General features: G+C 65.8%; 111 protein-coding genes, 1 other RNA gene and 4 pseudogenes (2 of these 116 only partly in view). 87 read left to right on the top strand and 29 right to left on the bottom strand.

The features are described from left to right. Nucleotides 1-68, bottom strand: the beginning of a protein-coding gene (locus tag GDI_RS16510) for a YqgE/AlgH family protein (protein ID WP_041249543.1). Its footprint begins 517 nt before the window's first position; the window shows 68 of its 585 coding nt (coding positions 1-68); the start codon lies at nucleotides 66-68; its stop codon lies beyond the left edge, outside the window. Between the two features lie 141 nt (nucleotides 69-209). Here GDI_RS16510 and GDI_RS16505 point away from each other — a divergent pair, with 141 nt between their 5' ends. From GDI_RS16505 to GDI_RS16490, 4 genes are all read left to right on the top strand, one after another. Beyond that, nucleotides 210-968 (top strand): SDR family NAD(P)-dependent oxidoreductase, encoded by a 759-nt coding sequence (locus GDI_RS16505; RefSeq protein ID WP_041249881.1) that lies wholly within the window; start codon nucleotides 210-212, stop codon nucleotides 966-968. A 5-nt stretch (nucleotides 969-973) separates the two neighbouring features. Next, on the top strand, nucleotides 974-1,876 hold the full coding sequence (locus GDI_RS16500; protein WP_041249542.1) for a polyphosphate kinase 2 family protein: 903 nt from the start codon (nucleotides 974-976) through the stop codon (nucleotides 1,874-1,876). Then, entirely contained in the window at nucleotides 1,873-2,361 is a 489-nt protein-coding gene (locus GDI_RS16495) for a DUF3465 domain-containing protein (RefSeq protein WP_012554654.1), read from the top strand. Before GDI_RS16500 ends, GDI_RS16495 begins: the two co-directional genes overlap by 4 nt. Nucleotides 2,362-2,642: 281 nt before the next feature. Beyond that, nucleotides 2,643-2,933: a hypothetical protein gene (locus GDI_RS16490; RefSeq protein WP_041249541.1), complete on the top strand. Its 291-nt coding sequence runs from the start codon at nucleotides 2,643-2,645 to the stop codon at nucleotides 2,931-2,933. A 158-nt stretch (nucleotides 2,934-3,091) separates the two neighbouring features. Here the strand turns inward: GDI_RS16490 and GDI_RS16485 are convergent, their stop codons facing one another. Then, a complete protein-coding gene (locus GDI_RS16485; protein ID WP_012228108.1) occupies nucleotides 3,092-3,997 on the bottom strand; it encodes a LysR family transcriptional regulator in 906 nt (301 codons plus the stop codon). Between the two features lie 103 nt (nucleotides 3,998-4,100). Here GDI_RS16485 and GDI_RS16480 point away from each other — a divergent pair, with 103 nt between their 5' ends. Continuing rightward, entirely contained in the window at nucleotides 4,101-4,994 is an 894-nt protein-coding gene (locus GDI_RS16480) for an NAD-dependent epimerase/dehydratase family protein (protein WP_041249540.1), read from the top strand. A 108-nt stretch (nucleotides 4,995-5,102) separates the two neighbouring features. Here GDI_RS16480 and GDI_RS16475 read toward each other — a convergent pair whose 3' ends face one another. The 4 genes from GDI_RS16475 to clpS form a co-directional block, all read right to left on the bottom strand. Further along, nucleotides 5,103-5,963, bottom strand: coding sequence for an alpha/beta fold hydrolase (locus tag GDI_RS16475; protein ID WP_012228103.1), 861 nt, complete (start codon nucleotides 5,961-5,963; stop codon nucleotides 5,103-5,105). Beyond that, complete coding sequence (locus GDI_RS16470; protein WP_012554657.1) at nucleotides 5,960-6,388, bottom strand: DoxX family protein; 429 nt, start codon at nucleotides 6,386-6,388, stop codon at nucleotides 5,960-5,962. The genes GDI_RS16475 and GDI_RS16470 overlap by 4 nt, the downstream gene beginning before the upstream one ends. Nucleotides 6,389-6,641: 253 nt before the next feature. After that, complete coding sequence (clpA, locus tag GDI_RS16465) at nucleotides 6,642-8,978, bottom strand: ATP-dependent Clp protease ATP-binding subunit ClpA (RefSeq protein WP_012228101.1); 2,337 nt, start codon at nucleotides 8,976-8,978, stop codon at nucleotides 6,642-6,644. 231 nt (nucleotides 8,979-9,209) lie between these two features. Next, nucleotides 9,210-9,617: an ATP-dependent Clp protease adapter ClpS gene (gene clpS, locus GDI_RS16460; protein WP_012554659.1), complete on the bottom strand. Its 408-nt coding sequence runs from the start codon at nucleotides 9,615-9,617 to the stop codon at nucleotides 9,210-9,212. 321 nt (nucleotides 9,618-9,938) lie between these two features. Between clpS and GDI_RS16455 the strand changes: the two genes are divergently transcribed. The 3 genes from GDI_RS16455 (at nucleotide 9,939) to ggt (ending at nucleotide 13,985) form a co-directional block, all read left to right on the top strand. Continuing rightward, nucleotides 9,939-11,051, top strand: coding sequence for a D-alanyl-D-alanine carboxypeptidase family protein (locus GDI_RS16455; RefSeq protein WP_050935146.1), 1,113 nt, complete (start codon nucleotides 9,939-9,941; stop codon nucleotides 11,049-11,051). Between the two features lie 233 nt (nucleotides 11,052-11,284). After that, nucleotides 11,285-12,076, top strand: a complete 792-nt coding sequence (gene map, locus GDI_RS16450; RefSeq protein ID WP_012228097.1) for a type I methionyl aminopeptidase — start codon at nucleotides 11,285-11,287, stop codon at nucleotides 12,074-12,076. Nucleotides 12,077-12,161: 85 nt separating this feature from the next. Then, the gene (gene ggt / locus GDI_RS16445) at nucleotides 12,162-13,985 is read left to right on the top strand and encodes a gamma-glutamyltransferase (protein ID WP_041249539.1); all 1,824 of its coding nucleotides are present in this window, start codon (nucleotides 12,162-12,164) and stop codon (nucleotides 13,983-13,985) included. Nucleotides 13,986-13,988: 3 nt separating this feature from the next. On the opposite strand, the gene nudC is transcribed toward ggt, so the two are convergent. Then, the gene (gene nudC / locus GDI_RS16440; RefSeq protein WP_012228093.1) at nucleotides 13,989-14,933 is read right to left on the bottom strand and encodes an NAD(+) diphosphatase; all 945 of its coding nucleotides are present in this window, start codon (nucleotides 14,931-14,933) and stop codon (nucleotides 13,989-13,991) included. Between the two features lie 68 nt (nucleotides 14,934-15,001). On the opposite strand from nudC, the gene ffs reads away from it, so the two are divergent. The 6 genes from ffs to folB all read left to right on the top strand — a co-directional run bounded on the left by ffs (nucleotide 15,002) and on the right by folB (nucleotide 19,428). Continuing rightward, nucleotides 15,002-15,098: signal recognition particle sRNA small type (gene ffs, locus GDI_RS19340), an RNA gene on the top strand. Between the two features lie 95 nt (nucleotides 15,099-15,193). Further along, nucleotides 15,194-17,257 carry a DNA polymerase III subunit gamma/tau gene (locus GDI_RS16435; protein WP_012554663.1) on the top strand — a complete coding sequence of 688 codons (2,064 nt, stop codon included), beginning with the start codon at nucleotides 15,194-15,196 and terminating at the stop codon, nucleotides 17,255-17,257. Nucleotides 17,258-17,270: 13 nt separating this feature from the next. Continuing rightward, nucleotides 17,271-17,594, top strand: coding sequence for a YbaB/EbfC family nucleoid-associated protein (locus GDI_RS16430; protein ID WP_012228088.1), 324 nt, complete (start codon nucleotides 17,271-17,273; stop codon nucleotides 17,592-17,594). A 21-nt stretch (nucleotides 17,595-17,615) separates the two neighbouring features. Continuing rightward, complete coding sequence (gene recR / locus GDI_RS16425) at nucleotides 17,616-18,209, top strand: recombination mediator RecR (protein WP_012228086.1); 594 nt, start codon at nucleotides 17,616-17,618, stop codon at nucleotides 18,207-18,209. Nucleotides 18,210-18,223: 14 nt separating this feature from the next. After that, entirely contained in the window at nucleotides 18,224-19,015 is a 792-nt protein-coding gene (locus GDI_RS16420) for an SDR family oxidoreductase (protein ID WP_012228079.1), read from the top strand. A gap of 11 nt (nucleotides 19,016-19,026) precedes the next feature. After that, nucleotides 19,027-19,428, top strand: a complete 402-nt coding sequence (gene folB / locus GDI_RS16415) for a dihydroneopterin aldolase (RefSeq protein ID WP_012228076.1) — start codon at nucleotides 19,027-19,029, stop codon at nucleotides 19,426-19,428. Nucleotides 19,429-19,598: 170 nt separating this feature from the next. On the opposite strand, the gene GDI_RS16410 is transcribed toward folB, so the two are convergent. Continuing rightward, nucleotides 19,599-19,925, bottom strand: coding sequence for a TIGR02300 family protein (locus tag GDI_RS16410; RefSeq protein ID WP_012554665.1), 327 nt, complete (start codon nucleotides 19,923-19,925; stop codon nucleotides 19,599-19,601). A gap of 198 nt (nucleotides 19,926-20,123) precedes the next feature. Here GDI_RS16410 and aroA point away from each other — a divergent pair, with 198 nt between their 5' ends. The 3 genes from aroA to rpsA all read left to right on the top strand — a co-directional run bounded on the left by aroA (nucleotide 20,124) and on the right by rpsA (nucleotide 24,093). After that, a complete protein-coding gene (gene aroA, locus GDI_RS16405) occupies nucleotides 20,124-21,473 on the top strand; it encodes a 3-phosphoshikimate 1-carboxyvinyltransferase (RefSeq protein ID WP_012228072.1) in 1,350 nt (449 codons plus the stop codon). Further along, entirely contained in the window at nucleotides 21,470-22,129 is a 660-nt protein-coding gene (gene cmk / locus GDI_RS16400) for a (d)CMP kinase (protein ID WP_012228070.1), read from the top strand. The genes aroA and cmk overlap by 4 nt, the downstream gene beginning before the upstream one ends. A 248-nt stretch (nucleotides 22,130-22,377) precedes the next feature. Further along, the gene (rpsA, locus tag GDI_RS16395; RefSeq protein ID WP_012228068.1) at nucleotides 22,378-24,093 is read left to right on the top strand and encodes a 30S ribosomal protein S1; all 1,716 of its coding nucleotides are present in this window, start codon (nucleotides 22,378-22,380) and stop codon (nucleotides 24,091-24,093) included. Between the two features lie 133 nt (nucleotides 24,094-24,226). Here the strand turns inward: rpsA and GDI_RS16390 are convergent, their stop codons facing one another. Next, entirely contained in the window at nucleotides 24,227-25,183 is a 957-nt protein-coding gene (locus GDI_RS16390) for a TauD/TfdA dioxygenase family protein (protein WP_012228066.1), read from the bottom strand. Between the two features lie 347 nt (nucleotides 25,184-25,530). Between GDI_RS16390 and GDI_RS16385 the strand changes: the two genes are divergently transcribed. From GDI_RS16385 to GDI_RS16375, 4 genes are read left to right on the top strand one after another with little or no spacing between them, the layout of a single operon-like run. Further along, entirely contained in the window at nucleotides 25,531-27,828 is a 2,298-nt protein-coding gene (locus GDI_RS16385; protein WP_408735203.1) for a TonB-dependent receptor, read from the top strand. Between the two features lie 3 nt (nucleotides 27,829-27,831). Beyond that, nucleotides 27,832-28,824 carry an MFS transporter gene (locus tag GDI_RS16380; RefSeq protein WP_012228062.1) on the top strand — a complete coding sequence of 331 codons (993 nt, stop codon included), beginning with the start codon at nucleotides 27,832-27,834 and terminating at the stop codon, nucleotides 28,822-28,824. Then, nucleotides 28,824-29,177 carry a hypothetical protein gene (locus tag GDI_RS18660; protein ID WP_012228061.1) on the top strand — a complete coding sequence of 118 codons (354 nt, stop codon included), beginning with the start codon at nucleotides 28,824-28,826 and terminating at the stop codon, nucleotides 29,175-29,177. Before GDI_RS16380 ends, GDI_RS18660 begins: the two co-directional genes overlap by 1 nt. A 56-nt stretch (nucleotides 29,178-29,233) precedes the next feature. Continuing rightward, nucleotides 29,234-30,226, top strand: a complete 993-nt coding sequence (locus GDI_RS16375) for an aldo/keto reductase (protein WP_012228060.1) — start codon at nucleotides 29,234-29,236, stop codon at nucleotides 30,224-30,226. A gap of 119 nt (nucleotides 30,227-30,345) precedes the next feature. Here the strand turns inward: GDI_RS16375 and GDI_RS16370 are convergent, their stop codons facing one another. Beyond that, nucleotides 30,346-31,695, bottom strand: coding sequence for an IS1182-like element ISGdi13 family transposase (locus tag GDI_RS16370; RefSeq protein WP_012228059.1), 1,350 nt, complete (start codon nucleotides 31,693-31,695; stop codon nucleotides 30,346-30,348). A gap of 99 nt (nucleotides 31,696-31,794) precedes the next feature. On the opposite strand from GDI_RS16370, the pseudogene GDI_RS16365 reads away from it, so the two are divergent. Next, a pseudogene (locus tag GDI_RS16365) lies at nucleotides 31,795-32,617 on the top strand (IS5 family transposase). Between the two features lie 16 nt (nucleotides 32,618-32,633). On the opposite strand, the gene GDI_RS16360 reads toward GDI_RS16365, so the two are convergent. Beyond that, the gene (locus tag GDI_RS16360; protein WP_173363386.1) at nucleotides 32,634-35,345 is read right to left on the bottom strand and encodes a M16 family metallopeptidase; all 2,712 of its coding nucleotides are present in this window, start codon (nucleotides 35,343-35,345) and stop codon (nucleotides 32,634-32,636) included. Nucleotides 35,346-35,444: 99 nt separating this feature from the next. Between GDI_RS16360 and GDI_RS16355 the strand changes: the two genes are divergently transcribed. The 4 genes from GDI_RS16355 (at nucleotide 35,445) to GDI_RS16340 (ending at nucleotide 38,961) form a co-directional block, all read left to right on the top strand. Then, nucleotides 35,445-36,629, top strand: coding sequence for a serine hydrolase domain-containing protein (locus GDI_RS16355; protein ID WP_012228055.1), 1,185 nt, complete (start codon nucleotides 35,445-35,447; stop codon nucleotides 36,627-36,629). A 148-nt stretch (nucleotides 36,630-36,777) separates the two neighbouring features. Further along, on the top strand, nucleotides 36,778-37,017 hold the full coding sequence (locus GDI_RS16350) for a (2Fe-2S)-binding protein (protein WP_012228053.1): 240 nt from the start codon (nucleotides 36,778-36,780) through the stop codon (nucleotides 37,015-37,017). A gap of 55 nt (nucleotides 37,018-37,072) precedes the next feature. Beyond that, the gene (locus tag GDI_RS16345; RefSeq protein ID WP_012228051.1) at nucleotides 37,073-37,594 is read left to right on the top strand and encodes a hypothetical protein; all 522 of its coding nucleotides are present in this window, start codon (nucleotides 37,073-37,075) and stop codon (nucleotides 37,592-37,594) included. A 74-nt stretch (nucleotides 37,595-37,668) separates the two neighbouring features. Next, the gene (locus GDI_RS16340; RefSeq protein ID WP_012554672.1) at nucleotides 37,669-38,961 is read left to right on the top strand and encodes a sulfotransferase family protein; all 1,293 of its coding nucleotides are present in this window, start codon (nucleotides 37,669-37,671) and stop codon (nucleotides 38,959-38,961) included. Between the two features lie 15 nt (nucleotides 38,962-38,976). Here the strand turns inward: GDI_RS16340 and GDI_RS19335 are convergent, their stop codons facing one another. The 9 genes and pseudogenes from GDI_RS19335 to GDI_RS16300 all read right to left on the bottom strand — a co-directional run bounded on the left by GDI_RS19335 (nucleotide 38,977) and on the right by GDI_RS16300 (nucleotide 44,786). Further along, entirely contained in the window at nucleotides 38,977-39,135 is a 159-nt protein-coding gene (locus tag GDI_RS19335; protein ID WP_012228047.1) for a DUF1674 domain-containing protein, read from the bottom strand. An 87-nt stretch (nucleotides 39,136-39,222) separates the two neighbouring features. Next, nucleotides 39,223-39,519, bottom strand: a complete 297-nt coding sequence (locus GDI_RS16335; RefSeq protein ID WP_012228045.1) for a hypothetical protein — start codon at nucleotides 39,517-39,519, stop codon at nucleotides 39,223-39,225. Nucleotides 39,520-39,525: 6 nt separating this feature from the next. Further along, the gene (ccmI, locus tag GDI_RS16330) at nucleotides 39,526-40,245 is read right to left on the bottom strand and encodes a c-type cytochrome biogenesis protein CcmI (protein WP_012228043.1); all 720 of its coding nucleotides are present in this window, start codon (nucleotides 40,243-40,245) and stop codon (nucleotides 39,526-39,528) included. Between the two features lie 7 nt (nucleotides 40,246-40,252). Beyond that, nucleotides 40,253-40,729, bottom strand: a complete 477-nt coding sequence (locus GDI_RS16325) for a cytochrome c-type biogenesis protein (RefSeq protein WP_012228041.1) — start codon at nucleotides 40,727-40,729, stop codon at nucleotides 40,253-40,255. Next, a complete protein-coding gene (locus GDI_RS16320; RefSeq protein WP_012228039.1) occupies nucleotides 40,726-41,307 on the bottom strand; it encodes a redoxin domain-containing protein in 582 nt (193 codons plus the stop codon). Before GDI_RS16320 ends, GDI_RS16325 begins: the two co-directional genes overlap by 4 nt. Beyond that, the gene (locus tag GDI_RS16315; RefSeq protein ID WP_012228037.1) at nucleotides 41,304-43,283 is read right to left on the bottom strand and encodes a heme lyase CcmF/NrfE family subunit; all 1,980 of its coding nucleotides are present in this window, start codon (nucleotides 43,281-43,283) and stop codon (nucleotides 41,304-41,306) included. The genes GDI_RS16320 and GDI_RS16315 overlap by 4 nt, the downstream gene beginning before the upstream one ends. Further along, the gene (gene ccmE / locus GDI_RS16310) at nucleotides 43,280-43,801 is read right to left on the bottom strand and encodes a cytochrome c maturation protein CcmE (RefSeq protein WP_012228035.1); all 522 of its coding nucleotides are present in this window, start codon (nucleotides 43,799-43,801) and stop codon (nucleotides 43,280-43,282) included. Before ccmE ends, GDI_RS16315 begins: the two co-directional genes overlap by 4 nt. After that, nucleotides 43,798-43,980 carry a hypothetical protein gene (locus GDI_RS16305; protein WP_012228033.1) on the bottom strand — a complete coding sequence of 61 codons (183 nt, stop codon included), beginning with the start codon at nucleotides 43,978-43,980 and terminating at the stop codon, nucleotides 43,798-43,800. The genes ccmE and GDI_RS16305 overlap by 4 nt, the downstream gene beginning before the upstream one ends. Beyond that, a pseudogene (locus GDI_RS16300) lies at nucleotides 43,977-44,786 on the bottom strand (heme ABC transporter permease). The gene GDI_RS16305 and the pseudogene GDI_RS16300 overlap by 4 nt, the downstream one beginning before the upstream one ends. A 191-nt stretch (nucleotides 44,787-44,977) precedes the next feature. Between GDI_RS16300 and GDI_RS16295 the strand changes: the two are divergent. Both GDI_RS16295 and GDI_RS16290 read left to right on the top strand, forming a co-directional pair. After that, complete coding sequence (locus tag GDI_RS16295) at nucleotides 44,978-45,271, top strand: YciI family protein (RefSeq protein WP_012554675.1); 294 nt, start codon at nucleotides 44,978-44,980, stop codon at nucleotides 45,269-45,271. Between the two features lie 5 nt (nucleotides 45,272-45,276). After that, nucleotides 45,277-45,693, top strand: coding sequence for an EVE domain-containing protein (locus GDI_RS16290; RefSeq protein ID WP_012228020.1), 417 nt, complete (start codon nucleotides 45,277-45,279; stop codon nucleotides 45,691-45,693). Nucleotides 45,694-45,709: 16 nt separating this feature from the next. Here the strand turns inward: GDI_RS16290 and GDI_RS16285 are convergent, their stop codons facing one another. Further along, nucleotides 45,710-46,378 (bottom strand): hypothetical protein, encoded by a 669-nt coding sequence (locus GDI_RS16285; protein ID WP_012228018.1) that lies wholly within the window; start codon nucleotides 46,376-46,378, stop codon nucleotides 45,710-45,712. 165 nt (nucleotides 46,379-46,543) lie between these two features. Here GDI_RS16285 and GDI_RS16280 point away from each other — a divergent pair, with 165 nt between their 5' ends. Beyond that, nucleotides 46,544-47,374 (top strand): EcsC family protein, encoded by an 831-nt coding sequence (locus GDI_RS16280; RefSeq protein WP_012554677.1) that lies wholly within the window; start codon nucleotides 46,544-46,546, stop codon nucleotides 47,372-47,374. Between the two features lie 10 nt (nucleotides 47,375-47,384). Here the strand turns inward: GDI_RS16280 and GDI_RS20085 are convergent, their stop codons facing one another. Then, the gene (locus tag GDI_RS20085) at nucleotides 47,385-47,558 is read right to left on the bottom strand and encodes a hypothetical protein (protein ID WP_012228014.1); all 174 of its coding nucleotides are present in this window, start codon (nucleotides 47,556-47,558) and stop codon (nucleotides 47,385-47,387) included. A gap of 13 nt (nucleotides 47,559-47,571) precedes the next feature. Beyond that, nucleotides 47,572-48,546 (bottom strand): 2-hydroxyacid dehydrogenase, encoded by a 975-nt coding sequence (locus GDI_RS16275; protein ID WP_012228012.1) that lies wholly within the window; start codon nucleotides 48,544-48,546, stop codon nucleotides 47,572-47,574. Between the two features lie 122 nt (nucleotides 48,547-48,668). Between GDI_RS16275 and aat the strand changes: the two are divergent. The 5 genes and pseudogenes from aat (at nucleotide 48,669) to GDI_RS16255 (ending at nucleotide 51,188) form a co-directional block, all read left to right on the top strand. Next, nucleotides 48,669-49,350 (top strand): annotated as a pseudogene (gene aat, locus GDI_RS16270) (leucyl/phenylalanyl-tRNA--protein transferase). Nucleotides 49,351-49,431: 81 nt separating this feature from the next. Then, nucleotides 49,432-50,103, top strand: a complete 672-nt coding sequence (locus GDI_RS16265; protein WP_012228008.1) for a DUF4412 domain-containing protein — start codon at nucleotides 49,432-49,434, stop codon at nucleotides 50,101-50,103. 8 nt (nucleotides 50,104-50,111) lie between these two features. After that, the gene (locus GDI_RS16260) at nucleotides 50,112-50,540 is read left to right on the top strand and encodes a hypothetical protein (protein WP_012228007.1); all 429 of its coding nucleotides are present in this window, start codon (nucleotides 50,112-50,114) and stop codon (nucleotides 50,538-50,540) included. Continuing rightward, nucleotides 50,503-50,712, top strand: coding sequence for a hypothetical protein (locus GDI_RS20360; RefSeq protein ID WP_231854142.1), 210 nt, complete (start codon nucleotides 50,503-50,505; stop codon nucleotides 50,710-50,712). The genes GDI_RS16260 and GDI_RS20360 overlap by 38 nt, the downstream gene beginning before the upstream one ends. A 122-nt stretch (nucleotides 50,713-50,834) precedes the next feature. Continuing rightward, a complete protein-coding gene (locus GDI_RS16255; protein ID WP_012554680.1) occupies nucleotides 50,835-51,188 on the top strand; it encodes a hypothetical protein in 354 nt (117 codons plus the stop codon). 29 nt (nucleotides 51,189-51,217) lie between these two features. Here the strand turns inward: GDI_RS16255 and GDI_RS16250 are convergent, their stop codons facing one another. Both GDI_RS16250 and GDI_RS16245 read right to left on the bottom strand, forming a co-directional pair. Beyond that, nucleotides 51,218-51,703, bottom strand: coding sequence for a peroxiredoxin (locus GDI_RS16250; protein WP_012228001.1), 486 nt, complete (start codon nucleotides 51,701-51,703; stop codon nucleotides 51,218-51,220). A 24-nt stretch (nucleotides 51,704-51,727) separates the two neighbouring features. After that, nucleotides 51,728-54,826, bottom strand: coding sequence for a bifunctional [glutamine synthetase] adenylyltransferase/[glutamine synthetase]-adenylyl-L-tyrosine phosphorylase (locus GDI_RS16245; protein WP_041249538.1), 3,099 nt, complete (start codon nucleotides 54,824-54,826; stop codon nucleotides 51,728-51,730). Nucleotides 54,827-54,894: 68 nt separating this feature from the next. On the opposite strand from GDI_RS16245, the gene GDI_RS18655 reads away from it, so the two are divergent. From GDI_RS18655 to GDI_RS15995, 51 genes and pseudogenes are all read left to right on the top strand, one after another. Beyond that, entirely contained in the window at nucleotides 54,895-55,419 is a 525-nt protein-coding gene (locus tag GDI_RS18655) for a hypothetical protein (RefSeq protein ID WP_157871067.1), read from the top strand. Nucleotides 55,420-55,582: 163 nt separating this feature from the next. Continuing rightward, nucleotides 55,583-58,201, top strand: a complete 2,619-nt coding sequence (locus GDI_RS16240; RefSeq protein WP_050935077.1) for a DUF3971 domain-containing protein — start codon at nucleotides 55,583-55,585, stop codon at nucleotides 58,199-58,201. A gap of 18 nt (nucleotides 58,202-58,219) precedes the next feature. Beyond that, nucleotides 58,220-59,503 (top strand): DNA recombination protein RmuC, encoded by a 1,284-nt coding sequence (locus GDI_RS16235; protein ID WP_012227995.1) that lies wholly within the window; start codon nucleotides 58,220-58,222, stop codon nucleotides 59,501-59,503. Nucleotides 59,504-59,532: 29 nt separating this feature from the next. Then, complete coding sequence (locus GDI_RS16230) at nucleotides 59,533-60,276, top strand: response regulator transcription factor (RefSeq protein ID WP_041249537.1); 744 nt, start codon at nucleotides 59,533-59,535, stop codon at nucleotides 60,274-60,276. Nucleotides 60,277-60,297: 21 nt separating this feature from the next. Next, complete coding sequence (locus tag GDI_RS16225; protein WP_012227993.1) at nucleotides 60,298-61,701, top strand: sensor histidine kinase; 1,404 nt, start codon at nucleotides 60,298-60,300, stop codon at nucleotides 61,699-61,701. Between the two features lie 168 nt (nucleotides 61,702-61,869). Then, nucleotides 61,870-65,043 (top strand): efflux RND transporter permease subunit, encoded by a 3,174-nt coding sequence (locus GDI_RS16220; protein ID WP_012227992.1) that lies wholly within the window; start codon nucleotides 61,870-61,872, stop codon nucleotides 65,041-65,043. After that, a complete protein-coding gene (locus tag GDI_RS16215) occupies nucleotides 65,040-66,317 on the top strand; it encodes an efflux RND transporter periplasmic adaptor subunit (RefSeq protein ID WP_012227985.1) in 1,278 nt (425 codons plus the stop codon). The genes GDI_RS16220 and GDI_RS16215 overlap by 4 nt, the downstream gene beginning before the upstream one ends. Next, nucleotides 66,314-67,918 (top strand): efflux transporter outer membrane subunit, encoded by a 1,605-nt coding sequence (locus GDI_RS16210; RefSeq protein WP_012227984.1) that lies wholly within the window; start codon nucleotides 66,314-66,316, stop codon nucleotides 67,916-67,918. The genes GDI_RS16215 and GDI_RS16210 overlap by 4 nt, the downstream gene beginning before the upstream one ends. 25 nt (nucleotides 67,919-67,943) lie before the next feature. After that, nucleotides 67,944-68,105, top strand: a pseudogene (locus tag GDI_RS19860) (winged helix-turn-helix domain-containing protein); the annotation flags it as partial. A 375-nt stretch (nucleotides 68,106-68,480) separates the two neighbouring features. Beyond that, complete coding sequence (gene rplK, locus GDI_RS16200) at nucleotides 68,481-68,915, top strand: 50S ribosomal protein L11 (RefSeq protein WP_012227982.1); 435 nt, start codon at nucleotides 68,481-68,483, stop codon at nucleotides 68,913-68,915. Between the two features lie 4 nt (nucleotides 68,916-68,919). Further along, nucleotides 68,920-69,615 (top strand): 50S ribosomal protein L1, encoded by a 696-nt coding sequence (gene rplA, locus GDI_RS16195; RefSeq protein WP_012227981.1) that lies wholly within the window; start codon nucleotides 68,920-68,922, stop codon nucleotides 69,613-69,615. Nucleotides 69,616-69,922: 307 nt separating this feature from the next. After that, nucleotides 69,923-70,441, top strand: a complete 519-nt coding sequence (rplJ, locus tag GDI_RS16190) for a 50S ribosomal protein L10 (RefSeq protein ID WP_012554685.1) — start codon at nucleotides 69,923-69,925, stop codon at nucleotides 70,439-70,441. 101 nt (nucleotides 70,442-70,542) lie between these two features. After that, complete coding sequence (gene rplL / locus GDI_RS16185; protein ID WP_012227979.1) at nucleotides 70,543-70,920, top strand: 50S ribosomal protein L7/L12; 378 nt, start codon at nucleotides 70,543-70,545, stop codon at nucleotides 70,918-70,920. Between the two features lie 283 nt (nucleotides 70,921-71,203). Then, complete coding sequence (gene rpoB / locus GDI_RS16180; RefSeq protein ID WP_012227978.1) at nucleotides 71,204-75,376, top strand: DNA-directed RNA polymerase subunit beta; 4,173 nt, start codon at nucleotides 71,204-71,206, stop codon at nucleotides 75,374-75,376. Between the two features lie 66 nt (nucleotides 75,377-75,442). Beyond that, nucleotides 75,443-79,630 carry a DNA-directed RNA polymerase subunit beta' gene (gene rpoC / locus GDI_RS16175; protein ID WP_012554687.1) on the top strand — a complete coding sequence of 1,396 codons (4,188 nt, stop codon included), beginning with the start codon at nucleotides 75,443-75,445 and terminating at the stop codon, nucleotides 79,628-79,630. Nucleotides 79,631-80,100: 470 nt separating this feature from the next. Then, a complete protein-coding gene (gene rpsL / locus GDI_RS16170; RefSeq protein WP_003621118.1) occupies nucleotides 80,101-80,472 on the top strand; it encodes a 30S ribosomal protein S12 in 372 nt (123 codons plus the stop codon). A 15-nt stretch (nucleotides 80,473-80,487) separates the two neighbouring features. Further along, nucleotides 80,488-80,964 (top strand): 30S ribosomal protein S7, encoded by a 477-nt coding sequence (gene rpsG, locus GDI_RS16165; RefSeq protein WP_012227965.1) that lies wholly within the window; start codon nucleotides 80,488-80,490, stop codon nucleotides 80,962-80,964. Nucleotides 80,965-81,058: 94 nt separating this feature from the next. Then, the gene (gene tuf / locus GDI_RS16160) at nucleotides 81,059-82,249 is read left to right on the top strand and encodes an elongation factor Tu (RefSeq protein ID WP_012227963.1); all 1,191 of its coding nucleotides are present in this window, start codon (nucleotides 81,059-81,061) and stop codon (nucleotides 82,247-82,249) included. A 107-nt stretch (nucleotides 82,250-82,356) separates the two neighbouring features. Further along, the gene (rpsJ, locus tag GDI_RS16155) at nucleotides 82,357-82,665 is read left to right on the top strand and encodes a 30S ribosomal protein S10 (RefSeq protein ID WP_012227960.1); all 309 of its coding nucleotides are present in this window, start codon (nucleotides 82,357-82,359) and stop codon (nucleotides 82,663-82,665) included. Between the two features lie 10 nt (nucleotides 82,666-82,675). Continuing rightward, complete coding sequence (gene rplC, locus GDI_RS16150) at nucleotides 82,676-83,359, top strand: 50S ribosomal protein L3 (protein ID WP_012227958.1); 684 nt, start codon at nucleotides 82,676-82,678, stop codon at nucleotides 83,357-83,359. Nucleotides 83,360-83,371: 12 nt separating this feature from the next. Then, a complete protein-coding gene (rplD, locus tag GDI_RS16145) occupies nucleotides 83,372-83,986 on the top strand; it encodes a 50S ribosomal protein L4 (protein ID WP_012227956.1) in 615 nt (204 codons plus the stop codon). Nucleotides 83,987-84,021: 35 nt separating this feature from the next. Further along, nucleotides 84,022-84,318, top strand: a complete 297-nt coding sequence (locus tag GDI_RS16140; protein WP_012227954.1) for a 50S ribosomal protein L23 — start codon at nucleotides 84,022-84,024, stop codon at nucleotides 84,316-84,318. 17 nt (nucleotides 84,319-84,335) lie between these two features. After that, nucleotides 84,336-85,166, top strand: a complete 831-nt coding sequence (rplB, locus tag GDI_RS16135; RefSeq protein ID WP_012227952.1) for a 50S ribosomal protein L2 — start codon at nucleotides 84,336-84,338, stop codon at nucleotides 85,164-85,166. Nucleotides 85,167-85,178: 12 nt separating this feature from the next. Then, nucleotides 85,179-85,457: a 30S ribosomal protein S19 gene (gene rpsS / locus GDI_RS16130; protein ID WP_012227950.1), complete on the top strand. Its 279-nt coding sequence runs from the start codon at nucleotides 85,179-85,181 to the stop codon at nucleotides 85,455-85,457. Nucleotide 85,458: 1 nt separating this feature from the next. After that, nucleotides 85,459-85,863, top strand: coding sequence for a 50S ribosomal protein L22 (rplV, locus tag GDI_RS16125; RefSeq protein ID WP_012227949.1), 405 nt, complete (start codon nucleotides 85,459-85,461; stop codon nucleotides 85,861-85,863). Between the two features lie 2 nt (nucleotides 85,864-85,865). Next, the gene (rpsC, locus tag GDI_RS16120; RefSeq protein ID WP_012227948.1) at nucleotides 85,866-86,543 is read left to right on the top strand and encodes a 30S ribosomal protein S3; all 678 of its coding nucleotides are present in this window, start codon (nucleotides 85,866-85,868) and stop codon (nucleotides 86,541-86,543) included. Nucleotides 86,544-86,599: 56 nt separating this feature from the next. Further along, entirely contained in the window at nucleotides 86,600-87,016 is a 417-nt protein-coding gene (gene rplP, locus GDI_RS16115; RefSeq protein ID WP_012227947.1) for a 50S ribosomal protein L16, read from the top strand. Nucleotide 87,017: 1 nt separating this feature from the next. Beyond that, nucleotides 87,018-87,257: a 50S ribosomal protein L29 gene (rpmC, locus tag GDI_RS16110; protein WP_012227946.1), complete on the top strand. Its 240-nt coding sequence runs from the start codon at nucleotides 87,018-87,020 to the stop codon at nucleotides 87,255-87,257. Nucleotides 87,258-87,270: 13 nt separating this feature from the next. Continuing rightward, a complete protein-coding gene (gene rpsQ, locus GDI_RS16105; RefSeq protein ID WP_012554690.1) occupies nucleotides 87,271-87,549 on the top strand; it encodes a 30S ribosomal protein S17 in 279 nt (92 codons plus the stop codon). Nucleotides 87,550-87,563: 14 nt separating this feature from the next. Further along, the gene (rplN, locus tag GDI_RS16100) at nucleotides 87,564-87,932 is read left to right on the top strand and encodes a 50S ribosomal protein L14 (RefSeq protein WP_007399629.1); all 369 of its coding nucleotides are present in this window, start codon (nucleotides 87,564-87,566) and stop codon (nucleotides 87,930-87,932) included. Beyond that, complete coding sequence (gene rplX / locus GDI_RS16095) at nucleotides 87,932-88,252, top strand: 50S ribosomal protein L24 (protein WP_041249535.1); 321 nt, start codon at nucleotides 87,932-87,934, stop codon at nucleotides 88,250-88,252. Before rplN ends, rplX begins: the two co-directional genes overlap by 1 nt. Before the next feature lie 10 nt (nucleotides 88,253-88,262). Next, nucleotides 88,263-88,832 carry a 50S ribosomal protein L5 gene (gene rplE, locus GDI_RS16090; RefSeq protein ID WP_012227940.1) on the top strand — a complete coding sequence of 190 codons (570 nt, stop codon included), beginning with the start codon at nucleotides 88,263-88,265 and terminating at the stop codon, nucleotides 88,830-88,832. A 104-nt stretch (nucleotides 88,833-88,936) separates the two neighbouring features. Next, entirely contained in the window at nucleotides 88,937-89,242 is a 306-nt protein-coding gene (gene rpsN / locus GDI_RS16085; protein ID WP_012554692.1) for a 30S ribosomal protein S14, read from the top strand. A 12-nt stretch (nucleotides 89,243-89,254) separates the two neighbouring features. Next, on the top strand, nucleotides 89,255-89,653 hold the full coding sequence (gene rpsH / locus GDI_RS16080; RefSeq protein ID WP_012227937.1) for a 30S ribosomal protein S8: 399 nt from the start codon (nucleotides 89,255-89,257) through the stop codon (nucleotides 89,651-89,653). A 10-nt stretch (nucleotides 89,654-89,663) separates the two neighbouring features. Then, complete coding sequence (gene rplF, locus GDI_RS16075) at nucleotides 89,664-90,197, top strand: 50S ribosomal protein L6 (RefSeq protein WP_012227935.1); 534 nt, start codon at nucleotides 89,664-89,666, stop codon at nucleotides 90,195-90,197. Beyond that, entirely contained in the window at nucleotides 90,197-90,559 is a 363-nt protein-coding gene (gene rplR, locus GDI_RS16070) for a 50S ribosomal protein L18 (RefSeq protein ID WP_012227933.1), read from the top strand. Before rplF ends, rplR begins: the two co-directional genes overlap by 1 nt. A gap of 15 nt (nucleotides 90,560-90,574) precedes the next feature. Beyond that, nucleotides 90,575-91,153, top strand: coding sequence for a 30S ribosomal protein S5 (gene rpsE / locus GDI_RS16065; RefSeq protein ID WP_012227931.1), 579 nt, complete (start codon nucleotides 90,575-90,577; stop codon nucleotides 91,151-91,153). Continuing rightward, nucleotides 91,146-91,331 (top strand): 50S ribosomal protein L30, encoded by a 186-nt coding sequence (gene rpmD, locus GDI_RS16060; protein WP_012227929.1) that lies wholly within the window; start codon nucleotides 91,146-91,148, stop codon nucleotides 91,329-91,331. Before rpsE ends, rpmD begins: the two co-directional genes overlap by 8 nt. Nucleotide 91,332: 1 nt before the next feature. After that, complete coding sequence (gene rplO, locus GDI_RS16055; RefSeq protein ID WP_012227927.1) at nucleotides 91,333-91,821, top strand: 50S ribosomal protein L15; 489 nt, start codon at nucleotides 91,333-91,335, stop codon at nucleotides 91,819-91,821. A 198-nt stretch (nucleotides 91,822-92,019) separates the two neighbouring features. Then, nucleotides 92,020-93,366, top strand: a complete 1,347-nt coding sequence (gene secY, locus GDI_RS16050) for a preprotein translocase subunit SecY (RefSeq protein WP_012227925.1) — start codon at nucleotides 92,020-92,022, stop codon at nucleotides 93,364-93,366. After that, a complete protein-coding gene (locus GDI_RS16045) occupies nucleotides 93,363-94,022 on the top strand; it encodes an adenylate kinase (RefSeq protein WP_012227923.1) in 660 nt (219 codons plus the stop codon). Before secY ends, GDI_RS16045 begins: the two co-directional genes overlap by 4 nt. Before the next feature lie 226 nt (nucleotides 94,023-94,248). Beyond that, complete coding sequence (gene rpsM, locus GDI_RS16040) at nucleotides 94,249-94,626, top strand: 30S ribosomal protein S13 (RefSeq protein ID WP_012227921.1); 378 nt, start codon at nucleotides 94,249-94,251, stop codon at nucleotides 94,624-94,626. Nucleotides 94,627-94,716: 90 nt separating this feature from the next. Then, a complete protein-coding gene (rpsK, locus tag GDI_RS16035; protein WP_012227919.1) occupies nucleotides 94,717-95,109 on the top strand; it encodes a 30S ribosomal protein S11 in 393 nt (130 codons plus the stop codon). A gap of 121 nt (nucleotides 95,110-95,230) precedes the next feature. Further along, the gene (locus tag GDI_RS16030) at nucleotides 95,231-96,250 is read left to right on the top strand and encodes a DNA-directed RNA polymerase subunit alpha (protein ID WP_012227917.1); all 1,020 of its coding nucleotides are present in this window, start codon (nucleotides 95,231-95,233) and stop codon (nucleotides 96,248-96,250) included. A 24-nt stretch (nucleotides 96,251-96,274) separates the two neighbouring features. Next, the gene (rplQ, locus tag GDI_RS16025) at nucleotides 96,275-96,700 is read left to right on the top strand and encodes a 50S ribosomal protein L17 (RefSeq protein WP_012227915.1); all 426 of its coding nucleotides are present in this window, start codon (nucleotides 96,275-96,277) and stop codon (nucleotides 96,698-96,700) included. 166 nt (nucleotides 96,701-96,866) lie between these two features. Further along, on the top strand, nucleotides 96,867-97,937 hold the full coding sequence (gene rfbB, locus GDI_RS16020) for a dTDP-glucose 4,6-dehydratase (RefSeq protein ID WP_012554694.1): 1,071 nt from the start codon (nucleotides 96,867-96,869) through the stop codon (nucleotides 97,935-97,937). Further along, nucleotides 97,934-98,830, top strand: coding sequence for a glucose-1-phosphate thymidylyltransferase RfbA (gene rfbA, locus GDI_RS16015; RefSeq protein ID WP_012227911.1), 897 nt, complete (start codon nucleotides 97,934-97,936; stop codon nucleotides 98,828-98,830). Before rfbB ends, rfbA begins: the two co-directional genes overlap by 4 nt. Nucleotides 98,831-98,835: 5 nt before the next feature. Beyond that, nucleotides 98,836-99,387, top strand: coding sequence for a dTDP-4-dehydrorhamnose 3,5-epimerase (rfbC, locus tag GDI_RS16010; protein ID WP_012227909.1), 552 nt, complete (start codon nucleotides 98,836-98,838; stop codon nucleotides 99,385-99,387). Continuing rightward, on the top strand, nucleotides 99,387-100,280 hold the full coding sequence (gene rfbD / locus GDI_RS16005; protein WP_012227908.1) for a dTDP-4-dehydrorhamnose reductase: 894 nt from the start codon (nucleotides 99,387-99,389) through the stop codon (nucleotides 100,278-100,280). Before rfbC ends, rfbD begins: the two co-directional genes overlap by 1 nt. A gap of 205 nt (nucleotides 100,281-100,485) precedes the next feature. Continuing rightward, the gene (locus GDI_RS19330) at nucleotides 100,486-101,391 is read left to right on the top strand and encodes a glycosyltransferase family 2 protein (protein ID WP_231854141.1); all 906 of its coding nucleotides are present in this window, start codon (nucleotides 100,486-100,488) and stop codon (nucleotides 101,389-101,391) included. Nucleotides 101,392-101,471: 80 nt separating this feature from the next. Beyond that, the gene (locus GDI_RS15995) at nucleotides 101,472-103,721 is read left to right on the top strand and encodes a glycosyltransferase family protein (RefSeq protein WP_012554695.1); all 2,250 of its coding nucleotides are present in this window, start codon (nucleotides 101,472-101,474) and stop codon (nucleotides 103,719-103,721) included. Between the two features lie 59 nt (nucleotides 103,722-103,780). Here the strand turns inward: GDI_RS15995 and GDI_RS15990 are convergent, their stop codons facing one another. Both GDI_RS15990 and GDI_RS15985 read right to left on the bottom strand, forming a co-directional pair. After that, on the bottom strand, nucleotides 103,781-105,547 hold the full coding sequence (locus tag GDI_RS15990; RefSeq protein ID WP_012227903.1) for an HAD family hydrolase: 1,767 nt from the start codon (nucleotides 105,545-105,547) through the stop codon (nucleotides 103,781-103,783). A gap of 49 nt (nucleotides 105,548-105,596) precedes the next feature. Beyond that, a complete protein-coding gene (locus GDI_RS15985) occupies nucleotides 105,597-108,563 on the bottom strand; it encodes a glycosyltransferase (protein ID WP_012227901.1) in 2,967 nt (988 codons plus the stop codon). Between the two features lie 279 nt (nucleotides 108,564-108,842). Here GDI_RS15985 and GDI_RS15980 point away from each other — a divergent pair, with 279 nt between their 5' ends. Further along, nucleotides 108,843-109,799, top strand: a complete 957-nt coding sequence (locus tag GDI_RS15980) for a glycosyltransferase (RefSeq protein WP_012227900.1) — start codon at nucleotides 108,843-108,845, stop codon at nucleotides 109,797-109,799. A gap of 81 nt (nucleotides 109,800-109,880) precedes the next feature. Next, complete coding sequence (locus GDI_RS19325; RefSeq protein ID WP_012227898.1) at nucleotides 109,881-110,054, top strand: DUF1328 domain-containing protein; 174 nt, start codon at nucleotides 109,881-109,883, stop codon at nucleotides 110,052-110,054. 36 nt (nucleotides 110,055-110,090) lie between these two features. Here the strand turns inward: GDI_RS19325 and GDI_RS15970 are convergent, their stop codons facing one another. After that, complete coding sequence (locus GDI_RS15970) at nucleotides 110,091-111,641, bottom strand: efflux transporter outer membrane subunit (protein ID WP_012227897.1); 1,551 nt, start codon at nucleotides 111,639-111,641, stop codon at nucleotides 110,091-110,093. 5 nt (nucleotides 111,642-111,646) lie between these two features. Next, a protein-coding gene (locus GDI_RS15965) for an efflux RND transporter permease subunit (protein ID WP_012227895.1) crosses the window boundary here: on the bottom strand, nucleotides 111,647-112,516 show its 3' end. 2,436 nt of this gene lie beyond the right edge of the window; only the last 870 of its 3,306 coding nucleotides appear in the window; the start codon falls outside the window, past its right edge; it ends in the stop codon at nucleotides 111,647-111,649.

Genomic DNA, 112,516 nt, shown 5'->3' with positions numbered 1-112,516 from the left:
AGGGCGGGGCTGGCCACCAGCAGGGACCCGGTCAGTGACGCGGCCGATGTGGGGGAAACGGGGAACATTCCGTCCATAGAAACAGAACCGACCGGCATTGCAACCATGATGCGCCGATTTGCGGCCCGCCCGAATTCGCGGCCGTCACATTTGCGACCCCTGGGCGAATGGCGCTTAATACGCAGCGAATGGAAAAGGAGGGGCCGGCGATGGCGATGAAGGTACTGGTGACGGGGGCGACGGCGGGATTCGGCCGCGCGATCGCGGAACGATTGGTGCATGACGGCTATCGGGTGATCGCGACCGGGCGACGCCAGGACCGCCTGGACGCGCTGGCGAAGGCGCTGGGGCCATCGCTGCTGCCCTTCCGCCTGGACATGAACGATGCCGACGCCCTGGCGGCCCTGCCGGGCAGCCTGCCCCCCGGCTGGCAGGAAATCGATGTCCTGGTCAACAATGCCGGCCTGGCCCTGGGCCTGGACAAGGCGCAGGACGCCACGATCGCGGACTGGCAGCAGATGATCGCGACCAACGTGACGGGCCTGGTCGAAATCACCCGCGCCCTGCTGCCGGGGATGGTCGCGCGCAATCGCGGGCACGTCATCTCGCTGGGCAGCACGGCCGGGACCTATCCGTATCAGGGGGCCAATGTGTACGGCGCGTCCAAGGCGTTCGTGTCGCAGTTCATGCGCAACCTGCGCTGCGACCTGCTGGGGACGCGGGTGCGCGTGACCAACCTGGAACCCGGCCTGTGCGGCGGCAGCGAATTCAGCACCGTGCGCCTGCGCGACGACGCCAAGGCCGCCGCCGTGTACCAGGGCACCCATCCCATCCTGCCCGAGGACATCGCCGAAACCGTATCCTGGGTGATGGGCCTGCCGGCGCATGTGAACATCAACCAGATCGAGCTGATGCCGACCTGCCAGGCCGCGGCGGGCCTGGCCGTGGTCAAGGGGCTGGAGGATTGACGCATATGGGGCAGACGCTGGACCTGGCCCGCCTGCTGGCGCGCTGCCGGGTCGAGGACGGAGCGCATTTCGACCTCGCCGCCCATCCGACCCGGATCGGGCGGATCGACGGCATCGGCAAGAAAGAAGGCGAGGAGATGCTGCGCAAGGGGGTGCAGCGCCTGTCGGAACTGCAGACCCTGCTGTACGCCAACGGGACATGGTCGCTGCTGCTGGTGTTCCAGGCGCTGGATGCCGGCGGCAAGGATGGCGTGATCAAGCACGTGATGTCCGGGGTGAACCCGCAGGGCGTCACCGTCACGTCCTTCAAGCAGCCCGGGCCGGTCGAGCTGGAGCACGACTATCTGTGGCGCGTGCATATGGCGGCGCCCACCTGCGGCCGGATCGGCATCTTCAATCGCAGCCATTACGAGGAGGTCCTGGTCACGCGGGTCCACCCCGAGATCCTGGTCGGCCAGAAGATTCCCCCCGCCCTGCGCACCGACGCGATCTGGGAGGACCGGTACCGCGACATCCGGCATTTCGAGCAGTACCTGGCGAACCAGGGCACGGTGGTCCTGAAATTCTTCCTGAACCTGTCGAAGGAGGAACAGCGCAGGCGCTTCCTGAAGCGGATCGACGAGGACAGGAAGCACTGGAAATTCTCGCCGTCCGACGCGCGTGAGCGTACGCACTGGGACGCGTACCAGACGGCCTATCGCGAGGCGATCCGCCATACGGCGCAACCCCGCGCGCCGTGGATCGTGGTGCCGGCCGACCGCAAATGGATGACGCGGCTGCTGGTCATGGAAACGATCATCCACGCGCTGGAATCGCTGAAATTGACCATCCCCGAACCGGCACCCGAACTGGTGACCGATATGGAGACGGTCCGCCGCGAACTGGAAGCCGAGGCGCCGAAGACATGAACGGAAAACGGAACCGGCTGGCGATGACACCGTCCATACGGGCCGCATGCGCCCTGGCCACCCTGCTGGCCGCATCGGCCGCGGGCACGGCCCACGCGCAGCAGGCCATCGGCCCATCCTGCGACGACCGGCACTTCCTGGCGGTGCAGCAGGCGTTCGAGGGCGGGTCGCTGCGCGGCGACCAGCCGGTGCATGTCTGCGGCCGCGTCATCGCGGTCTCCCGCCAGCGGCACACGCGCAGCGGCTGGCATGGGTATTTCTACCTCGATGTCGGGGCAGGGGTGTCGATCCGCATCGTCTCGGACCTTGACCGCATGGCCGCCCCGCCCTGGCCCTGGGTGGCCAAGGGCGACACCGCCGACGTGGTCGGGCGCTACTACTACGACAACCCCCGCAGCCAGGGCATCGACTGGACCCACCACGGCACCGGCCGGAACTGGGGCATGCCGGGCTATGTCGTGGTCAATGGCGTGCGGTATCAGTGACGTCAGGCAAGGGCACTGCCCTTTGGAAACCCATTCGCTTTGGCCCCGGTCTCTGAAATATGCCCGGATAGCATGTATAAAAATCTGGATATCGGTTCCCTGCCACCGGGCTGCGGCATGAAGCAGGGGAAACCCTGCGTGACGCACTTCTTGCGCGCTGTACCGGTTCCGAAAAACAAGGTTTCCAGGGTCCGAATGGCCAACGTAAACTCTATCCATTCTGGACACTGAACTTTTCCTTGAGAATCAGGTTTGTCGGACAAGCCCTCACCGAAAAACCGATGGACGTCCTGGTTGAGTGTGGTTCAAAAGGATTTACGCGGGACTTCCAGCCTGTGCTTGTCCACCTTGGTCTGATATTTTCATCGGTCGGGGAGCATTCGGCAAAGCGCCTGTACCACATTTCTCACATAGCTGACATGGAGAGCGTGGAAACGGGCCAGAGTGGTGCTGAAATATTTGCTCAGCCCGGAATATCGGCCAGATGGCACGAGCATGCCTTGGCAGATGCCTTGGAGCAGCGCGCCAAATGGGGGGATATTGTTATCCCGGATGTAGACGATACTGCATAATGTCTTTTCTATATTCGCGGCGGTCTGCTGATTACCGAAGCAACGCCGATCGTCCTGACCGGCTACGGTTTCGAACGCGCGGCGGGTATTTATGACGACGCATGGATCCCGGCATGGTGTCGCATGGCTAGACCGATTATCCGTTTTACCGGGACACCTCACGCCGGGTTCAGAAACGCCCGTAGCTTCGGAATAACGAAATCCAGGAACACCCGCATGCGTTGCGGCATGCGTTGCGTGCCGGAATAAATGGCGTGGATGTCCTCCTCGTCATGGATTCCGGCCTGGGCCAGCACCTCCACCAGCCGACCGGCGGCGATATCCTCGCGGACATGATAATTTCCCAGTCGCGCCAGCCCCATCCCCGCGACCGCGAGGCGCCGGACGGTTTCGCCGTTATTGGCCAGCAGCGTGCCATGCACCATGCGATCGACGATGCGGCCGCCTTCCCTGAGCGGCCAGACGGGCGCCGCGCGACGGAAATTGAATCCGAGACAATTATGCCGCGCCAGGTCATCGACCGTGTCCGGCGTGCCATGCCGCGCAAGATAGGCGGGAGATGCGACGATCTTCCGACGCGCGCTGCCGATCCGCTGTGTGGTCAGTGTCGAATCCGCGAGTTTGCCGACGCGGAATGCGATGTCGGTGCGATCGAGAAAAAGATCGATGATCTCATCGGACAATGAGAGATCGACGATGACGTTGGGGCATGCCGACCAGAACGCCGGAAGCAGCGGTTCCAGCCCCAGGGTACCGAACGCGACCGACGCGCTGACCCGGACGATACCGCTCGTATGACGCATCCCCTGCGAGACGGTCTGTTCCATGTCATCCAGTTCGGCGAGCAGCGCCTGCCCGCGCTCGTAATAGAGCTGTCCCTCCGCGCTCAGCGACAGGCGGCGGGTCGAACGTTCGATAAGCCGAACGCCCAGCCGGGACTCAAGTCGTGCGATCAGTTTGGAAACGGTGGACGGCGTCATGAACAATTGCCGCGCGGCCTCGGAAAAGCTGCCGCACTCCACGACGCGAACGAAGACCTGCATTTCGCCTGTCCGGTTGTCCATGGCGCCTCGCCTGTGAAATTTTTTCATGAGTTTTGTGCACCGGCGTCGGATTATCAATCCCGATCCACATCATCATGTTCGTTCGGAGCAAGGAGTGGACGTCATGAAAATCTTCGTTACCGGCGCAAGCGGTTATATCGGCGGATCGGTCGGTGCTTCCCTGGCCCGGCGCGGGCATACATTGCGCGGCCTGATCCGCAACGCGGCGCGCGCCGATGAATTGCGCGCTTTCGGCATGGAGCCGGTCGTCGGCACGCTGGACGACAGCGTCCTTCTCATGGAGGAAGCGCGTAATGCCGATGCCGTCATCAATGCGGCGAGCAGCGATCATCGCGGCGCGGTCGAAGCGCTGTTGCTCGGGTTGGCCGGGTCGGAAAAGCCGTTCCTGCATACCAGCGGCAGCAGCCTCGTCGGTGACGAGGCGCTCGGCGAGCCATCGGATGCGATCTTCACCGAGGAGACGCCGGTCGATCCCGCACCGGACAAGATCGCCCGTATTGCGATCGACACGCTGATCCGCGACGCCGCACCGGGCGTGTGCACCGTCGTGCTGTGCAACACCATGATTTATGGCAATCATCTGGGCCCGGTGTCGCAAAGTGTGCAGATACCGCCGCTGGTCGCGCAGGCGAAGGAAAGCGGCATCGCCCGCCATATCGGTCGCGGTCTCAACCGCTGGTCCAACGTGCATATTGCCGACGTCGCGGAACTCTATGCTCTCGCATTGGAAAAAGCGCCAGCGGGCAGCTTCTATTTCGTCGAGAATGGCGAGGCGTCGTTCAAGGATATCACGGACGCCATCGGCAAGGCGCTCGATATCGGGGCCTCACAGGACTGGTCGCCACAGGACGCGATCGCCCGTTGGGGCCGGGAACTGGCGGTGTTCGGGCTCAGTTCCAACAGCCGGGTGCGGGCGGACAAGGCGCGCGCCGAGCTGGGCTGGGCACCCGTGCATCGATCGGTCACCGCGTGGATCGAAGAGGAGATGCAGCGATAAGGGCTGGAACCACGCATCCGTCGCGGCGGTCGGGCAGCCGCGGCGGACGTGTGGGACCGGCATCATCCTTCGGGCGGAAATGGCGCAGAATACGCCCCGTTTCAGTCTTCAGTGTTTCAGGAATTCCAGTAGATCGGCATTGAGCCGATCCCCATGCGTGACGACAAAACCATGGGGAGCGCCTTCATAGATCCTGAGCGTCGCCCCCTTGATCATGGCGGCGGCGACCCGTCCGGTGGACTCCAGCGGCACGATCTGGTCGTCATCGCCATGGATCACCAATGTCGGCACATCGATCGTGGCCATGTCCGGACGAAAATCCGTCTCCGAGAACGCCGTCACGCAATCGATCGTGCTCTTGAGCGATGCCTGCAAGGCGATTTGCAGCGTCTGCGCCATGACGCCATCGGAGATTTTCCCGCCATGGTTCACGCCATAGAACGGCGTTGCGAAGTCCTTGATAAATTGCGCCCGGTCGGAAAGGAGACCCGCTCGAATACCATCGAATACCGCGCGATCGGGGCCGGACGGATTGTCTTCCGTCTTGATGAAGATCGGCGTCACGGCGCCGAGCAAGGCCAGTTTCGCGACACGATCGGTTCCATATCGGGCGATATAGCGCGTCACGTCTCCACCACCCATCGAGAAGCCGACGAGCGTGACATCCCGCAGGTCCAGATGCGTCATCAATTCGGCGATGTCGGCGGCGAAACGGTCATAATCATGACCGTCCCAGGGTTGGCTGGAGCGTCCGAAGCCCCGCCGATCGAACGCGATGGCGCGATAGCCGCGTTCCGCAAGGAACAGCATCTGCGTATCCCACATATCGGCACTGAGCGGCCAACCGTGGCTGAACAGCACGGGCTGCCCCTTGCCCCAGTCCTTGAAGTAGATTTCCGCACCGTCGGTCGTCGTGAAATGCGACATGATCATTATCCTTGGTAAATCCACGGAAGCGGGAACGGTCACGCGGCGGTCACGGCTTCGCGTCTGGACAGGCGCAGGGTGAAACGCCCGGGGCCGGCAGCGGCAAGGGCCAGGAGACCGCCGGCGATGCTGATATTCTTGTAGAAATGGATGGTCATGTCGTAGCGAAGCATTCCGTCCATCGTCCAGAAATGGTGCCCGATGAAAGCCGTCACGACAGTGTAGATCGCCAGCGCGATCGACAGCGGCGTCACCAGGATGCCTGCCACGAGCGCGACCCCGATTCCCAGTTCGGCGAGGATGGCGATAATGGCGGACACGCCCGGAAGCGGCGCGCCGGTCTGTGTCATATAGGCGACCGTGCCGGCATAATCCGAGAGCTTGCCCCATCCCATGACGAGGAACAGCAGGGAGAGCGCAAAGCGTGCGGCAAGCAGGGCAATGTCGCGGGACGGAAACTGGTTCATGATGTGAGATCCTTGTGCGTTCGTGGGTGGTCGGAGACGGCGAGGCCGAAGCACTGTTCACCGCCGTTGCACACACGTTATGACGCTACCGGGATCGTAAAAATAGAAACAATGGAAACTCATTGTTTCCTTTAATCAGTCATGCGGACGTGCCGCCGTTCTCCCTTTGAACAGCGGGGACGCTATGACGGGGCGGCCAATAAAAAAGGCCACGCGACATATGCCGCGTGGCCCGTTCTGTTTCGGAAAGAACTCAGTTCGCGGCTTCGGACTCCCGCTCGCTGCCTTCATCGCCTTCGGCCGGGGTTTCGGCGTTGGCTTCGATATATTCGAAATCCAGCGCCCCGTCCTTCAGCGTGATCTTGACCGCGCCACCCTTCACCAGGCGGCCGAACAGCAGTTCCTCGGCCAGCGGCTTCTTGATGTGTTCCTGGATGACGCGGCCCAGCGGGCGGGCGCCATACAGGCGGTCGTAGCCGCGTTCGGCCAGCCATTCCTTCGCCGCCGACGAGATCTCGATCGTGACGTTGCGGTCCGCAAGCTGCGCTTCCAGTTGGAAGACGAACTTTTCGACTACCCGGCCGACGATTTCGGGCGTCAGGTTGGCGAACGGGATGACCGCGTCCAGACGGTTGCGGAATTCGGGGGTGAAGATGCGCTTGATCGCCTCCTCGTCCTCGCCGCTGCGAACGTCGCGGGCAAACCCGATGGCCTCCTTGCTGAGGTCGGCGGCGCCCGCATTGGTCGTCATGATCAGGACGACATTGCGGAAATCCACCGTCTTGCCGTTGTGATCGGTCAGGCGGCCATGATCCATGACCTGCAGCAGGACGTTATACAGGTCCTGATGTGCCTTCTCGATCTCGTCCAGCAGCAGCACGGCGTGCGGATGCTGGTCGATCGCGTCGGTCAGCAATCCGCCCTGGTCGAAGCCGACATAGCCCGGCGGGGCGCCGATCAGGCGCGAGATCGAATGACGCTCCATATACTCGGACATGTCGAAGCGGATCAGCTCGATGCCCAGCGTCTTGGCCAGCTGCTTGGCGACCTCGGTCTTGCCCACGCCCGTCGGGCCCGAGAAGAGGTAGTTGCCGATCGGCTTTTCCGGGTCGCGCAGCCCGGCCCGCGACAGCTTGATCGCCGCCGTCAGGGCCTCGATCGCGCGATCCTGGCCATAGACCATGCCCTTCAGGTCGCGCTCCAGCGTGCGCAGCGTCTCCTTGTCGTCGGACGACACGCTCTTGGGCGGGATGCGGGCGATCTTCGCCACGATATCCTCGACATCCTTCAGGGTCACGGTCTTGCGGCGGCGGTTCTCGGGCACCAGCATCCGCGAGGCGCCGACCTCGTCGATCACGTCGATCGCCTTGTCCGGCAGCTTGCGGTCATGGATGTATTTCGCCGCCAGTTCCACCGCGCCGCGAATGGCTTCCTCGGTGTAGCGGACCTTGTGGTGCTTTTCGTAATTGCCCTTCAGGCCGCGCAGGATCTTGACCGCGTCCTCCAGCGTCGGCTCGGCCACGTCGATCTTTTGGAACCGGCGCACCAGCGCGCGGTCCTTCTCGAAATGCTGGCGGTATTCCTTGTAGGTCGTGGACCCGATGCAGCGCAGCGTTCCCGCCGCCAGCGCCGGCTTCAGCAGGTTGGACGCATCCATCGCCCCGCCCGAGGTCGCGCCCGCGCCGATCACGGTATGGATCTCGTCGATGAACAGGATGCTGCCCGGATTGTTGTCCAGTTCGGTGACGACGGCCTTCAGCCGTTCCTCGAAATCACCGCGATAGCGGGTTCCGGCCAGCAGGGCGCCCATGTCCAGCGAATAGATCGTGGATTTCAGCAGCACCTCGGGTACGTCGCCCTCGACGATGCGCTTGGCCAGGCCTTCGGCAATGGCGGTCTTGCCCACGCCCGGATCACCCACGTAAAGCGGATTGTTCTTCGTGCGCCGGCACAGGATCTGGATCGTGCGCTCGATTTCCGGGTCGCGGCCGATCAGCGGGTCGATCTTCCCGTCCTCGGCCTTGCGGTTCAGGTTGGTGCAATAGGCGGTCAGCGCGTCCTGGTTCTTCTGGCTGCCCTTGCCGCCGCGCTCCTCGCGTTCGGACTCGGAACCGTCCTGCGCGCTGCCGGTGATCGGGCGGCGCGTGGACCGGTCGGGGGCCTTGGCGATCCCGTGCGAGATGAAATTGACGGCGTCCAGACGGGTCATGTCCTGCAACTGCAGGAAATAGACGGCATGGCTCTCACGCTCGGCGAACAGGGCGACCAGCACGTTCGATCCCGTGACCTCGTCCCGCCCGGTGGACTGGACATGGATCGCGGCACGCTGGATCACGCGCTGGAACGCGGCCGTGGGCTTGGGATCGACGGTCCGGTCGGACGCCAGGCCGGCCAGGTCCTTGTCGAGGAATTCGGTCAGGTCCGACCGCAGCTTGTCCAGATCGACACCGCAGGCGCGGAAAACGGTGACGGCGTCGCTGTCGTCGACCAGGGCCAGCAGCAGGTGTTCCAGTGTCGCATATTCGTGGCGACGCTCGCCCGCCAGGGTAAGGGCACGGTGAAGCGTCTGTTCGAGATTGCGTGACAACATGCCATGACGCTCCTTTTCCAGGGTCGGGCCTTTCCCAGGGTCGGTCCAGGGCCCGGAGGCGGTAGTCGGCTAATCAGGACTATATTTGGTGTGTTTTCGTCGGAATGCCAGTGGAAAGATCAACGGAAAGATCAACAAATTCCGGGCGCGTTTCGCGAAGGCGGGACGGCAGGGGCGCGCGGAGACGCGTGGCCCCATGGACTGTCCGCCGCCGCGTCGTTCCGTCCCCGTCTAGTCCTTTTCGATGGTGCATTGCAGCGGGTGCTGGTTCTGCCGTGCGAGGTCCATGACCTGGGTCACTTTCGTCTCCGCGACCTCGTAGGTGAACACGCCGCAGACGCCCACGCCCCGCTTGTGGACATGCAGCATGATGTCGGTCGCCTCGTCCCGCGACTTCTGGAAGAAGCGTTCCAGCACGTGCACGACGAATTCCATCGGCGTGTAGTCGTCGTTCAGCATCAGGACCTTGTACATCGCGGGCTTGCGCGTCTGCGGCCGGGTTCTGACGACCACGCCGATGGTGGGCGAATCCGGATTGTCGGATTGTCCGTCCTGGTTGCCGCCCTCGCGTCGCGTCGGGGAATTGCCGCCATGGGCCCGCGTGTGCCCGCGTGGCCATGCGTCGCGGGGGGCGGTCATCGAATGCCGGACGGGAGGAAATGAAGCAGCCATGGTCTTACCATATTGGATGGGCGTGGCGGGTTGAAAGAGCGCGGAGAGGGAAATTAAGCATGTTTTGCGGCGGAACGATGATCAAATCGGCTGTCGCGTGCGCATCCATGACCGCACCGGGGTGCATGGATGAATGACATGGCCACGAAAAAGCTGCATTTTCTTCCGGTTATCGTTCTTTGCTCTGGACGGGTTCCGGAAAATGACCATAAAGTCGCCGAATATGATGCGGATCCTGTGACGGGGGAACGGGCGTTGGCCGACGGCTCATGGACGGACAGGCGGGGGATGGACGCCGGGCGGGGATGGTTCGCCCGACTGCGTCATGTCGCGGCATCGGGGCGCGGGAAGGTGCTGCGCCTGTCCTTCGCCCTGTCGGTGGGGTGCGCCGCCGTCATGGCGGGCTTCGTGCCCCGGGCCCATGCCCAGTATGTCGGCCAGATCAGCTCGATCGTCATGGACGCCCGCACCGGGGCGATCCTGTCGCAATCCAATCCCGACCTGCAGCGGTTTCCCGCCAGCCTGACCAAACTTATGACGCTGTACCTGGCGTTCAAGGCCCTGCATGCCGGCCAGATCACGCTGGACCAGTCGGTGCCCGTGTCGGCCCATTCCGCATCGATGGAACCGTCGAAGCTGGGCCTGATGCCGGGCAGCTACCTGACGGTCGAACAGGCGGTGCTGGGGCTGGTGACCAAGTCGGCCAACGACGCGGCCTGCGCCCTGGGCGAACTGATGGGCGGCGGGGATGAGGGCCGGTTCGCCGACCTGATGACCCGTCAGGCCCGGGCGCTGGGGATGACCAGGACCACCTTCCGCAACGCGTCCGGCCTGCCGAATGACGAGCAGGTGACATCGGCGCGCGACCTGGCGCTGCTGACGCGGCAGATCATCACCGAATTCCCGGATTATTATCATTATTTCTCGGTCCCGGCCTTCTATTTCCACGGGCGGCAGGTGCCCAACCACGACCCGATGCTGCGGATCTATCCGGGGGCGGACGGGCTGAAGACCGGATACACGACCGATGCCGGCCGCAACCTGGTCACGTCCGCGATTCGCGAGAACGTGCGCCTGATCGGCGTGGTGCTGGGCGCGCGGACCAACCCGCAGCGCAGCGCCGTCATGGCCAGCATCCTGGATGACGGGTTCCGCCAGGAAGGGGTGGCGGACGTGCGCCGTCCGCTGGTGCTGGCGCGCGGGCATCGCGGCCGGGCGGCGATCATGCTGGCCGCGGCCGCGCGGGCGGCCAATGCGGGCCCCGAACAGGTGGCCGAAGCGCCCGTGGCCCCCCGCCGCCATGGCGTGGCGCGACATGCGCACGCCCGTGTTCCGGCGCATGTCCATATGGTCGCGGCCGGTCATGTCGCGCACCGTCGTCGTGGACACAACCAGGGCTGAGGCTGTTTCAAAAACCCTGCTGCCGGCGATCCGACGCGCGTTTCCTGTGCTCCGATGCTCACGGCCCGTAAGGCCGCTCTCGCCCGGTATCAGGGCTTTTGAAACAGCCTCGGGCAGGCTCGGTTGACAGGATCATTGGACCATCGCCCTTGCCTTGACGGAGCGCGCCGCGCATTTATCCCCCCTGGTGATGCCGTTCTGCGGCTGGACTGGGAGAGCGAGGGGGCATCGACATGGACGGTGACACGGACGCACGGCGCGTCATTCTGCATACGGCCGAGGATTTCGCCGGGATGCGTGCGGCAGGACAGTTGGCGGCGCGCACCCTGGACATGATCGCGCCGCATGTCCGCGCCGGGGTCACGACCGAGGCGCTGGACAAGCTGATCCATGATTTCATGCTTGATCACGGGGCGACGCCCGCCACGCTGGGCTATCGCGGCTATCCGAAGTCGAGCTGCATCTCGCTCAACCACGTCGTCTGTCACGGCATCCCGGGCGAGCGCCAGTTGCAGGACGGCGATATCCTGAACATCGACGTGACCGTGATCCTGGACGGCTGGTTCGGCGATACCAGCCGCATGTATACGGTGGGTCCGGTCTCGCGGAAGGCCGAGAAGCTGATCGATGCGACCTACAAGGCGCTGATGCTGGGAATCGGCCAGGTGGCGCCGGGCAAGACGCTGGGCGATATCGGGCACGCGATCCAGACCTATGCCGAATCGCACCGGTTTTCGGTGGTTCGCGATTTCTGCGGCCACGGCATCGGCCGCACCTTCCACGCCGCGCCGAACGTGCTGCATTACGGCCGCCCCGGGCAGGGGCTGGTGCTGCGCCCGGGCATGTTCTTCACCATCGAGCCGATGCTCAATGGCGGCCGGCCGGACGTGAAGGTGCTGGATGACGGCTGGACAGCCGTGACGCGCGACCGCTCGCTCTCGGCCCAGTTCGAACACATGCTGGGCGTGACCGAGGACGGGTGCGAAGTCTTCACCCACTCGCCCGCGGGCATGGAGCGTCCGTAAAAACGCGCCGAAGGCGATCCGGCGTTGCCAATCCGATGCGGGCTGCGGAAGATAGGTCTCCAAAGCCCCCATTGAAGGATTGATAATGCGGTATTTCCCTGTGCGACGGCGCTGTGCGGCGATCATGCTGGCGGGTTCGATGCTGGCGGGCATGGCGACGCCCGGCATGGCCGCGCCGGCCGGATCGGCACCGGCGGTGCAGGGGCCGGCGGTGCAGGGGGATGTGCTGACCTTCGGTGGCGAGGGGACCATGCAGGCGCCGCTGCCGCCGGCGGCGGGCGCGCACGGCATGGTGGTGTCGGCGCAGCACCTGGCCTCCGAAGTCGGGGCCCGCATCCTGGCCCAGGGCGGCAACGCGGCGGATGCGGCGGTCGCGGTGGCCTATGCGCTGGCCGTCGTCTATCCGGCGGCCGGCAATATCGGCGGCGGGGGCTTCATGACGCTGCGGACGCCCGACGGACATGCCGTGTTCATCGATTTCCGCGAACACGCGCCGCAGGCCGCGACCGCCACCATGTTCCAGGATGCCAAGGGCGCGGTCATTCCCAACCTGTCGATCGTGGGATGGAAGGCCGTGGGCGTTCCCGGCACCGTGGCGGGCATGGACCTGGTCCTGCGGCGCTGGGGGCACCTGACGCGGCAGCAGGTCATGGCCCCGGCGATCGCCCTGGCACGGGACGGCTTCGTGCTGGCGGAGGGGGACGTGCAGTTGCTGGACACCTCGACCGCCGATTTCGCGCGCGACCCCCAGGCCCGCAAAATCTTCCTGCGTCCCGACGGCACGCCGCTCCAGGTCGGGGACCGGCTGGTGCAGGCGGACCTGGCAAAAAGCCTGGCCCTGATCGCGCGTGACGGTGCCGCGGCGTTCTATCGTGGCCCCATCGCCGCGCAGATCGCGCAGGCCAGCCAGGCGGGGGGCGGCATCCTGCGGACCGACGACCTGCGCCGCTACGCGCCGCGCGTCATGGCGCCGCTGACCTGTTCGTATCGCGGCTATCGCATCGATACCGCCCCGCCGCCCAGCGGCGGCGGCGTGGCGCTGTGCGAGATGCTGAACATCCTGTCCGGGTACGACATGCACGCGCTGGGGCTGCACACCGCCCCGGCGGTCCAGCGCGAGGTCGAGGCGATGCGCCACGCCTATGCCGACCGGCAGGACCTGGGCGATCCGGCCTTCGTGCGGAATCCGGTGCAGCATCTGGTCGATCCGTCCTATGCGCGGCAGGTGCGCGACGCGATCCCGACCGACCGGGCCGTGCCCTCGGCCGACCTGCGCCCGGGCGAGGCCCAGCCGGAAAAGCACGAGACGACCCAGTTCTCGGTCATCGACGGCAAGGGGCTGGCGGTGTCCGTCACCTATACGCTGAACGGCTGGTTCGGCGCCAAGGTCATGGGCGGGAACACCGGCATCTTCATGAATGACGAAATGGACGATTTCTCGTCCCGGCCGGGCGTTCCCAACATGTTTGGCATCGTCGGCAGCGCCGCCAACGCCGTCGCGCCGGGCAAGACGCCGCTGTCGTCGATGTCGCCCACCATCCTGTCGCGCGACGGCAAGGCGGTGATGGTCATCGGCAGCCCCGGTGGGTCGCGGATTCCGACCATCGTGCTGTCGGTGATCCTGGGCGTGGTCGATTACGGGCTGGACATCCAGCAGGCGGTCGACCTGCCGCGCATCCACGAACAATGGCAGCCCGAACCGGTCGAGGTCGAGAAGGGCGCGCTGTCGGACGCGGTGGCCGCGACCCTGACGCAGGAAGGCTACAAGATCGCGCCCCATGCCCCCTGGGGCGTCGCCGAGGGCATCCTGGTCGGCGGCCCGCGCCTGGGTGCGGCCGCGACGGGCGGGGCGCGCTATTATGGCGGGTTCGACCGGCGCCATGCCGGGGGGGCAGCCGTCGGGGAGTAGGCCCTATTCCAGCCAGTCGTCGATCATCCGCCGGGCGATGGTCGTCGGCCCGGGCAGGGTGAAACCCAGTGCGGCATGGTTGCGCACATCGTCGCGGGTCAGCCACCGGGCTTCCACGATTTCCTCAGGGTCCAGATGCAGCGCATCGGTGTGGGCGATGGCGGTGAAGGCCAGCATCAGGGTTCCCGGATACGGCCAGGGCTGGGCCGAATGATAGCGGATGGTGTCCACCGGGAGTCCGACTTCCTCCATGACCTCGCGGGCCACGGCTTCCTCGGGCGTCTCGCCCGGTTCGACGAAGCCCGCCAGCGCCGACAGGGTGCGGCTTTCGGTGCCGAAGCGGGTGCCGCGCGCCAGCAGCACCCGGTCCTGCCGCTGGACCAGCATGATCACCACCGGGTCGGTGCGCGGAAAATGCAGGTGCGTGGGCTCGGTGGTGCAGGCAAGCCGGTGCCCGGCCTGGTCCGGCCGGTTCGGCGCGCCGCAGGTGCCGCAGAACCGGCTGTGCGCGCGCCAGTGCACCATGCCGCGCGCCTGGGCCAGGATCGCGGCCTCGTCCGGCGGCAGCAGGCCGGCGAGGGGGCGCAGTTCGCGGAACGTGCCGCGTGCGTGGGGAAACACCAGTTCCGGCTGGTCCAGCAGGCTCAGATCCACGACGAACAGCGGGCGTCCGTCCAGATAGCCGAGGAAGACCCAGTTCGACCGGTCCAGGATCTCCGGCGTCAGCAGCGCCGAGCGCCGCGCCGGCAGTTCGATCCGCGCCGAATCGTCCCCATCCTGCACGATCAGGTGCCGGCCGTGCCAGCACGGGACCAGCAGCGTGTCCCCGCAAGCCAGATACGATGCGATGCGGGCGGCGTCGGCGCGATCCTGCGCGGCGCGGTCCACCGGGCTGCCGGAATAGAAATTCCCACCGTTCCGGCCGGGCCTGTAAGGGGTCATCGTCATCGCCGGACTCCCAATCTCGTTTCTACCCTCTTGTGCCCGACACCCGGTTGCGTGTTAAGAAGGCGCCGGGAGATCGGCGATGGACGAGCGCCTTGCCAACCCGGTCAGGTCCGGAAGGAAGCAGCCGCAGTGAGTTTCGCCCGGGTTATCTGTCCGGTCTCCCACCCCGGGACTTTCCTGTTCGATCGCGCCGCCCGGGGACCTTCCACCAGGGGCCCCTCCATCGGGGGAATGGCGCCGTTCCCAGCCCGGAAGCCGTGATGACCGTGTCTTCGGACCAGGACCAATCCGAGGATTCGGGTCTGCCCGTGCCGCCCGATGACGGGCCCGGCCTGTTCGGCGACTCGCCTTCTCCCGCTGCGCCGCCGCCCGCCCCCCTCGTAGCCCCGGTGGCCGCTTCTGGGGGCGCTTCTGGGGCCGCGAAACCGTATCGCGTGCTGGCGCGCAAATACCGCCCGACGACCCTGGACGACCTGATCGGCCAGGATTCGACCGTCCGCATCCTGCGCAACGCCTTCGCGCTGGGCCGGGTGGCGCATGCCTTCATGCTGACCGGCGTGCGCGGGGTGGGCAAGACGACGACGGCGCGCATCATCGCCCGGGCGCTGAACTGCGTCGGGCCGGACGGCACCGGCGGCCCCACCGCCGACCCGTGCGGGGTGTGCGCCAACTGCGTCGCGATCCTGGCAGACCGCCACCCGGACGTGCTGGAAATGGACGCGGCCTCGCGCACCGGCGTGGACGACGTGCGCGAAATCATCGAGGCCACGCGCTTCCGCCCGATGCAGGGGCGCATGAAGGTCTTCATCATCGACGAGGTCCACATGCTGTCGCGCAACGCGTTCAACGCGTTGCTCAAGACGCTGGAGGAACCGCCGGCCCAGGTGACGTTCGTCTTCGCCACCACGGAACTGCGCAAGGTGCCGGTGACGGTGCTGTCGCGCTGCCAGCGATTCGACCTGCGCCGGGTGCCGCAATCCGACCTGGCCGCCCATTTCGGGCGCATCGCCCGGGCCGAGGGCGCGGAATGCACGCCCGACGCGCTGGCGCTGATCGCCCGGGCGGCGGACGGATCGGTGCGCGACGGGCTGTCGCTGCTGGACCAGGCGATCGCCCAAGGCAGCGTCGAGGGGGATGGCGCGGCGCCGATCGGCGCGGAACGCGTGGCCGACATGCTGGGCCTGGCGGACCGCGGGCGGGTATTCGACCTGCTGGAAGCCGTGCTGGCCGGCCAGCCGGACCGCGCGCTGGCCATCACCGACGAGGCCCACGCGCGCGGCGCCGACCTGGGCGTCATGCTGGGGGACGTGCTGGAACTGGTCCATACCGTGTCGCGGCTGAAGGCGGTGCCGGCGCTGCGCCAGTCGGCCGACCTGCCGGAAGCCGAGCGCGAGCGTGGCGGCGCCCTGGCCGACCGGCTGTCGGTGCCGGTGCTGGGGCGGACGTGGCAGATGCTGCTGAAGGGCCTGTCGGAGGTCGAAATGGCCCCCGACCGGCGCGAGGCCGCCGAGATGATCCTGATCCGCCTGTGCTACGTGGCCGACCTGCCGCCGCCGGGCGACCTGGTGCGGCGCCTGACGGAGGGCGGGGAAACCGGGGGCAGCGGATCGGGCGCGCTGTCCGGTGGCCCCGCGCAGGGAACGTCGCAGGGCACTTCGGCATCGGGCCTTTCCGTTCCGGGCCGCCCGGTATCCGGAAACCCGGTCTCCGGCGGGCAGGTCATGGCCCATGGCGGCTTGCGGATGGTCGCCAATGGCGGCGTGCGGATCGCCGACCCGGTGGCCGAGCCGGCGCCTGAACCGGTGCCCGTCGAACCCGCGCCCGAACCGGAGCCGGACGCGGCGGCGCTGACGACGTGGCGCGAGGTCGTGGCCTTCGTGTCCGGGCGCGATGCCATGCTGCACGGCCATCTGCGCCATTCCACCCACCTGGTGGAATTCGCCCCCCCGCGGATCGCGATCCGGGTGGACCGCGCCGGCCTGCCGGGCCTGACGCGGCGGCTGGAAACCCTGCTGCGGCGCGAGACCGGCCAGGCGTGGGAGGTCCGCGCCTCGACCGAGGCCGGGCAGCCGACCCTGGCGGAACAGGGTGCCGAGATCATCCAGTTCCATCGCGCGGCGGCCGAGGCCCATCCCCTGGTGCGGGCGATTTTCGCGCGCTTTCCGGATGCGATTCTGGGGGCCGTGACCGATCATTCGCTTGACGATTACGGTCTTCCGCCCGAAGAGGCGGCATCCGTCGTACTGGCGCCGGATCTGGAATTCGCGCCCCTCGATGCCGAACTGGTGGATGAGGACGATTTGGACGTGAACGACGACAGGTGAGGAGACGACACCGATGAAGAATCTTGCCGGGCTGATGAAACAGGCCACCCAGATGCAGGCGCGCATGGAAGAAATGCAGTCCAAGCTGGAAGGCATGACGATCGAAGGCAGCGCCGGGGCTGGCATGGTGCATGTCACCCTGAACGGCAAGGGCGACATGAAGGCCGTGAAGATCGACCCCAAGCTGGCCGATCCGGCCGAGATGGAAATGCTGCAGGACCTGATCGTCGCGGCGTGCGCCGACGCGCGCAAGCTGCTGGACGAACGCGCGTCCGAGGAAATGAAGAAGGTCACGGGCGGCATGAACCTGCCGGCGGGTCTCAAATTCCCGTTCTGAATCGAACTGGAGGCTGACCGGATGGGCGGCACGGACATCGAACGGCTGATCGCGCTGCTGGCGCGCCTGCCGGGCCTGGGTCCGCGTTCGGCCCGCCGTGCGGCGCTGGCGCTGCTGCGCCAGCCCCAGGCGCGGATGCTGCCGCTGGCCCAGGCGATGGAGCAGGCGGCGCGGTCGGTGCGCACCTGTTCGTCCTGCGGCAACCTAGATACGCATGATCCCTGCACCATCTGCGCCGATCCCGGCCGCGATCGCGGCCTGGTCTGCGTGGTCGAGACGGTGGGGGATCTGTGGGCGCTGGAACGCGCCGGCGTGCATCGCGGCGTCTATCAGGTGCTGGGCGGCACGCTCTCGGCCCTGGCGGGCATGGGGCCGGATGATCTGAACGTGGCGTCGCTGCTGGCGCGGATCGAACAGGGCGGGGTGCGCGAAATCATCCTGGCGCTGGGCGCCACGGTCGATGGCGCCACCACGGCGCACTGGCTGCAGGACCGGCTGGCCGCCTTCGACGTGCCGGTCAGCCGGGTCGGGCAGGGGGTGCCGATGGGCGGCGCGCTGGACGTGCTGGACGACGGCACGCTGGCCGCAGCCCTCATGGCGAGACGACCTGCTTAAAAATCTGGGGGTGAATGACGATGTGGCCGATTCCCGCTGCGATTCCGCGCGTTGCCTTCGTCACCGGGGGCGCGGTTCGTCTGGGGCGGGCCATGGCCCTGGCGCTGGCCGATGCCGGGTTTTCGGTCGCCATCCATTACCGCTCCGGCCCGGACGAGGCGCGCCGCACCGTGGAGGAGATTTCGGCCCGGCGGCAGCGCGCCTGCATGCTGGCGGCCGACCTGGCGGACGAATCCCAGGTGATGTCGCTTCTGGCGCGGGTGCGCGACGAACTGGGGCCGGTCGGCGTGCTGGTGAACAATGCCAGCACGTTCGAGCGTGACGAATGGAACGATGCGACCCGCGCGGGGTGGGACGCGCATCTGGAGCCCAACCTGCGCGCGCCCTTCGTGCTGATGCAGGATTTCGCCCGCCACCTGCCCCAGGGCGCCGAAGGCATGGTGCTGAACATGCTGGACGAGCGCGTCTGGTCTCTGACGCCGCATTTCGTCAGCTACACCGTGTCGAAATCCGCGTTATGGACGTTGACGCGCAGCATGGCGCTGGCCCTGGCGCCGCGGCGCATCCGGGTGAACGCCATCGGCCCCGGCCCGGCGCTGCCCAGCCCGCGCCAGACGCAGGCGCAGTTCGCGCGGCAATGCGCCTCGGTGCCGCTGGGCCATGGGACGAATCCCGAGGAGGTCGCCCGCGCCGCCCTGTCGCTGCTGTGCCTGCCGTCGGTGACGGGGCAGATGCTGGCGCTCGATGGCGGGCAGCACATGCAATGGTCGCCGGCCCCGCCCGCCGGCCAGATCCTGGAAGAATAGAGGCCGACCCGATGTCCATTTTCGCCGCCTGGCCGGAACAGCCGCCGCTGCGCCGCGTGTTCCTCAAGGACATGGTGCTGCATGCCAATATCGGCATCTATCCGCACGAACAGGGCGTGACCCAGCGCATACGGGTCAATATCTCGTTCGGCGTGGAGGACGAACCGGGCCTGACCGTCGGCCGGGACGATCTGAGCCGCACCGTGTCCTATGAGCGAATCGTGCTGATGGTGCGCCGGATCATCGCCGAGGGCCACGTGCGCCTGGTCGAGACCCTGGCCGAACGGATCGCCATCGGCGTCCTGACCGACGATCGCGTGATCGTCGTGCGGGTGCGGGTCGAAAAACTGGATATCTTCGACGACCTGGACGCCGTGGGCGTGGAAATAGAACGCCGCCGCCCGGCGGCGTAAGCCATTAAAGAAGAGTCAGCCAGTTCAGGAACGGGATCTGGTGAGCGAGAGTGCCGCGAAGCGGCACGGCCGTCGCGTGTTTCCGAGCACCGGAGCGGCCTTGATGGCCGCGAGCACCGGAGCACAGGAAACGCGCGATGGATCGCCGCCAGGTCGCGTTTATGGACTGGCTAGTGGTCGTTTTCGTCCGAGTCGGTGCTGACATCGATATCGGCGCTGATCTCGTCATCGTCGTCGTCCAGGTCGGACGTGTCTTCCATGACGTCGTCGTCGCCGGCATCCTCGTCATCCAGTTCGACGGCATTGTCGATGTCGTCTTCGCCCTTCGCAGGCTTCTGGGTATCGGGCACGACGTCGGGGGCGCGGCGCAGGCGGGGCACGTCCGCCGGCTGCTCGGTGCCGCACTTGGGGCAGATCACCGGGCTCTTGTTCAGATCATAGAAACGGGCGCTGCAGGAGACACAGACGCGCTTGGTGCCGAGAGTGGGCTGGGCCATCTTGAACCTGTCGATCCTGAATGGTGTTGGACAAAAGCTGCGGCGAAAGAGCGGCACAGGGCGCAGCCCCATGCCAGCTTGCGCGCCGGCTGTCAAACCGCGATCGTGCCCCCCGGGATCGTCCCGCCGCTTTTTTTGCCGCGTTGGCGCGCGATGGCGATTGACTTCATCGCCAACAATCCGGAAGGGAATGACCCCATGGATACCGTGCACGCCCTTGCCCCGCGCCCGCTGACCGTCCGTGCGGCCGCCGCCCCCCTTTCCGGTTCCGTCGCGGTGCCGGGCGACAAGTCGATCAGCCATCGCGCGCTGATGTTCGCGGCCCTGGCGCGCGGCGAAACCCGGATTTCCGGCCTGCTGGAAGGCGAGGACGTGCTGCGCACCGCCGACGCCATGCGGGCGCTGGGCGCCGTGGTCACGCGCACCGGTCCCGGCGCATGGCACGTGACGGGCCGGGGGCTGGGCACGTTGCAGGAACCGGCCGACGTGCTGGACATGGGCAATTCGGGCACCGCCGCGCGCCTGCTGTCCGGCATCCTGGCCAGCCATGGCATTTTTTCGGTGATGACGGGGGACGCCAGCCTGCGCGGCCGGCCGATGAAGCGGGTGACGGACCCGCTGGCCGCCACGGGGGCCACCTTCCTGTCGCGGGCGGGCGGGCGCCTGCCGCTGGCCATCAACGGTGTCGCCGATCCCGCGCCGCTGTCCTATCGCCTGCCGGTCGCCTCGGCGCAGGTGAAATCCGCCGTGCTGCTGGCCGGGCTGAACGCCGCCGGCACCACCCGGGTCGAGGAACCGGTGGCCACCCGCGACCATACCGAAAACATGCTGCGCCATTTCGGCGCCGAGGTGACGGTGGAGGCGCTGGGCGCCGGCGGCCGCACCATCACCCTGGTCGGGCGGCCCGACCTGGTGGCGCGTGACGTGGTGGTGCCGGGCGACCCGTCTTCGGCCGCGTTCGTGCTGGTGGCGGCGCTGCTGGTACCCGGGTCGTCCGTGACCGTGCGCGGCGTAGGGCTGAATCCGCTGCGCACCGGCCTGTTCACCACCCTGCGCGAGATGGGGGGCGACCTGCGCCTGTCGAACGAGCGCGTGGAGGGCGGCGAGCCGGTGGGCGACCTGACGGCCGTCGCGGGCCCGCTGCACGGCGTGGACGTTCCCGCCGACCGCGCGCCGTCGATGATCGACGAATACCCGGTGCTGGCCGTCGCCGCCGCCCACGCCACGGGCCGGTCGCGCTTTCGCGGCCTGGAGGAACTGCGGGTCAAGGAAAGCGACCGCCTGGCCGCGACGGTGGCGCTGCTGCAGCGCAACGGCGTGGAGGTGGAGGTCGTGGGCGACGACATGATCGTCACCGGCACCGGCGGGGCGATACCCGGCGGCGGAGTGGTCGAAACGCGGATGGACCACCGCCTGGCCATGAGCGCCACCGTGCTGGGCCTGGCCGCCAGGACCCCGGTCGGGGTGGACGACACCGCGTTCATCGACACCAGCTTCCCGGGCTTCATCGACCTGATGAACGGGATCGGCGCGGCGCTGACGCCATGAGCCGCCTTCCGCTGATCATCGCCATCGACGGCCCGGCCGCCGCGGGCAAGGGCACGCTGGCGCGTCGCCTGGCCGAGTCCCTGGGCCTGCCGTATCTGGATACCGGGTTGCTCTATCGCGCGGTGGGGCGGCGGATGCTGGATGCCGGGCTGGACCCGGCGACCGACGCGGCCGAGGACCAGGCGCGGCGGATCACCCTGGCGGACCTGGAACGCGACGATCTGCGGGTGCCGGCGGTCGATCGCGCGGCCAGCCTGGTCGCGTCGCAGCAGGCGGTGCGGACCATCCTGGTCGACACGCAGCGCAATTTCGCCCGGGCCGGCGGCGGGGTGCTGGACGGGCGCGACATCGGCACCGTCATTTTCCCCGATGCGCCGGTCAAGCTGTTCATCACGGCCTCGCCCACCGCGCGGGCCCGCCGGCGGTGGGAACAGATGGCCGCCGACCTGGACGCGCCGGACCGCGCGGCGCAGATCGCCCGGGTCGCGGCGGAACTGGCGGCCCGCGACGCCGCCGATGCCGGCCGCGCCGTGGCCCCCCTGCGGGCCGCGCCCGACGCGGTGCTGATCGATACCGACGCGATGACGGCGGACGAGGTCCTGGCCGAAGCCCTGCGGATCGTCCGCTCCCGGACCGGGCGTCTCACGACGGTGTGAGGCTCTTTTGCCACGGCGGGGGCCGCCGGGCGCTTGTTTGTGTTGACAGGCCGGGGGTCGAGGGTGTCTGTGCTTTGCACGCGCTAGGCCCCGCACGCGTGGGGGCGGCGTCGATATCATCGGCCGTCAGGCATGCCGCGACAAGGGTCGCGGATACAGCCGGGCAAGTCGTTCCGCAGCGAAACGTGGCGGTGCGCAAGAACGTCCGGCCTGCCTCGCGGTCCGGATACGGGATTTACAGGTACCTCATGGCTTCAGCCACCTTACAGTCCTCCACCGATCATTTCGGCGGCGAGGATTTCGCGACCCTTCTTGACGAGACCCTGGGCCGCGACACCGCATTCGACGGTTCGGTCGTCACCGGCCGCGTCGTGCGCCTGACCGACGAATTCGCCATCGTCGATGTCGGCCTCAAGAGCGAAGGGCGCGTGGCGCTCAAGGAATTCGGCCCGCCGGGCGCCAGCCCCGACGTCAAGCCGGGCGACGTGATCGAACTGTTCGTCGAGCGGTACGAGGATCGTGACGGCTCCATCGTCCTGTCGCGCGAGAAGGCGCGGCGCGAGGAAGCCTGGACGAACCTGGAAAAGGCGTTCGAGGGCAACCAGCGCGTCAACGGCACGATCTATGGCCGCGTGAAGGGTGGCTTCACCGTCGATCTGGGCGGCGCCATGGCCTTCCTGCCGGGCAGCCAGGTCGATATCCGCCCCGTGCGCGACGTCACCCCGCTGATGGGCGTGCCGCAGCCGTTCCAGATCCTGAAGATGGACCGCGCCCGCGGCAACATCGTCGTCTCGCGCCGCGCGGTGCTGGAAGAGACGCGTGCCGAGCAGCGCAGCGAACTGATCCAGGGCCTGAAGGAAGGCATGATCCTGGACGGCGTGGTCAAGAACATCACCGACTACGGTGCGTTCGTCGACCTGGGCGGCGTGGACGGCCTGCTGCATGTCACCGACATCGCCTGGAAGCGCATCAACCACCCGTCCGAGGCCCTGCAGATCGGCCAGCCGGTCCGCGTGCAGGTCATCCGCTTCAACCCGGACACGCAGCGCATCTCGCTGGGCATGAAGCAGCTCGAGGCCGATCCGTGGGAGAACGTGGCGATCAAGTATCCGCCGGGTGCCCGCTATTCCGGTCGCGTCACCAACATCACCGACTACGGCGCGTTCGTCGAGCTGGAGCCGGGGGTCGAGGGCCTGGTGCACGTTTCCGAAATGTCCTGGACGAAGAAGAACGTCCATCCGGGCAAGATCGTCGCGACCTCGCAGGAAGTCGACGTCATGGTCCTGGACGTGGACAGCGGCAAGCGCCGTATCTCGCTGGGCCTGAAGCAGGTGCAGCGCAACCCGTGGGAGCAGTTCGCCGAAGAGCACAAGATCGGCTCGACGGTCGAGGGCGAGATCCGCAACATCACCGAGTTCGGCCTGTTCATCGGCCTGTCCGCGGACATCGACGGCATGGTCCACATGTCCGACCTGTCGTGGGACGAGCCGGGCGAGGTCGCCATGACCCATTACGAAAAGGGTCAGGTCGTCCAGGCCAAGGTGCTGGATGTCGATGTCGAGAAGGAACGCATCTCGCTGGGCATCAAGCAGCTGCATGAAGATCCGGCCGCCGACGCGCTGGGCAAGGTGCAGAAGGGTGCGGTCGTCACCTGCATCGTGACCGCCGTCCAGTCGAACGGCATCGAGGTCAAGGTCGACGACGTGCTGACCGGCTTCATCCGCCGCGCCGAACTGGCCCGCGACAAGGCCGACCAGCGTCCGGAGCGTTTCGCCGTGGGCGAGCGCGTCGATGCGAAGATCGTCTCGGTGGACCGTGCGGCCCGCAAGCTGGCCCTGACCATCCGCGGCCGCGAGGTCGAGGAAGACAAGCAGGCCATCAACGAGTACGGCTCGTCCGACAGCGGTGCCTCGCTGGGCGACATCCTGGGTGCCGCGATCCGTCGCCGCAACGCCGAGGGCTGATCGCTCCCGCCAGGGATCGAAAGAAGGGGGCGGTGCCGGCGACGGCACCGCCCCTTTTCTTTTTGGACGGCTAATCGGCCGGTTCTCCCGGTCCGGAACGGTTCGATCATGCACCCTGGCAGGAAGCGGAGGGTTACGCCTCGGCGCGGGCCGTCCAGTGGTAGGGCGTTTCGAGCAGGAGGCGGGGATTGGGCTGGCCGTCGATGATCTGCTCGCTTTTGCGTCCATCGACACTGACAGGCGTATCGCCCACCAGCGTGACCCGTTGCAGTTCGCGGGGATGATCGCCGAAATCGGCAATGGCACGGTGCAGGGCCGCGCGATTATCCCACATCGCGACGTCGCCGGGCTGCCAGTGCCATGTGATCGTGTTTTCCGGCCGCGTGACGTAGGACAGGAACAGGTCCAGCAGCGCGCGGGAATCCGGCAGGTTGAAGTCCACCAGCCGTTTGACGAAGTTGCCCAGGATAAGGCTCTTTTCGCCTGTCTCGGGATGGACGCGCACCAGAGGGTGGCGGGTTTCGAAGATGCGCGCGGCGAACACGTTGGCCGACCAGCGGATGAAGTCCCAGTCGCGTTCCACGACAAGGTCCGTGTGATCGTAATCGTCATTGGTATGGATCGCCCACAGCTTGTCGGCCAGTTCCTGCAACGGTTGGGGCAGGGCCTGGTACGCGGTGGCGGTATTGGCCCACAGCGTCGCCCCGCCATAGGGCGCGGTATGGACCGAGCGCAGGATGGACGCCTTGGGGTAGGTGGCCATGAACGTCATGTCGGCGTGCCAGGTGTTGGCGGCCCGCCCCTTCTGCGCCTTGAGCTCGAAAATATGGTTCGTGCCCTTCGCGCTGGCCACGGTGGGATGAGCGACCAGCGTGCCGAAACGTGCGCCAAGCTGTTCCTGACCGGCGCTGTCGAGTGACTGCTGGCGGAAGAAGATCACCTTGTACTCGAGCATGGCCTTGTAGACAAAGGCGACATCCTGCTCCGACAGGTCGGGCGAGAGCGTGATCCCGTGGATTTCGGCACCGATATTTCCACCCAGGCGGGTCAGGGTGGGGCGGGCTGGAGAGGGCTGCGGATGGAAAGACATCGGACCGGGTTCCTATAAACAACGAAAAAATTATGTATTAATGTTGCCCAGGGCGGCATGCGTCATATTCGGTAATTTATATATTTAAGAATAACTTAACGAACGGTCGCGCATGGCATCCTGGGATACCCACAGGGAAAAATACCGCGAGGCGCCAGGGCTGCTCGCGCTATAATCCCCCCACTGATTCGTTAATATATCGCATCACCGCAGATTCACAACATTGACACGTGGTGTTTCCGTGCCGGATAAAACGATTCGTTATCGCATTTGCATAAATGCACGTTTTAATGGTGAAATTATCGATGTCAGTCATGCCCCCTGGTTTGCGCCGAATTGTCTGGAGTATGTCCGTGACGTCGCTGGGCTGTGCCCTGAGCATGAATGCGGGCGCGGCAAGCACCGCCCCGCAGAAGCGTGCCGTAGGGGTTCACGGCCGGCCGGAGGCTGCTGCCGGCTCCGGCTCCGGCACCGCGCAGCCCGTGAAGACGGAGGAGGTCACGGTCAGCGTGCGCCGCCGCAGCGAACCCCTGCAGAAGGTCCCGGTTGCGACTTCGGTCTATACCGCAAGCCAGGCGCGGCGCGATAATGTCCATGATTTGCAAGGAATTTTCGAATTCGTTCCCTCGGCCAACTTCCGCGCCAATGCCTCGTCCAAGGACAGGGCGATCTTCATACGCGGGATCGGCACCATTTCGACGTCGCCGGGGGTGGAGCCATCGGTCTCGACCGTGATCGACGGGGTGGTGCTGGCGCGGCCGGGCATGGCCACGACCGATATCGTGGGCTTGAGCCAGGTGGAGGTCATGCGCGGGCCGCAGGGCACGCTGTTCGGAAAAAACGCCTCCGCCGGCGCGGTCAATATCGTGACCGACAGGCCGACGGCGGATTTCCATGCCTATACCGAAGGGTCGTATTTCTCGGGGAACGAGTATCGGCTGACGGGCGGCGTGTCCGGCACGCTGGTGCCGTCGAAGCTGATCGCGAACGCTGATTTCCTGGTCGGCGGGTTTGACGGCAACGTCACCAACATCGCCAGCAACACGATGGTGAACGGGTACGAACACCGTGGCGTGCGCTCGAAATTCCTATGGACGCCGGATGATCGCACGCAGGTCACGTTGGGCCTGGACTATATGTACCAGAACGACCTGGTGCCGAGCGGGGTCTATTCCTCGACCTCGCAGATTGCCTTTCCCACGAACGTGGCCACGTCCAATCCGACGCTGGCGGCGGCCCTGAAGGCGGAAGGCATTACGCCCTCGCGCAACAACACCGAGGTCAGCAACAATATCCAGAGCCGTTCCGTGGACCATTCAGGGGGGGCATCCATCACCCTGGACCGGGAATTCGCCGGCGGATACAAGCTGACATCCATTTCGGGCTACCGCCGCTGGCAGAATGTCCAGGACCAGGATTACGACGGTCTGGGTTCCGTGCCGGCGGGCGTGACCAATGTCCATGATCATGGGCTGCTCAATTTCTGGCAGGCATCCGAAGAGGCGCGCGTCGCCTCTCCGCGCGGTCATTTCTTCGACTATGTCGCGGGGTTCTACTACCTGCACAGCCTGGACCAGGAAGTGTACAGCCGCGACGTGCTGGTCGGCACGCCCGCGACGCCCAACCCGGGCTACGGCGTTTCGCATTATGGCATAGCCAACAACAACTATGCCGTTTTCGCCGAAGGAAACCTGAACTTCACGAAGCGCTTTCGCGGCATCCTGGGGTTGCGCCTTCTGCGTGACGACCTAGCGTACAACATGGCGCGCAACTCGACCGCGACGGCGGCCAATCCGGTCCTGGGCATCCGCCCATCCTATGCCTCGACCGGCTCCACGTCGCAGAACGGTTATGTGGACCGGATCGGACTGCAATATGACGTCCTGTCCGACATGCAGGCGTATTTCACCTATTCCCACGGCTACAAGGGTCCGGCGTACAACACGTTTTTCAACATGCAGGCCACGGATGCGCAGGTGCTCAGGCCCGAGCAGAACAATACGTACGAGATCGGGTTGAAATCGCAGTTCTGGCACCGTCGGATCACCGCGAATTTTGCCGCCTTCATCGAGGATTTTTCAAACTTCCAGGCCAATTTCCTCGACAATGTGAACGGGGGCGCGGTCTATCGCATGATCAATGCCGGCTCGGTTTCCTCCAAGGGTGTGGAAGGCGATATTTCCGCGCATGTCCTGCGCGACCTGACCCTGGGCGGAAACCTCACCTACGACTATGCCGTGGTGGACCGGTTCAACTGCCCGGCCGGCGCGCCGGCATCGTGCAACGTCAATGGCGAGCCGCTGCCCTTCGCCCCGCGCTGGAAATTCGTGCTGAATGCCGACTACACCCGCGCGCTGAACGATCGTTTCTCCGTCTCGGTGGACAGCGACTACACCTGGCAGAGCCGCACGCAGTTCGCGCTGACCGAAACGCCCGATACGGTGCAGAAGGCTTACGGCATCTGGAACATGAGCACGACCCTGCGTGACAGCAAGCTCAGGCTGCAGCTCTCGCTGGTCATGCGCAATGCCATCAACACCCATTATCTGTCCTACATCAGCTATGGCGTCCTGGGCGGCACGGCGGATTTCCTGCCGCGCGACTACGGACGGTATGGCGGCTTCGTCCTGCGCAAGGAATTCTGAATCATGGCCCGTGCATTCAGGCTCCGGGCGGGATTTCCGCCTGCCACGCTGATCGTGTTGTGCCTGATCGTCGTGGTGTCCACGGCGGACCGGCAGATCATCGCCCTGATCAAGCCGGTGCTGGACCGGACATTCGGCTGGAGCACGCGCGATTACGCCCGGATCTCGCTCTGGACGCAGGTCGCCTCCGCCGGCAGCCTGCTGGTCTCGGGCTGGCTGGTGGACCGGTTCGGCTCGCGCCGGGTGCTGGGCACCGCGTTGGCGGGCTGGAGCCTGATGACCGTCCTGCATGCGGTGGTGACGTCGGTGCGCGGCTTCGTGCTGGTGCGCGCGACGCTGGGCGCGCTGGAGGGCGCGGGCATGCCCAGCGTGATGAAGGTCGTGGCCACCACCGTGCCGCGCGCCGAACGGGGCCGGTTGATCGGCATGGTCAACGCCGTGCCCAACGTGGCGGCGGTGCTCACCCCCGTCCTGGCGGGGCTGTTGCTGCCCTGGGTCGGGTGGAAGGCGCTTGTGGCGGGGCTGGGCGCGACCGGGCTGGTACTGGCGGCGCTGTGGTGCGCCGGCCTGCCGAAGGCACGGCCCGCCCGCGAGGATGGGGCCGCGCAACCCGCGCGGACGGACGGGTCCCGAAGCGAGGCAGGTAGCCTCGCACATGGGGATGTGCGGCGCTTCGTCGCGGTGTTTTCCCTGTGCAAGGTGCTGTCGGACGCGACATGGTGGCTGCTGCTGTACTGGCTGCCCGATATCCTGCACACGCAGTTCGGCCTGGGGCTGCGCGGCGTGGGCGTCGCGTCGGGCGCGGTGTATGTCGGGGCCGGGCTGGGGTCCGTCCTCGGCGGGGTGCTGCCGGCGCTGCTGCCGGCGCATGCGGGATCGCGCGAGCGGGCGCGGCGCACGGTCATGGGCGGTGCGGCGCTGTGCGTCGTGCCCATGCTGTTCGTCCATGCCACCCACACGGGCCTTGCGGGAATCGGGCTTTTGCACTGGGCCTGATGGCGCATCAGGTTTTTTCGACCAACCTGTTCGGGATCGTGACCGAATGGGCGCCCTCCGCCCTGGTGGGGCGCGTGATGGGCATTGGCGCGTTCTGCGGCAACCTGGGTGGCGCGGCCCTGCTGTGGCTGACCGGCTTCGTGCCCATGCCGTTTGTCCTGGGGGCCTGCAGCCTGTCCTATCTGGCGGCATGGGGCGTTCTGCGCGCCTGGGCGGGGCCGGGGTGGCTGGAGCGCGCCTTCCGGTCCGCACCGTCTGGCGCGGGGCCTGAAATTCCCGCCGGGATATCCCTGAACGCGGCTTCCGCGCCGCCTGCCGGATCGTCTTCCGGGGTGTCCCCGTGTGTGGCCTGACGCCGTGTGGCGTCAGATGTCATGTGTGTTCATCGTTTTGACAGGATAGCGTTTTTATGGACTGGTTTCCTTCTCCTGCCCGGTACGACACGGCATCCTTCAGGCGGTGCGGGCGTTCCGGCCTGGACCTGCCCCCCATATCGCTGGGGCTGTGGCATAATTTCGGGGACACCGATGTGTTCGCGACGGGGCGCGCGGTGATCCGGCGTGCGTTCGACCGGGGCGTGACGCATTTCGACCTCGCGAACAATTACGGCACGCCCTACGGTTCGGCCGAACGGAATTTTGGCGAGATCCTGAAAAGGGATTTCCGCGCGCATCGCGACGAGCTGGTCATTTCCACAAAGGCGGGATGGGACATGTGGCCCGGTCCGTACGGCAATGGCGGGTCGCGCAAGTATGTGCTGTCCTCGCTGGACCAGAGCCTCGGGCGCATGGGGCTCGAGTACGTGGATATTTTCTATTCCCACCGTCCGACCCCCGATGTCCCGCTGGAGGAAACCGTGGGCGCGCTGGTCCACGCGCACCGCCAGGGCAAGGCGCTGTATGTCGGGATTTCGTCCTACGACGCGGACAGCACGCTGCAGGCGGCGGCGCTGCTACGCCAGGCGGGCGTGCCGCTGCTGGTGCATCAGCCTGTCTATTCGCTGCTGAACCGCGCGATCGAACGGGACCTGTTTGCCGCGCTGGAACAGGTCGGCGCGGGGTGTGTCGTCTTCTCGCCCCTGGCGCAGGGACTGCTGACCGACAAATACCTGGATGGCGTTCCGGCGGAATCCCGTGCCGCCAGAAGCCGGTATCTGGACCCGGAGGTGCTGACGCCCGCGCTGCTCGATGCCATACGTGGCCTGGACGGGCTGGCGCGTGCACGCGGGCAGAGCCTGGCGCAGATGGCCATTGCGTGGACCCTGCGCGATGCGCGGGTCACGTCGGCCATCGTGGGCGCGCGCACCGTGCCGCAACTGGACGAAACGCTGGATGCCGTGCGCAACATTGCGTTCAGCGAGGCCGAACTGGCGCGGATCGAGCAGATCCTGTCGGTGCTGTAGAAAAACCGCCTGCCCCGGTTCGTATTCGGGGTAGGCGGCCGGTGGTCCCTGGTGTTTCGCTCTTAGCAGGCTGTCGGATTGGGCGCTGCCGTAGTGATGAGTGATGGCGACGACGGCGTTTATGCGGCCGTCAGTCGCGTGATCCTACGGCAATTATATGCGAGGGCGACGAGCGTCCATTCTGTTGCGACGTTGGGGAGGCCACGGAGATGGAAACGGGTGAAGCCCATGGCGCTCTTGATGATACCGAAGACCGGTTCGACGGTCTGCTTGCGTAAGGCGTAAAGGGCTTTTGCCGGGTTCTGTTGCAGCCTGGCCTTCATTTCCAGGCGCCAGGGCTCGGTGATCCGGCGCGGCTCCCTGGGTGGCGGTTCTGGCCGGAAGTCATAAGGGCGCCGATTCACAGGGCGTCCGATGGCGACCAGCGGGTCCACGCCGCTGGCCTGCAACGTTTCGACGGCTTTGCCGCTGGCGAAACCCGTGTCGGCGAGGACGGTTCGTGGCAGGCCGATCCTCTCCTCCATACCCAGGATGGTGGCGGCGAAGCTGGGCGCGTCCGCCGTCGTCGCAACGACGCCATTTTCCAAGATCAACTGGCTGCCCTCGGCACATCCATATGACACGGCCTGGGCATTGTAGGCTTGCCGGTATTCATGCGCGTCGGAGCGGCGCATCAGCTTGCTGTCCGGATCGGTCAGGTTGATCTGCCGGTCTGGTGGCGGTTCATCGTCCGGTTCTTTCGGCGGCCGACCGCGCCGTCCCCGCTTCGCATCAAAAGCTGCCTTCTTGCGCTCATATTCTGGTCGGGCGGTCTTGGCCTGCTCGCGGGCTTCCGCCTCCAGTCGCGCACAGGCTTCATCCAGCTTTGCCTTCAGAGCCTCCCGCCGGGCCAGTTCCTCCGGCAACGCCTGATGATCCACATCGGTTGTATCCACCGCCTCTGCCCGTTCCATCAGGGTGGAGATATCGGTAACCAGTTTCTCGCGCAGCTCTTTCGCGCGATCATAACGAATGGAACGGTATTTCGAGGCATTGGCATCGATCTTCGTGCCGTCGATCGACACCGTGCCAAGCCGCACCAGTCCCGTCTCGCGTGCCAGCAGGAGTACATGCATGAACGCTGCCTCGATCGCCGTGCGGTTGCCGCGCCGGAACGTCGCGATCGTGTCATGGTCAGGATGCAGGTTCGCCGCCACAAAGCGCATACCGATATCACGATATGTCGCCCGTTCGATCCGACGCGATGAGAACACGCCGTTCGCATAGGCGTAAATCAGCAGCGCCAGCATCAGGCGCGGATGATACTGCGCCTTGCCGCCAGTCCGCACAGGAACGGAAAATGCCCTCAACGGCACCCGCTCTACCGCCGCCACGATGAAATGCGCCACATCGTCCGACGGCAGCCATGACTTCAGATCCGGCGGCAGAAGATACGGCTGCGATCGATCAAACGGAATGAAGCTGCTCATCCTGAAAGCTTACCGCAGATCGCCAGAGCCAGGTACCCCAACCCGACAGCCTGCTTAGAGCCTGTTTGGAAAGTCGCTGAAGTGTGATTCAAGCTCTGGATGTGGACGCCAGAGCAGAGAGGCCGCATGGCCAGGATTACCCGCAAGACGAAGCGTTATCCGTCTGATATGACGGAGGAGGAATGGGCGCGCATCGCGCCACTGATGCCCGAGCCGGGACGCACGGGGCGTCCGCGCGAGATCGAATTCCGCGAGGTGATCAACGCGGAGGGGGGGGGGGGGGGATCCTCCTTCTCTTTTCCAATTCTTCCCATCCATTTCGGCATTGGCCTACGGTCTATGGTTGGTTCAGGAATTGGCCCGGCGGTTCCTGTTCCAGACCATTCATGATGTGGAACTGATGCTTGACCGGGAGCGCTCGGGCCGTGAAGCCAGCCCTTCGGCCGGAGTGATCGACAGCCAGAGCATCAAGGCGCCGCACGCGAAAACAAGAGGTTACGACGCTGGAAAGAAGATTGTCGGGCGCAAGCGGCATATCGCCGTGGATACGGACGGACGCCTGCTGATGGTCAACCTGACGCCGGCGGACATCTCCGACAGCGCCGGAGCGCAGATGATCCTGGACGCGATCCGCAAGCGCTGGCCGTGGGTCAAGCATCTATTCGCGGACGGTGCCTATGACCGGCTCCAGTTGATGGACAAGGCTGCCTACCTGGACTTCGTCGTCGAGGTGATCCGTCGCAGGGACGGAGCGAAAGGCTTTGAGGTTCTCCCCCGGCGCTGGGTCGTGGAGCGAACCTTCGGATGGATGACCCGATGGCGACGCCTCGTGCGCGATTACGAGCGTCGCATCGATGTCTCACAGGCCATGATCTTCGTCGCCATGGGCGCCAATCTCACCCGAAGAAACGCTCATCCATGACTTTCCAAACAGGCTCTTAGCGGATCGAGGCCGGGCCCTTGACGATTTCCGCCAGGTCGGTGGGGCGGACCCAGGTGCGGAAGGCTTTCTGCACGTCGGCGGCGGTCATGGTGTAATAGGCGCGGGCGGCCGTGTCGGGGGTGTCCAGCGGCAGGCCCAGATTGACCAGGTGCAAATCCTCGGCCGCGATGGAATCCAGGCTGGCGCGTTGCAGCGGCAGACCGCGCAGCAGGGATGCCTTGGCCAGTGTCAGTTCGTCGTCGGACACCGGCTGGGCCTGCAGGGCGACGACATCGTGGATGGCGGCGTCGCGGGCGCGGCCGACCTTGTCGGGGTCGGCGCCGAAGCTGATGCTGTAGCCGCCGCGATGGCGCGACCATGAAAAATTGCTGCTGACGGAATAGACGTAGCCGGTCCTGACCCGCAGGTCGCGATACAGGCGCGAGGAGAATCCGTCGCCCAGGATCTCGTTCCCCACGCTCAGCGCGAAATGGTCGGGATGGGACGCGGTCAGGCCCAGGCTTTCGGCCAGGATGGCCGAATCCTGCACGCTGGTATGATCCGGCACCTCGGTCCGCGCGGCGCGGCTGTCGGGGCGCGGCGGCAGGTCCACCGTGGGGGTAGGGCCGGCGGGCCGGGGCCAGGCGCCGAAGGTGCGGCCCACGACGTCGCGCGCCCGGTCGGGCGTGATGTCGCCCGCCACCACGATGGTGGTCAGGTCCGGCCGGTAGGCGCTGGCGTAGAAGGCGCGCACGTCCGACAGGCTCAGCCCCATGATCCGGCGCGGATCGGGCTGGCGCAGGGTCGGGTCGCCGGGGGGCGAGACCGCGGCTTTGATCGCGCGGCCGAACAGGTAGTCCGGCGTCTGCAGCAGGCCGGCATAGGATTGTGCCGCCTGCATGCGCACGACCTGGAACGCCTGGTCCGGGAAGGCGGGATGCAGTTCGTTGTCCGCCAGCAGGCGCATGCCCTGTTCGAAATCCGGCGTCAGGACCGACAGGCTGAAGCCGGGGCCGGCGCTTTCCGTCGCCGCGATGTCGTCCAGCGCCTTCTGGAACGCCAGCCGGTCGAGCGAGCGGGTGCCGTAGCTGAACAAGTCCTCGGTGATCGAGGCTATGCCTTCCTGCCCCTTCGGTTCCTGCATGTCCGCGTTCTGCCGCACCTGCCCGTACACCGAGATGGTGTGGCTGACACGGGCCGGCTGGACGATCAATTGCAGCCCGTTGGGGTAGGTGAAGACGCTGGGCAGGCCCACCGGCGGTGGCAGGGTCAGGGTGGACAGCGCCGTGCGCGCCCAGTCGGGCAGGGCGACCGGATGGTCGGGCGGCGTGGCGAAGGATTCCGATCCGCCGAAGCCCTTGCCGGCCACCGGCTTGCCCGAATCCTCGGGGGTCAACTGGGCGGTGATGGCCTGGGCGGGGTCCAGGATCTGCCGTGCCAGCCGATCGACGTCGGCCACGGTGACGGATTTCAGCGCGGTGCCCAGTTCGTCGGGCGCGTTCAGCCCCATGACGGCCAGCGCCTGCGACCAGTTTTCCGCCAGTCCGCTGATGCTGTTGGCGGAAAAGCCCAGTTGCGCCAGTTCCTTGCGCCGCGCGGCCTCGACCAGGTCGGCGGGGACGCCGTTCCGGCGGATGGCGCCGAGGATCGCGTTGATTTCGGCCAGCAGGGGGGCGGGGTCCTGGCCCTTGGGGAAGGCGGCGACCGCGATGCCGATTCCGGCGTCGGGCTTGGGGGCGAATTCGAACCCGGCGAACAGCGCCTTGCCCGCCGGCACCAGGGCGTACAGCGCGCCCCGCTGGCTGGACAGGACATCGGCCAGGATCTGCGCCGCCGCGTAATCCTTCGACGTCAGGCCCGGCATGCGCCAGGCCACGGTCGTCAGGCCGACGGGATAATCGGTGGGGAAACGCAGGGTCTGCGCCTTGACCGGGCCGGGCGTGACCGGCGTGCGTGCCGGCAGGTCACGGCGCGGAATGTCGCCGAAGGCCGCGCGGACCTGATCGATCGCGCGGTCGGGGTCGATATTGCCGGCAATGACCAGGATGGCGTTGTTCGGGGCGTACCAGCGGTCATAGAACCCGCGCAGCAGGGCGGCGTCGGTCTTGTCGAAGGACGGGCGCGTGCCCAGCGCGTCATGTTCGTACGGCGTGCCGGCGAACAGGATGGATTGCAGGCGCGACAAGTACTGGTAGCTGGGGCTGGACAGGTCGCGCGCCACCTCCTGCTCGATCGCGCCGCGTTCCTTTTCCCAGTCGGCCTCGCTCAGGGCCAGGCCGCGCATGCGCAGCGCCTCGATCCGCAGCATCACGCCCAGATCCTCGGCCGGGGCAGTGTAGAAATACTGGGTGACGTTCTCGGTCGTGTCGGCATTGTAGCTGCCGCCCAGCCGTGCGCCGATGGCCGCCAACTGGTCCTTGTCCAGCCCGGCGCTGCCCCGGAACATCATGTGTTCCAGCGCGTGAGCGGTGCCGGGGAAGCCCTTCGGCGCCTCGCTGGCGCCGACCAGGTAATTGATCTCGGTCGTCACGACGGGGGCCAGCCGGTCGCGGATCACCACCACGCGCAGCCCGTTCGGCAGGGTGGCCCGCACCGCGGCATCGGCCTGTTCGGTCGCCGCCGGCCGCGCTGGCGGCGGGGCTTCGACCCGCGCGGCCATGGCCGAGGGAGGCATGGCCAGAAGAGCCAGGGAGAGGCTTAATGCGGTGGTGGCCAGACGCGCTGTCATGATCTGCTGGATACTCCTGGTGGCCCGGACAGCGTAGACCCCGCCCGCCGTCATGAAAACCGGCGGGATCGTGTCGGGGCCTGGAATGAAGGAGACGTAATGATGGACGCCATGTCGATTGCCATGCCGACTGGGGGAATGGCCGAACGGGTCGATCAGGTGGTGCGGGGCGCGGTGGCGCGGGGCAGGCTGGTGGGCGCGGTGGTGCTGGTGGCGGTGGACGGCGCCGTCGTGGTGCGCTGTGCCGCCGGCCTGGCGAATCGCGAGGGCGACAGGCCGATGGCGACGGATACGCTGATGCGCCTGGCGTCGCTGACCAAGCCGGTGGTGACGGCCGTGGCGTTGCGACTGGCCGAACGCGGAATGCTGGGCCTGGACGACGCGGTCACGCGATTCCTGCCCGATTTCCGGCCGGCCTGTGCCGATGGATCGGTGCCGGTGATCACGTTGCGCCACCTGCTGACGCACACGGCGGGCCTGTCCTACGGCTTTGCCTTCCCGCGCGACGACAACCCCTATGTCCGCGCCGGCGTTTCCGACGGCATTGCCGAGCCCGGACTGGCGCTGGCCGACAACCTGGCGCGCCTGTCCGGCGTGCCGCTGTCGTTCGCGCCGGGGCAGGGGTGCCAGTATTCTCTGGCGCTGGACGTGATGGGCGGCGTGCTGGAACGCGCGGGCGACGCGCCGCTGCCGGAGCTTGTGCGGCAGTATGTCGGCGCGCCGCTGGGCTGGGCGCGCAGCGGGTTTTCGGTGCCCGACCCGACCGCCCTGTGCGGCGCCTATGCCGATGCGCGGCCCGTCCCGGTCGCGATGGGCGCGCGCTACGCGATGCCCCGGCAACTGCCCGGCGGCCGGATCAGCGAAATCGTCTTCGCCCCGGACCGGGTGCTGGATTCTGGTTCCTATCCCTCGGGCGGGGCGGGCATGGTCGGCACGGCGGAGGAATTCCTGACCTTCGTCGACGCCCTGCGCGCGGGTGGCGGGCCGATCCTGTCGGCGGACAGCGCCGCGTTGTTCGGGCGCAACGCGATCGGCGACCTGCCGATGGGAATGGCCAATGACGGCATGCGCTTCGCCATCGGGGCGGCGACGGTGGACGATCCGGCACGGGCGCGCACCCCGATGTCACGCGGCGCCTTCACCTGGGGCGGGGTCTACGGCCATCAATGGATCGCCGACCCCGCGCGGGGGGTATCGATCGTGATGCTGAGCAATACGGCTCTGGCGGGCATGGCCGGTGCCTATCCGGACGCGGTGCGCGATGCGGTGTACGGCGTGGGCTGACACGCCCTTCGGGCGGCGGGAAGCCAGTCTGGCATGAACCATGCGGGCGTCGGAGTTGCATTCGGCGCCCGTCTTTTTTTGCGAATGAGATTGCGAACAGTTATCATCTGTGCTTCAAACGGGTGGGGCACGGATATTGGGACACGCCATGTTTGTCTGTTCTTGCAACATGTTGACGGATCGTGACGTGGCGGAAGCCGCCGAGGAAGGCGCCACGCGGCCGGGCGAGATCCATGCCCGCCGGGGCTGCCGCCCCAAATGCGGCAACTGCGTCCCGGGCATGATGTGCCTGCTGCGCCGTGCCATCCAGGCGCGGGCCCAGGCCACGCTGCGCGATACCGCGATCCTGGACGTCACGATCCTGGACGAGGGCGTCGCCGCCGCCTGACGGGCGGATCGTGAAAGGGGATGCGGTCCCGATACGGGCTTGATACAAGGTCCACATGTCTTTTGGTGATCGCGTCAACCAATTCGATGCTTGGTTGCTGGACCGGGTCTTTCAGCCCTTCGCCGACCGTCTGCCCGAACGGCTGCCGGCGATGGCCGTGGGCATGAGCTTCCAGTTCGGGGCCATCATGCTGTCGGCCGCGTCGATCGTCGCCATGATCCTGGTCGGCCACATGTCCATCAGCGATGCCATGTTCAACGTGTTGGTCTGGTGCCTGGGGCTGGCCTTCTACATGGGTATCAACCGGGTGCGGCCGATGGTGCGGCCGGGCCACATGAACCCGCTGCGGGTGATGCTGGCCGGCATGCGGCCGCTGTCGATTCCGTTTGCCGTCTACGCGCTCTACCAGGGCGCCACCGCGCCGCCGTATTTCGAGATCGCGCTGTGGTTCAACTCGCTGGCCAACATCATCTTCGTCGCCGGGATCTACCTGATCTCGTGCGAACTGCGTCCGCCCGGCCATCGCCAGGTGGAGCGGGCGCGATTCGGGCGCGTGCAGGAACAGGGCAGCCTGTAGTGCCCGTCCGTGCCTTTCGCGCCGTGTGGAACAGGGCGCGAAAGACGCCTTCGACAGTCCGGACCAGGCTGCACGTGGATTGCGCGATCGAGGATGGCGGGCGCACGCTCGCCGGCCTGGTACGCGCCTGCGCCGACCGGGGACCGGTTTGCATCACCGGCCGGGACGCTCCGTCCGCCCCCGATATTGCCGGCTTTCTGCGGCGTCACGGGCTGGCCCCGCCGAAGCCTGCGGCGGAACCGGCCGGCGAGCCGGCTGTGTCGATCGTCTATTCCAGACGCTTCCCGCCCCGTCCGCCCCTGCCGGGTCGGGTGCGGGTCCTGTTCCTGGACATGGACAATCCCGCCGGCGCCGACAGGAAGACGGCCTATCGGACGATCGGCAACGCCTGCAACTATGATCTCCTGGTCACCAGCGCGCCCGACCCCGACGCGGTTGGCAAGGCGATCCGGCAGGCTTACGGCATCGACGTGCCGAATATCCGGTCGCAGCGGGACTGGCAGGCCGAATGCGATGCGATCGCCGCGCGGCCCGCCATCCGGCGATCGGACCGCGACGAGAAAACCGCGATGGTCGTCGTCGGCATGCATCGGTCCGGAACCTCGCTGGTCAGCCACCTGCTGGCCAGGGCCGGGTTCGACCTGCCGACCAGCCTGATGCCGCCAGGCGAAGATAACCGGGACGGATTCTGGGAATCGCCGATCATCGCCGCGTTGAACGACGGCATCCTGAAGGAATATGGCGCGGGATGGGACCGGCTGTTTTCCAGCGTCCGCCTGAAGGACGCCGGGGCCGGCCTGGATGCGCATGTCGGTCGCATCCGCGAAACGATCCGCGCGCAATACCCGGACGCACGCGCCATCGTCCTCAAGGACCCGCGAATCTGCCTGCTGATGCCGGTATGGCACCGGGCGCTGGTCGCGGAGGGCTATGTCCCGCGCTACATCCTGACCACGCGCCACCCGGTCGAGGTGGCGATGTCCCTGCAGCGGCGCAACCGGATCATGGTCGGGATCGGGGTGTTCCTCTGGGCCGACCATATGGTGACGGCCCTGGAGTTCCTGCGGGACAAGCCCGTCTTCGCGGCGTTCTTCGACCGGCTTCTCGACGCGCCCGACGCCGTCATGGCGCGGATATGGTCGATGTTCGCCTTCCCGCCCGAAACCCTTCCCGCGGACCTGTCGGCCGTGGCGCAGCCGTCACTGCGCCATCACCTGGAACAGCGGCCCGCGCTGGCCGTCGCCGTGAAGCCGGCATGGGACCTCTATCGTGCCCTGGCCGACGGGTCGGGGCACCTGCCCCCGGTCGCCCAGGTCGAGGCGTTCCGCACCTGGCTCCAGGAACAGAAAATCCTGCTGGGACTCTGAACCGAACCGATCGGATCAGAAGTCGATGCAGCGTCCCTTGACGGTCCAGTCGCCATAGCGCGTGGGGCGCTGTTCCTTCGGGCCGCCATATTCATGCGGCTCGGCCGGTTTTTCCGCGTTGCCCTGGGGCTGCGTCACGGAGGGTTCGGGCTTCGGGGTCTGGGTGTCGGTCATGGGGGCACTGTTACCCGGGCGCCGCCAGCGGGCAAGGACGGAGCGGCAGCGGGAACGGGAGTGTGATCGCCCGCCTCAGTGCCTTTCTCAGCGCGCTTTCCGGGGCGGCATCCAGCGATCGCCGGCATGGCGGGAATGGGCGACGAAGAAGCCCAGCACGCCGCCGATCGCGGCCGCCATCAGGGCCAGCGTGATACCCGCCCCGGCCAGCGCCATCCCGGCCGGTCCGACCACCACGCCGAAGCCGATGCTGGCCAGGCTTTCGCGCCGGGTCGGGCCGAACTGCCGTTCCGCCCCGCAATGGGGGCAGGTCTCGGTCGTGCCGCGAATGGTCCGGTGGCAGAACGGACATTGCTCGACGCTGCTGGGGACGGGTTCGATCATGGCGGGTTACTGGTGCTCCGACTGGGCGATCCGCTGTTCCGCCGCCATGCGCCACGGCGCGTCGGCCGGGGCGCCGTCCAGCGCGCGGCGGAACAGCGCGGCGCTGTCGGACGAGACCCGTCCGTCCGCCAGGGTCTGGGCCTCGGCCGCGCGGGCCGCGATTTCGGGGATGAACTGGATGGCGGTCGCCTGCCGCCAGGCCTCGGCGGCGTCGGCGTAATGCATGCGGGCGGCTTCCGCCTGGCCCAGCAGCAGGTACCCCCGGAAGCGGTTGGGGTCGTCGGGGGCCATGCGGGCCAGGCCGGTGCGCAGTTCCGCCAGCAGCGCGTCGTCGCGATGGTCCTGGGCATGCAGGGCGGCCAGGCGCGGCGCCAGGGGCTGGGCCGGCAGCGCCGGATGGCCGCAGAGCAGGTACAGCCCCACCGCCGAAGCCGGGATCAGCAGCAGCGCCACCACGACGGCCGGCACCCTCGCCGCGCGGCCCAGGCTCCGTGCCGGCGCCGCGTCGGTGGCCAGCAGCCGCCGCTGGACTTCCAGCACGGCGCCCAGATGTTCGCTGTCCGCGATCAGCCCGTCCTGCCGGTCGCGGTCCAGTTCGGCCAGTTGCGCGTAATGCAGCAGCAGGGCGGATGCGCGTTCATCCGTCAGGCGGTCCGTGCGGCGAATCGCGACGATCGCGGGCAGCAGCACGACCGTGCTGAGCAGGAAAATGCCAATCCAGATCATAAGCCCCTCAGCGCGGTCCGGTCAGGTCGGTCAGGCGCGCGCGTTCGGCGTCGCTCAGCGGCGCGGGCGCGGTGCCCCGCGACCGGCGGAAGGCCAGGGCGGCCGCGCCGATCCCCGCCAGCAGGGCCAGCACCGGCATGCCCCACAACAGGAGGGTGCCGATGGTCAGCGCCGGGCGCAGCCGGATGAAATTGCCGTAGCGGCCGACCATCCAGTCCATGATCTGCCGGTTGGACTCACCCCGGGCGACGTGATCGCGCACCACGTGGCGCAGGTCGCGGATCAGGAGCCCGGCACTGCTGTCCTCGATCGATTCGTTCTGGCAGACCAGGCAGCGCAATTGCGCGCCGATCGCCTCGGCCCGGGCTTCCTGGCGCGGGTCGGGCAGCATTTCCGACGGATCGTCGACCGCCGCCGCCGCCAGGGGCGACAGCCCGGCGGCCAGGACCAGCGTGACCAGCAGGGTGCGCGCCGTGGTCCTCATGAATGCAGGCTCGCGGCCAGGGGCAGCAGCGTGCCGCGAACCGTGTCGGCGTCCAGCGCGGCGGCGCTGTGCCAGCGGATCACGCCGCCCGGCCCGACCAGGAAGGATTCCGGCACGCCGGACACGCCCCAGTCGATGGCGGTCATGCCCGACAGGTCGCCGGCGATGCGCGCGTAGGGGTTGCCGGCGCGCTTCACGAAGCCGGCGGCGTCGTCCGGCTTGTCCTTGTAGGCGATGCCCCAGATCGGCAGCCGGTCCTTCAATGCGTTCAGTTCGGGCATCTCCGCGACGCACGGGATGCACCAGGACGCGAAGAAATTCACCAGGACCGGCGCCTGCAGCGCGCGCAGGTCGGCGGTGCCGAATCCCTGGCCGGGGGTCTGGTCCGGCAGCTTGAAATCGGGCACCGGGCGGTTCAGCACCGGGGCGTGGATGTCGTGCGGGTCGAACGATCCCTGGCTCATGCCCGACAGCATGCGCCAGAACGCCACTCCCGCCACCCCGGCGGCGGCCAGCGGCGCCGCCATCAGCAGGCGCCGCCGCGCCAGGTTCGGGGGATGCGGCACGGTACCGGTCATTGCGCGGCCACCATGCCGGGGGCGGCGGCGCGGCGCGGCGCGCCGACGCGCGTCCGCCGGTCGGACAGCGACAGCGCCCCGCCCAGCGCCATGATCAGCCCGCCCAGCCACATCCACGGCGCCAGCGGATTGTAGTGCAGGCGCAGCACGTAGGTCGGGTCGGCGTCGGTGCCGTGCCGGTCGCCCAGCACGCCGTACAGGTCGGACATCAGGTTGGTATGGATGGCGACCTCGGTCGTCGTCTGGTTCTGGCTGGGGAAGGTGCGCTTGGACGGATGCAGCACGGTGACCAGCCTGCCGTCATGCCGGACCTCGATCGTCGCGATCAGGGACGTGTAGTTCGGGCCGGGGGCCGCGCGGATCGCGGTCAGGGTCCAGGCGTCGCCGGCCAGCATCTCGGTCTGGCCGACCCGGACCTCGACGATGCGGTGCTGGGCCTGCGACATGGCGGCCAGCCCCAGCACGCTGATGCCGACGCCGGCATGGGCCAGGGCCGCGCCCAGCGCCGCGCGCGGCAGCATGCGCGCGCGCTGCAGGCTGGCGCCGGGCGGGATGCGGAACAGGCGGACGCGCTCGGCAATGTCGGCGACGCTGGCCGCGATCACCCAGACCGCGCCGGTCGCGGCCAGCAGCGGCAGCACGTCGCGGATGCGCCAGGCCATCAGGCAGAAGGCGAGGGCGGTGACGATCCCGGCCCACCACAGCCGGCGCAGCACGGGCCAGAACTGGGCGCGCTTCCACGGCATCATCGGGCCGAACCCCATGAAGGCCAGAAGCGGAATCGCCAGCGGCGCCGCCGTGGCGTCGAAGAACGGCTTGCCGACCGAAATCGTCTTGCCGAACAGCAGCGACATGAAGGGCGGATACATGGTCCCGGTCAGCACCACCGCGCAGATCGAGCACAGCAGGATATTGTTCACGACCAGCAGCCCCTCGCGCGAGACCGGCGCGAACAGGCCGCCCGCCACCAGCGCCGGCGCGCGGATCGCGAACAGCAGCAGCGACCCGCCGATGACCAGCGCCAGCAGGCCCAGGATGAAGATGCCGCGCGCCGGGTCGTTGGCGAAGGCATGGACGGAATTGAGAATGCCCGAGCGGACCAGGAACGTGCCGGACAGCGAGAACGAGAATGTGCCGATGGCCAGCAGCACGGTCCAGATCTTCAGCGCCTCGCGCTTTTCCACCACGATGGCGGAATGGACCAGCGCGGTGCCGGTCAGCCACGGGATCAGCGACGCGTTTTCCACCGGGTCCCAGAACCAGTAGCCGCCCCAGCCCAGCACGTAGTACGACCACCACGACCCCAGCGCGATGCCGCAGGTCAGGAAGCACCAGGCCGCGACGGCCCAGGGGCGGACCCAGCGGCCCCAGGCGGCGTCCACCCGTCCCTCGATCAGGGCGGCGACGGCGAAGGCGAAGGGCACGGCGAAGCCGACATAGCCGGTGTAGAGAATGGGCGGATGGAAGGCCAGGCCCGGGTCCTGCAGCAGCGGGTTCATGCCCTGGCCGTCCATCGGCGCGGGCCAGACGCGGTCGAACGGATTGGACGTCGTCAGGCAGAACAGCTGGAAGCCGGCCGAAACGCCGCCCAGGACCGCGATGACCCGCGCCCGCAGGGCAGAGGGCAGGTTGCGGCCGAACAGTGCCACCGCCCCGCCGCAGATCCCCAGGATCAGCGCCCACAGCAGTACCGATCCCTCGTGATTGCCCCATACGCCGGTGATTTTGTACAGCAGCGGCTTGGCGGCGGCGCTGTTGGCCGCGACGTTCTGGACCGAGAAATCGTCACGCACCGCCGCATCGATCAGGCATGCGAAGGAAAAGGCCAGCGCCAGCATCTGCCCCACCGCCAGGGCGGGGGCCAGCGCCATCAGCCGCGGGTCGCGCCGCCGCGCGCCCACCAGCGGCAGGATCGCCTGCCCGCCGGCCAGGCAGCAGGCCAGCGCCAGCGCGAAATTGCCCAGTTCCGGCGTCATGACCGGTTGGCCTCGCCGTGGCGCGCATCGCCCACGGTCATGGTGTTCCAGCTTGCGGCGTCGGGGGCCTTGCCGTAGCGCGGGTCCCACTTGCCGCTGCGGCGCAGCGCCTCGGCCACTTCCTTGGGCATATAGGTCTCGTCATGCTTGGCCAGGACCTCGCTGGCGCGGAAGGCGCCGTCCGGCGCCACGGTGCCGACGGCGACCACGCTCTGTCCCTCGCGGAACAGGTCGGGCAGGATGCCGGCATAGCGCACGGTGACGGCGGCCTGGCCGTCGGTCACGTCGAACAGCGCGATCGGCGTGTCGCCCTGTGTCTGGCGCCGCACCGACCCCGCCACCACCATGCCGCCCAGCCGGATCGTGCGGTCGGCGGCCGGCGGATGGGCCCGGACCTGCGACGGCGCCATGAAGAAGACGATGTTGGACGAAAACGCGTTCAGCACCAGGGCGGTGGCAGTGCCCAGCCCCAGCAGGCACGCGCCCACCAGCCACAGGCGGCGGCTCTTGCGGGTCATGCCTGCCGCCCCGTCGCCTGGCGGGCCTTCGCCTCGACCGTGGCCAGGCGGGCTTTCGCTTCGACCGTTGCCAGGCGGGCCTTCGCCCGACGCAGGCGCAGCGCCGCACCGCCGCCCAGGATGATGGCCAGCCCGATGGTCATGCCATAGGACGCGACGATATAGGGCAGGTGGGTCATGCGACGGCTCCGTCCAGGCCCGCGCCGGCGTCCTCGCGCGCCGCCGGGCGGCCGCGCCGGGCGGCCAGGGCGGTGCGCACCCGGCTTTCCATGATGGCGGCGCGCAGGCGCGCGACACGATGGCGGCGAAGCCCAGCGTGAAGCCAATTGTGCAGACCAGCAGCGGCCACAGCATGGCGGTGGACATGGTGGGCGCGCCGGTCAGGGCTGATGCTGTCGGGCTGGTGCAGGGTGTTCCACCACTGCACGCTGAACTTGATGATCGGCAGGTCCACCGCGCCGGCCAGCCCCAGGATGGCGGCGGCGCGATAGCCGCGCTGCGGTTCGTCGAACGCGCGGATCAGGGCGATATGGCCCAGATAGAGGAAGAACAGGACCAGCACCGACGTCAGGCGCGCGTCCCATACCCACCACGTGCCCCACATCGGCTTGCCCCACAGCGAACCGGTGGCCAGGCAGACGGCGGTGATGGCGGCGCCGACCGGCCCGATCTCGACGGCCGCCAGGTCGGCCAGCGGGTGCCGCCAGACCAGAGACAGCAGGGAGCAGACCGCCAGCGCCATGTAGCCCGACGAGGCCAGCCACGCCGCCGGCACGTGCACATACATGATCCGCACGCTGTCGCCCTGCTGCCAGTCGGCGGGCGAGAAGAACAGCCCCCAGACGATCCCGGTTATCGAGAGCGCAAGGGCCGGCCAGGTCAGCCAGGGCTGCAGGCGCGCCCCCAGCCGGAGAAACCGTCCCGGGTTGGCGTAGCGATGGAAAAAACCGCCGGTGCGTGCGGCGAGGCTCTGCGTGGCGTTCAAGACGGTTTCGTTCCCCCCGCGTCCGGCGGAGGGCTCCTGTCACAATCTATGCATCCGTCGTATGACGGCGGGGGCGTTTCGCTTTCCGGTCCTACACTATCATGCGAAGAAAGGCACGGCCTGTGCCGATCATGGCAGATTGTTCACCCACGCCGGGCAGGCCGGCCGATTCCTGGGACAGGGGACTTTCCATGCTTTTCGCGATCATCTGCACCGACAAGCCGGGCGCGCTGGAAACGCGCATGGCCACCCGGGCACAGCATCTGGCCTATCTGCAGGCCTATCAGGAACGGATCCGGGAGGCCGGCCCGCTGCTGGGCCCGGACGGGCGGCCGTCCGGCAGCATGCTGCTGGTCGATGTCGAGGACCGCGCGGCGGCCGAGGGCTTCGCCGCCAGCGACCCCTATGCCAAGGCCGACGTGTTCGAAAGCGTGGTGATCCGTGCCTTCCGGCCGGTCTTCCGCGACGGCGCGCTGGTGGAATAGGCGCGATGGCATACTGGCTGGTGAAGTCCGAGCCCGACGCGTTTTCCTGGGACCAGCAGGTGGCCAACGGCGTCGAGCCCTGGACCGGCGTGCGCAGCCATCAGGCGAAGCGCAACCTGATGGCGATGGCGCGCGGCGACCGCGCCTTCTTCTATCACTCGAATATCGGCAAGGAGATCGTGGGCGTGGTCGAGATCGTCCGCGAAGCCTATCCGGACCCGACGGCGGAAAGCGGCGCCTGGGTCTGTGTCGATGTCCGCGCGGTGGGGCCGATGCCCCACCCCGTCACGCTGGCGGCGATCAAGGCCGACCCGGACCTGGCCGACCTGGCGCTGGTGCGCCAGTCCCGCCTGTCCGTCGTGCCGGTCTCGGACACGCAATGGGGCCATTTATGCCGCATGGGCGGGTGGGGCGGCTCCTGACGGAGCCCCCTACCCGTCAGGGTTCGCCGGCGGCGCCTTCGGCACCGATCGCGTCGATGCCCCGGCCCGGCTGCCCCGCATAGGTCGAATACATGAACGACGCGTTGTAGGGCGGCTGTACCGGGGCGTCGAACTTGACCGGCACGCCGAACACGCTGAAGTGGGACGGCACGTCGTTGGGCCTGCGCGGGGTCTGGCGTGCCTCGATCGACGGCAGTCCCGGTCCCTGGATGGCGGTCACGCGGGGGCTGTAGGCCTGCACGCTGACATCCTCGTCCTGCACGACCTGGTAGCCGTCGGGCGGCGGGGGCGCGGGCGGATTGTCGGGATCGACCCGCGGGTCGGCGGGCCGCGCCGCCGTACTGTTGCCAAGATTGGTTGTGCCAAGATTGGTTGAGATAGGTGCGTTCAGCCCACCCGTCTGCGCCGTCTGCGCCCCGGCATGGTGTTTCGGCGCGGCCTGTACCGGCGGCGCCACCACGGCCAGCGCCGTGCCGACGGCGAGGATGGCCAGGGCGGTCCGGCCCGTGCGCCGTCCGGCGCTCAGTCTGTTCATCTGCGTGTCCACCGGGACGTCCATCGGGTCTCTCCTTGCGTTCAGCCAATATGGAAGGGTGGTCAGGTCTCCCGGGGGCACGCGCATTTCGTCACGGCGGGGGCGCGCCGTCAGCCGCGGCGTCGGCATGGCGGCACTGTGTTCCTGACCATATACGGCGTGACGGCGGATTTGCGAGAGGGGTAATATCGTGGAAAAAGCGGCTACCGTCCCGATTGGCGGGGCATCGTGTATCTGCTGCCACGCCTGCCGTCCGGGCGGGTGGGGTCGCGTCACTGGCAGGAGGGTTGGGGAATGACCATTCAAACCGGGAGCGAGATCGCTCCGCTGGTGCTGGACGCCCCTGCGATCGCCGAATTGCAGAGCGCGCTGGAGAAGGTCGAATCGGGGCGCGGGGTCCTGGTGCGGCTGGCCGACCTGATGGGCGGCGCGGTGGGGCAGGCGGCGCGGCTGGGCCTGCGCGGGATCGGCATGGCGCCCGGCCTGCAGGCTAAGCTGAAGGGCATCGCCGAAACCGCGATCTCACGCGCCTTTGAAGTCGCCATCGTGGGCATGCATGCGCCCGACGCCGTACCGCTGACGCGCGACTCGGCCCCCGCGTGGCGGGCCCCGGCGGTCCAGGCGGCGGTGACCGTGTCCGGCGCGGTGGGCGGATTCGCCGGGCTGGCCGGGCTGGTGCCCGACGTCACCTTCACCACGCTGACCATCATGCGGGAAATCGCCCGCATCGCGCGTGAGGAGGGCGAGGACCTGTCCACCCCGGAATCCCGCCGTGCGTGCCTGGAAGTCTTCGCCCTGCGGGCCTTCCCGGTCGGCGCGACGGACGAAGAAAGCGAACTGGGTTATTTTTCGGCCCGGGCGATGCTGCGCGGCCGGCCGGTGGTCATGCTGGTGTCCGAGGTCGCGTCCCATTACGGGCTGGGCCTGTCGCGCAAGCTGGCGGTGCAGATGATGCCGGTGGCCGGCGCCCTGTGCGGCGCGTCGCTGAATGCGGCGTTCCTGGCGCACTACCGGGCGCTGGCGCGGGCGCATTTCACCATCCGGCGGCTGGAACGCGAACATGGCCCCGAAGTCCGCCGCACCGCGGAGTCGCTGCGCGCCGGGATGACCGGCGCGGCCTTCTGACGGCGCGCAATTACGGACCGGCGCGCCGCAGGGCGTTCCGGGCCGCCACGATCACGGCCACCCCCAGATAGAACCCGATCATGGTGCGGGCCATGCCCGCGTAATGGGGGGCCGCCACCATCAGGGCGATGGCGGCCAGGCAGCCGGTCAGGCAGGCGAACAGGAAGGTCAGGCGGGGCTGCATGGCGGCCTCCGTGTCAGACGGGAACGGGGGTGACGGCCGGGCCGCCGGCCAGCACCGCGTCGATATTGTCCAGCGCCAGCATGCCCATGCCGGTGCGGGTTTCCAGCGTGGCGCTGCCCATGTGCGGGGTCAGGAACACGTTCGACAGCGCCAGGAAGCGCGGGTCGGGGTGCGGTTCGTTGCGGTAGACGTCCAGCCCGGCCGCCGCCAGGTGCCCGTCGGACAGGGCGGCGATCAGCGCGTCCTCGTCCACCAGGCTGCCGCGCGCCGCGTTGACGAAGATCGCGCCCCGGGGCAGTCGCGCCAGCAGGTCGGCGGTAATGACCGGGGGGGCGCCCTTGCTGCCGGGCATGTGCAGGGTCAGGATATCGCAGTGCGGCAGCATGTCGCGCATGTCGGAGAAATAGGTGGCGCCCTGTTCCAGGTCCGGCGCCAGGCGGCGCCGGTTGGAATACAGGACCTTCATGTCGAAGCCCCGCGCCCGCCGGGCGACGGCGCGGCCGATCCGCCCCATGCCGATGATGCCCAGGGTCTTGCCCGTGACGCGGGTGCCCAGCATTTCCTCCATGCCCAGCGACCGGCCCCACCCCCCGCGCATGACCGACAGATACTCCGCGCCGCGCCGGGCGGCGGCCAGGATCAGCATCATCGTCAGGTCGGCATTGCAGTCCGTCAGCACGTCGGGCGTGTAGGTCAGCGCCCACCCGCGCGCGACGATGGCGGGAATGTCCAGGTGATCGGTGCCCACGCTGATGGTGGCGATGACGCGCACGCTGTCCGGCAGGGCGGCGACCGTGGCGGCCGAAACCGGGGTGCTGCTGGTGACCAGCACCGCGTCGGGGCGGAAATCGCGCGCCAGCGCGACCAGTTCGTCCGCCGTCAGCTTGTGGTCGGGCGCGGGCGGGGTGTCGTAGTCGCGCGCGATCCGCGCGGCGACGGCGTCCGGCAGGCGCTGGGAATGGATCAGGCGGGGGCGCGTCCGCGACATGGATGGACCTTTTTTGACAGGTGCGGTGGATCCCGCTGCTGTATCAGGATGCAATCATTGCCGGGCATGACCGGGCCGTGTCCAGACACCGGATGCGGCGGGGGCAGGGAAGAGGGGGCGTGATGACGGACGGCGAGGGGATGGCGATTACCCCCGACATCATGCTCCGTGCCTATTCGATCGGGCTGTTTCCCATGGCGCCGGACGCGGAATCGGCGCATCTGGACTGGTACGACCCGGACATGCGCGGCATCCTGCCGCTGGACGCCTTCCACGTGCCGCGCCGCCTGCTGCGCACCGTGCTGTCCGATCGCTTCGACATCGTCGCCGACCGGCATTTCGAAGCGACGATCCGCGCCTGCGCCGCCCCCGCGCCGGGGCGGGAGACGACGTGGATCAACGAACGGATCGTGCGCCTGTTCTGCGACCTGCATGACATGGGATATGCCCACAGCGTGGAAAGCTGGCAGGACGGCGTGCTGGTCGGCGGCCTGTATGGGGTCGCGATCGGGGGCGCGTTCTTCGGGGAAAGCATGTTCAGCCGCAGGACCGACGCCTCGAAGCCGCGCTGGTGTCGCTGGTGGCGCGGCTGCGGATCGGCGGGTTCGCGCTGCTCGACACCAGTTCGGCACCGCGCACCTGGCCCGGTTCGGCGGCATCGAAATCCCCGCCTGGCGGTACAAGCGGCGCCTGGCGCGCGCGCTGGCCCTGCCGGCGCGCTGGCCGGGGGAGGGCGAGGCCATCCGCCGCGAAATCGCCGCCATGCGTCCCGCGGCGACCGGCCATCCGCCGGACGGTCCCTGAATGGCGGCGCACGATTTCCCTGTTGCGGCGGAAGGGGATAGAACTGACGGCAGGACAGAAGCACACGAGGGAGGCAGGTTCATGACCCATCCGACGACAGGCCGCGCCATGTCGCTGGCGATGCTGGCCGGGGTGGCTGTGGCGTTCGGCGCGGCCGCGCCGGCCCATGCCCAGAACGACGCGCATCCGCCGCTGGCCCCGGCGCGCGACGTGCAGGTCGAATACAACGTGCAGCCCGATGGCGCGCCGGCCCCCAAGGCGATCCAGACCTGGTTCACCGCCAATGGCGGCATGATGCGCATCGACAGCCCCGAGGGCCTGGGTTCGACCATCCTGGACCGCGCGGCGCGGCAGGTGACGATCGTGCTGAACAAGCAGAAGGTCTACACGCAGCTCGATGCCCGGAACGGCATCCGCAATCCGTTCCTGCTGGACCTGTCGATGCAGTTCACCCGTAAGGGTACGGGCCAGGTCGCGGGCCTGGCCTGCACCGTATGGGATATCGTCTCCGGCCGGGGAACCGCCACCGCCTGCGTGACCGACGACGGCGTGATCCTGCGCGAGGACGGGGTGGACGGCGACGGCATGAAGGGGCGGCTGGAGGCCACCAAGGTGACCTACGGCCCCCTTCCCGTCAGCCTGTTCCAGCCGCCTCAGGGCTATCAGCTCGTCATGCGGCATCGCGTCGCCCCCTCGCACGATGTGGGCGGCGGCCAGCCCGTGACCGGCGGGGCGGCCCAGCCCAACCCATGATCCACCCCATGATCCGGCGTATGATCCGGCCCGTGGCGGGGACCGTGGTACCAGCCCTGCTGATGGCGCTGGCGGCGGACGCGTCCCCCGCGCGGGCCGCAGATGATGCGCCGTTCGTCACGCCGCAGCAGGATGTGGACGTCACCTATGTCATCGCCTCGCCCGACCCGACCATCCCGTCGGTGCACCAGCGCATGCGCTGGTCCGACCATGCGCGGCGGCAGCGGATCGACCCCGAGGGATCGGCCACCTACATGATCACCGATTACGGGACGCGCAGCCTGAACGTGATCGACCTGGCCCACGGGGCCCGCACCGTGATCCCGGCACCGGGCCCGGCGCTGACGCAGCCGGGCCAGCGGGCGGCGGGAAACTGGTCGCGCGGGGCGACGATGCTGGTTGCCGGCCAGCCCTGCACCGTATGGCAAGACGCATGACACGGACGGCCAGGCCAGCGAGGTCTGCTACAGCGACGACGGCGTGATGATGCAGGCCATGCAGGGCGCGCGCATCGTGGTGCGGGCCGAAAGCGTGGCCCGGACGGCCCAGCCCGACTCCGTCTTCGCCATTCCCGCCGGGCTGAAGGAGGTCGCCGCCGCGCATCCGTGACAGTTTGTCACGGGAATGCGGCAGGACTGCCCGCAAATCGCCATCAGGGTCGTCTTTCCTGCATCGTGAAGCGGGGGGCGGGCTTCGGCCCCACCCTCCGCGCGATGGAAAGGAGTGCGATCATGCGCAGGATGGCTCGTCTTCTGCTGGCGGTTCCCGTACTGGCCGGCGGCCTGGCCGCGGCGGCACCCGCGGCGCATGCCGGCTGGCGCGACCATGGATGGGGCGGCGGTCGCGGCTGGCATGATCATGGCTGGGACCGGCACGGCTGGGGTCGGCCCGGGTGGGGCGGACCCGGCTATTATCGTCGCGGCTACGGCCCCGGCGGGGCCTTTGTCGGCGGACTGATCGGCGGGGCGCTGATCGGCGCGGCCGGAACCGCCATCGCGGCCCAGGCCTATGCGCCGCCTCCGCCTCCGCCACCCCCGCCGGTGGCGTACGTCCAGCCCTACGGATACGGCTATCCGGGCTATTGAGGCCTGGCGGTGAGGCCCGGCGGCGGCGGTCAGAGGGTGGCCGCCGCCGTCATGACCTCGGCGACATGCCCCGGCACCTTGACGTTGCGCCAGGTCCGTACCAGCCGGCCTTCGGCGTCGACCAGGAAGGTCGCGCGTTCGATGCCCATGTATTTCCGTCCGTACTGGGATTTTTCGACCCAGACGCCGTACGCTTCCGTCACCGTGCCGGTGGCGTCGGAGGCCAGCGGGAAATCCAGGCCCTGCTTGTCGGCGAAGGTGTCGATGGCCTTCATCGAATCCCGCGACACGCCGATGACCGGGATGCCGGTGCCCCCCAGGGCCGCCAGGGCTTCCTGGAAGCCGCAGGCCTCGGTGGTGCAGCCCGGGGTGCTGGCCTTGGGGTAGAAATACAGGATGAAGGGTCGGCCGCGCATGTCCGCCAGGCGGACATGCCGCCCCCGGCTGGCCGGCATGTCGAAATCCGGCACGGGCGCGCCCGGGGCGGGGAAAGTCGGGGTGGTGCTGTCCGGCATCGTCGTCCTCCGTTTTCGTCCCTTCTACTTCGCCGCCTTTGCCGGCCCCTGCAAGTCCGCTTCGACCGGCCCGATCAGGGTTACGAAGGCCGCGCGCACCGCCCGGGCCTGCGCGTCCATGCGGGCCAGCGCGTCCTCGATCGAATCGGCCCCGATCTCGTGCAGCAGGATGTCGCGCATGGCGGGGGTCATCGTGGCCGACGGGTCCGCCGGCGGGCGGGTGCCGAACAGGATGCGCAGCATGCTCAGCACCGATCGCCAGGAACGGTCCGCGCGCACCAGCATGCGGCCCAGTTCCGGGTCCAGGTCCCCCTGCTTCACCAGCCGGCCCAGCGCCAGGCGCGTGCAGGGGTCGCGGGCCTCGCGCGTGCCGGCCACCATTTGCAGGGCCTGCGCGATGAATTCGACATCCATCAGCCCGCCGGGACGGCGGCGGATATCCCACGGGCCGGTGGCGGGCAGTTCGCGCGCCACCCGCTGGCGCATGGCCCGCGTGTCCTCCAGCGTCGCCTTGCGCGCCCGTGCGGTGTGGCGGCGTCCGTCCAGCGCGGTGTCGATGGCCGTGCGCAGGGCCTTGACCATGGCCGGCGGCCCGGCGACGACCCGGGCCCGGGTCAGGGCCATCCGTTCCCACGTCCAGGCGCTTTCGGCGTGATAGCGGCGGAAGGCCCCCAGCGACAGCGCGACCGGCCCCTTGGACCCGGAGGGACGCAGCCGCATGTCCACCTCGTATAACGGCCCCTCCGGCCCCGGGGCGGTCAGCGCGCCGATGAAGGCATGGGCCAGCCGCACGAAATACTGCCCGGTGGGCACCGCGCGCGGCGGCGGGCCGTCGTCGTCGCCCGGCACACCGCGGGGGCGGGCGGACACCACGCTGTCGGTGATGTCGTCGGGGTGGTCGAAGACCAGCATCAGGTCCAGGTCCGACCCCGGCATCATTTCGCGCGATCCGGCCTTGCCCAGCACCATGACCGCCATCGCGCCCCCGGGCACGCGGCCGTAGCGGCGGTGATGTTCGTCGGTCACGGTCTTCAGCAGGCCGCGAATCACCGCGTCGGCCAGGGCGGTGCGCGCGCGGCTGGCGGTATCCTCGTCCATCCGGTGTTCCAGCCGGGCGCTGGACAGGCGGAATTCCTCGCTGCGGACCAGGGCGCGCAGGATCGGCAGCACCCGTTCGGTCGATTGCGCCTCCGCCACGTGCTGGCGCACCAGCCGCGCGGGCGGGATGGCGGCGGCGTCCTCGTCCTCCTCGCCGGTTTCCAGCAGCCCTTCCAGCGCCGACGGCGTTTCGGCCAGGTGGTTCGCCAGGAAGGGCGATCCGTCCAGGATGGTGGCGATCCGGTCGATCAGCGCGGGGTTGCGTTCCAGCAGCGACAGGAACTGCACCCCGGCCCATTGCCGCGCCAGGATGGCGTCGAACCCCCGCAGGCAGGCCAGCGGGTCGCGCCGCTGCCCGAAGCGGGCCAGGATCGCGGGCAGCAGCCGGCGCAGCAGGGTGCGCGCGCGGTCCGACCGCAGGGCACGCAGGCGGTTGCCGGACCAGCGCTGCAGCAGCGCCAGCGCGTCGGGAATGTCGGTCCCGGCGAAGCCGGCCCGGCGCAGGTCCTCGGCCAGGTCCTCGGCCTGCGGATCGACCGAGGCGCCGGCGCCGCTGGGTTCGGCGAACTGTCCTTCGAAGATGCGGCGCGATTCCTGCATGATCGGCAGCATCATGGCGGCCATCGCGCGGCCGCTTTCCTCTTCCATGAAGGTGGCGAAGGCATCGAAGGCCTCGCGCGTCGCGGGCAGGCGGTGGGTCTGGTGGTCGGCCTGCATCTGCAGCCGGTGTTCGGCCCGGCGCAGCATGCGATAGGTGCGCGACAGGCTTTCGCCCTGTGCGCGGGGCAGCACGCCCGCCCGCACCAGCCGGCGCAGCGCGCCCAGCGTGGTCGGGTCGCGCAGTTCGGGCTTGCGGCCGCCCCAGACCAGTTGCCCCGCCTGGGCGACGAATTCGACCTCGCGGATGCCGCCCTGGCCCAGCTTCAGGTCGTGACCCATCAGCCAGTCGCGGGCCTGGCGCGGGTCGTGGACGCCCAGGTCGGTCAGGCGCGACAGGCCGACATGGCCGGCATTGCGATGCCGGTCGATTCGCGCCTTCATGTCGTGCAGGTCGTCGATGACCGCGAAATCCAGGTGACGGCGCCAGACGAAGGGCCGGATCGCGGTCAGGAAGCGCCGGCCGGCGGCGATGTCCCCGGCGACGGGACGGGCCTTGGTCATCGCGGCGCGCTCCCACGTCTGGCCCATGCTTTCGTAGTAGGTGATTCCGGCGGGAAACGGGATGGCGGGCGGCGTCGCGGACGGGTCGGGACGCAGGCGCAGGTCGGTACGAAACACGTAGCCGTCGGCATCCCGCGCTTCCATCAGGCCGACAAGGTCGCTAGTCATGCGGACAAAGATCCGGCGCAGATCCTCGCGCCCCGGGTGGCAGTCCGGGTCGTACAGCACGATCAGGTCGATATCCGAGGAGTAGTTCAGTTCCCGCGCCCCCAGCTTTCCCATGGCCAGGACCACGAAGCCGCTGCCCCGCGTGGGGTGTCCGGGGTCCCGCAGCACGATCTGGCCGGTATCGTGCGCCGAGCGCAGCAGATGCCTGACCGCGGCATCCAGCGCCGCCTCGGCCAGGCGGCTGAGGGCCAGCGTGACCTGTTCCAGCGTCCACATGCCGCCGATATCGGCCAGGGCGATGGCCAGTGCCGCGTGCCGCTTGGCCGCGCGCAGCGTCGCCGCGATCCGGGGGCGGTCGTCGCGCGGCGTCAGGGCGGCCAGCCCCGCCAGTACCGCCGCCATGGCCCGGTCCGGTCCCTCGGCCAGCAGCAGGGCGAAGGGCTCGGGATCGCGGCGGACCAGCCCCGCCAGGTACGGGCTGTTGCCACCCAGGGATTCCAGCAGCGCGGTCACGCTGCCAGCCCGCAGCAGGGCGGGGTCCAGCGCATGGTCGTGCCAGATCGCCTCCATGTCCTCGCACAGCAGGCCGGCGCCGCGCGCGTCGGCCGGCGCGGGCCAGGCGCGGTCGGTCCAGTGCGCGCCGGCATGCGTGTCGGCGGGGGCGGGGCTGGTCCCGGCGGGCTTGGGTCTGGGCATGGTCCGTCCTTGGGCGGGCGCGGCCGGGCGGGGGCGGATGCCGCGCGCGGCGCACCGTGGACGGCCCCATGACGCCCGGTCAAGACCCGTCTGCCCCCGATCGGCCCCGGCTTCGGCGTCCATACCGGCGCATCCTGCTGTCGCTCGCGGCCGGCTGTGCCGCCCTGCCGGTCATCGCCGTCGCCGGACTGGCGGTGCGGCTTTCGCTGGGGCCGATGGACGTCACCCTGCCGGCCCGGCTGGTCCTGCCGGTTCCGGTCCTGTCGGGCGGCCATGGCCGCCCGGCGGCGCTGCGGCTGGACATCGGGCAGGTGCGCGTCGGCTGGGACGTGCTGCGTGGCGGGCTGACGGCGCCGCTGGATGTGCGGGCGGCCGATATGCGCCTGGTGCGGCCCGACGGCGTGGTGGCGGACCGGATCGGCACGGCGCGGATGGTGCTGGCCGGCGCGCCGCTGCTGCATGGCCGCGTGACGCCCCGGGTGCTGGAAATCTCGGCGGTGCCGCTGGCGCTGCGCCGGGCGGCAAACAGTTCGGTCGGGCTGGATAACGGGGCGTTTTCCGGCGTCGATAAAAGGGCCCGCCGCTGCACGTGATCCCGGGCAGCTTGACCGGATGTGGTGGGGGACGCGGCCGTGACCCTGCGCGACGTGCCCCCGGGCGGGACGTGGCAGGGGCAGGACCTGGCGGCCGACCTGCGGGCCGCGCGGCAGGGCGGCGCGTTCGGCGGCACCGTGGGGGCTGGTCGGCCGGGCGGGCGTGACCCTGTCCGGGCCCGGCGTGCATGCCATGCTGCGGGCCGAGGGACAGCGCGCGGACGCTGCCGTGTCATGGCATGTATCCGGCACGAAGGTGGCGATGCAGGCGCTGTCGCCCTTCGCGCCGGCGCTGGCGCGTGTCGCCCTGCCGGTCGGGCTGGACGGCACGGTGCGCCTGGTCGCCGACCGGTTGGGCCTGCTGGCGCGCCCCGATACCGTCGCCCTGCGGGTGCAGGCCGGGGCGGGGCGCATCGCCACCGGGCGCGGGGGCGTGGTGGTGCTGGCCGGCGCGCAGGCGGACCTCTCGGCCCGGTTCGGTCCCGCGGCCGATGGCGGGGACGTGCCGGGCGCGGTCCATGTGCGGCTGGACGGGCTTCAGGCCAGCCTGCTGCCCTCGGATCACCCGGATGCGCCCCCGGATAACCTGGGTCCCGGCGGCCCGGTGCTGCGGGCCAGCGGCGCGCTGGACATCGACAGCCTGGCGCGGCCGGGCCGGATCGGCGTGACGCTGGCCGGCGATATTCCGCTGCTGGATTTCGCGACCCTGGGCGCCTACTGGCCGGCCGGGGCGGCCCGGGGGGCCAGGACCTGGGTCACGCGAAACATCACGGCCGGCATGGCGCACGACCTGCACGTCACGGCGGGGCTGGCCAGCACGGCGGGCTGGGGGGCGATGCGCCTGCTGACGCTGGGCGGCGGGGTCGCGGGGTCGGACCTGGACCTGCACTGGCTGCGACCGATCCCGCCGATCCGGGGCGTGGACGCCACCCTGACCTTCGACGGGCCGGATGCGCTGTCCATCGCCTTTACCCACGGGGTCCAGACGGTGGACCGCACCGGGCGCAATGTCGACGCGACCGGCACCGGGCGGATCGCGGTCGGCGACGGGCACATGCGCATCACCGGCCTGATGGTGAAGGACCAGATGGGCGACATCTCCACCACGCTGCACGGCAACGTGCGGGACGTGCTGGCGCTGCTGGCCGAACCCCGGCTGAACCTGCTGTCGCGCCATCCGCTGTCGTTCAGCCATCCGTCGGGCCGGGCCGACCTCGCGTTGCACCTGGTCCTGCCGCTGAACGCCCATGTCCGGGTGGACGAACTGCATCTGGACGGCCATGCCGACCTGGCCCAGGTCCATCTGGGCAACGTGGTGCTGGGCCGCGCGCTGGAAGGCGGGCGGCTGGCCATCGACGCCACCACCGACGGGCTGGGCCTGCGGGGGACCGGCGTGCTGGGCGGCGTGCCCTCCACACTGCGCTACGACATGGATTTCCGCAGCGATCCCGGCATCCGGGTGCGCGAGACGGCGCAGCTCCGCGCCCATGTGACGCCCGAGGTCGCGGAGCGCGCCGGATTCGCGGTCGCCCAGCGCTTCAGCGGCGCCGCCGACCTGGATGTCGGCTATGACCGCTATGCGGACGGGACCGGACAGGTCCGGCTGGACCTGGACCTGGACGACGCGGCGCTGACCATCCCGGTCTGGAGCAAGGCGCGCGGCCAGGCGGCGCGGGCATCGGCGCGGATCGGGCTGGCGGACGGGCGCCTGGCCTCGGTCGAGGCCATTCACGCCGCCGGCCCCGACCTGCTGATCGACGGCCGGGCGAACGTGGCGGGCGGCACGGCGCGCAACCTGATCCTGCGCGGGTTCCGGGTCGGCCGATCGCGGGGCGACGCCACGATCGGCGTGCCCGCGGGGCCGCGCGATGCGGTGCGGGTGGCGATCGACGCCCCGGTGCTGGACCTCTCGCCGCTGCTGGCGCCCGATCCGGCAGCCGATCACGGCACCGACCCCGTCCCGCAGGGACGGGCGGCGGCGGGCTATCACCTGCCCGTGGCCGCGTCGGGCCGCGTCCATGGGCCGCCGGGGCGAAGCTGGCTGATCGATGCCAGCGTCCGCACCCTGTTATATGCCAAGCAGGCCGCCCTGACCGGCGTGCACGCGCATCTGGAGGATAACGGCGTCCGCCTGACGCGGATGCGCTTCGCCATGGCCGGCCCGTCGCCCGCCTCCGCGATCCTGACGCCCGAGTCCGACGGGCGGCATCTGTGGGCCAGCGTCCAGGATCTGGGCCTGATGCTGCGGGGGCTGGATGTCACGACGCAGTTCGAAGGCGGCCGGACGGTGCTGCAGGGCGTCTTCGACGACCGCCAGCCCAGCGCGCCCTTCGCCGGGGTGCTGACGATCGACCCGATGACGCTGCACAAGGCCCCGGGGGCGGTGCGGCTGGCCAACGACGCCTCGATCTATGGCTGGATGCAGGCGCCAAAGGGGCCGGATTTCCTGATCCAGCGCGTGTCCCTGCCGCTGACCTTTCGGGACGGCACGCTGCACATCCATGACGGGGTGCTCAACAATGCCTCGCTGGGCGTGACGCTGGAAGGGCCGCTGGACCTGGATCACGGACGGATGGACCTGCGCGGCACGATCGTGCCGGCCTTCGCGGTGAACACCATTCCCGGCCACATGCCCGGGGTCGGCCGGCTGATGAGCCCGGAAAAGGGCGGCGGCCTGCTGGCCGCGACCTTCGTCGTCAGCGGGGCGATGAATGCCCCGGCGCTGAAGGTCAATCCGTTCTCGATCTTCCTGCCGGGCGTGCTGCGGCGGCTGGTGCAGTAGATATAGTAGGAGAGGCCAATGTCCGACGCCCTGGGTCCCGGCAGCATCCTGGCCATCGTGGCGCTGGGGGCGGTGGTGGTGCTCGCCGTCCTGCTGCTGCGGCGCGGCACGGGGGCGGGGGCGGCCGGCGAGGGCGACCTGCTGGCGCGGCTGTATGTCATGCTGGAACGCGAAACCGCCGCGCGCACGGCCGACAGCGAGGCCCAGCGGGCCCGGCTGGCGGAAATCGAGCGCGTACTGGCCGCGCGGCTGGACCAGTCCCGGGCCGAGACCGCCGACCGGCTGGCCACGATCGCGCAGTCCATCACCCGCGACCTGGGCGATGCGCGCGTCCGCCAGGGCGAGGCACTGCGCGAGATGGCCGAAGCCTCCGCCCGGCAACTGGAGACGATCCGCACCGCCGTCAACGAACGGCTGCACGAGGCCGTGGAACGGCAGATGCAGACCTCGTTCCAGCGCGTGCTGGAACAGTTCGCCGCGATGCAGAAGGCGATGGGCGAGGTCACGGCCATGACGGCGCAGATCGGGGACCTGAAGCGCCTGTTTTCCAACGTCAAGACCCGGGGCGGCTGGGGCGAGGCGCAGTTGCGCGCCATCCTGGACGACGTGCTGCCGGCCGGCGCCTACCAGGCCAATTGCCGCCTGCGCGAAGGCAGCGCGGAGGTCGTGGAATTCGCCGTGCGCATGCCGGTCCGCGCCACGACGCCGCCGGTGCTGGCGATCGATTCCAAATTCCCGACCGAGGCCTATGAACGGCTGCTGGACGCGGTGAACCGCGTGGACGCCGAGGCCGAGCGCGCCGCCCGCCGCGCGCTGGAAACCACCCTGCGGATCGAGGCGCGCAAGATCGCGTCCAAATATATCGTCCCGCCGGTGACGGTGGAATTCGCGGTGCTGTACCTGCCGACCGACGGGCTGTATGCCGAGGTCGCGCGCCTCCCCGGCCTGCTGGACGAAATCGGGCGCACCTGCCGGGTGATCGTCATGGGCCCCGGCCTGCTGCCGGCCATGCTGCGGACGATTCACCTGGGCTACGTCACCCTGGCGCTGGAGGAGCGGACCGACGGCATCGCCCGCCTGCTGGGCGCCACCCGGCAGGAAATGCTCAAGATGGACGGGGTGCTGGAACGCCTGGCCCGCAACGCCTCGGCCATGTCATCCTCGATCGACGAGGCCAGGCGGCGCACGCGGGTGGTGGCGCGGCAGCTGCGCGGCCTGGACGGCGTCGAGTCGCTGGTTCCCGAAGGCGCGGGGGATGACGCGGCGGCCTGGACCGGTGAAACCGAATTTAATGGTGCATGAAACGGGGTGCGATCATGTCTGACCGGGCCATGAATGCGACGTCGAAACCTGAACCGTCCACGGCTGGAAGGGATTCCGATCCCGGACGGGATCCCGGCCCCCGGGTCCTGCTGGTCGAGGATGACGGCAAGATCGCGCAGGAAGTCGCCGAGGAACTGGAAAGCCGCGGCTTTCGCGTCAGCCGTGCGGAAACCGGCCCCGATGGGCTGTCAGCGGGCATCAGCGGCCTGTTCGACGTGATGATCGTGGACCGCATGCTGCCCGAAATGGACGGGTTGACGCTGATCGAGAGCCTGCGCGGCCGGCAGGTGTCCACCCCGGTACTGGTGCTGTCCGCGCTGTCGGCGGTCGATGACCGGGTCAGCGGCCTGAAGGCGGGGGGGGACGATTACCTGACCAAGCCCTTCGCGATGGAGGAACTGGCCGCCCGGATCGAGGCGCTGATGCGCCGCCCCAACAACACGCGCGAGACCATGCTGCATGTGGGCCCGCTGAGCATGGACCTGATCGAGCGCACCGTGACCCGCGACGGCGAGCCGATCGACCTGCTGCCGCGCGAATTCCGCCTGCTGGAATACCTGATGCGCCGCCCGAACCAGGTGCTGACCCGCACCATGCTGCTGGAAGACGTCTGGAATTACCGCTTCATTCCGCAGACCAACCTGGTGGACGTGCATATCGGCAAGCTGCGCCGCAAGATCGACGATCCCGGTGCGCAACCGCTGATCCAGAGCATTCGGGGCACCGGTTTCATGCTACGTGTCCCGGAGTGACGCTCGGGGAGGCTTGTACAGGTGTCGTTTGCTGAATTACTCCGGACCGCCACCTTCCGCCTGACCCTGGCGGTGGTGGCGGCCATGATCGGCACGGCGGCGCTGCAGTTCTCGCTGGGATACAGCCAGACCAAGGCCTTCGAGTTCCGCCGATCCGACGCCCTGCTGCACCGCGAGGCCGACCTGCTGCGCCGCGAGACGCCGCAGGACCTGGAGCACAAGATCCGCGAACGGGCGACCGACGATCTGCGCGTCGTGATCAACCAGGCCGCGCTGTTCGACGCCGATCATCACTCCATCGCGGGCGACCTGCGCACCTGGCCCGCCGGGCTGGCGGCCGACGGCCATGTGCATGAACTGACCGTCCAGCCGGCCGAGGATGCGCCCTATGTCCTGCGCATCCTGGCCGTTCCTGTAGCGGGCGACCGGGTGCTGGTTCTGGCGCGCGGGCTGCACATGCTGGACGAACTGCGGCTGACGATGCGGCATTCGCTGCTGGTGTCGATCGTGCCGACGGTGCTGTTCGCGCTGATGATGGGGATCGTGCTCAGTCACCGTGCCCTGGCCCGCGTGACCCAGATGCACGAGGCGATCGACCGGATCATGGAGGGCGACCTGCATGAACGCCTGCCCTCGGGACGCGAGCGGGACGAGATGCAGCGCCTGGCCGGCAGCGTGAACCGCATGCTGGATCGGCTGGAACACCTGATGGTAGAAATCAGGGATGTCGGCAATGACATAGCCCATGACCTGAGAACGCCGCTGGCGCGTGTTCGGGCACGCCTTGACCGTGCCTTGAGCGGGCAGGTCGATGCGCTTGCCCTGAAGGACGTCATCGCGCGCGCGATCGATGACCTGGACCAGTCGTTTTTAGTCATCACGGCTCTGTTGCGTCTGGCCGAGATCGAGAATGGCCAGCGGCGGGCCGGCTTTACGACCGTGAATCTCGGGGAATTGGTCACCGATGCCGTGGACCTCTACGAGCCCATGGCGGAAACAAAATCCATAGCGATAACCGCATTGGTGCCTGACGAGGCCATTATGATCCATGGGGACAGGCATCTGTTGATCGAGTTGCTTGCGAATCTTATGGATAATGCGATTAAATTTACGCCTGATGGTGGGATTATTACTGTCATTATGGAAGAATCGTGGCCTTATGTTAATATAAAAGTAAAAGACACGGGAATTGGGATTGCGAAAACGGAGCGTTCATCTGTTCTTGGCAGATTTTATAGGTCCGATAAGAGCCGCCATGTTCCTGGAATCGGTTTGGGGCTTAGTCTTGTCTCGGCAATTGCCCATCTTCATGGGGCTGAATTATCAATACATGCAGCATCATCTGTTTCATTAAATCCGGGAACAGTTTTTAAGCTTGTTTTTCATCAGGCTTCTACTTCGCATGGGGCTCGATTAAGCCGCTAAACGGAAATTTCATTTAATAACTTTCGGCCAAGCTGTATCGCTGTCCGGGATTAAAAAGGACAGGTGTGATGGCTTTCGAAGGGGTGCGCGAACCGAGTGGCTGGCTCGTTCGTATCGACTGGACAAAGGCATGCTTATGTATAGGAACGGGCAGAAGGTGAGCGTCGTATGAATTCAATTGTCGTCACCGCGCTTAAGCGGCCGTACACCTTCGTCGTTCTTTCGATTTTGATTGTCGTTTTTGGTGTTAAGGGAATCCTTAATACACCGACCGATATTTTCCCGAGTATAAAAATCCCGGTTGTGGCCATCGTGTGGACATATACGGGGCTTATGCCGGAAGATATGTCCGGACGTGTTGTTTATTATTATGAACGATCGCTGACGGCGACGGTTAATAATATTGAACACATCGAGAGTGGATCATATTACGGTCGTGGTGTTGTGAAGGTATTCTTCCAGCCCGGTACCGACACGTCCGTTGCGCAGACCCAGATCACATCTGTCTCTCAGACCGTCATCAAACAGATGCCTACCGGCTCCACGCCGCCATTGATTTTGACATATAATGCATCGTCGGTCCCGGTTTTGACGCTTCAGGTGTCGTCTACCAAGATGTCGCCTTCCGACGTCTATAACATGGCATCCAACCTCATCAGGCCTGCATTGGTTTCGGTCGCGGGTACGGCTATTCCCAATCCGTACGGCGGCTTGCCAAGCAATGTGATGGTGGATCTGGATCCGACCAAGCTGCTTGCGCACAAGCTGTCGCCCGTTGACGTTTCCGTCGCCTTGAATCGTCAGAACATCGTTCTGCCTGCCGGTGATCAGCGTATCGGTGCCATTGACTGGATGGTGCAGACGAATGCATCGCCAAGGGACATGGAAGACCTGAATGACATTCCCATCAAGCAGGTTGGGAATGCCGTCGTCAGGCTTCGTGACGTCGCGTGGGTTCACAGAGGCGGCCCTCCGCAGACAAACCTTGTCCTGGTCAAAGGACATCAAGGCGTTCTGATCGTTATTATGAAAAGTGGCGATGCGTCGACGCTTGCCGTTGTCAGTGGCGTCAAGGCGCTGTTGCCCTCGATCATGAAGACTGTTCCGGCGGACGTTAAAGTCAGTGTTCTGACGGATGCTTCCGGATTTGTTAAAGACTCCATCCGGGATGTGTTGCAGGAAATGTTCACTGCGGCATGTCTGACCGGTCTTGTTGTGCTTCTCTTCCTGGGGTCGTGGCGGTCGACGGTCATTATCGCCACGTCCATTCCCCTGTCGATGCTGTGTTCGATTATTGGTCTGGGGTGGGCTGGGCAGACCATCAATGCGATGACCCTGGGTGGCCTTGCGCTGGCCGTTGGTATTCTCGTCGACGATGCGACCGTTATGATCGAGAATATCGATGCGCATCTTGAAATGGGAAAAGATCTGGAAACCGCAATTATCGACGCGGCGAATCAGATTGTCATTCCGACCTTCGTTTCGACCCTGTGTATCTGTATCGTCTGGATGCCCCTGTTCCAGCTTACGGGCGTGGCGGGCTGGCTGTTTATGCCGATGGCCGAAGCAATCGTGTTCGCCATGATGGCCTCGTTCATCCTGTCGCGCACGCTCGTGCCGACGATGGCAAAATATATTCTGGCGGCTCAGGTGGCGGCCCACGCGCATGGACCGGTAGAGCCTAAAAATGTCTTTGGTCGGTTTCAGCGTGGCTTCGAAGCTGGGTTCACCCGATTTCGCGAGCGGTATAAGATTCTGCTGGTCGGACTGATCGATTCCCGCCGAGTTTTTGTCCCCGGATTTGTTTTTGTGTGTGTGATTTCCACGGGGCTTTATTTCACGGTCGGTGAGGATTTTTTTCCGGAAATCAATTCAGACACTATCGCTCTTCATATGAGGGCCCCTCTGGGTACCCGTCTGGAAGAGGCGGGGAAAATTTCCCAGTTGGTGAATGAGGAAATCAAGCGCGTACTGCCTGGTCAGGTCGAAGACGTTGTTGATAACTGTGGCCTGCCATTTTCCGCGCTGAACCAGGCCTTCATTCCGACGCCGACAGTCGGGCCTCAGGATTGTGACCTGACTGTCAGCCTGAAAAATGAAAATTCGCCTGTGGCGGAATACCGACAGAAGATTCGCAAGGCACTCAATAAGAAGTTCCCCGGAACGGTCATCTCGTTCATGCCTGGAGATCTGACGGCTAAAATCCTCAACTTCGGACTGCCTGCACCGATCGATGTTCAGATCGTCGGGAGAAACCTGACCGATAATTTCCGGTTCGCCAACATTCTGGCACAACGTATGCGACATATTCCGGGCCTGGCCGATGTCATGGTTCAGCAACCGATGACTACGCCGACCTTGCGGGTGAATACCCATAGAACATTCGCATCTGGTACCGGGTTGACCGAATCTGATGTTGCGAACAATGCGCTCGTGACGCTTTCCGGCAGTTCCCAGGTTGGTCAGGTTTACTGGTTGGATGTCCAGTCAGGCGTGTCGCATCTTGTCGATATCCAGGCGCCCGCAGCATTCCTGCAGCACTTCAATGACCTTGAAACCCTGCCAATCGACAAGGGGGACGGAAACCCCAATGGCGATAACCCGCAGCTTCTGGGTGCCTTAAGCCAGATCGTGCAGACGGGTACTCCGGGGGAAGTGTCGCACTACAATATCATGCCGGTATTCGATATTTACGGCATGAATGAAGGCCTGGATCTTGGGACCGTATCGCGAGAAGTGGCTCGTGTTGTCGAGGACGCCAAGAAGGATCTTCCCAAGGGGTCCAGTGTCGTCATTCGTGGTCAGGCGACTACTATGGGAAGCGCCTATATCGAATTGATTGGTGGTCTTCTTCTGTCCGTTACGCTTGTTTACCTGTTGATTGTGGTCAACTTTCAATCGTGGGTTGATCCATTCATCATCATTACTGCACTTCCTGGGGCTCTCGCCGGGATTGCATGGAGCCTCTTTCTTACCCACACGGCGTTGTCGGTTCCTGCGTTGACGGGGGCTATTATGTGCATGGGTACAGCGACGGCGAACTCTATCCTTGTTGTGTCATTCGCGCGTGAACGGATGGATGAGCACGGGGATGCAATACGCGCTGCAATAGAAGCGGGTTATGAGCGCATTCGTCCCGTTTTGATGACGGCTTCGGCAATGATTATTGGTATGTTGCCCATGTCTCTAAGTAATTCGCAGAATGCGCCGCTGGGCCGAGCCGTCATGGGTGGGTTGCTGGTTGCAACTTTGGCAACCCTGATTTTTGTCCCGTGTGTGTTCGCTCTGATCCATTCCAAAGGTGGCAGCAGCCATTCCCCCGTTGAAGGAGACGCAAAATGAGTGCCGATAAGAGGTTGAGCCCTTCGGGTTCGGATGGACGCGGGTCGCGCAAGGTGCTCTGGCTGGTTGCCTGTGTGGCCGTCGTTCTTGCCGCTGTCGGCATCGTTCAGCGTCGCCTGCATTACGTGCATCTTCAGGGCCAGACGACCGAGGCGTCCATACCCGACGTGCAGATGACCGATGTTTTGCCTGGTCCGGCGACGCGTGACCTCACGCTCCCTGCGAATATCGAGGCCTGGTATGAGGCGCCGATTTACGCTCAGGTCTCTGGTTACGTCAAAATGTGGTATACGGATTTTGGAGCGGTGGTGAAGCAGGGCGATGTCCTGGCTGAGATCAACACGCCGTCTCTCGACGCGGAATACCATGCGGCCCAGGCCAACTTGAATGTAGAGTTGGCCAAATACAAACTCGCGGTGATCACGGCGGATCGTTGGAAAGCCCTGCAAGGAACGCAAGCTGTCGCACAGCAGGAGGTCAGTGTTCAGGTGGCCAACGCGGCGGCTCAGGAAGCGCGGGTAGATGCGGCCAGGCATGCCGTCGACCGATACGAAGCGCTGGAAGGGTTCAAGAAAATTGTCGCCCCGTTTGACGGGATTGTGACGAACCGCTTTGTCAACGTTGGTGCGTATGTCAACGCGGGCCGTGGCGACGTCACGGCGCAGGGCGGGGCGGCTGAACTGTTCAGTGTGGCAGATGTTCATGCCATGCGTGTTTTTGTCAGCGTGCCGCAAGATTACGCTAGTGTGATTTCTCCGAAGTTGAAGGTTAGTCTGTCTGTGCCGCAGTTCCCGGGCAGGAAGTTTACGGCAAAATATCTGACAACGGCGGCGGCGTTTAATGCGTCGACCCGCACGGTTACGACCGAGCTTACGGTTGATAATCCTGATCGGCTGCTGTGGCCGAATTCGTACGCGTCGGCGTTCATGCAGGCACCGGGGAATCCTGACCTGGCGATTATTCCCGAATCCGCGCTGATTTTCCGTGCGCAGGGAACGCAGGTTGCGACCGTGGACAGCGGCGGTTATGCCCATCTTGTTTCGGTGACGGTCGGGAATAATCTCGGGAACGCGGTTGAAGTACTTTCAGGCGTGCATAAAGGCGAGCGTATTATCGACAATCCGTCGGCAGGGTTGCTGGAGGGGCAGAAGGTTAGAATCGTGCCCCCGACGCTGGGGTATAATGTGCAGCCTCAACCACATGCCGAGGGCACGAATGACAACGCACGTGCCATGCCCGAAGAGGGTTCTGCTCCATCAGAGGATCGGAAATGAACAGGGTATCAGTGTCTTCGTGTGCTTTGCGGAGTACATGGCGTAGATTTGCGAATTGGACTGCGTTGGCGGGTGTGGTGTTTCTGGGCGGTTGCGATCTTGCACCGACCTATCATCCTGTGAAGCTTGCCTATCCAGATAATTGGGAGGGCAGCGGAGTCTTCCGTTTCGGTCGTCCCGACGAGGCGGCTCCGAGGAAAGACTGGTGGACTGTATTCAATGATCCGCAGTTGAACGCTTTGGAAGATCAGGTCGCGCGGCTTAATCCGGATCTGCAGGCCGAAGCGGAAGCGTTCATGCAGGCTCGCGATATCGCCATGCAGGCACGTTCGCAACTGTTTCCCCAGATCAGCGGCGGGGCTGGCGGAGAAAAAGAGAAAAGTTCGGCGCATAGATTATGGCGCGCCGAAGGTTCGACCACTCCTCTGTATATGTCTTCCGAACAATATTACGGGTCGGCAACATGGGAGCCGGATTTTTGGTCGTCGATCAGAAATAAGACCAGAATGGCGAAGGAGGCGACCCAGCAACTCGCCGCGGACTACGCACTGGCCCGCCTGAGCATTCAAAGTGAGGTTGCCAGCGATTATATCGCTCTTCGCGGCTTCGATGCGCAGGACGCGGTGTACCGTGATTCGATTGCGTACTATCAGCAGGCAGTCTCCATCACCCAGCTCCGGCTTGCTGGCGCGATATCGCCTGGCATGGACGTTGCGCGTGCCCAAACCCAGTTCTATGCCACGCAGGCCCGGGAAACCGATGTGCGGGCTGCGCGGGATGTGCTCGAACACGCGATCGCCGTGCTGGTTAACAAGGCGCCGGCCTCTTTTCACATCGCGCCGGTCGACAGTTACCCGTTCGCCCCCGTGCAACTTCCGGTTGTACTGCCATCGGAACTTCTTCAGCGGCGCCCGGATATCGCATCTGCTGAACGGTCTATGGCGCAGGCAAACCGGGCGATCGGCGTTTCAAGGGCTGCATTCTATCCGCATGTGACCTTCAATGCCATGACCGGTTTTATGGACCATGGGTTCGACCTCGCGTCACTGTCGAATTCCATGTACCAGTTTGGTGCACAAGCCGTTTTGCCGATATTTACGGCGGGTCTTCGCCGGGCTGAATTGCAGCGCACCTGGTCGCAGTACCGCCAGTCGGAAGATAAATATCGTTCGACGGTGCTGGGCGCGTTTCGTGAGGTCGAGGATAATCTGACGCTGACCAGCCGTCTTCGTACAGAAACCACTCAGGCGTCGGAAGCCGTCAATGCAGCCCTGAGAACGCAGCGGATGTCCATGGCGCTTTATACAGGCGGGCTGACCAATTACCTGGATGTTGTTGTCGCACAGCAGGCCGCATTGGAAGCGCGCATAATCCTCGTGCAGGTGCAGGCGCGACAGTCTGATGCCGAGGTTCAGTTGGTCCGGGCATATGGTGGCGGATGGTCTACAGGCGAACTGCCTGCATCAGACAGTTCCATCATGCCTTTTTCGCCTCTGCAATATAACGAGTTGGACAGGTCGAAACCGCTTGCAGGGATCAGTGTGGATCCGGTGGCTGGTGCGACGGACCTCGGAAGCAATCCTGTCCCGCCCAAGCATTGAATCAGGAGGAAGATGGCTGCGCGAGCCGGCCTGCCGGCTGAACGCCGCACAGCAGGTCGAATTGAAGGCGTTGGTCGAGGCAGGTCCGGATCGGCAGCGCGATGGCGTGGTGCGATGGCGCCGTGTCGATCTGCAACGCGTGATCGAAGAACGCTTCGGCGTCGTCTACCACGAGCGGCACGTGACCGCCCGCATTGCCGAGGTCCAGGTGGAAACGCGGCGCCATCAGGCCACGGTGGCGCTGATCCGCGCCCTAGGCGGCGGCTGGTCGCGCGCCCAGTTGCTCGATACCAAGGCGATCCGGCCGTTCGGTTTGCTGCAATATGAAGGCCTGCATGTGCCCAAGGAAGCCGGCGGCGTCGCCGTGGGGACCAGTCCGGACCTGCTGAACCTGACGGGCCCCGACCTGCGTGGTCCCGGCCTGCAAGGGGCCGGGTTGACAGAACCGCTCAAATAGGGTTAGGGACCCGCCTCTTACGGAACGCGGGAGACCGCACGCCGCCTCGCGCGGCGGGCGGCCGCACGAACCGCGGTCCGGGTGAAACAGTCAGGAGCCCCGGATATGGCCAAGAAAATCGTTGGCTACATCAAGTTGCAAATTCCCGCCGGCAAGGCGAATCCGTCCCCGCCGGTCGGCCCGGCGCTGGGTCAGCGCGGCCTGAACATCATGCAGTTCTGCAAGGAGTTCAACGCCAAGACGCAGGGTCTCGAACCCGGCATGCCGATCCCGGTGGTCATCACCGCGTTCGCCGACCGCACGTTCACCTTCATCACGAAGACCCCGCCGAACACCTACTTCCTCATGAAGGCCGCCAACATCAAGAAGGGCAGCTCGACGGTGGGCAAGGCCGCTGCGGTCGGCAGCGTGACGATGGCGCAGCTCCGCGAGATCGCCGAGCAGAAGAAGCAGGACATGAATGCCAACGACGTGGACGGGGCCGTGCGCATGCTGATCGGTTCCGCCCGTTCGATGGGCCTTACGGTGGTGGAGGGCTGATCCCATGGCGAAGAACAAGCGTCTGACGGCCGCCCAGGCCACTGTGGATCGTAACAAGGCCTATGGCCTGGACGAGGCGATCGCCCTGGTGAAGCAGGTGGCGACCGCCAAGTTCGATGAGACGATCGAGATCTCGCTGAACCTGGGCATCGACCCGCGTCACGCCGACCAGATGGTCCGTGGCCTGCTCTCGCTGCCGAACGGCACGGGCAAGACCCTGCGCGTGGGTGTGTTCGCCCGTGGCGCGAAGGCCGAGGAAGCCCTGGCCGCCGGTGCCGACGTGGTCGGCGCCGAGGACCTGGCCGAGAAGGTGCAGGCCGGCGAGATCGCGTTCGACCGCTGCATCGCGACGCCGGACATGATGGCCCTGGTCGGCCGCCTGGGCAAGATCCTGGGCCCGCGCGGCCTGATGCCGAACCCCAAGCTCGGCACCGTGACTATGGACGTCAAGGGCGCCGTCACGGCGGCCAAGTCCGGTCAGGTCGAGTACCGCGCCGAAAAGGCCGGTATCATCCATGCCGGCATCGGCAAGGCGTCCTTCGAGGGCGACAAGCTGGCCGAGAACATCCGCGCGTTCGTCGATGCGGTGCAGAAGGCCAAGCCGACGGGTGCCAAGGGCACCTACCTGCGCAAGGCCGCCCTGTCCTCGACGATGGGCCCGGGTATTCGCGTCGACGTGTCCGCCTTCTCGGCGGGCTGATCGCGCACAGATGACGCGGCATCCGCACGGGTGCTGCGGACAGGAGGCAGGGCGCGTTTCCCATCCGGGACACGCGCTATGATCTTCCGAACCTGTCCATGACCGGATGTGGCGCGAGCCTTGATGGACCTTCGGGTCCGCACCCGGAAGACGGGGATTGCCGGATTCGGGCGGCCATGCCGCCCGCACTGGTTGTTCCGTTGTTCACAGGACAGGCGAACCGGAGGGCGCGGCCATCGGGCGCGGCTCTCCTTGGGTAAACCCGGCCTGCCAGGCCATGCCCGGCAGGTCACGACGGAGACGGGAATTGGACCGTACGGAGAAGCGGGAGTTTGTTGCCTCCCTCGCGGCCGTGTTCGCCGAGACGTCCATGGTCGTCGTCACCCGCAATGACGGGCTGACGGTTGCCGATGCGACGATCCTGCGGCAGCGCGTGCGTGCGGCTGGAGCGACTTACAAGGTCGCGAAGAACCGGCTGGCCAACCTCGCCCTGGCAGGGACCCGATTCGAAGGCATTTCGCCGCTGCTGAAGGGGCCGACCGCATTGTCGTGGTCGGCTGATCCTGTGGCCGTGGCCAAGGTGCTTGTCGAGTTCGCCAAGACCAACGAAAAGCTTGTTCTGCTCGGTGGAGCGCTCGGCACCCAGACATTGAATGTCGATGGGGTCAAGGCGCTGGCCGAACTTCCGTCCCTGGATACGCTCCGGGCGCAGCTGGTGGGGCTCATCTCCACGCCGGCCACGCGCATCGCGGGTGTGCTCCAGGCGCCGGCAGGACAGCTTGCGCGGGTTTTCGGGGCCTACGCCAAAAAGGACGAGGCTGCCTGAGCCATATGCGCCCCGCATGCGCGGGGCGATAAAATTCGCACAGTCTCGTGAAATCGGGATTGTGTTGCGCCAATCAGTGTATAAATTAGGAAGACCAAATCATGGCCGATCTGACCAAACTCGTTGACGAGCTGTCCGCCCTCACCGTTCTCGAGGCCGCCGAGCTCTCCAAGCTGCTCGAAGAGAAGTGGGGCGTTTCCGCCGCCGCTCCGGTTGCCGTTGCTGCCGCTCCGGCCGCTGGCGCCGCCGCTGCCCCGGCCGAAGAGCAGACCGAATTCACCGTTGTCCTCGCGAAGGCCGGTGACAAGAAGATCAACGTCATCAAGGAAATCCGCGGCATCACCGGCCTGGGCCTGAAGGAAGCCAAGGACCTGGTCGAAGGTGCGCCGAAGACCGTGAAGGAAGGCGTCAACAAGGACGAGGCCGAGAAGATCAAGAAGCTTCTTGAAGACAACGGCGCGTCCGTCGAAGTGAAGTAATCTACGGGTTGCCGGTGGCCTTCGGGCCGCCGTCTCCTGCTTAACACCAGGCGAGGGCGGGAATCCTGAAGGTTCCCGCCCCCTTGGCCGTTCTGGCGCCCTGACCGCAAGGTCTCGGGCGCCTTTGGCGGTAGAAGGCCCGTCCTGCGGGACGGGTGGGCGCCGGCAGGTCCGGTGGCCAGAGACAAGATGGTTTGTGATGACCCGCTTCCATGTGCCGCGATCCAGGTCGCATGGCGCGCGCGGAAGGTCCGGGTCGTGGGGGATGGGGGCAGGATAGACGATGAACGCGATGACCAAATCGTTCACGGGACGCAAGCGCATCCGCAAGAGCTTCGGGCGGATACCCGAAATCGCTCCGATGCCCAATCTGATCGACGTGCAGCGCGCCAGCTACGAGGCGTTCCTGCAGATGAACGTGTCACCCGACAGCCGGACGCAGACCGGCCTGCAGGAAGTGTTCCGTTCGGTCTTCCCGATCAATGATTTCGCCGGCCGGGGCCGCCTCGAATTCGTCAATTACGAACTCGAGGAACCGAAATACGACGTCGAGGAATGCATCCAGCGCGGCCTGACCTTCGCGGCGCCGCTGAAGGTCGTACTGCGCCTGATCGTCTGGGACGTGGACGAGGATACCGGCTCGCGCTCGATCCGCGACATCAAGGAACAGCCCGTCTATATGGGCGACATGCCGCTGATGACCGACAACGGCACGTTCATCATCAACGGGACCGAGCGCGTCATCGTCAGCCAGATGCACCGTAGCCCCGGCGTCTTCTTCGATCACGACAAGGGCAAGACCCATTCCTCGGGCAAGTTCCTGTTCGCCGCGCGCGTCATCCCCTATCGCGGGTCGTGGCTGGACTTCGAATTCGACAGCAAGGACCTGATCTACGTCCGCATCGACCGCAAGCGGAAGCTGCCGGTCACCACGCTGCTCTACGCGCTGGAGGGTGCTTCCTCCGCCGCCGCCCGCGCCGCCAAGGTGGCCGAGGGCGGGGACGTCGACGCGCTGGAAATCCGCGGCATGGATGCCGACGAAATCCTGGGCTATTTCTACAATCAGGTCGTCTTCACGAAGGGCCCGAAGGGCTGGGCGCGTCCGTTCGACGCCGAGTCGTTCCGTGGCCTGAAGCTGCTGGAACCGCTGGTGGACGCCCAGAGCGGCGAGGTGGTGGCCGAGGCCGACGCCAAGCTGACGGCCCGCATGGTGCGCAAGATCGCCGAGACGACCAAGGAAGTCCTGGTCGGTCCCGCCGGCCTGATCGGCCGCTACGTCGCCCATGACCTGGTCAACATGGAAACCGGCGAGATCTATGCCGAAGCCGGCGAGGAACTGACCGAGGCCCGTCTGGAGGCGCTGGAAGAAGCGGGTGTGGACCAGTTGCCGACGCTGGCCGTCGATGCGTCGAACGGTCCGTGGATCCGCAACACGCTGACGGTGGACAAGAACACGTCGCGCGAGGACGCGCTGACCGACATCTATCGCGTCATGCGCCCTGGCGAGCCGCCGACCCCCGAGACCGCCGAAGCCATGTTCTCCGGCCTGTTCTTCGATGCGGACCGCTATGACCTGTCGGCGGTCGGCCGGGTGAAGATGAACATGCGCCTGGGCCTGGACGCCCCGGACACGATCCGCGTGCTGCGCAAGGAAGACATCCTGCGCACCGTCAAGATCATGTGCGAGCTGAAGGACGGCCGCGGCGCGATCGACGACATCGACAACCTGGGCAACCGTCGCGTCCGCTCGGTCGGCGAGCTGATGGAAAACCAGTATCGCGTCGGCCTGCTGCGCATGGAACGCGCGATCCGCGAGCGCATGGGCTCGGTCGATATCGACACCGTGATGCCGCACGACCTGATCAACGCCAAGCCGGCGGCGGCGGCGGTGCGCGAATTCTTCGGTTCGTCGCAGCTCAGCCAGTTCATGGACCAGACCAACCCGCTGTCCGAAGTCACGCACAAGCGTCGCCTCTCGGCCCTCGGGCCGGGCGGCCTGACGCGCGAGCGCGCGGGCTTCGAGGTGCGTGACGTCCATCCGACCCATTACGGCCGCATCTGCCCGATCGAAACGCCGGAAGGCCCGAATATCGGCCTGATCAACTCGCTGGCGACCTACGCCAAGGTGAACAAGTACGGCTTCATCGAAACGCCGTACCGCCTGGTGCGCGAGGGCGTGCTGCAGGACGGCTGGAAATACCTCTCCGCCATGGAAGAGGAAAAGCTGATCGTCGCCCAGGCGGACGCGAAGCAGGACAGCCACGGCAAGCTGACGGACGAACTGGTCTCGGTCCGCCGTGGCGGCGACTTCCGCCTGGTGAAGCCCGAGGAAGTGACGGCCTGCGACGTCTCGCCCAAGCAGCTCGTCTCGGTCGCCGCGGCGCTGATCCCGTTCCTGGAAAACGACGACGCCAACCGCGCGCTGATGGGCTCGAACATGCAGCGCCAGGCGGTGCCGCTGGTCCGCTCTGACGCGCCGCTGGTCGGCACGGGCATGGAAGCGGCGGTCGCCCATGATTCGGGTGCGACCATCGTGGCCAAGCGCGGCGGCATCATCGACCAGATCGACGGCGCGCGCATCGTGGTTCGCGCGACGGACGAGGCCGGGGCGACCCAGGGCGTCGATATCTACCGCCTGCGCAAATACATGCGGTCGAACCAGTCTACCTGCATCAACCAGCGTCCGCTGGTCCGCGTGGGCGACCGGGTGCGCGGCGGCGACATCATCGCCGACGGTCCGTCGACCGAACTGGGCGAACTGGCGCTGGGCCGGAACGTGCTGGTCGCGTTCATGCCGTGGAACGGGTACAACTTCGAAGATTCGATCCTGATTTCCGAGCGGATCGCCCGCGATGACGTCTTTACCTCGATCCATATCGAGGAATTCGAGGTCATGGCCCGCGACACCAAGCTGGGCCAGGAAGAAATCACCCGCGACATCCCCAATGTCGGCGAGGAAGCGCTGCGCAACCTCGACGAGGCGGGCATCGTCTATGTCGGCGCCGAGGTGAATCCGGGCGACATCCTGGTCGGCAAGGTCACGCCGAAGGGCGAAAGCCCGATGACGCCGGAAGAGAAGCTGCTGCGCGCCATCTTCGGCGAAAAGGCGTCCGACGTCCGCGACACGTCGCTGAAGCTGCCCCCGGGCACGACCGGCACCATCGTCGATGTGCGCGTCTTCTCGCGTCGCGGCGTGGACAAGGACGAGCGCGCGATGGCGATCGAGCGCGCCGAGATCGAACGTCTGGCCAAGGACCGCGACGACGAGCGCGCGATCCAGGAACGCTCGTTCTACAACCGGCTGCGCGAGCGTCTGGTGGGCCAGGTCTCCGGCACCGGCTTCAAGGGCCTGCGTTCGGGCACCGAGATCACCGAGGAGGTGCTGGCCGAGCATCCGCGCGGCGCGTGGCGGAACATCACCGTCGCCTCCGATCCGGTGATGGTGGAACTGGAAGTGCTGCGCCGCGAATTCGACGCGGCGGTGGCGCGCATCCAGGCCCGCTTCGAAAGCAAGGTCGAGAAGCTGCAGCGCGGTGACGAGCTGCCGCCGGGCGTGATGAAGATGGTCAAGGTCTTCGTCGCGGTGAAGCGCAAGCTGCAGCCGGGCGACAAGATGGCCGGCCGTCACGGCAACAAGGGTGTCGTCTCGCGCGTCGTCCCGGTCGAGGACATGCCGTTCCTCGAGGACGGCACGCCGGTCGACCTGGTGCTGAACCCGCTGGGCGTGCCGTCGCGCATGAATGTCGGGCAGATCCTGGAAACCCATCTGGGCTGGGCCTGCGCCAATATCGGCCGCGGCATCGGCGAACTGGTCGACGACTACCAGCGCACCGGCGAGAAGAAGCAGGAGCTGCTGGGCCGCCTGAAGACGGTCTATGGCGACCAGGTCTATGACGACGCCATCGTCGACCTGCCGAACGACCAGCTGGTCGAACTGGCCAACAACCTGCGCAAGGGCGTGCCGATCGCGACCCCGGTGTTCGACGGCGCGTCGATCCCGGATATCGAGGCGATGCTGGAAAGCGCCGGCGTCAACAAGTCGGGCCAGTCGCAGCTGATCGACGGCCGCACCGGCGAGCCGTTCGAGCGTCGGACCACGGTCGGCTACATCTACATGCTGAAGCTGCATCACCTGGTCGACGACAAGATCCATGCCCGTTCGATCGGTCCGTACTCGCTGGTGACGCAGCAGCCCCTGGGCGGCAAGGCCCAGTTCGGCGGCCAGCGCTTCGGCGAGATGGAGGTCTGGGCGCTGGAGGCGTACGGCGCGGCCTATACATTGCAGGAAATGCTGACGGTGAAGTCGGACGACGTGTCCGGCCGCACCAAGGTCTACGAAGCGATCGTGCGCGAGCAGGACGATTTCGAGGCCGGCATTCCCGAGAGCTTCAACGTCCTGATCAAGGAACTGAAATCGCTCGGCCTGAACGTGGATCTGGAGCAGAGCAATGACTGACGTCGCCGTCGGTCATCTCCCTCTTTCTCCGTCTATTGTCTTTTTCCCCCAGGGGGTTTGCGGCGCATGAATGAACTCATGAAGATCCTGGGCCAGACCGGCCAGGCCATGACTTTCGACCAGATCAAGATCCAGCTCGCATCGTCCGAGCAGATCCGGTCCTGGTCGTATGGCGAGATCAAGAAGCCCGAGACCATCAACTACCGCACGTTCAAGCCGGAACGCGACGGCCTGTTCTGTGCGCGCATCTTCGGCCCGATCAAGGACTACGAGTGCCTGTGCGGCAAGTACAAGCGCATGAAGTTCCGCGGCATCATCTGCGAGAAGTGCGGCGTCGAGGTCACGCTGGCCAAGGTCCGGCGCGAGCGCATGGGCCATATCGAACTGGCCAGCCCGGTCGCGCATATCTGGTTCCTGAAGTCGCTGCCCAGCCGCATCGGCCTGATGGTCGACATGACGCTGAAGGATCTGGAAAAGATCCTGTATTTCGAAAGCTACGTGGTGCTGGAACCGGGCACCTCGCCGCTGAAGCAGTTCAGCCTGCTGACCGAAGACCAGTACCTGGACGTCATGGACGAACATGGCGATGACGGGATCGAGGTCGGAATCGGCGCCGAGGCGATCAAGAAGGTGCTGGAACGCATCGACTGCAAGGCGGACAAGGAGCGCCTGCGCCAGGAGCTGAAGGACACCACGTCCGAAGCCAAGCGCAAGAAGCTGGTCAAGCGTCTGAAGCTGATCGAGGCGTTCGCGGACAGCGAATCGCGCCCCGAGTGGATGATCATGGACCTGATTCCGGTGATCCCGCCGGAACTGCGCCCGCTGGTCCCGCTGGATGGCGGCCGTTTCGCGACGTCCGACCTGAACGACCTGTACCGCCGCGTCATCAACCGCAACAACCGCCTGAAGCGGCTGATCGAGCTGCGCGCGCCCGACATCATCGTGCGCAACGAAAAGCGCATGCTGCAGGAATCGGTCGACGCGCTGTTCGATAACGGCCGTCGCGGCCGCGCGATCACGGGCGCCAACAAGCGCCCGCTGAAGTCGCTGTCTGACATGCTGAAGGGCAAGCAGGGCCGCTTCCGCCAGAACCTGCTGGGCAAGCGCGTCGATTACTCCGGCCGTTCGGTCATCGTGGTCGGCCCGGAACTGAAGCTGCATCAGTGCGGCCTGCCCAAGAAGATGGCGCTGGAGCTGTTCAAGCCGTTCATCTACTCGAAGCTGGAAAAGTACGGTCACGCCACCACCATCAAGGCCGCGAAGCGGATGGTGGAAAAGGAACGTCCCGAGGTATGGGACATCCTGGAAGAGGTGATCCGCGAACATCCGGTCATGCTGAACCGCGCGCCGACGCTGCATCGCCTGGGCATCCAGGCGTTCGAGCCGGTGCTGATCGAAGGCAAGGCGATCCAGCTCCACCCGCTGGTCTGCACCGCCTTCAACGCGGATTTCGACGGCGACCAGATGGCCGTGCACGTGCCGCTGAGCCTCGAGGCGCAGCTGGAAGCGCGCGTGCTGATGATGTCGACCAACAACATCCTCAGCCCCGCGAACGGCAAGCCGATCATCGTGCCGTCGCAGGACATCGTGCTGGGCCTGTACTATCTCAGCCTGGAAACGCCGGAATTCCTGGCCACGCCCGACCGCAACGAGTACGACGCCGAAGGTCGCCTGACGGTCACGGGTGCCTCGTCCTTCGCCACGATCGGCGAGGTCGAGTACGCCCTGTCGGCCGGCGCGATCAAGCTGCATGACAAGATCGTCGCGCGCTTCGACACGGTCGATGCCGAGGGCAAGCCGGTGCGCCAGACCGTCATCACGACGCCGGGCCGCATGCTGATCGCGCAGATCCTGCCCCGCCATCCGGCGATTCCCTTCTCGCTGATCAACAAGCAGCTGACGAAGAAGAACGTGTCGGACGTCATCGACGCGGTCTATCGCCATTGCGGCCAGAAGGAATGCGTCATCTTCTGCGACCGGATGATGGGCCTGGGCTTCCGTCACGCGGCGAAGGCCGGCATCTCGTTCGGCAAGGATGACATGATCATCCCGGCCGAAAAGAAGGTGCTGGTCGAACGCACCGCCGCCGAGGTGAAGGAGTTCGAGCAGCAGTACCAGGACGGCCTGATCACGGCGGGCGAACGCTACAACAAGGTGGTCGATGCCTGGTCGCGCTGCACGGACGAAGTGCAGGCCGCGATGATGAAGGAGATCTCGCGCCAGGAGGTCGGCAAGGTCACGAACTCGGTGTGGATGATGAGCCACTCCGGCGCGCGTGGGTCGCCGGCCCAGATGAAGCAGCTTGCCGGCATGCGCGGCCTGATGGCCAAGCCGTCGGGCGAGATCATCGAGCAGCCGATCATCGCCAACTTCAAGGAAGGCCTGTCGGTTCTCGACTACTTCACCTCCACCCACGGCGCCCGCAAGGGCCTGGCGGACACGGCGCTGAAGACCGCGAACTCGGGCTACCTGACGCGCCGTCTGGTCGACGTGGCGCAGGACTGCATCATCGTCGAGGACGATTGCGGGTCCGAGCGCGGTCTGACGGTCCGCGCCGTCATGGATGGCGGCGAGATCGTCTCGTCCCTGTCCGAGCGGATCCTGGGCCGCACGGTCGCGGCCGATATCCTGGACCCCGCGACGGGCGAGGTGCTGTTCAAGCGCGATACCCTGATCGAGGAGGCCCAGGCCGAGAAGATCGAGAAGGCGGGCGTGGAAAGCGTCCTGATCCGCTCGGTCCTGACCTGCGAAAGCCGGGTCGGCGTCTGCGGCCTGTGCTACGGCCGCGACCTGGCGCGCGGCACGCCGGTCAATATCGGCGAGGCCGTGGGCGTGATCGCGGCGCAGTCGATCGGCGAGCCGGGCACCCAGTTGACCATGCGTACCTTCCATATCGGCGGCGCGGCCCAGCGTGGTGCCGAGCAGTCGATGGTCGAGGCGTCGCGTGACGGCCATGTGACGATCAACAACCGCACCATCGTCCATAACAGCCAGAACGTTCCGATCGTGATGTCGCGTAACTGCGAAATCGTGCTGACGGACGACAAGGGGGTCGAGCGCGCCCGCTACCGTGTGCCGTACGGCGCCCGCCTGCTGGTGGAGGAAGGGGCCGCCGTCACGCGTAACCAGAAGCTGGCCGAGTGGGACCCGTACACCCTGCCGATCATCACCGAGCATTCGGGAACGGTCGAGTATCTGGACCTGATCGACTCCATCACGCTGGTCGAGCGGATGGACGAAGTAACGGGCCTGACCTCGAAGGTCGTCGTGGACTACAAGCAGGCGGCCAAGGGGGTGGACCTGCGTCCGCGCCTGCAGCTCAAGGACGCGAACGGCCACGTCATCAAGCTGTCGAACGGCAATGACGCGCGCTACTTCCTGTCGCCCGACTCGCTGCTGTCGGTCGAAAACGGGGCGCAGGTCAGCGCGGGCGACGTGCTGGCCCGCATCCCGCGCGAAGGCTCGAAGACCCGCGACATCACGGGTGGTCTGCCCCGCGTCGCGGAACTGTTCGAGGCCCGGCGTCCGAAGGATCACGCGATCATTTCGGAAACCGACGGTCGCGTCGAGTTCGGCAAGGACTACAAGGCCAAGCGCCGCATCATCGTGAAGAACGACGAGACGGGCGAGGAGACCGACTACCTGATCCCGAAGGGCAAGCACGTGTCGGTTCAGGAAGGCGACTTCGTCCGCGTGGGCGATCCGCTGGTCGACGGTCCGCGCGTGCCGCACGACATCCTGAAGGTCCTGGGCGTCGAGGCCCTGTCGGACTACCTGGTGAACGAAATCCAGGACGTCTATCGACTGCAGGGCGTGAAGATCAACGACAAGCACATCGAGGTGATCGTCCGCCAGATGCTCCAGAAGGTCGAAATCCTGGAGCCCGGCGACACGACCTACCTGATCGGCGAGACGGTGGATCGGATCGAGTTCGAGACCGAGAACACGAAGCGCCTGAACATGGGCGAACGGCCCGCCCAGGCGATGCCCGTGCTCCAGGGCATCACCAAGGCGTCGCTGCAGACCCAGTCCTTCATCTCGGCGGCCTCGTTCCAGGAAACGACGCGCGTCCTGACCGAAGCCGCGACGGCGGGCAAGAAGGACACGCTGAACGGCCTGAAGGAGAACGTGATCGTCGGTCGCCTGATCCCGGCCGGCACGGGCAGTGTGATGAACAAGCTGCGCGCCATCGCCGCCGGCCAGGACCGCCAGCGCCTGGCGCAGGCCCGTCCGGTGGTCAGCAAGGCGGACTGATTCGCCCGCGAATCGCGCAACTTGCGATGGAAACAGGGCCGGGTGGCGACACCCGGCCCTTTTTTTATGGCTGCGGGCCGCTTCCGGCGTGAATCCGGCTGGTCCGAATCGGCAGGATGTGGGATAGGGCAGCGGCGCGGGGGTTCTGCCGTGGCTGCATGACAGATGCGGCGGATCGGCGCGCTCAAACTGGCGGGGATTGGCCGCGAATCTCAAGGTAACACTTGACTCTCGGCCTTCTGCTTCGTAGGTTCCGCGCCCTCGGCTAGCCCCGTCTCGCAGGACGTCGTTGGCCGTCGAATGCAGCATGCAGGCATGCGGTGCCGTAACCCCCAGAGGGTTGCCAAGGCCGGATGTGAATATGATGCCCAGGCGAATGATTCTCATTCGGTGGGATTTTGTTGTGAACGACAGTCGGCAGCCCGATATGCGGTTGGCCGGCCGAAATTTGTAAGGATCGGGAAAGGCGTATGCCGACCATCAACCAGCTGATCGCCAAAGGCCGCGAGCCCGCAGCCAAGCGCAATAAGGTGCCTGCCCTTCAGGGTTGCCCGCAGAAGCGTGGTGTCTGCACCCGCGTCTACACAACCACACCGAAGAAGCCGAACTCGGCCCTGCGTAAGGTTGCCAAGGTGCGTCTGACGAACGGCTATGAGGTCGTCAGCTACATCCCGGGTGAGGGCCACAACCTGCAGGAGCACAGTGTGGTCCTGATCCGCGGCGGTCGCGTCAAGGATCTTCCGGGCGTGCGCTATCACATCCTGCGTGGCGTTCTGGATACCCAGGGTATCGCCAAGCGTCGTCAGCGTCGCTCGCTCTATGGCGCGAAGCGTCCGAAGTAAAAGGAATAACCAGGCATGAGTCGCCGTCACCGCGCAGTGAAGCGCGAGATTCTTCCCGATCCGAAATTTGGTGATGTCGTCATCACGCGCTTCATGAATGCGCTCATGTACGACGGCAAGAAGTCCACCGCCGAAGGCATCGTCTACGGTGCGCTCGAGGTGCTGCGCCGCCGTGGTGGTGCGTCCGCCGATCCCGTCGTGATGTTCCACAGCGCGCTGGACAACGTGAAGCCGGCCGTCGAGGTCCGCTCGCGTCGCGTCGGCGGTGCCACCTACCAGGTGCCCGTCGAAGTCCGGACCGAGCGCCGTCAGGCCCTGGCGATCCGCTGGCTGATCGACGCCTCGCGCAAGCGTGGCGAGAACACGATGCAGGAACGCCTGTCGAACGAGCTTCTGGACGCGGTCAACAACCGTGGGTCCGCCGTCAAGAAGCGCGAAGACACGCATCGCATGGCCGAGGCGAACAAGGCGTTCAGTCATTACCGCTGGTAAGTAGCGCAGGTCCGGTCTAAAGACCGCCACGCTTCCGGTTAGGAACATTTCAACCCGACTCCCGGCCAGGTGGCCGAGGTAACGGAGATAGACGATGGCAAAGGCTAAATTCGAGCGGACGAAGCCGCACTGCAATATCGGCACGATCGGTCACGTCGATCATGGCAAGACGTCGCTGACCGCCGCGATCACTAAGACGCTGGCGAAGACCGGTGGCGCCACCTTCAAGGCGTACGACCAGATCGACGCGGCGCCGGAAGAGCGCGCCCGTGGCATCACGATCTCGACCGCCCACGTCGAGTACGAGACCGCGAAGCGCCACTACGCGCACGTCGACTGCCCCGGTCACGCCGACTACGTGAAGAACATGATCACGGGTGCCGCCCAGATGGACGGTGCGATCCTGGTCGTGTCCGCCGCCGACGGCCCGATGCCGCAGACCCGCGAGCACATCCTGCTGGCCCGCCAGGTCGGCGTCCCGGCCCTGGTCGTGTTCCTGAACAAGGTCGACCAGGTCGACGATCCGGAACTGCTCGAGCTGGTCGAGATGGAAGTGCGCGAGCTGCTGTCCGCGTACCAGTTCCCGGGCGACGATATCCCCATCATCAAGGGTTCGGCCCTGGTGACGCTGGAAGACGGTGACCCGGAAGTCGGCGAGAACCGCGTGCGCGACCTGATGGATGCGGTCGATGCCTACATCCCGCAGCCGGAGCGTCCGGTCGACCGTCCGTTCCTGATGCCGATCGAAGACGTGTTCTCGATCTCGGGCCGCGGCACCGTGGTGACCGGCCGTGTCGAGCGTGGCGTGGTGAACGTCGGTGACGAAATCGAAATCGTCGGCCTGCGCGCGACGCAGAAGACGACGGTGACGGGCGTCGAAATGTTCCGCAAGCTGCTGGATCGCGGCGAGGCCGGCGACAACATCGGCGCGCTGGTGCGTGGCACGAAGCGTGAGGACGTCGAGCGCGGTCAGGTCCTGGCGAAGCCGGGCTCCATCACCCCGCACACGAAGTTCAAGGCCGAGGCCTACATCCTGACGAAGGAAGAGGGCGGCCGTCACACGCCGTTCTTCACCAACTATCGTCCGCAGTTCTATTTCCGCACCACCGACGTCACCGGCGTCGTGCACCTGCCGGAAGGCACGGAAATGGTCATGCCGGGCGATAACATCGCCATGGATGTCGAGCTGATCGCTCCGATCGCCATGGACGAAGGCCTGCGCTTCGCGATCCGCGAAGGCGGCCGCACCGTCGGCGCCGGCGTGGTTGCTTCGATCACGGCCTGATCGGGTTCTTACCCAAGAAACTGGAGCCCCCGGCCGGAGCGATCTGGCCGGGGTCTCCTTGGGCGGCTCGGGTTCCCCCGAACCAGTAAAGTTGGACTGAACAGAAGATGGACAACCAGAACATCCGCATTCGCCTGAAGGCGTACGATCATCGGGTGCTCGACAACAGCACCAAAGAGATCGTCAACACGGCGAAGCGTACGGGTGCGCGGGTTCGGGGTCCTATCCCGCTGCCGACGCATATCGAAAAATTCACCGTCAACCGCTCTCCCCATGTGGACAAGAAAAGCCGCGAGCAGTTCGAAATTCGGACCCATCGCCGGCTGCTCGACATTGTCGAGCCGACCCCGCAGACCGTGGACGCTCTCATGAAGCTCGACCTCGCCGCCGGCGTGGATGTCGAGATCAAACTTTAAGGTCCAGACGATGCGCACCGGATTGATCGCAAAGAAGCTGGGCATGACCCGGCTGTTCAAGGAAGACGGCACCCACGTGCCCGTCACCGTCCTGCATGTCGATAACCTGCAGGTGGTGGATGTCCGTACCCAGGACCGCGACGGCTATACCGCCGTGCAGTTGGGCTTCGGCAACGCCAAGGTGAAGAATGTCTCCAAACCGAATCGCGGCCATTTTGCTCGCGTGAAGGTCGAACCCAAGAAGAAGCTGGCCGAGTTCCGCGTGGCGGACGACGCCGTGCTGGAAGCAGGCGCGACCCTGTCTGCCGCCCATTTCGTGGTCGGGCAGAAGGTCGACGTGACCTCCACCAGCAAGGGCAAGGGCTTTGCCGGCGCCATGAAGCGCTGGAACTTCGCGGGTCTCGAAGCCTCGCACGGCGTGTCCATCAGCCATCGTTCGCATGGCTCGACGGGTAACCGCCAGGATCCGGGCAAGACCTTCAAGAACAAGAAAATGGCCGGCCATCTGGGCTCCGAACGCGTGACCACCCTCAATCTCGAGGTGGCGGCGGTGGATGCCGAGAAGAATCTGCTCATGGTCCGCGGCTCCGTGCCCGGCGGCAAGAACGAGCTGGTTCTGGTTCGTGATGCGATCAAGAAGGCCCGTCATGCCGAGGCGCCGTATCCGGCGGCCCTGGTTGCGGCTGCGGGCTGAGGATAGAGGGCAATGGATTACGAGATCAAAACCCTCGACAACGGAAGCGCCGGCACGGCCGTCCTTCCGGACGAGATTTTCGGGGTGACGCCGCGGGCGGACATCATGGCGCGTGTCGTGCACTGGCAGCTGGCCAAGCGCCGCGCGGGCACGCACAAGGTCAAGGGGATGGGCGAAGTCTCCGGCACGACCAAGAAGCCGTACCGCCAGAAGGGCACCGGCAGCGCCCGCCAGGGTTCGCTGCGTGCGCCGCAGTACCGCACCGGTGGCGCCGTGCATGGCCCGGTCGTGCGCGACCATGGCTATGACCTGCCCAAGAAGGTGCGTCGCCTGGGCCTGATTTCCGCGCTGTCGCAGAAGGCGGCGGAAGGCAAGCTGGTGGTGCTGGACGCCGCGACCGCTTCGGGCCGCACGTCCGAGCTGGCGGCGAAGGTGAAGGCGCTGGGCTGGAAGTCCGCCCTGATCGTGGATGCCACGGTCGAGGAGAATTTCGGCCGCGCCGCGCGCAACCTGCCGAAGATCGATGCGCTGCCGACGATCGGCGCGAACGTCTATGACATCCTGAACCACGACGTGCTGGCGATCACCCGCGCCGGCGTCGAAGGCCTGAAGGAGCGCCTGGCATGACCAACGTGCTCGCAATCCGCAAGAAGGCGGAGCGCATGTCGCGCGAGGCGATGTATGACATCGTCCGCGCCCCCCTGATCACCGAGAAGGCGACCGCGCTTTCCGAGAAGAATCAGGTGGCGTTCAAGGTCGCGATCGACGCGACCAAGCCGGAGATCAAGGTCGCGGTGGAAACGCTGTTCGGCGTGAAGGTCCTGGGCGTGAACACGCTTGTCCAGAAGGGCAAGACGAAGCGCTTCAAGGGTCGCCCCGGCCAGCGTTCGGATGTGAAAAAGGCGTTTGTACAGCTTGCCGAGGGTCAGTCCATCGACCTGACCGCGAAGCTGGTCTGACGCGGGGTAGCAAGACAATGGCACTGAAGCACTTTAATCCGGTCACCCCCAGCCTGCGCGGAACGGTCCTGATCGACCGCAAGGAGCTCTGGAAGGGTAAGCCCGTCAAGGGGCTGACCGAAGGCAAGAACAAGTCGGGCGGCCGCAACAACCATGGGCGCACCACGTCGCGCTTCATCGGTGGCGGTCACAAGCAGTCCTATCGCTACGTCGATTTCAAGCGGCGGAAGTTCGATGTGGTCGGCACGGTCGAGCGTCTGGAATATGACCCGAACCGCACCGCCTTCATCGCGCTGGTGAAGTACGAGGACGGCGAGCTGGCCTACATCCTGGCGCCGCAGCGCCTGAAGGCCGGCGACCAGGTCGTGGCCGGTGCGCGCGTCGACATCAAGCCGGGCAATGCGATGCCGCTGTCGGCCATTCCGGTCGGCACGATCGTGCACAACATCGAGCTGAAGCAGGGTGCTGGCGGCAAGATGGCCCGGTCCGCCGGGACCTATGCCCAGCTGGTCGGCAAGGATTCCGGCTATGCGCAGATCAAGCTGCAGTCCGGCGAACTGCGCGTCGTCCGTGGCGAATGCATGGCGACCATCGGCGCGGTGTCCAACCCGGACAACATGAACCAGCACATGGGCAAGGCGGGTCGCAGCCGCTGGCTGGGTCGTCGCCCGCACAACCGCGGCGTCGTGATGAACCCGGTCGACCATCCGCATGGTGGTGGTGAAGGCCGCACCTCGGGCGGCCGTCATCCGGTCACGCCGTGGGGCAAGCCGACGAAGGGTTACAAGACCAGGGTCAACAAGCGTACGGACAGTCTGATTATCCGTCGCCGGAAGACCGGCAAGTAAGGGGCAAAGAAGATGGCACGTTCCGTCTGGAAGGGCCCGTTCGTGGACGGGTATCTACTGAACAAAGCCGATGCGTCGCGCGCGTCGGGCCGTAGCGAGGTGATCAAGATCTGGTCGCGTCGTTCGACAATCCTGCCGCAGTTCGTCGGTCTGACGTTCGGCGTCTATAACGGGCACAAGTTCCTGCCCGTTCAGGTGTCGGAAAACATGGTGGGTCATAAGTTCGGCGAGTTCTCGCCGACGCGGACCTTCACCGGTCATTCCTCGGACAAGAAGGCGAAGCGGGGCTGATATGAGCAAGCCTAAGCATCCCCGCACGCTTGCGGAGACCGAGGCGCAGGCCCTGACGCGGAACATCCGCGTTAGCCCGCGCAAACTGAACCTGGTCGCCGGCCTGATCCGCAACAAGCCCGCGTCGCAGGCGGTGGCGATCCTGACGTTCTCGAAGCGCCGGATTGCCCAGGACGTCAGGAAGACGCTGGAGAGCGCGATCGCCAACGCCGAGAACAACCATCAGCTCGACGTCGACCAGCTGGTCGTCGTCCGGGCCGAGGTCGGCAAGTCGATCGTCATGCGCCGCTTCCACGCGCGTGGCCGTGGCCGTTCGTCGCGCATCGAGAAGTTCTTCAGCCATCTGAAGATCGTCGTGGCCGAGCGTGCGGCAGAGGCTGAGACAACCGAGCAGAAGGCGGCCTGATCATGGGACATAAAGTCAATCCGATCGGGCTGCGGCTCGGCATCAACCGCACCTGGGACAGCCGCTGGTATGCCGGCGCCGACTATTCGCGCCTGCTGCACGACGACCTGAAGCTGCGCGCGCACCTGCGCCGCAAGCTGTCGGGTGCCGGCGTGTCCCGCGTGGTGATCGAACGTCCGGCGAAGAAGCCCCGCGTGACGATCTACGCCGCCCGCCCGGGTGTCGTGATCGGCAAGAAGGGCCAGGACATCGACGTCCTGCGCAAGGATCTGACCCGCATGGCGAAGACCGACGTTGCGCTGAACATCGTCGAGATCCGCAAGCCCGAGATCGACGCGACCCTGGTTGCCGAAAACATCGCCCAGCAGCTGGAGCGCCGCGTGGCCTTCCGCCGTGCGATGAAGCGCGCCGTGCAGTCCGCGATGCGTCTGGGCGCCCAGGGCATCCGGATCAATTGCGGCGGCCGTCTGGGCGGCGCCGAGATCGCGCGCGTCGAATGGTATCGCGAGGGTCGGGTGCCGCTGCACACGCTGCGTGCGGACATCGATTACGGCGTGGCCACGGCGAAGACCACCTATGGCACCTGCGGTGTGAAGGTCTGGATCTTCAAGGGCGAGATCCTTGCCCACGACCCGCTGGCGCAGGATCGTCGCGCCGCCGAGCAGGCCCCGCAGCGCTAAGCTGGCGGGACTTAGGACCGAGAAGGGCGCCAGGCGGCGCGTGAGGATTTAGAACAATGCTTTCTCCCAAGCGGACAAAGTACCGCAAGGCCCACAAGGGCCGCATTCATGGGCTGGCGAAAGGCGGAACGACACTGAATTTCGGTGCGTTCGGCCTGAAGGCCCTGGAGCCGGAGCGGGTGACCGCCCGGCAGATCGAGGCCTCTCGCCGGGCCATTACCCGCGCGATGAAACGTGCCGGTCGCGTCTGGATTCGGATCTTTCCCGATCTTCCGGTCTCGACAAAGCCCGCCGAAGTGCGTATGGGCTCCGGCAAGGGGTCGCCGGAATACTGGGTAGCCCGTGTCAAGCCGGGTCGTATCCTGTTCGAGATCGAAGGTGTTCCGCCGGAGCTGGCGCGTCAGGCGCTGGCCCTTGGTGCTGCGAAGCTGCCGATCAAGACCAAGTTCGTGACCCGCATCGGAGAGGCGTGAGATGGCAAAGGCAACAAAGCCGGCCGATCTGCGTGCCAAGACCGCTGAAGAACTGGAGGCGCTTCTCATCGACCTGAAGCGCGAGCAGTTCAACCTGCGGTTCCAGCGCGCGACCGGCCAGAATGAGGGACAGGCGCGTGTTCGCACGGTGCGTCGCGAGATCGCCCGCGTGAAGACGATAGCGTCCCAGGCGCTGAAGAAGAATGCCGTCGGCGCGGGTGCGCCGGCCGCGAAGTCCTGAAGGGAGACGGGCGATGCCGAGGCGCGTCCTGACCGGACGGGTGACCAGCGACAAGATGGACAAGACGGTCACCGTCCTTGTCGATCGTCGGGTCATCCATCCGCTGTATAAGAAGTTCATCCGGCGCTCCAAGAAGTATGCGGCGCATGATGAACTGAACGAGTGCAAGATTGGGGACATGGTGCGCATTGAAGAATGCAAGCCGATCTCCAAGCGCAAGACCTGGACCGTGGTCGTACGGAATGGTGCCCCGCTGGGCGCCGCCGACGTCGCGTCCGGCGCGCAGGCGTAAGAAGGGCATAGGCTATGATCCATCCCGAGACCAACCTGGACGTCGCCGATAATTCGGGTGCGCGTCAGGTGCAGTGCATCAAGGTGCTGGGCGGTTCCAAGCGGAAGACCGCCTCGGTCGGCGACGTGATCGTCGTGTCCGTCAAGGAAGCGATCCCCCGCGGCAAGGTCAAGAAGGGCGACGTTCACCAGGCGGTGATCGTGCGTACCTCCTACCCGGTGCGCCGCGCCGATGGCAGCGCCATCCGCTTCGACCGGAACGCCGCCGTCCTGATCAACAAGCAGCAGGAACCGATCGGCACCCGTATCTTTGGCCCGGTCGTCCGTGAACTGCGCGCGCGCAAGTTCATGAAGATCATTTCGCTGGCACCGGAGGTGCTGTGATGGCTGCGCGTATCAAGAAGGGCGACCAGGTCGTCGTGATCACGGGTTCGTCGAAGGGCAGCCGTGGTGAAGTGCTGTCGGTTCGGCCCGATGACAACAAGGCGGTTGTCCGTGGCGTCGCGGTGGCCAAGCGCCATACGCGTCCGAACCGCATGGGTGAGCAGGGCGGCATCATCGAAAAGGAGATGCCGATCCATCTGTCGAACCTGAAGCTGGTCGATCCCAAGAGCGGCAAGCCGACGCGCGTCGGTTTCCGTATCCTGGAAGATGGCCGCAAGGTCCGCGTCGCCAAGGCGACCGGCGAAGTCGTCGAAGGCTGAGGAGGCGGGGATGTCTGAAGTGCAAGAGACCCGCTCGGTGCCGCGTCTGCAGAAGCGTTTTCAGGACGAACTGCGCGCGAAGCTGCGCGAGGAGTTCGGTTACAAGAACGTGATGCAGGTTCCGCATCTCGAGAAGATCGTCATCAACATGGGCGTGGGTGAAGCCGCGGGCGACCAGAAGAAGCTGGATGCCGCCCTTGGCGAAATGACGCTGATCTCGGGCCAGAAGCCGGTCAAGACGGTTGCGAAGAAGGCGATCGCCGGCTTCAAGATCCGTGCCGGCCTGCCGATCGGCTGCAAGGTGACGCTGCGTCGCGCCCGGATGTACGAATTCCTGGACCGTCTGGTGACCATCGCGCTGCCGCGCGTCCGCGATTTCCGCGGCCTGCCCGGCAACAAGGGCTTCGACGGCCGTGGCAACTTCGCCATGGGCCTGAAGGAGCAGATCATCTTCCCGGAAATCGAGTACGACAAGGTCGACGATATCCGTGGGATGGACATCATCTTCGTCACCAGCGCGAAGACGGATGCGGAAGCGAAGGCTCTTCTGAAGGCGTTTGATCTGCCCTTCGCCGCCTGATTGCGGCGATTGGGGCTTCCGCCCAGAGGTCAGAAGACCTATTAGACACGTTGTTTGGAAAACCGTCGGGATGGCCCGACAGGTTCCGGAGGGTAGAACAAGGCATGGCCAAGATCTCCGCCGTTAACCGGAATGCCAAGCGTGCGCGCATGGCAGGCCGGGACAAGGCTAAGCGGATTGCGCTCAAGAACATCATCATGGACCGGACGCTTCCGGTCGAGGATCGGTTCGAGGCATCCATGAAACTCGCAGAGCTTCCCCGCAATGGATCGCGCGTTCGCGTGCGCCTGCGGTGCAAGCTGACCGGGCGCGCCCGCGCCAACTACAGGAAGTTCGAACTTTGCCGCGTGGCTCTGCGCGACCTGGCCTCCAGCGGTCAGATCCCGGGCATGGTCAAGTCGAGCTGGTAAGGGCGGGAAACGATGTCACTTTCTGATCCGTTGGGTGATATGCTCACCCGGATCCGCAACGCGCAGCGTGCGCGTCATGCGGCCTGTGTCGCGCCGGCGTCGAAGCTGCGCGCGAATGTGCTCGAGGCCCTGCGCCGCGAAGGCTATATCCGCGGCTATGCGCAGGAAGACCTGCGCAAGGGCGTGGCCCAGCTTCGTATCGAGCTGAAATATCTGGATGGCGAGCCGGTCATCAAGGAGATCCACCGGGTGTCGAAGCCCGGGCGCCGGGTCTACTCGAAGATCAAGGAACTGCCGCGGGTCTATGCCGGTCTCGGCGTGTCGATCCTGTCCACGCCCCGTGGCGTCCTGTCCGATGCGGAAGCCCGCGCTGCCAATGTTGGCGGCGAGGTCCTCTGCCGCGTGTTCTGAGGAGGGATACATGTCGCGTGTAGGCAAATATCCCGTCGAGGTTCCGTCGGGCGTCCAGGTGTCCATCGTCGATGGCATCTTCGTGGCCAAGGGCAAGCTGGGCGAGCTGAAGCTGCCGCTGTCGCAGCACATCGAAGCCGAGATCGCCGACAACAAGGTCTCGGTCCGTCCGGTCGGCACCGCCGCCCCGGCGCGGATGATGTGGGGCACGACGCGGGCCCTGGTGGCCAGCATGGTCAAGGGTGTGTCCGAGGGCTTCTCCAAGACCCTCGAAGTGACCGGCACCGGCTATCGTGCCGCGGTCCAGGGCAGCAACCTTGTCATGAACCTCGGTTATTCGCATGACATCGTCTATGCGATCCCCGCGGGCATCAAGATCACGACGCCGCGCCCGACCGCCATCGTGGTCGAGGGCGTGGACAAGCAGCGGGTCGGTCAGGTCGCTCTGGACATCCGCAGCTTCCGCAAGCCCGAGCCCTACAAGGGCAAGGGCGTCCGTTACGACACGGAGACCATCCGTCGCAAGGAAGGCAAGAAGAAGTAATGAGCACGCAGCAGGATCTGCGGGAGCGTCGGCGTCAGCGTCTGCGCTTCCAGCTTCGCCGCAAGGGCGGCGGGCGTCCGCGCCTGTCCGTGTTCCGGTCAGGCAAGAACATCTATGCCCAGGTGATCGACGATGTCGCCGGGCGTACGCTTGCCGCCGCTTCGAGCCTGGACAAGGCGCTGCGCGAGCAGTTGAAGACCGGCGCGGATTCCGACGCGGCTGTCGCGGTCGGCAAGCTGGTTGCCGAGCGCGCGGTGGCGGCGGGTGTGTCGCTGGTCGTCTTCGACCGCGGTTCGTATATGTATCATGGGCGTATCAAGGCCCTGGCGGAGGCTGCCCGCGAGGGCGGTCTCGCCTTCTAAGGAAAGGGGCACGCAATGGCACGTGAACCGAGAGAAGGCGGCCGGGGTGGCCGCGATCGTGAGCGCGAAGGCGACGATCTCGTCGACAAGCTGGTCACGATCAACCGTGTTGCGAAGGTCGTGAAGGGCGGCCGTCGCTTTGCTTTCGCCGCGCTGGTCGTGGTGGGGGACCAGAAGGGTCGCGTCGGCTATGGCGCCGGCAAGGCCCGCGAGGTGCCCGAGGCAATCCGCAAGGCGACCGACCGCGCCAAGCGCGCGATGATCCGCGTCCCGATGAAGGAGGGCCGTACCCTCCATCACGACGTCGCCGGTCATTTCGGCGCCGGCAAGGTGGTGCTGCGTTCGGCCGATGCCGGCACGGGCATCATCGCGGGCGGCCCGATGCGCGCGGTGTTCGAGAGCCTGGGCATCAATGACGTGGTCGCGAAGTCCCTGGGGACCCGCAACCCGCATAACATGGTCAAGGCGACCTTCGCCGCGCTGGAGCGTTGCGCCAGCCCGCGCACGGTGGCCAACCGCCGTGGCAAGAAGGTGTCGGACATTCTGGGCCGCCGCGACGTGGCCGGAACCGGGGAGGCCGCCGCCGATGTCTGAGGCCAAGACGATCCGGGTCACCCAGGTGGCCTCGGGCAACGGTCGCAAGCCGGGTCAGCAGGCGACGCTGGTCGGGCTGGGCCTGAACAAGATCGGCCGCACCCGGGAACTGGAGGATACTCCTTCGGTTCGCGGCATGATCACCAAGGTGTCCCACCTCGTGAAGGTGGAGGGTTGAAATGAACCTGAACGAACTGCGCGATAACGCGGGCTCCCGCTATCGCAAGAAGCGTCTGGGTCGCGGCATCGGGTCCGGCAAGGGCAAGACGTCGGGCAAGGGCGTGAAGGGCCAGAAGGCGCGTGAGGGCGTGTCCCTCAACGGCTTCGAGGGTGGTCAGCTTCCGCTGTATCGCCGTCTGCCGAAGCGCGGCTTCAAGAACATCTTCCGCAAGGAATATGCTCCGGTGAACCTGGGCGCGCTGGACAAGGCCATCGCGGACGGCAAGATCGATGCCGGCACCGTGGTGACCGAGGACGTGCTGCGCACGGCCGGCCTGGTCGGGTCGGGCAAGTTCGCGGGCGTCCGCCTGCTGGCGAAGGGCGAGCTGGCCCGCGCGGTGACCATCGAGGTCTCCGGCGCGTCCGCGACCGCCGTTGCCGCGGTCGAGAAGGCCGGCGGCAGCGTCCGGACCAAGGCGGCGCGCGACGAGGCCCAGGCTCCGGCCTGAGGGCTGCGGCGGAACACGATTCGGGGTGGGGCGCCGGTCCGGCGCCCCCCTTCCGATCGGGATATTGCCGCCCCTTGGGTGTCCTCTCCGGCCTTGTCTCTTGCGCCGGACCGAGGCGACACCCTACACTCTTTGCTGATGTGTCATGACAGCGTCCCGTTTCGTGCGGTGGCGCTGTTGTTGTGAAAGGACGGGCGCATGGCCTCCGCGGCCGAGCAGCTGGCTGCCAATATGAATTTCAGTTCCTTTGCCAACGCAACGGAACTGAAGAAGCGAATCTGGTTCACCCTCGGGGCGCTGATCGTCTACCGTCTGGGAACCTACATTCCCGTTCCCGGTGTCGATGCCACGGTCATGGGCCAGCTTCTGGCCCGCCACCAGGGCGGCATCCTGGGCATGTTCGACATGTTCACCGGCGGTGCGCTGGGGCGTATGACCGTGTTCGCGCTGAACATCATGCCCTATATCAGCGCCTCGATCATCGTGCAGCTGATGTCGGCGGCGCTTCCCTCGCTGGAAAACCTGAAGAAGGAAGGCGAGGCGGGACGGCGCAAGCTGAATGAATATACCCGCTACCTGACGGTCCTGATCGCGCTGTTCCAGGCCTACGGCATTGCCGTGGGGCTCGAGAACATGCACAGCGCCGCCGGGGCCGCGGTGGTGGCGCCGGGCATGTTCTTCATCGTCTCGTGCGTGGTGACGCTGCTGGGCGGCACGATGTTCCTGATGTGGCTGGGTGAGCAGATCACCTCGCGCGGGGTCGGGAACGGCATTTCGCTGATCATCTTCGCCGGTATCGTCGCCAACCTGCCCCATGCCCTGGCCAGCCTGTTTCAGCTTGGCTACACGGGCGCGCTGTCGCCGTTCTTCGTGCTGGTCTTCCTGGTCCTGGCCGCGATCACGATCGCCTTCATCGTCTTCATGGAACAGGCGCAGCGCCGCGTGGTGATCCAGTATCCCAAGCGGCAGGTCGGCCAGCGCATCTATGGCGGCGACTCGACGCACATGCCGCTGAAGGTGAATACGGCCGGGGTGATTCCGCCGATCTTCGCGTCGTCGGTGCTGCTGATCCCGGTGACGATCGCCGGCTTCATGAACAATGCGTCCATGCCGGGCTGGCTGTCGTTCCTGGGGCAGGAACTGGGGCAGGGGCAGCCGCTGTACATGCTGTTCTATGCGGGAATGATCATCTTCTTCTCGTATTTCTACGCCGCGGTGACCTTCAATCCGCAGGAAACCGCGGACAACCTGCGCAAGCAGGGGGGCTTCATCCCCGGCATCCGTCCCGGAGCGAACACGGCGGCCTATTTCGACCGGATCCTGACGCGGCTGACCAGCATCGGCGCCGCCTATCTGGTCGCGGTGTGCCTGCTGCCGCAGATCCTGATCAGCCACTATAATGTCCCGTTCTATTTCGGCGGCACCAGCCTGATCATCATCGTGTCGGTCACCATCGACACGGTGACGCAGATCCAGTCGCACCTGGTGGCGCACCAGTATCAGGGCCTGATGCGCAAGGCCCGTGGGAAAGGCAGGGCGCGGTGAACGTCATCTTTCTTGGCCCCCCCGGGGCCGGCAAGGGCACCCAGTCCAAGCGGCTGGAAGCCCGGTATGGAATTGCGCAGATCTCGACCGGCGACATGCTGCGGGCCGAGGTCGCGGCGGAAAGCGCGATCGGCAAGCAGGCCAGGGCGCTGATGGATGCCGGGCAACTGGTGCCCGATGACGTCATCGTCGCCATGCTCGAATCCCGGATCGCGCAGCCCGATTGCGCCAAGGGATTCATTCTGGACGGATTCCCGCGGACCCAGGGGCAGGCGGTAGCGCTCGATTCGATGCTGAAGCGTCGCGGAGCCCGAATCGACGTTGTCCTGTTTCTGGAAGTCGACGAGGAGGCGCTGGCGGACCGGATCGCCGGGCGTTTCACCTGCGCGACCTGCGGAGCGGGATATAACGACCTGTTCAAGAAGCCCAAGGTGGAGGGCACCTGCGACGTCTGCGGCGGCCACAGCTTCGTGCGCCGCGAGGACGACCGGCGTGAGACCGTCGCGGCCCGCCTGGTGGCCTATCGCAAGCAGACGGCCCCGATCCTGCCTTACTACGAGGCCGAGGGGCTGCTGCGCCGGATCGATGGCATGGCGGATATCGACACGGTGACGGCGAAGGTGTTCGAAATCATGGATGCGATCACGAAGAAGTGATCGTTATTCATTGACTCCAAAGGGCGCGCGGGTATATTGCGCGCCCTCAAGGTATCGGCTCCCGTGTCATGGGATACGGAGTGCCGAGAAAACGAATCCGATTGATGATGGGGTTGACCGGCGGTGCCGGCACGTTCACGACGCTCCGGCATGGCCGGTGGTGTGGAAAAGCCCCGGCGACGATCTTTAGGGCCCGTGCGATGCGGGTGGACGAGGAGTAAGTGGCGTGGCGCGTATTGCCGGCGTGAACATCCCAACCAACAAGCGGGTGACGATTGGCCTGCGTTATATCTATGGCATCGGCGAGACGAAGGCTGAGGAAATCTGCCGTCGTCTCGAGATCCCGGCCGAGCGCCGGGTCAACGAGCTGTCCGACGACGAGATCCTTAAGATCCGCGAACTGATCGACAGCGAGTATCGGGTCGAAGGCGATCTGCGTCGCGAAGTCGCGATGAACATCAAGCGTCTGATGGACCTGGGCTGCTACCGCGGCCTGCGCCATCGTCGCGGCCTGCCGGTTCGTGGTCAGCGGACCCACACCAACGCCCGCACCCGCAAGGGCAAGGCCGTTGCGATCGCCGGCAAGAAGAAGGCTACCCGCTAAGCGGCTTTCGCCGCATTCGCGGCCCGTGTCGGGTGCCCTCGCGGTACCGGGCGCGGGCCGCGTCTTTGAACAGACAGGACCAGGAAGACTATGGCGAAGGCTGCTGCTCCGCGTATTCGCAAGAAAGAGCGGAAGAACATTATCTCGGGGGTGGCGCATGTGCTCTCCACCTTCAACAACACGATGATCACGATCTCCGACGCGCAGGGCAATGCGATCGCGTGGTCTTCCGCTGGTGCCCAGGGCTTCAAGGGTTCGCGCAAGTCGACCCCGTACGCGGCCCAGGTCGCGGCCGAGGACGCCGGGCGCAAGGCGCGCGAGCATGGGATGGAGACGCTGGAGATCGAGGTGTCCGGTCCGGGGTCGGGGCGTGAGAGCGCGCTGCGTGCCCTGCAGGCCGTCGGCTTCTCGATCACCTCGATCCGCGACATGACGCCGGTGCCGCACAACGGCTGCCGCCCGCGCAAGCGTCGTCGCGTCTGATCTCCGGGTCCGAGTTCGTTTTCCGTCCGCGCTGTCGCGGACGGGGTTGATTGTCATCCGGGCGCCCGGTTACGCGGGTGCCGTCTGCCTTGGTGCAGATCAGTTTTGAAAGGCCATCACCTTGGTCCTCCAGAAAAACTGGCAATCTCTGATCAAGCCGGAGAAGCTGGAAGTCGAGCCGGGCGGAGAGCCGTTACGCACGGCGACCGTGGTGGCGGAGCCGCTGGAGCGCGGCTTCGGCATGACGCTCGGCAACGCCATCCGGCGCGTGCTGCTGTCCTCGCTGCAGGGCGCGGCGGTGACGGCGATCCAGATCGACGGCGTCCTGCACGAGTTCTCGTCCGTGGCCGGCGTCCGCGAGGACGTCACCGACATCGTGCTGAACGTCAAGCAGCTTGCCCTGCGGATGCATGGCGAGGGGCCGAAGCGCATGGTGCTGACGGCCACCGGGCCGGGTGAAGTGCGGGCGGGCCAGATCCAGACCGGGCATGATATCGAAGTCATGAATCCCGACCTGGTGATCTGCACGCTGGACGAGGGCGTGAAGTTCGGCATGGAATTCACCGTGAACCTGGGCAAGGGCTACGTCCCGGCGGCGGCGAACCGTCCCGAGGACGCGCCGATCGGCCTGATTCCGGTCGATGCCATCTATTCGCCGGTGCGTCGCGTGTCCTACAAGGTCGAGCCGACCCGCGTGGGCCAGGTGACCGATTATGACCGGCTGCTGCTGACGGTGGAAACCAACGGCGCGGTGACGCCCGAGGATGCGGTGGCCCTGGCCGCGCGTATCCTGCAGGACCAACTGCAGCTGTTCATCAATTTCGACGAGCCGCGTCCGGTCAGGACCGAAGAGCCGCAGGACGACCTGCCGTTCAACCGGAACCTGCTGCGCAAGGTCGACGAACTGGAACTGTCGGTCCGCAGCGCGAACTGCCTGAAGAACGACAACATCGTCTATATCGGCGACCTGGTGCAGAAGACCGAGCAGGAGATGCTGCGCACTCCGAACTTCGGTCGCAAGTCGCTGAACGAGATCAAGGAAGTCCTGACTTCAATGGGGCTGTCCCTTGGTATGAATGTGCCGGCCTGGCCGCCGGAAAATATCGAAGACCTGGCCAAGAGGCTCGACGAGCCGTTCTGACCGGAAAGACAGGAAGACTTCATCATGCGTCACGGTGTTGCCGGCCGGAAGCTCGGCGTTACCTCGTCCCATCGCGCTGCCATGTTCCGGAACATGGCGGTCGCCCTGATCAAGCACGAGCAGATCACGACCACCCTGCCCAAGGCGAAGGAACTTCGCCCGGTGGTGGAAAAGCTGATCACGCTCGGCAAGCGGGGTGACCTGCATGCGCGCCGTCAGGCCTATGCCCAGCTCCGTGACGATGTGATCGTCTCCAAGCTGTTCTCGGCGGTGGCCGACCGCTACAAGGCCCGCAATGGCGGCTATATCCGTGTCCTCAAGGCGGGCATCCGCCATGGCGACGCGGCCGACATGGCGGTGATCGAACTGGTCGATCGCGATGTCGCGGCCAAGGGCCAGGATAGCGGCCCCCGCCCCGAAGCGGCTGCCGAAGACAGCCTGGCGGCCTGATCGGCTGCCCTTCTGGCGAATCGAAAAGAAACCCGGCCTTGTGCCGGGTTTTTTCGTCTATGGGACGGAAAGGAAAAAAGCTGCCGAGCGGCGGAAGGCGGCGTAAACTGAATCTTTTCCAATTTCAGCGACTAATCGAAAAAAACGGCTGCATATGGGTAGGACAATGCGGATTCTTGTAACGGGTGGATGCGGGTTCATCGGCTCGGCAGTGGTGCGGCACATTATCGGCGGCACGGGCCATTCGGTGGTGAATGTCGATAGCCTGACCTATGCGGCGACGCTGGAGTCCACGGCCGAAATCTCCTCGGACCCACGCTATGTGCATGTCCGGGCGGATATCACCGACGGGGCGGCGATGCGGGCGGTGTTCGCGGCGCATCAGCCGGATGCGGTGATGCACCTGGCGGCCGAAAGCCATGTTGACCGGTCGATCGACGGGCCGGGCGTGTTCGTGCAGACCAACGTGGTCGGCACCTATACGCTGCTGGACACGGCGCGGGAGTACTGGTCGGGGCTGGATGCGGCGGGGCGGGCGGCATTCCGCTTCCACCACGTCTCGACCGACGAGGTCTTCGGCACGCTTCAGCCGGGGGATGCCCCCTTTACCGAAAGCACGCCCTACGACCCGCGCAGCCCCTATTCGGCGTCCAAGGCGGCGTCGGACCATCTGGTGCGGGCGTGGCAGCACACATACGGGCTGCCGACCTTCGTGACCAACACCACCAACAATTACGGTTTCTGGCATTTCCCGGAAAAGCTGATCCCGCTGGTGACGATCAACGCTATCGGCGGCCGCGCGCTGCCGGTCTATGGCGATGGCGCCAACATGCGCGACTGGCTGTTCGTCGACGACCATGCCGAGGCCCTGGTGCTGGCGGTCGAACGCGGCCAGCCGGGTGAGACCTACGCCATCGGCGCGCGCCAGCCGCGCAGCAATCTGGACGTCGTCCGGGCGATCTGCACGGTGCTGGACGATTTGCGGCCCGACCCGGCGGGCCCGCACGCGCGGCTGATCCGCTTCGTCACGGACCGGCCAGGCCACGATTTCCGCTACGAGATCGATCCCTCGCGGGCCGAGGCCGCGCTGGGCTGGCGCGCACGCCACGATTTCGAGACCGGAATCCGCCGGACGGTGCAGTGGTACCTGGACCATCAGGATTGGTGGACGGCATTGCAGGCCCGCCATGACAGCAATCGGCGGCTGGGCGTTACCCCGGCAGGAGCCGCAGCATGAATCCGCAGAAGATCGAGACCGCGATGAAGGGCATCCTGCTGGCCGGCGGGTCGGGCACGCGGCTGCACCCGATGACGCTGGCGACCAGCAAGCAACTGCTGCCGGTCTATGACAAGCCGATGATCTACTACCCGCTTTCGACGCTGATGCTGGCGGGCATCCGGGACATCATGATCATCTCGACGCCCGACGACCTGCCGCAGTTCCGCCGCCTGCTGGGCGACGGGACGCAGTATGGGGTGCGCTTCACCTATCGCGTCCAGCCTTCGCCGGACGGCATCGCCCAGGCTTTCCTGATCGCGGAGGACTGGCTGCAGGGCGCGGCCTGCGCGCTGGCGCTGGGCGACAACCTGATCTTCGCCGACCATCTGAGCGTGCTGCTGCAGGCGGCGGCGCGGCGCGATGTCGGCGCCACGGTGTTCGCCTACCAGGTGCAGGACCCCGAACGCTATGGCGTGGTAAGCTTCGACGCCGACGGCCGCGCCCGCGACCTGGTGGAAAAGCCCGCCCAGCCGACGTCGCGCTGGGCGGTGACGGGGCTGTATTTCTACGACTCCCGCGTCAGCGCCTTCGCCCGCGCGATCCGCCCCTCGGCCCGGGGCGAGCTGGAGATCACGGACCTGAACCGGATCTATCTGGAAGAAGGCTCGCTGCAGGTGGAAAAGCTGGGCCGGGGCTGCGCCTGGCTGGATGCCGGAGTACCCGACGCGCTGATGCAGGCCGGGATGTTCGTGCAGACCATCCAGTCCCGCCAGGGCATGCTGGTCGGATCGCCCGCCGAGGTCGCCTTCCGCATGGGATTCATCGACGCCGCGCAACTGCGCGCGATCGCCCAGACGGTGCACAAGACCGAACTGGGACGCCTGCTGCGCGACCTGGCGGACGGGAGATAGACAGCATGCAGATCGAACACCTTTCCATCCCCGACATCCTGCTGTTGACGCCGCGCCGCTTCGCGGATGAGCGGGGGTTCTTCTCCGAGACCTACAACCTGCGCACCATGGCCCAAGCTGGAATCGATGTGGCGTTCGTGCAGGACAATCACAGCTTGTCGCGCCAGCGTGGCGTGATTCGCGGCCTGCATTGCCAGTTGCCGCCCCACGCCCAGGGCAAGCTGGTGCGCTGCACGCGCGGCGCGATCTGGGACGTGGCGGTGGATGCGCGGCAGGGCTCGCCCAGCTTCGGCCGATGGGTCGCCGCCGAACTGAGCGAGGAAAACGGGTCGCAGCTCTGGATTCCGCCGGGATTCCTGCACGGGTTCTGCACCCTGACCGAGAATGCCGAGGTGCAGTATAAATGCACCGACCTGTGGGACCGCGACTGCGAACGCTCGGTGCGTTGGAATTCCCCGGACCTGGCCATCGCGTGGCCGGTGGCGCCCGAGGATGCCGTCCTGTCGGAGAAGGACGCCGCCGCGCCGGACTTTTCCACCGTGCGGGACTGGTTCTGATGGTGGGCTGCCCGATCCTGGTGATCGGCCGGTCCGGCCAGCTCGCCACCGCGCTGGGACGGTCCAACTCGCCCGGCCTGCACTGCCTCGGGCGCCCCGACCTCGATTTCGATCGGCCGGAGACGGTGGACACCGCGATCGCAGAGGCCGCGCCCGGCCTGGTCGTCAACGCTGCCGCCTGGACGGCGGTGGATGCGGCCGAGGACGACGTGGCGGGGGCCGAGCGTGCCAACCGAGACGGCCCGGCGCATCTGGCCCGGCTGTGCGCCGCGCGGGGCATCCCGCTGATCCATGTTTCGACCGATTACGTGTTCGACGGCACCAAGGGCGCGCCCTACGTCGAAACCGACCCGACCTCGCCCCGCACGGTCTATGGTCGCAGCAAGGCGGAAGGCGAGCAGGCGATCCTGGCGGTCCATGACCGCGCGATCATCCTGCGGACGGCGTGGGTCTATTCCCCATATGGGCGGAACTTCGTGCGGACCATGCTGAATGCGGGGGCGAAGAACCCGGTGCTGCGGGTGGTGGGCGACCAGCGGGGCAACCCGACCAGTGCCGACGACCTGGCCGGCGCTATCCTGTCCATTGCCGACACCATTGCCCGTGACGGCTGGCGGGATGCGTTCGCCGGGATCACTCATGCCGCCGGCAGCGGCGACACCACCTGGCACGGCCTGGCCGTCGCCGCATTGCAGGATGCGGCCCGCCTCGGCCGCCCGATGCCCGTCGTCGAAGCCATCACCACCGCCGACTGGCCGACCCCGGCCGCCCGGCCGCAGGATTCCCGCCTGGACTGCACGCGCCTGCATGACGTGTTCGGCGTCCGCCTGCCGCACTGGCGTGACAGTGTCGCGCGGACGGTCACCACATTGTTGGCCAACCCGGCGGCGTGAGCGATACGGCGTTTGTCCCGATAATCGAAACTGAATAGGGCGACATTGCCGTCCCCATGACGGCATGTCCGGCCGCGCTTCCTTACCGTCTGGTGTCAATGGGTGCCAGAATGGTGATGGACGTGCGTTCTTGCGTCTGGCTTATATGCGTCGGGAAAATTCCGCCCCCCTTCATTGTCGTTCCGAACGGACTCTCAGTACTCTTATGAATCACGAAATATGCGCTGTTGTGGTGACTTATAATTCCGACATCGCGGTATTTCGGGATGTGATGGCAGCTCTTCATGAGCAGGTTGGAAGAATCGTCGTCGTGGACAACCATTCGCGCAACGCTGCCGAGATTGGCGGCGTCGTTCGAAAAGGCCCGCATGAATTTCTGGAACTTTCGGAAAATATGGGGCTGGCCCACGCACAGAATGTCGGCATTTCCCATGGGATCGGGCAGGGTGCCAAATATATTTTGCTGATGGATCAGGATACGATCCTGCCCGAAGGCTCGGTGAACCATCTCCATGATATATGCGTAAAGCTGGAACATGAGGGTGTCTGGGTCGGTGCGGTAGCAAATGCGTATCGGGACACGCAGGACGGGCAGATAAATGCTATCTGGCGAGGGGATGGACGCAGGGTCGTTCGACAGCACGTCGATCCGGAAAAAGAAAAATTAGTGGAAGTTGATTTTCTGATTGCGTCCGGTTCACTAATTCCAGCCAGAATATTGCAAAAAATAGGATTGATGGACGAATCCCTATTTATAGACTTGGTCGATGTGGAATGGGGCCTGCGGGCGATGGCTCGCGGCTATCGGAGTTTTATAAGTTTCGAGAAAATCATGAGTCATTCCTTGGGGAATGGAAGAATAAATGTATTGGGTCGTGTAATATCATTGCACAGTCCGTTTAGAAATTACTACATGGTGAGGAATTCTATCATTTTAGCGCGAAGGAAATATATTCCCGTATCGTGGAGGATATATTTCTTAAGAAGGGTCATTCCATTTTTTGTCATATTTGGTTTTTTTGCTGATAGAAAAATGTCCAGAATTCGCTTTATGGTCCGAGGGGCCATGGACGGTGTGTTGAATCGGGGGGGCCGATCTCCTCTGAATTGAATGTTCAGGATGTGCCTGGGAAACCGGACGCATTGCCGCCTTTCGGGAGAAAATGTTTCAATTTTGCAATGTGGGCAATAATGATCAATATCATAAAAAAAAATAAATCGGTCGATATAAATAAAAACGCCCTTTGTGTCATATTGCTGGTGTGTGCTCCACTTCTCCTGAAGTTTCCACTTCTGATCGGCCTGCTGATCGCCGATCCTGCGCTGCTCTATGCCGGGCTCCAGACCGGTCTGCATGCCGGTCCGCTAACCGGCTATCCGCCGATGCCGACCATCGACCCGAACATCGGTTTCACGAGTCATGCACTGGGGTATCGGGCGGCCGAGGATGTTCTGAGCGGACGCCTGCCGTGGTGGAATCCCTATGAGGGCGTGGGTATGCCCCTTGCCGGGGAAATGCAGTCGGCGGCGCTGTTCCCATTGACGTTATTGCTGGCGCTGCATAATGGCCAGTTGTACATGCATCTATGCTTGCAGATCATTGCGGGCCTTTCGACCTATGCAGTACTGCGCAAGATCGGATGCATGCGCTTCGGCGCGCTTGCCGCGGCCCTTGTATTCGAATTCGATGGCACATTCGCCTGGCTGGCCAATGCCGTTATCAATCCCATCGCCTTCCTGCCATTGACCCTCCTGGGCGTCGAAACGATACGGGAGCGGGTCGAGGCCGGACGCAGGGGAGGCGGCGCATGGGTCACGATCGGGCTCTCCGCTTCGCTCTATGCCGGCTTTCCCGAGGTCGCCTATCTGGACGGCCTGCTGGTCCTTGCCTGGACGTTGGTGCGGCTGGGTTCACTCGCGCGTCCGATGCGCTGGGCCTTCCTGCGCCGGATCGTCGTTTCTGGCCTGGCCGCACTGGCGATTTCCGCACTGATCCTCGTTCCGTTCGGCGACTATATGCTTGTTGCCAACACGGGGGGACACGCGAATGGTGGTTTCGCGTTCATCTCGCTGAGTCCGGCCTTCCTGTTCGCCCTGCTGGTGCCTTATGCCTTCGGCGGAATCTTCCAGATTCCGCAATATACGGAGTTCTGGTCATCGGTGGGGGGATACACAGGCTGCATTCTGCCTGTCCTTGCGCTGTGCGGCCTGGGAGGACAGGCGTTGCGCGGCGTGAGGGTCGCGCTGGGGCTGTGGATTGTCGTGACGATCGGCATCGCGTACGGCGCACCGGGGGCCGGCCTCCTTGCCCAGTTCTTCCCGGGGTTCAAGTTCGTGGCGCTCTACCGTTATTTGTCGCCGTCCTGGGAATTCTGCCTGTGCGTGCTCGCCGCATTCGGGTTGACGGACCTGGCACGAAACCACAGGTTCGCCCGGGTTACCGCCGCCTGCATTGCCGTTGCGGCCGTCTGCGTCGTGACCGCCTATGTGACGCATCGACATCATCTGCCCCTGGCGCGCAACAGGCTTGCGCTGGACAGCATCGTGTTTGCCGCGATCCTGCTGATCGGTACCGGCGTGCTGGCCTGGCTGCCCCTGACGGCGGCGACACGGTCACGCGGCATGGCGGGCGTGCTCGTCGCGGAAGTCGCCGTGCTGTTTGCCTTGCCGTCACTCAGTTCTCCGTCGCATGGCGCCATCGACCTGACAGGGGTACAGTACCTGCAGCAGCATCTCGGTTTTCAGCGTTTCGCGACATTCGGGCCGGTTCAACCCAACTATGGCAGCTATTTCGGGATTGCGTCCATCAACCACAACGATCTTCCGCTCCCCAGGGACTGGACGGATTACGTTGCCCGGCACCTCGATGCCAATGCGCCGTCGATCCTCTTCACAGGCTTCAGCCGGAACGATCCGAACGGTCCGTCCGCGGCGGACAATCTGGTGGTGAACGTCGAGGCCTATCGGAAGGCGGGCGTGCGATTTGTCCTGGTGCCTGCGGGATCACTGGACAGCCCGGGCTTCGCATCGTTCAAGCACTATGCCGCAGCCGATCATGGCGTGCGGGAAGCATTCGGAAACGGCGTGATGCGGATTTTCGAACTGCCCGATCCGACACCCTATGCCGCGGCACCCGGCTGTGTGCTGACGCCTCGTTCCCGCGATCTCATGGACGTCGATTGCACCGGACCGTCGCAACTGACCCGCCTGGAAATGTACATGGAGGGCTGGCACGCGTCCGTCGACGGCAACCCGGTGCCGATCAGCCGGACGGGCGAGATTTTTCAGCAGATACCGGTTCGACAGGGTCGTTCCGTCGTGACGTTCCGCTTTGTGCCACCCCATATCCAGTGGGCGTTTTTCGCCTTCATTGTCGGCTGGATCCTTTTCGCGATCGACCTTCTGGGAGGGAAGGAGCGCACGGCAAGGAAAATCCTGTAGGTCCGGGCGTCGGCGGCCCGTCGGGGGGCGCCGATGCCCGGCAGGGGACGGGCCTTGCCTTACGGCAGGTATGTCGTCAGCGCGACGCGCTGGTTTCGCGTACTGCCCCATGCATCGAAATTTTCGACGGACGCCAGTAAGCCGCGCGTTTCCGCGTCAATCGATTCGACAAAGTCCACAACCGGCAGTGCAGTCGCCAGCGGATCGGCAACAAGGCCGATCTCGGCGCAAAGATTACGGAATGTCAGCGCGAACTGTTCGATGCCGTCCGTGATCTCCGTCGAAATTCGGGCATGGCCATCAATGGCAATTCGCCCGGAATCCTCGATGATGGCGACATCCTTTCCAATCGCATCCTGGTAGCCGATGACGGCGTCATGGGGTGCCGAGAAGAACAGTTCGACGGCGACACGATTGGCATAAACGGCGGTTACCCGTTCCGGGCCGATTGATTCGCGCGACAGCAGGGCGTCCATCCTCAGTCTTTGCCGCCGCCGCCGGCAATCATCCGATTCGTTCAGGCACAGGTAGTAGCCGAACAGTTCGACCTGCATCAGCTTGCCGAGGGCGAGGTCGAAGGCATCCTGCGTCGTTCCGTTCCAGCCCACATCGACCATGGCGACGCGCATGCCCGGTTCAACGCCCACCTGTTTGAGGTAGTTGAGGAGGCCGCGCCGGTTGCGACGGCATACCTGCAGGATGTCTCCGCGGAAGGCGCCCACGAAATCCCGGATGCGGCTGATATTGTCATTGCTGATGACGATTCCGGCTCCGAGGCCGAGGTCATCCATCACCCGGTCGGCCGGTGGCGTGACGCCCAGCCGCTCCAGCACCTCGATCGGCCGCAATCCATGTGCGCCCGCAAGGAAGAATTCCATCTGCGTATTGAAGTTGGACTCGTCGGTGGCGGCGAGCGTAAAGGCGACGCGCGAGCCCATGAAATAGGTGAAACGCGGCAAGGTCCCCGCGGGCATCGTGCGGGCGAGGCGTTCAAGAACATATCCGTCTCGCGATACGAACAGCACGATGTCGATCTTGTCCTGCGCTGATTTGCGGACAATCCAGTCGAGGAAGCCCACTGCCGCCGGCCCGCCGAAACGAAACCCGAGTTCGGTAAACGATCCCGGCGGCGGCCGATCGGCGATCGAGCGGATGAGGCTGCCGGCGATCGATGCCGACGGGGGAAAGCGACTGGATTTCTGCTGTCGTGTGGGATCGACGTAATGATAGGCGGACAGGCCTTTTTGCCTGGCCCGTTCCACGTCCGACAGCGGATTGTCCCCGATATGCAGGATGCGCCCCGGGTCTATGCCGAGTTCCTGTGACACCCGGTCGAACAGTTCACCGGTATCGCGCTTGGTTGCGTTTCGCTCCGACGAAATGAAGGTCGCGCTGGGCTGCAGCCGGTGCTTGTGGAAAAGATCGTCGAAGAAGGCTTGCGGCAGGTACATATCCGACGTGATGACGACGGGTTTATCGGCGATCGTCTGCCTGAACACGTCCATGAGATCGGGATTGGGCAGCGTCAGGGCGAGTTCGAGCTGGTACTCGGCATCGCGCAGCACGGATGCCGGCACCGACACGGAATCGAAGCACGCATAGATGCCGTCGAGCGTGATTTCCTTCTGTCCGTTCTCCCGCATGCGCTGGAACGCCCGTACCTGCGCTTCCTGGCGCAGGCGGCGGAAGGAGGCGATGCCGAATTTCTCGCCGATGATGTCGAAGAGGTCTTCCGGATCGGCAAGCGGGCGGACGAACAGCGTATCGAACACATCGAAAGAGACGGCGTCGGCTCGTGCGATGGACTGCTTCAGGTGGGACACCATAACTATTCCGCAAAAAATTATAGAAAAATCGAATTAAAGCGAGTCGGTTTCATGAAAGCGAAAAATAAAAATCATTGGGTCCCAAATTGGGATTGTAGAAAGGATCGTGCATCAGGAAATGTGGATTTTTATAATAAAGCCGATTTTTTTCCTGATCGAGGCGTCGCCGTTTTTCTTTGTTTTTGTTGTCATTTCCTCGGCTTAGAGATTCATAATGGAAAAGCTCAGCGCCAGGACACACCACATTATAGAAGCCGTGTTCTACCAGACGGAAACACAGATCGACGTCGTTATAGGCGATCGGGAAGGACTCGTCGAACCCGCCGACAGCATCAAATTTCGTTCGCTCGATCATGAGGCAGGCTCCGGTCACGGCGATCCAGTCATATTCGAGCAAATTGCGGGCGAAATAGCCCGGAGTGTATGCGTCGGCAGACCAAAAGGCGTGATTGGGACCATCCGCCAGATTCAGGACGCCACTATGCTGGATTTTCCGGCTGTCTGGATACAACAGCTTGGCACCGACAGCGCCGACATGCGTAAGTTGCGCATATCCGGCCATCCGTCCGATCCAGTCAGGTGAGATCACCTGAGTGTCGTCGTTCAGGAACAGCAATAGGCTGCCCTTCGCATCGCCGACGCCGATATTGTTGATCTCGGAATAGTTGAACGGTGCGTCATGCCTTATCACCCGCACGTTCGGGTTGGCGTGAAGGGAGTCCAGGTAATTCACCGTTGCCGCGTCGGTTGAACCATTATCAAGCAGGACGATTTCGAAGTTTCGGTAATGCGAATGTCCAAAAATGGAATCGAGACAGTTTTTCAATACGGTCCCGTTGTTCTTGGTGGGAATGATGATGGATACCAGCGGGGTTCCCTGCACGTCATAATTGACGCGGAAATATCCCGCCAGTTGCGGGACGGCTTCGATCGTTCCCTTCAGTCCACGACGTTCGAGCGCCGCCATGCGGGCGCGACGGCCCGCGTCGACCGCATAAGGCTTCGCATTCAAATCTGAAGCCACTGATTGCGGGATGATACGCCAGTGATAGAGCACCTTCGGCACGTGAGAGATGCGTTTGGCCGCTTCCGTCACGCGCAGGACGAAATCCCAATCCTGACTTCCGTCGAATTCCGATCGCAGATCGCCCACCGTTTCGAGCAGCGCGCGGCGCACGCACGACACGTGACACGTGTACATCGTGCTCATCAGCGTATCGGGCGACCAGTCGGGCTTGAAGAACGGCTGGCTGAAACGCCCGTCCGGCTCGATCTTGTCCTCGTCGCTGTAGACGTAGTCGGGATCTTCCGCGTCGATGCATTTCGCCAGTTCGAACAGGCAGTCGTCGGTCAGTTCGTCGTCGTGATCGAGGAACACGATGTAGTCGCCGCCGGCTTCGGCCAGCCCCCGATTGGTCGCACCCGATATTCCCATGTTGCTTTCCAGCAGAATGGTCCTGATCCGGGGATCGACGAGCTTCGACGCATTGTCGCGCACGGATTGCTGCGGACTCTTGTCGTCGACGAGGATCAGTTCCCAGTGCGGATACCATTGCGCCAGGACGGAGCCCACCATTCGCTGGAACAGATCGTCCGGCGTGTTGTACAGCGGCACGACGATCGAGAATGCGGGGCGCTTCGCCAGGCGCGCGATCTGCGCGTCCAGATTGTCGGGGCGCCGCCGGGGTACGAAGACGTAGCCCGACGGGTCGGAGGCGAGCCGATAGGTGCCTTGCGGCATCCCGTTCGGCAGTGCGGTGCCGGATGATGCCGGCCAGGGCTGATAGGCGATGTGCGGGCAGGACGGGTCGCCTGGCGTCTCGCTGAAGACGGCGTGCTGTACCGCGCGCGCGCGGCGGAAACGGAGTCGCGCGGGCATCCGATGGGGCGTCATGGCCCACCACACCGCCTTGGCACCGCGCCGCAACTGGTGACGCACACGGGGCGAAAGGCGCGACCCCACGTCCCGGGCGACCTTCGTGGCGCGCCAGGTCGTGCTGGCCCGGATCTGCGCGACCTCGGTATTCGTCAGCGCCAGCACGTTCTGGACGCTGGAAAGATCCCGTTGGGTAATGGACAGTTCGCCTTGAACCGACGACAGGTCGGTACGCAGGCGCTCGTCCTCCTGGTCACGGGCATCCAACTGCTGGTTCAGGTCGTCGATATTCGCGGAAAGATCCTTCTGGATGCTGTCGCGTTCGTGCTGGATCGACGACAGATCCGCGCGCAGCCGCTCTTCGTCCTGGGCACGGGTCGCCAGTTGCTGATGCAAGGCGCCGATTTCGGCATTCAGTTCCCTGTGGGCCCGTTCCAGCACGTACTGGGTCGAAACGGCGGCGCCCAGCCGTGAGTAGGCTTCGCGTATCGCCACGCGGGCCTCGGTGCCGCTCTCCAGCAGCGGGCGCAATCCGGGCGGCACGCGCGAACCCGGACAGAGTACGCCCAGCCCGTGCCCGTGAAAGAATTCAAATGACGGGTGTCTGGCGCGCAGTTCCTCCCACAGGCGCCAGACCCCGAAATCGCCTTCCCGAACGTTGATGTCGTGGAACAGCACCACGCCGTGTTCGGACATTTTCGGCAGCCAGGTCGTATAGTCCTCGAGGACATCTTCGTAGCGGTGTCGTCCGTCGATGTGCAGGAGATCGATCTCGCCGTCCGTGAAATGGACGAGCGCATCGTGGAAATACGCGCGGATGAGTCGCGAGAATCCCGCATAATGCTGCCCCTGAAGGCCGGACAGGGTGTTGAATACCTGTTCGCCGTAAAAGCCGGCGTGCTCGTCCCCCGCCCAGGTATCGACCGCATAGCACCGTGTCGGCAGCCTGAGCCGCTGGACCGCCTGGCAGAACGCGAGGAACGAGAACCCGGCATGCGTCCCCAGTTCGACGAAGACGGCCGGCTGAACCTTCTCCATCAGCCAGAACGCGAACGGTGCGTGCTCCAGCCATGCCGATTCCAGGATATGCTGTGGTGCCCAGAAGGAGGCCGGACCAACACATGGAACAGATGTGTCCATTCCCCCTTCGTGATCGGGTGCGGAGACATTTTCTGGATGATTAGACACTGGCTTTCTCACAGTAAGAACGCTATGACCCGCGCCGGGTTTCCAGAGACCGGATCGTCTGTTTTTTGTGTCCTACGCGGCGGTGGGCGCGGCTTCAAGGATTGTGTCGCGCCTTTATTCCCTGGAACGGCCCCGGCGCCGACTTCATGATCGGCATCCGGCCGGGTCTCTGTTTCTTTTGGCATGAGGATGGAAGTGGCAGGTTATCAGACGATACCCAGCATTCGCGACATGGCTGGCGAGGCATTTGACGTGGATGAGTGCAGGATTGCCGTCCTGGTGCCATGCCATAACGAGGAACTGGCCATCGCCCAGGTCGTGCACGATTTTCGCACGGCACTGCCGGGCGCGGTCATCTATGTCTACGACAACAACTCCACCGACCGGACGGTGGACGTCGCCGCGGCGGCCGGGGCGGTGGTGCGGACGGAACGCCTGCAGGGCAAGGGGTATGTCGTCCGGCGCATGTTCGCCGATATCGAGGCCGATTTCTATGTGATGGTCGATGGCGACGCCACCTACGATGCCGCGGCCGCGCCGGCCATGCTGGCCATGGCGCGCGACGAAGGGCTGGACATGGTCAACGGCGCCCGCGTGACGGATCGGGAGGCCGCCTATCGGCGGGGCCATGTGCTGGGCAACAAGGTCCTGACCGGCCTGGTCACGGCGGTCTTCGGCCATCGGCTTTCGGATATGCTGTCGGGCTACCGGGTCTTTTCCCGGCGCTTCGTCAAATCCTTTCCCGCCCTTTCGGCCGGTTTCGAGACCGAGACCGAACTGACGGTGCATGCGCTGGAACTCAGCATGCCGATCGGCGAAGTGGCGACGCAGTATGTCGAACGCCCCGAGGGCACGGTTTCCAAGCTGCGGACCTATCGGGACGGGATCAGGATCCTGCGGACCATCGTCAATCTGGTGAAGCAGGAGCGCCCGTTGCAGTTCTTCGTCACGCTCGGGGCGCTGCTGTTCCTGCTGGGCCTGGGGACCGGCGTGCCCGTCGTGCTGGAATTCCTGCGCACGGGACTGGTGCCCCGGCTGCCGACGGCCGTGCTGGCGACCGGGTGCATGATGCTGGCGGGACTGGCGCTGACCTGCGGCCTGATCCTGGACAGCGTGACCCTGGCGCGGCGGGAGGTGAAGCGGCTGGCCTATCTGGCGCTGCCGCCGCCGGCGCGGACGGCGCCCTGAACCGGGCGGCCGATCCGGCGGGGGAACTTGCAAGCCAGTCGAAGCGTTTGATTTCACGGAACGTTTTATGGAGTTGTGATGATGTTGAAGCTGGCGCTGCTTTTTCTGGTGATTTCGATCGTGGCCGGAGTGTTCGGGTTTAGCGGTATTTCGGCCGCGTCGGCGGGAATTGCGAAGATCCTGTTTTTCATCTTCATCCTGGCCTTCGTCATCTTCCTGCTGATCGCGCTGCTGACGGCCAAGGCGATCCTGTGATCGCCCCAGCCGGTTCGGGCATCGCCGGTTCCGGCCCTACTGGTTTTTGTCCTTCTGGATAAAGGAGGGCAGGAACGGATTGTCGGTCTGCATCGAAGCCTTCGACGGCAGGCTGGTGGCGTTCCACCCGCCGCCCAGCGCCTGCACCAGCGCCACGGAATCGACCATGCGCTGCTGCTGGATGGACAGGGCGGATTCGGCATTGCTGAGGGCCGTGGTCTCGTTGGTGATGACCGTGGTGTAGATCTGGGTTCCGGCCTCGTACTGGTTCAGTGAGACCTGGACGGCCTGGTTGGCGAAATCCAGGGCGATCTGCTGCTGGGTTGCCTGCTGTTCAAGGATGCGCAGGTTGGACAGATTGTCCTCGGTATTCTGCAGGGCCGTCAGCACGGTCTGGCGGTAGGTCGCGACGGCGCTGTCGTACTGGGCGTTGGCGCCGTGCACCGCCGCCATGCGGGACCCGCCCTGGAACAGGACTTCCGAGGCCGAGGCGCCGAGCGACCAGATCCGGTTGACCACCTGGACCAGTTGCCCGATGGGGTCGCCGCTGTAGGAATAGTCGGCCGTCAGCGTGACGTCGGGGAAGAACGCCGCCATGTCGGCGCCGATCTGGGCGTTGTACTGTTCCATGGCCCGTTCGGCGGCGGCCACGTCGGGGCGGCGCTGCAGCAGGTCGGCGGGGACCCCGACCGGAATGGCGGGGATCTGGCGGGGCAGCGTGCCGGGCGTGATCGTCAGGTCGGCGGGCGGACGGCCCATCAGCACCGCGATGGCGTGTTCGTACTGCGCGCGGGCGATGCCGGCCTGGATCAGCGTGGCACGATTCTGTTCAAGCTGGGTGCGGGCCTGCATCACCGCCGTCGGATCGGCGGTGCCGGCCTCGTACTGGTTCTGCGTGATCTGCAGCGCCTGGGTGTTGAAATCCACGTAGCGGCGCAGCAGCTCCTGCAGCGAATCCTGGTAGCGCAGGTTGAAATAGGCCGTGGCGAGCTGCGCCTGGTAGGACAGGGTGGCATTCGCCAGGTCGGCGGCGCTGGCCTGGGCCTCGGTCACCTGGCTTTGGATATTGCGGCGGATGCGGCCCCACAGATCCAGGTCCCAGCTTGCGCTGGGGCCCATCGAATAGGTCGTCTCGGTCGTGTTGGTCGCCGCCCCCCCGTAGCTGACCAGGCTGCCGGTGGACGCCGAGCGCGAGCCACGCCCCTGGCTGTTGCGGTTGAACCCCAGGCTGCCGCTGAGGGTGGGAAAAAGCTGTGCCCGCACGCTGTCGATCATGGCGCGGGCCTGGCGGTAGTTGGCCTCGTACATCCGCACGTTCTGGTTCGAGATCGCGACCTGCGATTCCAGTCGGTTCAGGACGGGATCGTTATAGATCGTCCACCAGGCGCCCTTGGGCAGTTCGGCCATGGCGGGCCGGGCGCGTTCCCAGCCTGCGGCCGGGGTCAGTTCCTTGAAGCGGGCCGAAACCGGGGCGGCGGGGCGGTGGTAGGATGGCCCGACCATGCAGCCGGCCAGCGCCAGCGGTGCCAGAATGCCGCCCAGATGCAGGGCGCCCCGGCGGGACATCAGGGAAAATGGCGAAGTCATCCGGTTCAGGCATCCTGTTGGGAGAGTGGATCGCGCCTGCCCGTCAGGGCGCGGGCGGCGGAGAGGTATCGGCCCCGGCACCACCTGCCGAAGCGGTCGAGATAGAGATAGACGACCGGGGTGGTGTACAGCGTCAGCGCCTGGCTGACGACCAGGCCGCCGACGATGGCGATACCCAGCGGGCGCCGCAGTTCCGCCCCGTAGCCATGGCCCAGGATCAGCGGCAGCGCCCCCAGGGCGGCGGCCAGCGTCGTCATCATGATCGGGCGGAAGCGCAGCAGGCACGCGGTGCGGATGGCATCGCCCGGGCTGTGGCCGTCGCGTTCGGCCTCGATGGCGAAATCGACCAGCATGATCGCGTTCTTCTTCACGATGCCGATCAGCAGGATCATCCCGATCATCGCGATCAGCGAGAAATCCTCGCCCGTCAGGTCCAGCGCCAGCAGCGCGCCCACCCCGGCCGAGGGCAGGGTGGACAGGATGGTCAGCGGGTGGACGTAGCTTTCGTACAGGATGCCCAGCACCATGTAGACCGCGGCCAGGGCGGCCAGGATCAGCACCGGTTCGTTATTGACCGATTTCTGGAACTGGCCCGCATTGCCGGCGAAGCTGCCATGGATGGTGGGGGGCACGTGCAGGCGCACCATCTCGGTGTCCACGATCTGGACCGCCTGGTCCAGCGACACGCCGGTCGCGAGATTGAACGAAATCGTCGCCGCGACCGACTGGCCCTGGTGGTTGACCGAGAGCGGCGTGAGCTGCGGCGTGATGCGCGAGACGATGTCCAGCGGCACCATGGTTTCCGAATTGGTCGAGACCGCCGAGCCGCTCGAGGCCGAATTGCCGCCGGCCAGGCTGTTGGCGATCTGGTTGCG

It is taken from the genome of Gluconacetobacter diazotrophicus PA1 5, from assembly GCF_000067045.1.
GTDB classification, from domain to species: Bacteria; Pseudomonadota; Alphaproteobacteria; order Acetobacterales; family Acetobacteraceae; genus Gluconacetobacter; species Gluconacetobacter diazotrophicus.
This window is presented reverse-complemented; position numbering and strand designations above follow the sequence as displayed.

Coding starts and splice junctions, on each gene's coding strand:
- GDI_RS16505 (WP_041249881.1), top strand. CDS start 210: ATGGCGATGAAGGTACTGGTGACGGGGGCGACGGCGGGATTCGGCCGC.
- GDI_RS16500 (WP_041249542.1), top strand. CDS start 974: ATGGGGCAGACGCTGGACCTGGCCCGCCTGCTGGCGCGCTGCCGGGTC.
- GDI_RS16495 (WP_012554654.1), top strand. CDS start 1,873: ATGAACGGAAAACGGAACCGGCTGGCGATGACACCGTCCATACGGGCC.
- GDI_RS16490 (WP_041249541.1), top strand. CDS start 2,643: ATGGACGTCCTGGTTGAGTGTGGTTCAAAAGGATTTACGCGGGACTTC.
- GDI_RS16485 (WP_012228108.1), bottom strand. CDS start 3,997: ATGGACAACCGGACAGGCGAAATGCAGGTCTTCGTTCGCGTCGTGGAG.
- GDI_RS16480 (WP_041249540.1), top strand. CDS start 4,101: ATGAAAATCTTCGTTACCGGCGCAAGCGGTTATATCGGCGGATCGGTC.
- GDI_RS16470 (WP_012554657.1), bottom strand. CDS start 6,388: ATGAACCAGTTTCCGTCCCGCGACATTGCCCTGCTTGCCGCACGCTTT.
- clpA (WP_012228101.1), bottom strand. CDS start 8,978: ATGTTGTCACGCAATCTCGAACAGACGCTTCACCGTGCCCTTACCCTG.
- clpS (WP_012554659.1), bottom strand. CDS start 9,617: ATGACCGCCCCCCGCGACGCATGGCCACGCGGGCACACGCGGGCCCAT.
- GDI_RS16455 (WP_050935146.1), top strand. CDS start 9,939: ATGGACGCCGGGCGGGGATGGTTCGCCCGACTGCGTCATGTCGCGGCA.
- map (WP_012228097.1), top strand. CDS start 11,285: ATGGACGGTGACACGGACGCACGGCGCGTCATTCTGCATACGGCCGAG.
- ggt (WP_041249539.1), top strand. CDS start 12,162: ATGCGGTATTTCCCTGTGCGACGGCGCTGTGCGGCGATCATGCTGGCG.
- nudC (WP_012228093.1), bottom strand. CDS start 14,933: ATGACGATGACCCCTTACAGGCCCGGCCGGAACGGTGGGAATTTCTAT.
- GDI_RS16435 (WP_012554663.1), top strand. CDS start 15,194: ATGACCGTGTCTTCGGACCAGGACCAATCCGAGGATTCGGGTCTGCCC.
- GDI_RS16430 (WP_012228088.1), top strand. CDS start 17,271: ATGAAGAATCTTGCCGGGCTGATGAAACAGGCCACCCAGATGCAGGCG.
- recR (WP_012228086.1), top strand. CDS start 17,616: ATGGGCGGCACGGACATCGAACGGCTGATCGCGCTGCTGGCGCGCCTG.
- GDI_RS16420 (WP_012228079.1), top strand. CDS start 18,224: ATGACGATGTGGCCGATTCCCGCTGCGATTCCGCGCGTTGCCTTCGTC.
- folB (WP_012228076.1), top strand. CDS start 19,027: ATGTCCATTTTCGCCGCCTGGCCGGAACAGCCGCCGCTGCGCCGCGTG.
- GDI_RS16410 (WP_012554665.1), bottom strand. CDS start 19,925: ATGGCCCAGCCCACTCTCGGCACCAAGCGCGTCTGTGTCTCCTGCAGC.
- aroA (WP_012228072.1), top strand. CDS start 20,124: ATGGATACCGTGCACGCCCTTGCCCCGCGCCCGCTGACCGTCCGTGCG.
- cmk (WP_012228070.1), top strand. CDS start 21,470: ATGAGCCGCCTTCCGCTGATCATCGCCATCGACGGCCCGGCCGCCGCG.
- rpsA (WP_012228068.1), top strand. CDS start 22,378: ATGGCTTCAGCCACCTTACAGTCCTCCACCGATCATTTCGGCGGCGAG.
- GDI_RS16390 (WP_012228066.1), bottom strand. CDS start 25,183: ATGTCTTTCCATCCGCAGCCCTCTCCAGCCCGCCCCACCCTGACCCGC.
- GDI_RS16385 (WP_408735203.1), top strand. CDS start 25,531: ATGTCCGTGACGTCGCTGGGCTGTGCCCTGAGCATGAATGCGGGCGCG.
- GDI_RS16380 (WP_012228062.1), top strand. CDS start 27,832: ATGGCCCGTGCATTCAGGCTCCGGGCGGGATTTCCGCCTGCCACGCTG.
- GDI_RS18660 (WP_012228061.1), top strand. CDS start 28,824: ATGGCGCATCAGGTTTTTTCGACCAACCTGTTCGGGATCGTGACCGAA.
- GDI_RS16375 (WP_012228060.1), top strand. CDS start 29,234: ATGGACTGGTTTCCTTCTCCTGCCCGGTACGACACGGCATCCTTCAGG.
- GDI_RS16370 (WP_012228059.1), bottom strand. CDS start 31,695: ATGAGCAGCTTCATTCCGTTTGATCGATCGCAGCCGTATCTTCTGCCG.
- GDI_RS16360 (WP_173363386.1), bottom strand. CDS start 35,345: ATGACAGCGCGTCTGGCCACCACCGCATTAAGCCTCTCCCTGGCTCTT.
- GDI_RS16355 (WP_012228055.1), top strand. CDS start 35,445: ATGATGGACGCCATGTCGATTGCCATGCCGACTGGGGGAATGGCCGAA.
- GDI_RS16350 (WP_012228053.1), top strand. CDS start 36,778: ATGTTTGTCTGTTCTTGCAACATGTTGACGGATCGTGACGTGGCGGAA.
- GDI_RS16345 (WP_012228051.1), top strand. CDS start 37,073: ATGTCTTTTGGTGATCGCGTCAACCAATTCGATGCTTGGTTGCTGGAC.
- GDI_RS19335 (WP_012228047.1), bottom strand. CDS start 39,135: ATGACCGACACCCAGACCCCGAAGCCCGAACCCTCCGTGACGCAGCCC.
- GDI_RS16335 (WP_012228045.1), bottom strand. CDS start 39,519: ATGATCGAACCCGTCCCCAGCAGCGTCGAGCAATGTCCGTTCTGCCAC.
- ccmI (WP_012228043.1), bottom strand. CDS start 40,245: ATGATCTGGATTGGCATTTTCCTGCTCAGCACGGTCGTGCTGCTGCCC.
- GDI_RS16325 (WP_012228041.1), bottom strand. CDS start 40,729: ATGAGGACCACGGCGCGCACCCTGCTGGTCACGCTGGTCCTGGCCGCC.
- GDI_RS16320 (WP_012228039.1), bottom strand. CDS start 41,307: ATGACCGGTACCGTGCCGCATCCCCCGAACCTGGCGCGGCGGCGCCTG.
- GDI_RS16315 (WP_012228037.1), bottom strand. CDS start 43,283: ATGACGCCGGAACTGGGCAATTTCGCGCTGGCGCTGGCCTGCTGCCTG.
- ccmE (WP_012228035.1), bottom strand. CDS start 43,801: ATGACCCGCAAGAGCCGCCGCCTGTGGCTGGTGGGCGCGTGCCTGCTG.
- GDI_RS16305 (WP_012228033.1), bottom strand. CDS start 43,980: ATGACCCACCTGCCCTATATCGTCGCGTCCTATGGCATGACCATCGGG.
- GDI_RS16295 (WP_012554675.1), top strand. CDS start 44,978: ATGCTTTTCGCGATCATCTGCACCGACAAGCCGGGCGCGCTGGAAACG.
- GDI_RS16290 (WP_012228020.1), top strand. CDS start 45,277: ATGGCATACTGGCTGGTGAAGTCCGAGCCCGACGCGTTTTCCTGGGAC.
- GDI_RS16285 (WP_012228018.1), bottom strand. CDS start 46,378: ATGCCGACGCCGCGGCTGACGGCGCGCCCCCGCCGTGACGAAATGCGC.
- GDI_RS16280 (WP_012554677.1), top strand. CDS start 46,544: ATGACCATTCAAACCGGGAGCGAGATCGCTCCGCTGGTGCTGGACGCC.
- GDI_RS20085 (WP_012228014.1), bottom strand. CDS start 47,558: ATGCAGCCCCGCCTGACCTTCCTGTTCGCCTGCCTGACCGGCTGCCTG.
- GDI_RS16275 (WP_012228012.1), bottom strand. CDS start 48,546: ATGTCGCGGACGCGCCCCCGCCTGATCCATTCCCAGCGCCTGCCGGAC.
- GDI_RS16265 (WP_012228008.1), top strand. CDS start 49,432: ATGACCCATCCGACGACAGGCCGCGCCATGTCGCTGGCGATGCTGGCC.
- GDI_RS16260 (WP_012228007.1), top strand. CDS start 50,112: ATGATCCGGCGTATGATCCGGCCCGTGGCGGGGACCGTGGTACCAGCC.
- GDI_RS16255 (WP_012554680.1), top strand. CDS start 50,835: ATGCGCAGGATGGCTCGTCTTCTGCTGGCGGTTCCCGTACTGGCCGGC.
- GDI_RS16250 (WP_012228001.1), bottom strand. CDS start 51,703: ATGCCGGACAGCACCACCCCGACTTTCCCCGCCCCGGGCGCGCCCGTG.
- GDI_RS16245 (WP_041249538.1), bottom strand. CDS start 54,826: ATGCCCAGACCCAAGCCCGCCGGGACCAGCCCCGCCCCCGCCGACACG.
- GDI_RS18655 (WP_157871067.1), top strand. CDS start 54,895: ATGACGCCCGGTCAAGACCCGTCTGCCCCCGATCGGCCCCGGCTTCGG.
- GDI_RS16235 (WP_012227995.1), top strand. CDS start 58,220: ATGTCCGACGCCCTGGGTCCCGGCAGCATCCTGGCCATCGTGGCGCTG.
- GDI_RS16230 (WP_041249537.1), top strand. CDS start 59,533: ATGAATGCGACGTCGAAACCTGAACCGTCCACGGCTGGAAGGGATTCC.
- GDI_RS16220 (WP_012227992.1), top strand. CDS start 61,870: ATGAATTCAATTGTCGTCACCGCGCTTAAGCGGCCGTACACCTTCGTC.
- GDI_RS16215 (WP_012227985.1), top strand. CDS start 65,040: ATGAGTGCCGATAAGAGGTTGAGCCCTTCGGGTTCGGATGGACGCGGG.
- GDI_RS16210 (WP_012227984.1), top strand. CDS start 66,314: ATGAACAGGGTATCAGTGTCTTCGTGTGCTTTGCGGAGTACATGGCGT.
- rplK (WP_012227982.1), top strand. CDS start 68,481: ATGGCCAAGAAAATCGTTGGCTACATCAAGTTGCAAATTCCCGCCGGC.
- rplA (WP_012227981.1), top strand. CDS start 68,920: ATGGCGAAGAACAAGCGTCTGACGGCCGCCCAGGCCACTGTGGATCGT.
- rplL (WP_012227979.1), top strand. CDS start 70,543: ATGGCCGATCTGACCAAACTCGTTGACGAGCTGTCCGCCCTCACCGTT.
- rpoB (WP_012227978.1), top strand. CDS start 71,204: ATGAACGCGATGACCAAATCGTTCACGGGACGCAAGCGCATCCGCAAG.
- rpoC (WP_012554687.1), top strand. CDS start 75,443: ATGAATGAACTCATGAAGATCCTGGGCCAGACCGGCCAGGCCATGACT.
- rpsL (WP_003621118.1), top strand. CDS start 80,101: ATGCCGACCATCAACCAGCTGATCGCCAAAGGCCGCGAGCCCGCAGCC.
- rpsG (WP_012227965.1), top strand. CDS start 80,488: ATGAGTCGCCGTCACCGCGCAGTGAAGCGCGAGATTCTTCCCGATCCG.
- tuf (WP_012227963.1), top strand. CDS start 81,059: ATGGCAAAGGCTAAATTCGAGCGGACGAAGCCGCACTGCAATATCGGC.
- rpsJ (WP_012227960.1), top strand. CDS start 82,357: ATGGACAACCAGAACATCCGCATTCGCCTGAAGGCGTACGATCATCGG.
- rplC (WP_012227958.1), top strand. CDS start 82,676: ATGCGCACCGGATTGATCGCAAAGAAGCTGGGCATGACCCGGCTGTTC.
- rplD (WP_012227956.1), top strand. CDS start 83,372: ATGGATTACGAGATCAAAACCCTCGACAACGGAAGCGCCGGCACGGCC.
- GDI_RS16140 (WP_012227954.1), top strand. CDS start 84,022: ATGTCGCGCGAGGCGATGTATGACATCGTCCGCGCCCCCCTGATCACC.
- rplB (WP_012227952.1), top strand. CDS start 84,336: ATGGCACTGAAGCACTTTAATCCGGTCACCCCCAGCCTGCGCGGAACG.
- rpsS (WP_012227950.1), top strand. CDS start 85,179: ATGGCACGTTCCGTCTGGAAGGGCCCGTTCGTGGACGGGTATCTACTG.
- rplV (WP_012227949.1), top strand. CDS start 85,459: ATGAGCAAGCCTAAGCATCCCCGCACGCTTGCGGAGACCGAGGCGCAG.
- rpsC (WP_012227948.1), top strand. CDS start 85,866: ATGGGACATAAAGTCAATCCGATCGGGCTGCGGCTCGGCATCAACCGC.
- rplP (WP_012227947.1), top strand. CDS start 86,600: ATGCTTTCTCCCAAGCGGACAAAGTACCGCAAGGCCCACAAGGGCCGC.
- rpmC (WP_012227946.1), top strand. CDS start 87,018: ATGGCAAAGGCAACAAAGCCGGCCGATCTGCGTGCCAAGACCGCTGAA.
- rpsQ (WP_012554690.1), top strand. CDS start 87,271: ATGCCGAGGCGCGTCCTGACCGGACGGGTGACCAGCGACAAGATGGAC.
- rplN (WP_007399629.1), top strand. CDS start 87,564: ATGATCCATCCCGAGACCAACCTGGACGTCGCCGATAATTCGGGTGCG.
- rplX (WP_041249535.1), top strand. CDS start 87,932: ATGGCTGCGCGTATCAAGAAGGGCGACCAGGTCGTCGTGATCACGGGT.
- rplE (WP_012227940.1), top strand. CDS start 88,263: ATGTCTGAAGTGCAAGAGACCCGCTCGGTGCCGCGTCTGCAGAAGCGT.
- rpsN (WP_012554692.1), top strand. CDS start 88,937: ATGGCCAAGATCTCCGCCGTTAACCGGAATGCCAAGCGTGCGCGCATG.
- rpsH (WP_012227937.1), top strand. CDS start 89,255: ATGTCACTTTCTGATCCGTTGGGTGATATGCTCACCCGGATCCGCAAC.
- rplF (WP_012227935.1), top strand. CDS start 89,664: ATGTCGCGTGTAGGCAAATATCCCGTCGAGGTTCCGTCGGGCGTCCAG.
- rplR (WP_012227933.1), top strand. CDS start 90,197: ATGAGCACGCAGCAGGATCTGCGGGAGCGTCGGCGTCAGCGTCTGCGC.
- rpsE (WP_012227931.1), top strand. CDS start 90,575: ATGGCACGTGAACCGAGAGAAGGCGGCCGGGGTGGCCGCGATCGTGAG.
- rpmD (WP_012227929.1), top strand. CDS start 91,146: ATGTCTGAGGCCAAGACGATCCGGGTCACCCAGGTGGCCTCGGGCAAC.
- rplO (WP_012227927.1), top strand. CDS start 91,333: ATGAACCTGAACGAACTGCGCGATAACGCGGGCTCCCGCTATCGCAAG.
- secY (WP_012227925.1), top strand. CDS start 92,020: ATGGCCTCCGCGGCCGAGCAGCTGGCTGCCAATATGAATTTCAGTTCC.
- rpsK (WP_012227919.1), top strand. CDS start 94,717: ATGGCGAAGGCTGCTGCTCCGCGTATTCGCAAGAAAGAGCGGAAGAAC.
- rplQ (WP_012227915.1), top strand. CDS start 96,275: ATGCGTCACGGTGTTGCCGGCCGGAAGCTCGGCGTTACCTCGTCCCAT.
- rfbB (WP_012554694.1), top strand. CDS start 96,867: ATGCGGATTCTTGTAACGGGTGGATGCGGGTTCATCGGCTCGGCAGTG.
- rfbA (WP_012227911.1), top strand. CDS start 97,934: ATGAATCCGCAGAAGATCGAGACCGCGATGAAGGGCATCCTGCTGGCC.
- rfbC (WP_012227909.1), top strand. CDS start 98,836: ATGCAGATCGAACACCTTTCCATCCCCGACATCCTGCTGTTGACGCCG.
- rfbD (WP_012227908.1), top strand. CDS start 99,387: ATGGTGGGCTGCCCGATCCTGGTGATCGGCCGGTCCGGCCAGCTCGCC.
- GDI_RS19330 (WP_231854141.1), top strand. CDS start 100,486: ATGAATCACGAAATATGCGCTGTTGTGGTGACTTATAATTCCGACATC.
- GDI_RS15995 (WP_012554695.1), top strand. CDS start 101,472: ATGATCAATATCATAAAAAAAAATAAATCGGTCGATATAAATAAAAAC.
- GDI_RS15990 (WP_012227903.1), bottom strand. CDS start 105,547: ATGGTGTCCCACCTGAAGCAGTCCATCGCACGAGCCGACGCCGTCTCT.
- GDI_RS15985 (WP_012227901.1), bottom strand. CDS start 108,563: ATGGACACATCTGTTCCATGTGTTGGTCCGGCCTCCTTCTGGGCACCA.
- GDI_RS15980 (WP_012227900.1), top strand. CDS start 108,843: ATGGCTGGCGAGGCATTTGACGTGGATGAGTGCAGGATTGCCGTCCTG.
- GDI_RS19325 (WP_012227898.1), top strand. CDS start 109,881: ATGTTGAAGCTGGCGCTGCTTTTTCTGGTGATTTCGATCGTGGCCGGA.
- GDI_RS15970 (WP_012227897.1), bottom strand. CDS start 111,641: ATGACTTCGCCATTTTCCCTGATGTCCCGCCGGGGCGCCCTGCATCTG.